Below are 115,343 nucleotides of genomic sequence, written 5' to 3'. Positions count from 1 at the left end.
GGCTCTATGTATATGTTAGGCAGGTATGTCAAAAAAGACCCCCAAAAGGCTTTTAATTATTTCAAACAAGCATGCGATATGGGGAGCGCGGTGAGTTGCTCTAGGATGGGCTTTATGTATTCGCAAGGGGACGCTGTTCCAAAAGACTTGAGGAAAGCCCTTGATAATTATGAAAGGGGTTGCGATATGGGCGATGAAGTGGGTTGCTTCGCTCTAGCGGGCATGTATTACAACATGAAAGATAAAGAAAACGCCATAATGATTTATGACAAGGGCTGCAAGCTAGGCATGAAACAAGCATGCGAAAACCTCACTAAACTTAGGGGGTATTGAAAATCTTAATCAATCCCCCCCTAATCATCATCTATTATTTAACTCAAAACTTTTCAAAGATTTGGCTCTGTTTTAAGAGCTAAAGCAGAAATCCCCCCTATTAATTTTTAATCTTTAGTGTTTTTAGGGTTTTGTCTATTTTTTCAAAAAGAAAACTTTTTGAATGTTTTTGCGGTTGTTTGGTTGTGTTTGTTAGCGTGTTTTTATAGTATAAATTTTTGTTAGGTTAGCTTGAAGTGGGTTTTAGGTTTAAAACTCCTATAAAATAAAAATGTTTTAGCGTGTTTTTGCGCTATGGGATAGATATGCGTTTGGTTGTGTTTTTCAATGGTTTTAATTTATGGCTTTGCGTGTTGTTATAAGCACGCTATAAACACGAATCACACGATAACAGAGCGGTATGCACGCGCTATAAAAAGACTTGATAAAAATAATGAAAAATAGTTAAATTTCAGGCGTTCTTTTAAAAATTGTTGTTAGATGAGACAGATACGCTTTCAGTTTAAAGATAGAGTTTTAGGGGTTTTTTGTGTTGGTTTAGTTATTCTTTAATTTTTTAAAAAATGGGATTCTTAAAACTCATAAGGGGGTATTTTGCGTTTTAACGCCCTCTTCAAACCCAAAACTAAATTCTCCTAACCCCCCCAAGAGCGCGTTATGAGAAAATCACTCGCTTTTCGCAAGCTTTTTTATTTTGGTTATCAAAACACCCAAAAGGTATTTTTTAGATTTCATGACCAATATCCAAAACAAAGCTGATATTTTAAACCCTACAAAGACCAGTAGATCGCTCCAAAGAACACCACACTCCCTATCAAAACGCTTATAAACATGCGTTTAGTGTCCTTAAAAGCCACCATTAAAAACGCGCTCAAATAAAACAACAATAAAAACACGCAAAAAATCCCCAAAAGCGCCTGAAACACGATGCCCACCTTAGCCTTATGCAGCATGATGAGCGTGCCTAAAAAGCCCCTTTCAATGGTTTTGATTTTTGTTTGAGCGCCTTTAGTTTCAAGGTTGATTTCATACAAAGGCGTGCCAATGATTAACGCTCCTCTATGCTCTCTAGGCTCTATCTTTTTAGGCATAGCGATATGGTTTTCTTTTATAAAGTCTTTTAAAAAATCCAATCGTTCTTCTTTTTTTAAGGATTTTTCTAAAACCCACTCTTTGATAGTAGCGCCAGTGTCTTGGCGCACCCCAAAGAGCAATGAAAGCCCACTAACCGCAAAAAGAAGCGCCAAAGGGAAGAAAAAAGTGGTCGCATAGATGTGAAAATAACGCATCATTGCAACCATTATTGCAACCTGTGGCTCACGAATTTAGAAAAATTATCTAAGATCAACCCCCCTTTTCTAAACCCTAGCGCGCAAGATTCATAAGCAAAAAACACATTAGGCTGATAATACAACCCATTATGCGAATTGAGTTCGTAAAACTCTTGATAAACGGGTTTGTGGTTAGAATAAACGCCATCCGTTTTCAAAAGCGATTGCATGGAAGCTTCAAAGATTTCACTATTCGCCCCTTCCCTACCAAAAGCCACTTTTTTGATTTGCTTTTTATGGGCTAAAGGCTCATAGCTCGTTTCTAACAATAAAGGGTGGTTGGGGTATCTGTCCCATAAAAGTTTTAAAAAACGCTTGGATTGGAAAAGGATCGTATAAGCGGGGTTTAAAAAAATCGTGTTTTTATTTTCCATCATGCCTTGCATCAAAAGGGCTAATTCTGGCTCATCAATAGCGATATTTTCCCATGGGATCAGTTTGAATAAAAACTCATAATTCAAGCCGTTTTTAAACACGCCCTCTTCTATATTAAACTCTACTTCATCAATGTAAGAAAAATCCGTTTCAAACCCCACGCTCTGAGCAGCGTCTTGCAAAAAACGCATAGTGCGCTCTTCTTCAATATTCCCCCTAACGCTTGAAAAAAGGATTTTCCACCCCTCATACATTTCCTCAAAACGGCTCGTGTCTTCGCCCAAAGTTACCATGCGTTTAAAATTCTCGCCAAGCGCTTCATAAAGGTTATTGAATTGCTTGTTTTCATCATAGCCATTGGCTTTGAGTAACGCCCATTGAATCAGCGCGGTTTCATAAAGCATGGTAGGGGTATCAGCGTTAAATTCCAGTAATTTAATCGGCTTGCCATCAAGCCCCCCAGCCAAATCAAAACGCCCGTAAATATGCCAATGCACTTCTTCTTCAAAACTCTGTTTGATCATAGGAATGAGCGCGTTAGGAATATCCAATTCAAAAAAGCGATCGTTTTTAATGGCCTCTTCAGCCGTCTCTACAAACATGTCATAAAGCTCATTACAAGCGTCATAATAAGCGTCCGCTTCTTTTTGAGAAACAACCACCATTTCATCAGCGATATAAGATGACATGTCGTCATTCGTGTGCCAATCTAAGCCGATTTCTTCTAAGGTCTTATTGTCTAAAGGTTTTAAAGGAATCACTTGCATTTTTTAACCTTAAATAGATTTTATGCGTTAAAGCCCCTTGTCCCAGAGCTTACTGCCGGCGAGCTAGTAGGCCTACTAGAGCCAAAAAACCCGCTCTGTCCCTTACTCGCTCCGCCCATGCTTGAAGCGCTAGGCGCGCTTTTAGAAAAGGAATTTTGAGAGCGTTGGTAAGCTTGTGGGGATTTATAAGTCCGTTGGGCGTTTTGCTGGTAATTAGGGTTATTGAAAAGCTTATTGCCAATATAACTCCCTAAAATCGCCCCTGCCGCACTCCCTAAAATCGCGCTCCCCAAGCCAAAGCCTGAGCTTTCACTCCCCCCACCCCCATTATTAGGCTGGATAAGCTTGCTCGTGCCGTTATCAATCTTAGCTTCTTCTTCTTTGATGAGCTTTTGAATCTCTTCATTGCTTAGCACTCGTTCATTGCCTTGCAAATCGCGCACTATAATGTGGGTTCTTGAGCTGGGGTATTCTTCAACAACCTTGTAAGATTTATCCTTTTGCTCTTCTAAAATCACAAACGCGCCTTTTTGAACGCTTTGACTTAAAGAGCTTTGCTCTTTGGGCTTGTCATCAGCATTGCTCTTACACCCCACAATGCTCACCATCACCAATGCGCTCAAACCACCCACGATCGCATAATCAGAAATCTTTCTGTATGGTTTTTTCATGAGAGTAACCTTATATCATGCCTTATAATGGTATAAGAAAGGCACGCCCTTAATCACGCCAGATTCAAAAATCTTTTTAGTGGTATTTTCCACTTTAGTGCGTAAATCTTCAGGCTCTTTTTGAGCGTTAATATCGTATTGGGTGGAATAAATCTTTTCAAGAATAGAGATTTTATCTTCCACGCTCGCTCCCCTAGCCCTAGCTTTCGCCATTTCTTCTTGGATCAAAGCCGCTTTCTTAGCCGAATTGACCCCAAGCCACCCCACTACAACCATTCTCACGGTGTTTTCTTTTAAGTGATCCCTGAGTTTGGTGAGCTCTTTTTGGCAATGCGGACACATGGGATCAGAGACAATATAAAGGATTTTATCCTTATTTTCAGCGTTAGTAGAGGGCAACTCTATCACATAATCAGCTGGCACTTCATCAAAAAGAGCGTTCAATTTCGCGCTATTTTGCTGGGTGGCGTTAAGGGCTTGGATTTTTTGATTGGTTTCTGCAACTAATTTCACATCATCGCTTTTATTGCTAAAGAATATGTTGCTAAGCCCTATGACTAAATTACCATCCTTACTCACTACAAGCGGGATATTGTATTTAGTGTCCGGATCTTCAATGACGACCATTTTTAAATCCTGGCTGGATTTTAAAGGTTTGATTTCTAAAATACGCACCTTTTTATTGGTTTGTTTTTCAATCACGCTCACTAAATTATCCTGCATCCGTTTGTCATTAGCTGAAACTGAATGTTTAGGGGCTGCCCCTAAGCCTACAAGAAGTAACGTGCTCAACACACTCGCTCTTAATATCATTAAAACTCCTAAAGTTCAATAGCCTAAAACCCCTACAATAAAAGGAATAAGCTTTTAATGGGTATAATACCATAAAATCCCCTATTTTGGCTTAAAAAGGTTTAAAGATGATTATCATTCCTGCTAGATTAAAATCCAGTCGTTTTGAGAATAAAGTGCTAGAAGACATTTTTGGCCTGCCTATGGTAGTGCGTTGCGCTAAAAATGCGAATCTGGTAGATGAATGCGTAGTCGCTTGCGATGATGAAAGCATCATGCAAACATGCCAAAAATTCCACATTAAAGCCGTGCTAACCTCCAAACACCATAATAGCGGCACAGAACGCTGTTTGGAAGCGGCGCGAATTTTAGGGTTAAAAAACGATGAAAGGGTTTTAAATTTGCAAGGCGATGAGCCTTTTTTAGAAAAAGAAGTCATTTTAGCCTTATTAGAAGCCACCAAAAACGCCCCTTTCATGGCGACTTGCGCTAAAGTCATTGATGAAGAGCAAGCCAAAAACCCTAATTTAGTCAAGGTGGTTTTAGATAGCCAAAATAACGCCTTGTATTTTTCGCGCTCCCTTATCCCCTTTTTACGAGATTTTGATGCGAAACGCCAAACCCCCCTTTTAGGGCATATCGGTATTTATGGCTTCCACAATAAAGAAATCTTAGAAGAATTATGCGCTTTAAAACCTTGCGTTTTAGAGGAAATAGAAAAATTAGAGCAATTAAGGGCTTTGTATTACCAAAAAAAGATTGCAGTGAAAATCGTTCAAAGCCAAAGCGTGGGCATTGACACCAAAGAGGATTTGCAAAACGCTTTGAAAATTTTTAGCCCCAATCTCCTTTGAGCGATAAATTTTAAAAAGCATTTTTCACCATCAAAAACCTCTTTTTAAATCCAAAAAAAGCAAAATTTCTTAATTTTTGCTCAATTTTATTAAAAATTCAATAAATTTATGGCACAATTTAAACTCATTGTAAATAAAGTTTCAATTTGATACGATTTTGCAAATAAAACATTACTTTAAGGAACATTTTATGAAAAAAACGATTTTACTTTCTCTTATGGCGTCATCGCTCCTTGCTGAAGATGACGGCGTTTTTATGAGCGTGGGCTATCAAATCGGCGAAGCCGCGCAAATGGTGAAAAACACCGGCGAAATCCAAAAAGTCTCCAACGCTTACGAAAATTTGAACAATCTTTTAACCCGCTATAACGAACTCAAACAAACGGCCTCCAACACCAATTCAAGCACCGCTCAAGCGATTAATAATCTAAAAGAGAGCGCTAGTAGATTGAAAACGACCCCCAATAGCGCTAATCAAGCCGTGTCCTCAGCGCTCAGCTCTGCGGTGGGCATGTGGCAAGTGGTAGCCTCTAATTTAGCCAATGGCACGCTACCCACTGATAAATACAACGAAATCAATACGATTTCTCAATTGCTCCAAAATACTCTAGAAAATAAAAACAATGATCTTAAAATTGAAAATGACTACGACCATCTTTTAACTCAAGCTAGCACCATTATTAATACCCTTCAAAGCCAATGTCCAGGAATAGATGGAGGCAATGGCAAACCATGGGGCATTAATGCAAGCGGGAACGCATGCAATATTTTTGGCAACACCTTTAGTGCCATTAATAGCATGATAAGTAGTGCTAAAGAAGCCGCCAAGGAAGCCCGAAGAACCGACCCAAGCCAGCCCCAAAACCAACAAAGCGCATTTACCAACGCTGATTTCAATAAAAACCTTAATCAAGTATCAAGCGTTATTAACGATACGATCTCTTACCTCAAAGGGGACAATTTAGCAACCATCTATAACACCCTTCAAAAAACGCCCGGCTCCAAAGGGCTTCAAAGTTTGGTGAGCCGATCTAGCTATAGTTATTCTCTCAACGAAACCCAATATTCTGAATTCCAAACTACCACCAAAGAGTTTGGCCATAACCCTTTTAGAAGCGTGGGTTTAATCAACTCTCAAATTAATAACGGGGCGATGAATGGCGTGGGCGTGCAATTAGGCTATAAGCAATTCTTTGGGAAAAATAAATTTTTTGGGATCCGGTATTATGCCTTTTTTGATTACAACCATGCCTATATCAAATCCAACTTTTTCAACTCCGCTTCCAATGTTTTCACTTATGGCGCGGGCAGTGATCTTTTATTGAACTTCATCAATGGCGGATCCGATAAAAACCGCAAAGTCTCTTTTGGTATTTTTGGGGGTATCGCATTAGCGGGAACGACATGGCTTAATAACCAATCTGCGAATTTAAAAATCACCAATAGCGCCTACAGCGCCAAAATCAACAACACCAATTTCCAATTCTTATTCAACACCGGTTTAAGGCTTCAAGGGATCCATCATGGCGTTGAATTAGGCGTGAAAATCCCTACGATCAACACCAATTACTATTCTTTCATGGGCGCTAAATTAACCTACCGAAGACTTTATAGCGTGTATCTCAATTATGTTTTGGCTTATTGATATTGAATCGGTTCTCATTACTAATGAGGACAAAGCCAATTTTTTGGCTCTCAATGAATAACGGCATCATTTTACTTGACTTTTTACAAAAAACACACTAAAATTTCTTTTTCTTTTTTGAGCGAAATTCCAGATTAGCTCAGCGGTAGAGTAGGCGGCTGTTAACCGCTTGGTCGTAGGTTCGAATCCTACATCTGGAGCCATACTTTTAACTCATCTTTTTTTATAGCAAAATTTCATGCAATCCCTTTAGATTTGATCCATAACGCATTGACTAACACCCCCACCACAACCCCTATCGCTAAATTATGCGTGTATAAAACCACCGCCACGACTAAAAGCATGTCCAGCGTGTCATAGAGCTTGATTTTTTTAATGTTAATAATGGATTGGAAATTAAAAGTGGTGAAAGAAATCATCACCATCACCGCTACAACCGCTACAATAGGGATCTTAACCACGTATTCATTAAACACTAATAACAGCACCATTAAAGAAAAGCCGGCAAAAAAAGTAGAAAGCCTTGTTTTGGCCCCGGATTTTGCGTTAATGATAGACTGCCCCACTAAAGCGCACCCTGTCATTCCCCCCAAAAGCCCTGAAATGATGTTCCCCAAGCCTTGCGCTTTAGTTTCTTTATTCTTATCGCTCACGCCGTCTTTTAAAATCACATCTAAAGTTTTAGCCGTCAATAAACTTTCTATCGTGCCTACTAGCGCTAAAGAAAGAGCGTAAGGCAACAATTCCAACACCATTTTAAAATCCAAATTTTTGGGGATAATGATGAAATGAAAGCCTGAAACCCCTTGCTCAATGCTCCCCAAATTCGGCGCATGCATATCAAAAATTAAAGCGATCGCGCTCACTGCAAGGATACAGATTAAATTAGAGGGGATTTTTTTAGTGATTAAAGGGAAGAGATAAATAATCAATATCCCAACAGCGAGCAAGACAAACACCCCCAAATTTTGGTTTTGAAGGAATTTGAATTGCTCCATTAAAAGCAAAATGCCTAGCGCGTTCACAAAGCCATACATCACTGATTGGGGGATAAACCTCAAAAGATTCCCTATTTTCAAATAGCCTAAAAGAATTTGCAATATTCCTGCCATAAGAGTCGCCACGCCCGCGTATTCAAGCCCATAGTTTTTAACCACGCCCACTAAAATGAGCGCTACTGAGCCAGCCGCTGCGCTAATCATCGCCTTTCTAGCCCCAAAAAGAGACAACACAAAAGCCATGTAAAAGGTCGTATAAAACGCCACGCCCACATCTAAACCCACCATGATCGCAAAGCCAGCGGTCTCTGGGATCACAGAAAGCCCCACCACAAAACCAGACAACAAATCCTTTTGAATGTTACTCAGCCATTCTTTTTGTATCTTTTCAAACATGCCACTCTTTCTAATTAAAATGGCTTGATTATAACCAAAGATTTAAAAGCCAATTTCAAACCGGATAAAATCCCTTTTCTTTAAATTAAATCAAGCTCTATGATATTTTATTGTAAAAAATACTTAAAATTGTTTTTTTTTTTCAAAATATAAATTTTAAGTTAAGAATAAGCATTTTATGGTAAAATGGCGAAATTTCATAAACATGACTATCATGGGAATGCGAAACCAAGAAAATCTAATAAAAGGAGAAAACATGAAAAAATCCCTCTTACTCTCTCTTTCTCTCATGCTCTCATTATCAAGGGCTGAAGATGACGGATTTTACATGAGCGTGGGCTATCAGATCGGTGAAGCGGTCCAACAAGTGAAAAACACTGGAGCGTTGCAAAATCTTGCGGACAAATACGATAATTTGAGCAACCTTTTAAACCAATACAATTACTTAAATTCCTTAGTCAATCTAGCCAGCACACCGAGCGCGATCACGGGTGCGATTGATAATCTAAGCTCAAGCGCGATCAACCTCACTAGCGCTACCACCACTTCCCCCGCCTATCAAGCTGTGGCTTTAGCGCTCAACGCCGCTGTGGGCATGTGGCAAGTCATAGCCTTTGGGATCAGCTGTGGCCCTGGCCCCAATCTTGGCCCAGAACATTTAGAAAATGGGGGCGTTCGATCGTTTGACAACACGCCAAACTACAGCTACAACACCGGTAGCGGAACGACCACCACCACTTGTAATGGAGCCAGTAATGTAGGGCCAAATGGTATCCTATCTAGCAGCGAATACCAGGTTCTCAATACCGCTTATCAAACTATCCAAACCGCTTTAAACCAAAACCAAGGAGGCGGAATGCCTGCCTTGAATAGCTCCAAAAAGATGGTAGTCAATATCAATCAAACTTTCACAAGAAACCCTACAACAGAATACACTTACCCCGATGGGAATGGCAATTATTATTCAGGCGGTTCATCAATCCCAATCCAGCTAAAGATTAGCAGCGTCAATGACGCTGAATACCTTTTGCAACAAGCCGCTACTATCATGCAAGTCCTTACCACCCAAAGGCCGCATGTGCAAACGAGCAATGGCGGTAAAGCGTGGGGGTTGAGTTCTACACCTGGGAATGTAGTGGATATTTTTGGCGATAGCTTTAACGCTATTAACGAGATGATCAAAAACGCTCAAGCCGTTTTAGAAAAAACCAAACAGCTTAACGCTAATGAAAACACCCAAATCACGCAACCCAACAATTTCAACCCCTACACTTCTAAAAATAAGCAGTTCGCTCAAGAAATGCTCAATAGAGCTAACGCTCAAGCAGAGATTTTAGGTTTAGCTAAGCAAGTTGCGGACAATTTCCACAGCATTCAAGGGCCTATTCAAGGGGATTTGGAAGAATGTAAAGCAGGATCAGCTGGTGTGATTAACGACAACACTTATGGTTCAGGCTGCGCGTTTGTGAAAGAGACTCTCAATTCTTTAGTGCAACACACCGCTTATTATGGCAACCAGGTCAATCAGGATAGGGCTTTGTCTCAAACCATTTTGAATTTTAAAGAAGCCCTTAACACTTTAAACAACGACTCAAAAGCGATCAATAGCACTATCTCTAGATTGCCTAACGCTAAATCTCTTCAAAACATGACGCATTCCACTCAAAACCCCAATTCCCCAGAAGGTTTGCTCACTTATTCTTTAGATACCAACAAATACAACCAATTCCAAACCATCGCTCAAGAATTAGGCAAAAACCCCTTTAGGCGTATCGGCGTGATTGACTATCAAAACAATAACGGGGCGATGAATGGGATCGGCGTGCAAGTGGGCTATAAGCAATTCTTTGGCAAAAAAGGAATTGGGGGTTAAGGTATTATGGTTTCTTTGATTATAACCATGCTTATATCAAATCTAATTTTTTTAACTCCGCTTCTGATGTGTGGACTTATGGGGTGGGTATGGATGCGCTTTATAACTTCATTAACGATAAAAACACCAACTTTTTAGGCAAAAATAACAAGCTTTCTGTGGGGCTTTTTGGTGGCTTTGCGCTAGCTGGGACTTCGTGGCTTAATTCCCAACAAGTGAATTTGACCATGATGAATGGCATTTATAACGCTAATGTCAGCACTTCTAACTTCCAATTTTTATTCAATCTAGGCTTGAGAATGAACCTCGCTAGGCCCAAGAAAAAAAACAGCGATCATACCGCTCAGCATGGCATTGAATTAGGCTTTAAGATCCCCACGATCAACACCAACTATTATTCTTTCATGGGCGCTAAACTAGAATACAGAAGGCTCTATAGCGTGTATCTCAATTATGTGTTTGCTTATTAAAACCCTCTTTAAAAAAGGGGTTTGTTTAAAAACGCTTGAAAGCCTTTTTAAATTAAGCAAATAAAGAGATCTTGGATAATCTCTTATAATCGCTCTCAAGCTGTAAAATTAAAGTGATCAAAACCCTATTTTTTAAAATTAAAGAAAATTTTTTTTAAAGATTATCACTCTTTTTTGATAAAGTAATATTTTAGAATTTAGGGAGTTTTTTATGGAAGAATCAACAGCGTTCATTTTGGCTCTTGTGGGGCTATTCACCGGCATTACCGCCGGGTTTTTTGGTATTGGTGGGGGGGAGATTGTCGTTCCTAGCGCGATTTTTGCCCATTTTAGTTATAGCCATGCGGTGGGTATTTCGCTCATGCAAATGCTTTTTTCTTCAGTGGTCGGCTCTATCATCAATTACAAAAAGGGCTTATTGGATTTGAGAGAAGGCTCATTTGCTGCACTTGGAGGGCTAATGGGGGCGATTTTAGGGAGCTTTATTTTAAAAATCATTGATGATAAAATTTTAATGAGCGTGTTTGTGGTGGTGGTGTGCTACACCTTTATCAAATACGCTTTTTCTAGCAACAAGAAACCAGAGCATTTTGAAGAAATGCATTTTGATTTGCATGCGAATAACAAAACGCCCGAAAAAAAGCGCGCAATCCCTTTTGTGTCTATGGATAGAACGCATGGGGTTTTGATGCTCGCCGGTTTTGTTACTGGCATCTTTTCTATCCCGCTAGGCATGGGTGGGGGGATTTTAATGGTGCCGTTTTTGGGCTATTTTTTGAAATACGATTCTAAAAAAATCGTGCCTTTGGGACTATTTTTTGTGGTGTTCGCTTCTTTATCTGGGGTCATCTCTCTTTATAATGGGAAGGTTCTTGATGATATAAGCGTTCAAGCCGGGGTGATTACCGGTATTGGAGCGTTTTTAGGGGTGGGCATTGGCATCAAGCTCATCGCTTTGGCTAATGAAAAGGTGCATAAAATCCTATTGCTCCTCATTTATGCTTTAAGCATTTTAGCGACTTTACACAAGCTCATTATGGGGTAAAAATTTAAAAATAAATCAAGGGCATTTTTTAAAGATGAAATAGCAAAGAGCTTGATTTTAATCAAAGGATAGCTTTTTAAAAAGTTTTAAACCACTCAAGCAGAAATCCCAAACATCTTTAGTGTTTGGGATGAATGCCACTAATTTGTAGTATAATACCCCCATACATTTGTATCTAGCGTAGGAAGTGCGCAAAGTTACGCCTTTATAGATATGATGTGTGAGACCTGTAGGGAATGCGTTGGAGATCAAACTCTGTAAAATCCCTATGATTAGGGACACAGAGTGAGGACCAAACTTTCCCCCAACATCAACCGAGGAAGCCCAATCGCTTTAGCGTTTGGGTGCTTCACTTATCCCTATTTAATAAAACAAAAATATATTTTTTAAATCATTTCTTTTAAGGGATAAAAACCATTTTATAGGGGTTGTTTTTTTCAATAAGAATCGTTAAAAAACAATCAGCGAGCGGATTTTAGCGTTTTTTAAAATAACCCATAAGACAACCCAAACGCTTAAACCCCCTATTTTAACCCCCATTAGGGGGCTTAGTCATTACCCCTTAATGCGACTTTTTATCTTGGATGTATTTTTTCAATTCACCCTTTTTGATATAAGGGATAAACTCGCCATAGCCCTCTTTTTCCATATCTTTTAAGGGGATAAACCTTAAAGCCGCGCTATTAATACAATACCTTAAGCCTCCTAATTCTTTAGGCCCATCATTAAACACATGCCCTAAATGCGCCTTACCAATACGGCTTAATACTTCAATGCGTTTCCTGTTAAGGCTCTCATCGTCTTCGTATTTCACCACATCTTTATTGATGGGCTTAGAAAAGCTTGGCCACCCGCAACCAGAGTCGTATTTATCCGCTGAAGAAAATAACGGCTCGCCGGTGGTAATATCCACATAAATACCCTCTTCTTCTTTGTTGTAATACTCATTTTCAAAAGGTTTCTCAGTGTGTTTGTTTTGAGTCACCTCATACTGGAGTTTGGTGAGTTTTTTCTTTAAAACTTCATCGCTTGGTTTGGTGTATTTATCGTCATCCACAATCACTTCATCCGCCTTTTTCAAATCAATATGGCAATAACCACCGGGGTGTTTTTTCAAATAATCCTGGTGATACTCTTCAGCCCTCACATAATTTTTTAACGGCTCCACTTCAATAGCGATCTTGCCTTTCACTTCTTTTTGCAATTCTTTTAGGGCGTTGTCTATCACTTCTTTGTCCGCGCTATTGACATAGTAAATCCCTGTGCGATACTGCCTGCCCACATCATTCCCCTGCTTGTTCACGCTCACCGGATCAACCACCTTAAAATAGTAACGCAACAACTTGTCCAAACTGATTTTTTTAGGATCATAGATCACTTTCACGCTTTCAGCATGATCGCTTTCATGCAATTTTTCATAATTCGTGCTTGAAGTCTTGCCGTTAGCGTAGCCAGAGCTTGCGTCTATGACGCCATAAATCCTCTCCATATACGCCTCTAACCCCCAAAAGCACCCCCCAGCCAAGTAAATCACTCTTTCATCGGTTTTGGGAAGTTTAGATCCCATGCTTTCATTCGCTTGCATAATTGCTCCTATCGCTAAAAAAAGATAAAAATTTTTCAAATAAGATAATACCTTCATTGAATAACCTTTGTTTTAATTTTAATGGTGTTTGCCATTATAACTAAAAAAAATGGTAGTTGTTCTTTAAATTGAGTTTAAATTTTAATAAGGCTTTGTTCTATTAGGTAACAAAAGTTCCAATCACATCCATTCAACAATCTTACCCACCACATTGGCTTCATAGCATTTGATAGAGGTTTTTTGATTGGGTTTTTTAGGCAAAATGGCTTTTAAAAAGCCGTAATTTTCCATTTCTTTCAATCTAGCGTTCAAATTAGGGGCTTCTAAAATCCTGCCATTCAAACTCACTTCGCCCAAAAACGCCGTTTTATTGTCAATTTTTCTGTTTTTAAAGCTTGAAAGGATACTGGCAATCACCGCTAAATCGCAAGCCGGCTCGCTAATCTTAATACCCCCGCTCACATTAATAAACACATCATGGCGGTTTAAAGGGATTTCTAGCTTTTTTTCTAATAAAGCGATGAGCATGTTAAGGCGGTTAGTGTCAAACCCGTTCGCTAATCGTTTGGGTGCTCCAAAACTGCACTCGCTCACCAACGCCTGAATCTCTAAAATCAACGCCCTTGAGCCTTCTAAAGTGATGGTAATGGCACTCCCCTCCATAGGCTCTTCTTTAGAAAAAAACAAGCTTGAAGCTTCTTTAGCGCTCACCAAACCCTGCTCTTTCATTTCAAACAAGCCGATTTCACTCGTAGGGCCAAAGCGGTTTTTAAAACTCCTTAAAATCCTTAATTCCCTACTGGGATCGCCCTCAAAATACAGCACGCTATCCACCATATGCTCTAGCACTCTAGGCCCTGCGATGCTCCCTTCTTTAGTGATATGACCGATGATAAAAATAGCAATATCTCTTGTTTTGGCCAAACGCATGAGCTCAAAAGTGATCTCTCGCACTTGCGAAATAGAGCCGGGGGCTGAAGAAATCTCTGGCGAATAAAGCGTTTGAATGGAATCAATCACGCAAGCAAAATAATTTTCGCTTTCTATGTTAGCCTTAATCACAGGCCAATTGATTTCATTGAGCAGATACAATTCTTTTTCTATGCAATCCAATCTAGTGGCGCGCATTTTAATCTGGCTCAAGCTCTCTTCCCCGCTCACATACAAAACCTTTTGCTGGTTTTTGGCTAAGCCAGAAGCCACTTTTAAAAGCAAAGTGGATTTCCCCACCCCAGGACTCCCCCCCACTAAATACAGCCCCCCTTTAGCGATCCCCCCACCTAAAACAATATCCAATTCGCTTTGAGTGGAAGAAAACTTCACCACTTCTTCATGCTCAATTGCAGCGATAGAAACGCTTTTTTGCGCTTGTGGGAGCGGTTTTTTAAGCGCGTTTAAAACTTCCTTTTGGGTTTGGTTCAATTCTATAAAACTCTCCCATGCGTTGCATTGAACGCACTTACCCAACCACTTAGGGCTTGTAAAACCACAATGCTGACACTCAAATAAAGAAGTTTTTTTAGCCAAAATACCACCCTTTTTTAAAATCACACAGCTAAAGACCAGATAAAAACGGAGTTTTGGTTTTGTTCTATAGCAAAACTCATAAGGCTAAACTAAAAACAAGTTAAAAAGTTATCAAGGGCCATTTTGCTCTATTTTTCTTAAAGCCTTCAAAATATAGCGTTTGATATAAGATCCCACGCTTTCTTCTTCTTCGTTAGCCATTTTCTCTAGTTTTTGGTATTGCTCATCAGAAAAATACAAGCTTACAGCACGAGTTTTTTTATTAGCGTCTGCTTTTGGTTTGCGTCCTAGTTTATTTTTAGTTCCCCTTAAGCGAGTTTCATCTGTGTTTTCTGTCTTTTCCATCAAGTTCCTTCAATCATCATCGCAAATCGCTTCAAAATAGCATGTTAGCATAAAAGTAGCGCGTAACGAACAATGTCGCAAGTGCTAATCATTCCTCATTTTAAGTTTATTAGTGCTTCGCTCAAAAAAGGCTTTCACCCCCTAAAAAGAACAAATCAAATCGGTAACACCCTGATACTGCGATCCAATAATTCCTGTAAGGCGTTTTCAATGGCAAATAAAGTCCCAGTAGTCGCGCTCATGCACCCATCGCATGCCCCCATGTAGCGGATATACACATCAATGTAATCATCGCTTTCTTTAATGTCTAAAATCTCTAAATCCCCCCCATCCATCATAAGCATAGCGCGGATATTTTCATCAATGACTTTATCCACGGCTTTAATCTTTTGAACCATAGTCATTTCCCTAAAAGCCAATTCCCCACTTTGGGATTTATTCGCAACGGCTTTAAGTTTTTCAGCTTCCATTTCTTCGCGCACTTCTTTAAGAATATCCACCAGGTAATAATCCCTTTTTTCATGCCCTCCCGGTCTCACACAGCTTTTACAAAAAGCACCGGCTTTGGTGTAGTTAGTGATTTCTTCAACGCTTTTTAAATCATTGAGCTTAATCACTTCTTTAATCGTGCCTAAACTCACCCTAGCGCACTCGCACACGATGATTTCTTCTTCAAAATCTTCGGCGTTTTTCCCTAAATACATGCCGGCAGCTTTTTTGATCACATCATACGCCATCACCGAGCAGTGCATTTTTTGCCCAGGCACCGCCGGCGTGTCCGGATCGTCTCTCAAGCCTCTTTCCACGTCTAAATTCGTGATTTTTACCGCATCTTGGACTCTTTTATTCAAACACAACTCTACCATCATGTCTGAGCTTGCGATCGCTGTCCCGCAACCAAAGCTTTTAAATTTCGCATCAACAATTCTATCCGTGCTTTCATCTACAAGCCAATACAACCTCACCGCATCACCGCATGCCTCTGCACCATAATCCGCCACAATGAGCTTAGCGTTTTTGGCTTTAGCCTGCTCTTCGGTGATGACCCCTAAATGCGTGGGGTTATCCATGCGCCTTTGAACTTCTTTAGAATACGCATCCCAAAGAACCGAACCCACTAAATCATGTTTTGCCATTTTGATTCCTTTATATTCTTTTTAATAAGAGCTTGAAATATTTCTCAATCTTACAGCCGCTTGAGAGAAAACTTCAATCGTTTTATCAATTTCAGCTTCCGTGTTAAAACGGCTCAATGAAAGCCTGATAGCGGTATGAGCCAATTCCTTACTCGCTCCAATCGCTACCATGACAGGATTAGCCTCTAAATCCTCACTCGCGCATGCGCTCCCTGTGGAAGCGGCGATATTGGAGCGATTCAAATCCCACAGCATGGCCTCTCCTTCAATCCCTCTCACGCTGACTAAAGTCGTGTTAGGCACACGATGGATTCGATCCCCCACCACCATCACATCAGGGATTTTCAAAAGCGCTTCTTCTAATTTGTCGCGCAATTTCCCTACCACTTCTTTTTCATAGTCTAAATGCTCTACGGCTAATTTCATCGCTTCGCCCATGCCCACGATATAAGGCACGTTCAAAGTCCCGCTGCGCCTGCCATTCATATGCTCCCCGCCATGAAAAAGAGGGGTCAATCCCACCCCACTTCTAATATACAACCCCCCAATGCCTTTAGGCCCATGAAACTTGTGCGCGCTAAAAGAAAGGAAATCCGCATTCGCTTTTAACACATCTACAGGGATTTTACCAATCGCTTGCACCGCATCGGTATGGAACAACACGCCCTTTTCTTTACAAATAGCCCCAATTTCTTCAATAGGGAAAATGAGACCGGTTTCATTATTCGCCCACATCACGCTCACTAAAGCGGTTTTTTCTGTGATCGCTTCTTTGACTTGATCGGCGGTGATACTCCCATGCTCATTAATAGGCAAGTAAGTAACCTCCACCCCCAAGCTTTCTAAAAAATTACAAGTGGATCGCACCGCCGGGTGCTCTGCAACCGTGGTTATAATATGGTTTTTGCCCTTTTTCAAGCATTCATCAAAATATACGCCCTTTAACACCCAGTTATTGCTCTCTGTCGCGCAAGAAGTGATGATCACATCATCTATATCCCTAGCGTTAATGCCTTTATAAAGCTTATCCAATGCTTCTGCAATGGCTGGGTGGGTTTCTGTGCCAAATTGGTGTAACGAGCTAGGGTTCCCGTAATGATCCCTTAAAAAAGGATCCATGATTTCTTTGACTTTAGGGTCAATCCTAGTCGTAGCGTTATTGTCTAAATAAATTCGTTGTAACAAGGTTAATATTCTCCTTAAAAATTTTACATAGATTTTCTTATCTAAGTCTAAATTATGATTAAATACAAGATATTTTCTTAATTTTAACTTAAAATAAGATGAATTTTTGAAAACATTTTGAGAAATGCAAACATTCTCCTATCAAAAACCAACAACAGCCGCTACCAAGTCGCTTAAGGTTTTTTAAGGGGTCTCCCACGCCTATCTTTTAAAGCTTCTATCCCCCCTTGTTGGTAACGCTTCTCCCACACATAGAGTTTTTGCAATTGTTTCGCGACTTCTTTTTTAGTGGGTTTAATGCCTTTAAGGTTATAAAGAGCGGTAACGATAATGGGCTTTGGGACATTAAACCTTTGGATAAATTCCAAACAATCTTTTTTGAGCTGGGAGTCTTGCTTGTTTTTGGTAATATCCACATGGCTTAAATATTGCAACACATAAAGGCGTTTTTCTTCATCTTCTTGCGCGATTTCTGGGGCTAACTCCATCCCTTGACTAACGCTTTTAAAAAACTTATTTGAAGCCTCTTGGGCGGGATAAACGCTCAAATAAGTTTCTAGTAAAGAAATCACTCTTTTTTGCTGTTCCAATAGTGCGTCTATCTTGGCGCTCAAACGATTTATTTTACTTTCCATGCGTTCAATGGTAACTAGTAAAAATAAATAGCTATTTAATCATTAAAAATGATTATTCTAATACCATGCTCCAAATTAAGATGTATTTTTATGATCATGCTACAATAAGAAAACACAAAACGATTTCAAAGAAAAAGGGCTTAAAATGAAAACTTTTGAAGTGATGATTCAAACCGATTCGCAAGGGTATTTGGACGCTAAATTTGGCGGTAACGCCCCTAGAGGGTTTCTCAACCCAAACGGCTTACCCACTTATTCGCCTAAAATCTCATGGCAAAAAGTGGAAGGCGCTCAAAGCTATGCGTTAGAACTTATTGATCATGACGCGCAAAAAGTGTGCGGCATGTCGTTTGTCCATTGGGTCGTGGGCAATATTTCTTACAATGTTTTAGAAGAAAACGCTTCCATGATGGATAAAAGGATTACTCAAGGGGTCAATTCGCTCACTCAAGGCTTTATCCGTTCTCCTCTTAATGAAAGCGAAAAACAACGCTCCAATCTCAATAACAGCGTCTATATCGGCCCCATGCCCCCTAATGGCGATCACCATTACTTGATTCAAGTGTATGCCCTAGACATTCCTAAACTCGCCTTAAAAGCCCCTTTTTTCTTAGGAGATTTGCATGATAAAATGCGCAACCATATCATCGCCATAGGGAGAAAGGAATTTTTATACAAGCAGTTTGTAAGGAAATAAACTGCGTGTTACTAGGTTTAATTAAACCTAGTAAAAATTGGTTATTGAGCGTCAAAACAAAATTAAGGCAAGCGGAATTTTTGATATACCTCTAAAATCCTCTTTTCATCTAGCATGCTTTCTTCAATCTTTGTGCCTATCAAATCGGCATGGTGTTTTTTAAATTCTTTTAAAGGGATCAAATCATCATAAACGATAGCGTTTCGTCTCTTTTTAGCCAAAGGGAAGTGCCATTGCACCATTTCCTTATCTTTAATGTGGTGTTTGTCTTTAAGTTTTAGGACTTCATAACTTTCATCATTGTAGTGCCAAATTTCAAAAGGCTCGCAATCGTTATACAATAACCAATGATCCCCCCATGCGTCTAAAAAACCAAAATCCCCATCATTACGAACAAACACTTCAAAATCTTGCACCACAAAATTAATGCGCGAATACATCACAACCTCTTTAATGCTCTTAGGGATATAAAAACTTTCATAAAGCTTTTTAGCGTCATAGATATGATCGCAATCAATTTTTACTACCCACTCATTTTTAGGGATAAAAGAAAGCGTATAATTAGAGTAATGATAAAATTGGTGCCACAAACTCGGGCAATCCTTTAGCATGACTTCATAAGGATAGCTGATAGGGATAAACGAGGGGAACTTTTTGCAAAACTCTAAAACCACTTCTTTAGAGCCATCATCGCAATCATTAAAACCAATGACCCCCCTTTGAATGGCAGGAAGCATAGAAAACAAACTCTCTTCTAAAGTAACGATTTCATTTTTAACTCTAATAAAAGCCCATGGGTTTAGAGGGCTTTTAGGGTTTTGACTTTTTTTATCGTAGTCAAAATAACCCGAATGCGTGGGATTGGGTAAAGTTAAAGTGGGATGGATGACCCTATCTTCTAAATGCCCCCCCCCATGATTATAATTAAGAGAACTATTTTTATAAATACTCCTATTGCATTCAATGAAACTTTCATTATTTAAAGAAGCGATAGCTAAAAACACGCTTTCTTGATGGTCATGGTTGAATAAAGCTTTTTCTTGAAGAGAATGAAGTTTTTTAGTCTCTAACATTTCCTTAATTTCATGATTGATTCCACAATAAGCGTTTTTGGCTCCCTTAAAACTACGAATACATCTCACCACAAAAGGCATCCTCTCTTTAACAAAACCCTTGATTTTATTTTTTAACCCCATAAAAACTCCTAATTGAAATAAAAACGCTATTAAAAACGAAATCTTATTATACTACACTCCCGCTACATTTTTAAAACGCTCCCTAACTTCTTTGTCTAATTCTAGCACTTCATCTAAAGTAGAGAGCTTGAAAGATTTTTTAGCATACAATTCTAAGGCTTGAGAAATGATTTGGATAAAGCCACCAAAGGCGATTTCTTGATTCAAAAACTTCTTCATCGCCACTTCATTGCTCGCGTTCAGCACCACGCCAAGCTTTGGGTTTTCTAACAACAAATCTTTATAACGCCACAAAGTGTAGCGCTCCATGCTAATGGGTTCAAATTTAATCGCGCTTAAAGCGTATAGATCTAAGGGCTTGATAGACGCGCTCAAAGAGGCCAACTTCGGATCGATCGCATAGCTTATGGGTAATTGCATGTCTGCGCTCGCTAAATGCGCGATGACAGAGTTGTCTTCAAACTCCACCAAAGCATGCACGATAGAGCTTCTTTCAATCAGCGCATCAATCTTTAAAGATGCGCCAAAAAGCCAATAAGTTTCTAGGATTTCAAAAAGCTTATTGACCATGCTCGCTGAATCAATGGTGATTTTAGATCCCATGCTCCAGTTAGGGTGCTTGAGCGCATTTTGCGCGTTTTGAATAGCGATAAGTTCTAAAGGCGTGTCCCTAAAAGCCCCCCCACTCGCGCTAATGATTAAAGATTTAGGCTTTAAAGCCTTGTTTTGCAACAACGCCCACAAACCAAAATGCTCGCTATCAATAGGCGTGATTTGTGAAATGTCTAACAAATGCCCCGCGCTCACTAAACTCTCTTTATTCGCTAGGGCTAGTTTTTTGTTCCTTTGTAAGCTTTTAAAGCTCGCCTTTAATCCCGCCACGCCCACAATGGCGTTAAGGACTAAATTGGAAACGCACTCTTCTATCATCGCATCAATGCCGTCTAACCCTACAAACACTTTCGCGCCCAAAGGCTCTAAATTATTCAAATCGTTAGGATCTAAGATCGCCACTTTCTTGGGTTTGAAAATTTTGATTTGCTCATTGATTAAAGCGATATTTTTCCCACAGCTTAAGGCTTCTATTTCTACGCCAAATTTTTTTGCGATTTTAAGGGCGTTTTTCCCGATAGAGCCGGTGCTTCCTAAAACAACCATTCAATCCCCTAAAAACACCGCCGTTTCTTTCCAAACTTCCAAAAAATACAACAACGCATGCAAGCTTAAAGCCCCAAAAAGCATGGAATCCAATCGGTCCAAAACGCCCCCATGCCCGGGTAAAATCTTACCGCTATCTTTGATCCCAGCCTTTCTTTTCAAATAGCTTTCATACAAATCCCCAAACACCGCCATAAGAGCGATTAAAAAACTAAATAGAAGCGCCATAAGAAAGCCCCCGCTCAATTTCCCCATGCCCACAAACGATCCCAAAACGCTCGCCAAAACAACGCCAATCAACGCGCCCTCTAAGGTTTTATTCGGCGAAGTGGGCGTGAAAGGGGTTTTGCCTAAAAGCTTGCCTCCAAAAAACGCCCCCACATCGCTTGCAACCACCACGACTAAAAGCCAGATGATCGCTACTGCGCCAAAATCCTTATAAATCCCAAAAAGCGCAAAAAACCCAACGCCCGGATACAAAAAGGGTAAAATGGCTTCGCTGTGGTGCGCTTTTTGATAAGCGATGACGCTAGCCATGACCATGGCACTGATAAGAGCACATTCTACAGGATGCCCGTTAAAATACGCCGCCACCCATGACAACACTAAAATGAGATACAAGCTAAAGCTCGCTTTGACCTGGAACAACCTTAACGCTTCAAAAAACCCTACCGCATAAATCCCCCCTAAAACAGCCCAAAACAACAACAAATTGTCCGCATACAAAATCAAGCCCGCCACAACGATTAAAACAACCCCTGTAATGTAACGAGACTTTTCTTTAAATAACTCTTCTTTCACTTTTTTCCTTAATCAATTAAATATCAGCGAAACTAAACAATAGCTAAACGCGCTAATCAAAACAACGCCCACCAAATTAAGCCACAAACCGGCTTTAATCATGTCCGTTATTTTAACATACCCAGAGCCATAAGCTATCGCATTCGGTGGGGTAGCCACAGGGAGCATGAACGCGCAAGTCGCGCTCAAAGCTACAGGAATGGTCAATAACAAGCTTTGGTGGTTTTCATAACCCATGCCCATCGCAACCCCTCCAATCACCGGCAAAAATGCGGCAGCGGTGGCGGTGTTAGAAGTGATTTCGGTTAAGAAAATGACCATTAAAGTTACCATGACAATAATGAATAAAATCGGTAAATGCGAAAAGCCAGAAACCAAATGCCCGATCCACAAACTCAACCCGGTTTTAGAAAATTGCGCGCTCAAAGCTAACCCGCCGCCAAATAAAAGCAGCACATCCCAAGGGAGTTTTTTAGCAATATCCCAATCAATGAGCCTATCGCCCTGATTGTTAGCGGGCAAAATGAATAAAAGCACAGAAACCCCCATAGCGATCACGGAATCAATCTTATCTATCTTAATGCCCCAAGATTTTAAAATCGTATCTAAAAAAATCCACCCTAAAGACGCTAGGATAAAAATAACACCCACCGAGATTTCCGCCTGACTCAAACGGCCTAGTTTGTTTAACTCTAATCTAACGACTTCCTTACCCCCTGGGATTTCTTTAATCTTTAAAGGGAAAATCACATAAGTGAGCAAGAGCCACGATAAAATGAGCATGATAAAGGCTAACGGCGTCCCAAACACCATCCACTGAGCGAAATCAATTTCAATATTGAAAGCGGTTTTCATATAGCCGGCTAATAAAGCGTTAGGCGGCGTGCCAATCAAAGTGCCTAAAGAGCCAATAGAAGCAGAATAAGCGATGCCAAGCATCAAGCAAATGCTAAAATTCGTGCGATAAATGGTGGTCTTTTCTTGAATCACTTGAGCGATGTCCTTACCCTTATGCACGATATTGCCCATAATACCCCCATGCGCTTTGGTGATTTCTTCTTTTTGATAGAATGCATTAGAGGCGTTTTCTTTACCCACAAGTTTAGCGACTAATTGCAAAACGCTCATGCCAACAGGAAACATCATCACCGCCGTTGCGGTATTGCTCACCCACATAGACAGAAATCCTGTGGCTATCATGAAACCTAAAATCAACCTCCTTGGGCTTGTGCCTACCAATAAAATAATGCTTAAAGCGATGCGCGTGTGCAAGTTCCATTTTTGCATGCTTAAAGCTAAAATAAACCCTCCCATAAAAAGAAAGATAATCGGCGATGCGTAAGAAGCACTAACGCTAGAGAATTGATCCACGCTAAAGACGCTAAAAAGCACCAAAGGTAAAAGCGCGGTTGCGGGCAAGTCAATGGCTTCAGTCATCCACCATATCCCCATTAAAACAGCCACCCCAGCCACAACAGGCATCGCCTTATAATTCAAAGAACTGAGCTTGGGGATTTCTTCTACAATATGAGGCATTTGAGCGTTTAAAGCGTAATAGATAATGAGCGCGATTAACGCTCCCCCTATTAACCCCAACAAGCGCACGATCTTAGTGCTTTTATCATCGGTGTGCGTATCGATATGTGTATTGGCATGCGAATGATTTTCCATTTTATTTTACCCTTTAAAATTACTAACCTACATGCTACAATAAAACTTTTTCAAAACTAAGATTTTAGAAAAATCATATCAAAATAGGAAAAAGAGTGGTAAAAGAAAGTGATATTTTAGTGGTTGGTGGGGGGCATGCAGGCATTGAAGCGAGCTTGGTTGCGGCTAAAATGGGGGCTAGAGTGCATTTAATCACCATGCTCATAGACACGATCGGTTTAGCGAGCTGTAATCCGGCGATTGGGGGCTTGGGCAAAGGGCATTTGACTAAAGAAGTGGATGTTTTAGGGGGGGCTATGGGGATTATTACGGATCATAGCGGTTTGCAATATCGTGTGTTAAACGCTTCTAAAGGGCCGGCAGTTAGGGGGACTAGAGCGCAAATTGATATGGATACTTACCGCATTTTTGCAAGAAATCTTGTTTTAAACACCCCTAATTTGAGCGTCTCTCAAGAAATGACCGAAAGTTTAATCCTTGAAAACGATGAGGTAGTGGGCGTAACCACGAACATTAATAACACTTATAGAGCTAAAAAAGTGATCATCACCACAGGCACTTTTTTAAAAGGGGTGGTGCATATTGGCGATCATCAAAACCAAAACGGGCGCTTTGGGGAAAACGCTTCCAATTCTTTAGCCTTGAATTTAAGGGAGCTTGGCTTTAAGGTGGAAAGGTTAAAAACCGGCACTTGCCCAAGAGTGGCGGGTAATAGCATTGATTTTGAAGGCTTAGAAGAGCATTTTGGGGATGCAAACCCTCCCTATTTCAGCTATAAAACCAAAGATTTTAACCCCACCCAACTCTCATGTTTTATCACTTACACTAACCCTATTACCCACCAAATCATTAGGGATAATTTCCACCGAGCCCCCCTTTTTAGCGGTCAAATTGAAGGCATAGGCCCAAGGTATTGCCCTAGCATTGAAGATAAAATCAACCGCTTCAGCGAGAAAGAACGCCACCAGCTGTTTTTAGAGCCTCAAACCATCCACAAAAGCGAATATTATATCAACGGCTTAAGCACCTCTTTACCCCTAGATGTGCAAGAAAAGGTCATTCATTCTATCAAAGGCTTAGAAAACGCCCTCATCACGCGTTATGGCTATGCGATAGAATATGATTTTATCCAGCCCACAGAATTGACCCACACTTTAGAGACCAAAAAAATCAAAGGGCTTTATTTGGCCGGGCAAATCAACGGGACTACCGGCTATGAAGAAGCGGCGGCTCAAGGGCTTATGGCTGGGATTAATGCGGCATTAGCCCTAAAGAATCAAACCCCCTTTATTTTAAAGCGCAATGAAGCTTATATCGGCGTTTTGATTGATGATTTGGTCACTAAAGGCACGAATGAGCCTTACAGGATGTTTACTAGCCGAGCCGAATACCGCTTGCTTTTAAGAGAAGACAACACGCTTTTTAGGTTAGGCGAACATGCCTATCGTTTAGGGCTTATGGAACAGGATTTTTATAAGGAATTAGAAAAAGACAAACAAGCAATACAAGAAAACTTGAAACGCCTTAAAGAATGCGTCCTTACCCCTAGTAAAGAAGTATTAAAACGCTTGAATGAATTAGATGAAAACCCTATCAATGACAAGGTTGATGGCATTGGCCTTTTAGCGCGCGATAGTTTTAATATAGAAAAAATGCGCTCCTTTTTCAGCTTTTTAACGCCCTTGAATGAGCGGGTTTTAGAGCAGATTAAAATTGAATGTAAGTATAATATTTATATTGAAAAGCAACACGAAAATATCGCTAAAATGGATAGCATGCTCAAGGTGTCTATCCCTAAACATTTTGTGTTTAAAGGCATTCCAGGCCTTAGCTTAGAAGCGGTAGAAAAATTAGAAAAATTCCGCCCCAAAAGCCTTTTTGAAGCCTCAGAAATCAGCGGGATCACCCCGGCGAATTTAGATGTTTTGCATTTATACATTCATTTGCGAAAAAACTCTTAAAGGATTTTTAATGAACGCTTTAGAAATCACCCAAAAGCTCATCAGCTACCCCACCATTACGCCTAAAGAATGCGGTATTTTTGAATACATTAAATCGCTTTTTCCCACTTTTAAAACCCTAGAGTGTGAAAAAAATGGCGTGAAAAACCTTTTTTTATACCGCATTTTTAACCCCCCCAAAGAGCATGCAGAAAAAAAGCATGCAGAAAAAGAACATGCAAAAGAAAAACATGCAAAAGAAAATGTTAAACCCTTGCATTTTTCTTTTGCAGGGCATATTGATGTCGTGCCTCCTGGAGATAATTGGCAAAGCGATCCCTTTAAACCCGTTATTAAAGAGGGGTTTTTATACGGCCGTGGGGCTCAAGACATGAAAGGGGGCGTGGGGGCGTTTTTGAGCGCGAGTTTAAATTTTAACCCTAAAAACCCTTTTTTGCTTTCTATTTTACTCACGAGCGATGAAGAAGGGCCAGGGATTTTTGGCACAAAACTCATGCTAGAAAAACTCAAAGAAAAAGATTTGCTGCCCCATATGGCGATTGTGGCTGAACCCACTTGCGAAAAAATCTTAGGCGATAGCATCAAAATTGGCCGAAGAGGCTCTATTAATGGCAAACTCATTTTAAAAGGCATTCAAGGGCATGTGGCTTACCCAAAAAAATGCCAAAACCCTATTGATGCGCTCGCTTCGGTTTTGCCTTTGATTTCAGGAGTTAATTTAGACGATGGCGATGAATATTTTGACCCTTCAAAATTAGTCATCACCAACTTGCATGCAGGGTTAGGGGCGAATAATGTTACTCCGGCAAGCGTAGAAATGATCTTTAATGCGCGCCATTCTTTAAAAACCACCAAAGAGAGCTTGAAAGAATATTTAGAAAAAGTTTTAAAAGATTTGCCTCACACTTTAGAATTAGAGTCAAGCAGTTCGCCTTTCATCACGGCGTCTCATTCAAAGCTTACCAGCGTTTTAAAAGAAAATATTTTAAAAACATGCCACACCACCCCCCTTTTAAACACCAAAGGCGGCACGAGCGATGCGCGATTTTTTAGCGCTTATGGTATAGAAGTGGTGGAATTTGGCGCCATTAATGACAGGATCCATGCCATTGATGAAAGGGTGAGCTTGAAGGAATTAGAGCTTTTAGAAAAAGTATTTTTGGAGGTTTTAGAGGATTTGAGCGAGAAATGAATGGGGAGTTTTGGCGTAAGGGTTTTATTTTTAATACCAACGCCTTTTTCGCTGGCAAAAACCACCAAACCAACTCAAGCTTTAGCATGGCTAGTATCCATTTATCATAGCCTATAAGAGTGGGGTCATGCTTGACAAAGTAACCAAAGCTTGCTACAATCTCTTCGCACCTTTATTTAATTTATTTAATTTATTTAATTTATTTAATTTATTTAATTTATTTAATTTATTTATTTATTTTGCGATTTTTAATAAAGTGCTCCTGTATTGTTTTAGTTAAAATTCTTAAGGCTCTTACCAAACCACTCTTAAAGGGGGTGGCTCAATCAAGCTTTTTAAAACAAACTCTTTTAAGCCCTATCTTTAGAAGTATCCCTTTTAGCATAGCAATTAGGCTCAAACAACACGCAGTTAAAAGAAAAATAATTTTTTTCTTCATCTCATCAATAAAGGTTAAATAAGACTTCAATCGTCAATATTTGGTTACAATTATAAAGGATCACATTTTTTTAATAGGAGATATACCATGCTAGGAAGCGTTAAAAAAACCCTTTTTGGGGTCTTGTGTTTGGGCGCGTTGTGTTTAAGAGGGTTAATGGCAGAGCCAGACGCTAAAGAGCTTGTTAATTTAGGCATAGAGAGCGCGAAGAAGCAAGATTTCGCTCAAGCTAAAGCGCATTTTGAAAAAGCTTGTGAGTTAAAAAATGGCTTTGGGTGTGTTTTTTTAGGGGCGTTCTATGAAGAAGGGAAAGGAGTGGGAAAAGACTTGAAAAAAGCCATCCAGTTTTACACTAAAGGTTGTGAATTAAATGATGGTTATGGGTGCAACCTGCTAGGAAATTTATATTATAACGGACAAGGCGTGTCAAAAGACGCTAAAAAAGCTTCACAATACTACTCTAAAGCTTGCGACTTAAACCATGCTGAAGGGTGTATGGTATTAGGAAGCTTACACCATTATGGCGTAGGCACGCATAAGGATTTAAGAAAGGCTCTTGATTTGTATGAAAAAGCTTGCGATTTAAAAGATAGCCCAGGGTGTATTAATGCAGGATACATATATAGTGTAACAAAGAATTTTAAGGAGGCTATCGCTCGTTATTCTAAAGCATGCGAGTTGAACGATGGTAGGGGGTGTTATAATTTAGGGGTTATGCAATACAACGCTCAAGGCACAGCAAAGGACGAAAAGCAAGCGGTAGAAAACTTTAAAAAAGGTTGCAAATCAGGCGTTAAAGAAGCATGCGACGCTCTCAAGGAATTGAAAATAGAACTTTAGTTTTAATAAAGTTAAGCTAAACGCCATGTTTAGCTGGCTTTTACGCTTTTTAATGTTTTAATGAAAAACACGAACCCCACGAACCAATCTTTTAATGATCATAAAAGACTTTTATCGAATCCGTTCATTCCAAACGCTGTTTTGAGATTGGTGCTTGAAAGGTTAAAGCGAGTTTGTTCAAACCCTTAAAAAGGGTTTTTAACCCCTACAACGCTTTCAATAGCACGCTATTTAGGCGTTCGTTAAAGCTTTTAGCGTCTTTCAAAGCCCCTTTTTCTAAAAGCTTCGCCCCATCATAAAGCAACCAGATAAAAGCGCTCAACTGCTCTTTATCTTCGCATTTTAAGAGTTTTTGCAAAATCGCATGGTTAGGGTTTAATTCTAGCGTTTTCTTGCTTTCAGGCATGCTTTGGCCCATTTGACGCATAAAATTAGCCATCATCGCATTTGGTTCATCGCCTATTAAAGCCACCGCTGAAGTGAGATGATTGGAAAGCTCTACGCCTTTAATCTCATCTTTAAGATTTTCTTCAAACGCTTTCATTAAATCTTTAAACTGATTTTTCACCTCATCATGGATTTCTTCCAAACCAAGCTCTTTCAAACTCTCGCTATGGCTAGCGTCTCTAAAGGGCGTTTTATCGTATTCATTCACGCCTGGCATCACAAACGCATCAATTTCATCGCTCAATAACAAAACATCATAGCCTTTTTGAGCGTATTTCTCTAAAAGCGGGGACGCCTTTAGTAAGTCTAAATTTTCGCCTAAAAGGTAGTAAATGCTTTTTTGATTTTCTTTTAAACTTTCTTTGTATTCTTTTAAAGAAATCAATTTTTCTTTGTCTTTAGAATAGAATCTTAACAATTCTAAAAGTTTTTCTTTGTTTTCAAAATCCCCATACAAGCCTTCTTTTAACACTTTCCCGAAAGGCTCATAGAATTTATGGTAATTTTTTTCATCCTTGCTCAAGCGTTCAATCTCGCTTAAAATCTTTTTCACTGAAGCCGAACGGATATTGGCTAAAATCTTATTCTGCTGCAAGATTTCACGGCTCACATTCAAGGGCAAATCTTCGCTGTCAATCACGCCTTTAACAAACCTCAAATAAGACGGCAACAATTCTTTGTCATCATCAGTGATAAACACCCTTTTAACATAAAGTTTGACCCCGCTTTTATAATCCACCCTAAACAAATCAAAGGGCGCTTTGCTAGGGATGTAAAAAAGCGTTGTGTATTCTAAAGAGCCTTCCACTTTATTATGGATATAGCTCAAAGGCTCGCTGTTGTCATGTGCAAACGATTGGTAGAAATCTTTGTAATCCTTGTCTTTCAACTCGCTCTTATTCATTTTCCATAAAGCGCTCGCTTGATTGATTTGCTCGCATTTTTCTTCTTTAACCTCTTTTTTATGATCCCCTTCGCCCTCAAATTTCGTATCGGTGTAAGTTAAAAAAATAGGGAAAGGGATATGCTCAGAATACTTTTTAACAACGCCATCAATCTCCCAACGGCTCGCAAAATGAGAATCTTCATCTTTTAAAAAGAGGGTGATTTCTGTGCCTTGCTCCTCTTTAACGCATTCGCTGATTTCAAACTTGCCCTTACCATCGCTCACCCATGCATAAGCTTGCTCGCTGGTTACTTTTTTGGTTTGAACGACAATCTTGCTCGCTACCATAAACGCCGAATAAAAGCCCACGCCAAATTGGCCAATCAGTGCGCTATCTTTTTTCTTATCCCCGCTCAAAGCGCTTAAAAAACTCTTCGTGCCTGATTTAGCGATCGTGCCTAGATGCTCGATGAGATCGTTTTTATCCATGCCTATACCATTATCTTTAATCGTTAAGGTCTTTTTCTGGCTATCAAAACTCAAATGAATGCTAGGCGTGGTATTCAGCCCTTTTAATTTCTCATCGGTTAGCATCAAATAATTCAGTTTGTCCAAAGCGTCGCTCGCATTAGAAATCAACTCCCTTAAAAAAATCTCTTTATTAGAATACAAAGAGTGGATCATCAAATCCAAAAGCTGGTTGATTTCAGTTTGGAAAGTGTATTCTTGATTAGACATTGATCTTTTCCTTTAATAAAATTTTTAAGATTATACAATAAAAGCGCGCTTTAAAGGGGGATACTATGGCTTAAAAAATCGCATGAAAGAATATTCAATTCCTTAAAAACGATAACTCATAGAGCTCATCAAATAGCTTCTGTTTTGAATGGTTTGAGCGAAATCAGGGTTATAACCGCTTGTAAAAAACCCTACCTTATAACCCTTATGCATCGTGATTTGATAGCCATTAACCATTAGCATGAAATAGATATGTTTTTTAAGGTCATATTTAAAAGTAACCCCTAAGCTTTGCGAATCAGCCCTTGGGGAATAAGTCAATTTCCCATACAATTGCACCAAAAGATTTTTAATGCTCTTCCCTACAAAAGCGTTAATCGTTATGGAATTAGCGTTGTAAAAATTGGAATAAGCGTCTTCATAAGGGGTGTCATCTTTCGTGTCATAAAAAGGATCAATGGGTGAGCCATTCCAGCCTAATTGAACGCTCGCGTTCCCAAAATTCTTATACACGCTCCAGCCAAAACGATAAGAGCGGAAATTCACTCTTTGAAACACAAACAAACTCGCGCTTTTTTTACCCACTAAAGCGGCTCTGTAATAATCTTTAGACAAATAATCGCTATAGAGAGGAAACCATGCGTAAAAAGTCGTTTGAATACGCCAAAGAGATTTCCAATAAGACTTTGTGTCATGGGTGATTTCAAATCCAGGAGCGTTAAAATTCTTAGGGTAAAACCAAATAAAAGGTGCAACTCTAATGTATTTATTTTCATAAATAAGGTTGAAATTGTGCATGCCGTAGTTGATTTTTTGCTTGTAATTGACAGGAGCGTAAAAATCCCTAATGTATTGCTCATTGGCTAAAGCCCTTCCAAAGGTGCTAAACCACTCTACCCTAAACTTTTTCCACCGGTAAAAAAGCTCAAACCCTTGATTAAACCCGCTCAAAAACAAAGCTTTAGAGGGGTAACGCCCTAGTTTAATCCCAAAAATATCCTTATATTGATAATCTAAATACAAATTATATAGCACATAAGGTCTGGCGTTTTGAGCCTTTTGCTCTCTGGTCCAATTTTGGCTGTGTTGCATCAAATAGCCCTCCCATCGCCCCATGTAATACCAGTTCGCCGGCTGAAACCCTGCCTTAGGGTTGGCTTCATCAATCAAAAATTTCGTGGAATCATAAGCTAACGCCCCGATCTCGCCCCCCACCCCAAAACCCAGTTTGTGGTTTTCAATCCCTTTAGGGAGCAAACTAACATCAACTTGTAAGGCCCCGGTAGTGGTTACATAACTCCCTGTAGGGTAAATCCCTTTTTTGGAATTGATGATTGATTGGTTCAAAGCGATGCGCGAAAACGATCCCACTCTAGCGCTGATTTGATACTCAAAAGCGTTGAGGAAAACCCCATGCAAAGCCAAAAGCCCTAGCCAAACTTTTTGATTAAGCACCCTTTTTATCAAACACCTTTTTATTGGAGTCTGATATTATGCCATAAACAAACTCGCAAGTTGCCCGCTTATTGTTGTTTTGAAAAAAAAAAAAAACGATAAAATGACAAAAATCCCCCCTTTTTAGCGGGTTCAATTTAAAGATTTAAGGACTATGCATGCAAGAGATTATCCCTATTGTGGTGGCTTTTGACAATAATTATTGTATCCCTGCTGGTGTGAGTTTGTATTCCATGCTAGCGAACGCTAAACGAGAGAGAGAGAGAGTAAAACTCTTTTATCAAATCCATTGTTTGGTGGAGAGTTTAAGCCTAGAAAATATAGCCAAATTAGAAGAAACGATCGCTCCTTTTAGCGCTTTTTCCAGTATAGAGTTTTTGGATATTTCTAATGAAAAATTAGAACCACGCCACAATCATTACAAGCTTGATCCTTTAATAGCGAGTGAAATTAAAAAATTGTATTTAAAACTCAATGCTTTTTCGCAAAAACGCTTTTCTAAAATGATCATGTGCCGTTTCTTTTCCGCTTCCCTTTTCCCCCAATACGACAAGATGATCATGTTTGATGTGGACACTTTGTTTGTGGATGATATTAGCGAGAGCTTTTTTATCCCCCTTGAAGCGCATTATTTTGGGGCTGTGATGGAAAAAGATTTGATCGCTATGGACAGGAATTCGGCTAAGGATTTATACGAATTACGCCAAATGCACGCAAAATCTATCGGCGTCGCTGACGCTTTCCCTAACTTAGAAGAAGCGCAAATCCTTTTTGACAACTACTTTAACGCCGGGTTTTTAGCCTTAAATTTAAAATCATGGCGTGAAGAAAATTTGGAAAACCAATTGATTGGATTTTTCCTTTTGAAAAATGAAAAACTTTTATTTAACGATCAAGATGCTTTGTGTTTTGTGTGCCGTGGTAGGATTTTAGAATTGCCTTATTCATACAACGCCCACCCTAGCTTCCTTGATACGCCATCATTCCCTAGCATCAAAGAAGCGCGCATGCTGCATTTTTGGGGCGATAAACCCTGGAAACTCTTAAGCGTCATTGGCGCGAAAAAATGGCATGAAGTTTTGATTGAAACGCCTTTTAAAGACGCTTATTTTAACGCTCCCTTTTTAGATCACCTCTTTGAATCCTTTCAAAATAGGGATAAAGAAACCCAAGAAATCCACGCTCTTAATAAAATCCTATCTTTTTCAGACAAACGGCATTCTTTTGAATTCCTTTTGCCTAGGCTTTCTTCTAAACTCCTTATAGAATTTTTGCTTTTTAAAGCCAAACAAAAAGTGAAACGATTGATTAAAAGGGTTTTTTAAACCCCCTTTCAAAACTAATGCGAGCAAGCATGCGTTTGTGTGGGTTGGATGTCCTTATTATCGGCTAATTTTTCCTTTTCTACTTTGTCTAAAAACGCGCTCAAATCCTTTGCCATTTTTTCAAAAATCTTAGCGCTCACGCTAGTGGGATGAGAAATCACAATCGGTTCGCCCTTATCCCCCCCTAAACGCACTTTAGGCTCTAAAGGGAGCTTGGCTAAAATCTGCGTGTTATAAGCCTCTAATAATCCGCTCATGGAATTTGAGCCAAAAATCTCGCTCTCTTTCTTGCAATGCTCACACACAAAACTCCCCATATTTTCTACAATGCCCGCAATAGGAATGTGTAGTTTCTTAAACATGTCCAAACTCCGTTTAGCGTCATCTAAACTCACTATTTGAGGCGTCGTAACAGTGATTCCTGCACTCAAAGGCACAGCTTGGGCTAGCGTGAGTTGCGCATCGCCTGTTCCTGGGGGCATATCCACCACCAACACATCTAAATCCCCCCAAATAATATCGCTTAGCATCTGCTCAATCGCTCGCATAAGCATGGGTCCTCTCCAAATGAGACTCTGCCCTTCATCATACAAAAGCCCCATGCTCATCACAGAAACGCCAAAAGCCTTTAAAGGAATGAGTTTTTTACCGCTAGGATCCATGATCACATCAGCGTTTTGCAAGCCCATCATTCTAGGGATATTAGGGCCATACACATCAGCGTCTAGTAACCCCACTTTTTGGTTTAAATTCGCTAAAGCGATACTTAAATTCACGCTAGTGGTGCTTTTACCCACACCGCCCTTGCCTGAGCTTATCATGACCACATGTTTGATGTTTTTAGCCAGATTTTTAGTGGCGGGCTTTGGGGCTTGCGGTTTAGGCGGGGTTTTAATATCCAAATTCAAAGCTTTCACGCCTTTTTCTTGCATCGCTTTGGAGATATTTTCCCTTAAAATTGCGCTCGTTTCTTCAGAGCTTGAGGGGATTTCTATTAAAAGCCCTAATTGATCGTCATGCAAGGTGATGTTTTTAACAAAACCAAAGCTGACAATATCCTTTTCAAAATTAGGGTAGATGATCGTTTTTAACGCGTTTAAGACATCTTCTTGGGTGAGCATTTTAATCCTTAAAATGATAGTATTTGAATTTTCTTTATAGCATGTTTTGTTTAATTTTGCATTATAAATTAAATTTGCGTTTTTAAAGGATAGGGCATGGAATTTTATAAGCGTGTTTTGAAATTGCACCATTTTAGGAATTTGGGTAGAAAATCGCCTGCCAAATTGCTTTTAAATTCAAGTTTTGATGAAAAACATGGGGGGTTGGTGGTTTTAGTGGGGGAAAATAATGTCGGTAAAAGCAATGTTTTAGAAGCTTTGATAATCTTTAATGATGCGGATATTAAACTTTGTGGTGAAGAAGATTATTTCAAAGACCATGAAAAAGACACCCTTTTAAGTTTAGAAGAAGAAACAATCCTTGATCACAAAATCACAGATTTTTCTTGCGTGGATTTAAAAATTCAATCTAAGGAAGTTAATAAAGGATTAAAAGAATTATCAAAAACACTAATCAGCTATCCTTTTGAAAAACATGTAGAAGCTTTAGGGGAACAATGCAGTAACTTCGTTTCTATTCCCATTAACAATGACGACTATTCAAAGATTTGCACTCTTGTGAGTAATTTTATAAATCTTATAACTTCTTACAATTCATTAGGATTATTTTTACATTTTTACAAAGAAAAATTAAAATTGAGCGAGTTTGTAACTGAATATGCCAACGCAACCAACAATCTGCTTTTCAAAAAATTAATCAAACATTTAAGTGGCAACAATCAATTGGTTAAAAATTTTTGTCAGTGCATCAAAGAAATCATAAAGCGCAATACGCCTAATAAAAAATACAACACAGATAAATTTTTCATCATGGGGCAACACAAACAAAATCAATTAGCAAAAATTTATTCTCATTTTGAAAAACCTAGTAAAAATGAAATCAAACCACAAAATGAAGACATCTTAAAAAAGCTAAAAGCTTTAGATGAAATTTTTAAAACTACTGACTCTAATACAAAATCCACACCAGACACCAGACACTGAAATTAAGGATATTATTAAAGAAATAGACGAAAAATACCCCATCAATGAAAATTTTAAACAGCAATTTAGAACATTCCGATCAAGTATAGGCAACCTTAAAAAGAAAATTAAAAATTCTTTAAAATACCTTGAAAAAACAAGAGAGGATTTTGAGCGAAAAAAAGAATCATGGATAAAAGAAATTGGAAATGACTGCAAAAATCAAAAAATGCTAGAGTTTAATTATGATGTTTTGCTGGATAATATTGAACAAATATGCAAAAAATATATAGCAAGTCATGCCGTTAATGATGTGTCTAAAGATATTAAATCCATGATGTGTCAGTTTTATTTGAAACAGATAGATTTATTAGTCAATTCAGAAATTGTGCGATACAGATACAGCAATCTTTTTGAATCAGCAAGAAAATCTCTTTGGGAGAATATAAAAATTTTAGATAATGAAAGTGGCATTTATTTGTTCCCTAAAAATATTGGTGAAATCAAGGATAAATTTGAAGCAAACAAGGAAAAATTCAAACAAAGCAAAAATGTTTATGAGTTCGCAGAGCATTGCCGAGAGTGTAACCCTTATACGGCGTTTCAAAACTTAAGAAATAAAATTCAATTCACTTTAAGCGGTGGTTTATCTTATAAATTTAACAAACTCGTGCCAACCATGAAAGAATACAAAGAGCCAAAAATCACAGACAATGACCTTAAGACTGCATTATTCACTCTCTTTGTTTATTCTTCCACTTCTGAATTTAACCAATCGGATTGGTTCTTTAGAAATTCATTATTTAGGAAAATGGACTTTCACCCTAATACAATTTGGAATTTTTTTTTGAGCATTTTAAAAGATGGTCAAGCGTTACAAATAATAATATTTGATAAAAATAATGATTTAGTAATCTATGATTCTGAAAAATCGTTCAATATCCCTGAAAAATACTTGCAAGAAATAGACCAAGAATCACTAAAAGAGATCAGACAATCAAAACATCTTTTTCCAATTGAAGTAAAACGCAAATACAATAATAATGTATGTCAATTTGAATTTTTTAAAAAAGACACAAGCCACCTTTTATTTAAAGTAAGTTTTACAGAAATCTTAGAAAATCTTACAGAAATCTTGGAATACAACATGCAATTAAAAATAGATTCTTTAATCACAAAAGAATTTAACAAGCTTTTAGCGATCGCTGAAGATAGTCCTCAAGATAGTTACCAATTAAAAATTCGTGTCCGACATAACAATAAGCTTCCTAGAGAGAAATATACGGAACATGAAATAAAACTTGAAGTTTATGATTGCAGAAAATCCGGCAATCAAAACCCAGTCATCTTAAGCCAGCAAAGCACCGGCTTCCAATGGGCATTTAATTTCATGTTTGGTTTTCTTTATAATGTGGGATCACATTTTAGTTTTAACCATAATATTATCTATGTCATGGACGAGCCAGCCACTCATTTGAGCGTGCCAGCCAGAAGGGAATTCAGGAGATTTTTAAAAGAATACGCTCATAAAAATCATGTTACCTTTGTTTTAGCCACCCATGACCCCTTTTTAGTGGATACGGATCATTTAGATGAAATAAGGATTGTGGAAAAGGAAACAGAAGGCTCTGTAATTAAGAATCACTTTAACTATCCCCTAAATAATGCGGGCAAAGACTCCGACGCCCTAGATAAAATCAAACGCTCTTTAGGAGTGGGTCAGCATGTTTTTCATAACCCCCAAAAACACCGAATCATTTTTGTAGAAGGCATCACGGATTACTGTTATTTGAGCGCTTTTAAATTGTATTTGCGTTACAAAGAATACAAAGACAACCCCATTCCTTTCACTTTCTTACCCATTTCAGGGCTTAAAAAAGATTCAAAACATATGAAAGAAACCATTAAAAAACTTTGTGAGTTAGACAACAACCCCATTGTTTTGATAGACGATGACAGAAAATGCAATTCTGACCAAAACGCAACGAGCGAACAATTTAAAAAAGCTAATAAGTATTTGGGTAATCCCATCACCATCTTACAACTTTCAGACTGCGACAGGCATTTCAAACAAATTGAAGATTGTTTCAGTGCAAACGATAGAAACAAATACGCCAAAAACAAGCGCATGGAATTGTCCATGGCGTTCAAAACAAGACTCTTGTATAGCGGTAAAGACGATGTAATGAGCGAAGAAACAAAAAAGAATTTTCTATGCTTATTTGAATGGATAAAGAAAAGAGTGTAATAACCAAACGATTAAAAAAGAATATATCAAATTTGATTATAATACCCCACAAATATTATAAAGTGAAAGGATTTTGATGTTTAAAAAAATGTGTTTGAGCTTGCTGATGATAAGCGGTGTTTGTGTGGGGGCAAAGGATTTGGATTTCAAGCTGGATTATCGCGCGACTGGGGGGAAACTCATGGGGAAAATGACGGATTCTAGTCTTTTAAGCATCACTTCTATGAACGATGAACCGGTGGTGATTAAAAACCTTATTGTCAATAGGGGAAATTCATGCGAAGCGACTAAAAAAGTGGAACCCAAATTTGGCGATAAGTTTAAAAAAGAAAAACTCTTTGATCATGAGTTAAAGTATTCGCAACAAATATTTTACCGCTTGGATTGCAAGCCTAACCAATTGTTAGAAGTTAAAATCATCACGGACAAGGGCGAGTATTACCATAAATTTTCCAAATAGAAATTTGGTCTTTGTTCTAATGGGGTGTTGGGGATAAAATTTAAAAATGCTAAAAACTTTTTTAATATCAAAAAGTTTGTTTAGCAAGCGGTAACTTCTTGTAATGCGGTCTTAGGGGGTTAGGGGGGATTTAGTTGGGGGGTTAAAGGGGTATTAAAGCGCAAAATATCCCCCTATCCCCTTAAGAGTTTTACTATCAAACCAAGCAACCAAAGCCCCATTTTTAAAAAACAGACTAAAAAATATTAATTTCTATATTGGGTTCTCAATGGGTTGTTGGTTGAGTTTTTGGTTGAGACGCTACTAGTCATTGGAAGAATTGGTTTCAAAGAAATATAAAAATTAAAGCGATAACTGGTCCAATTATATAAGGAAAAAACATTATTATAGCAACTAGAATAGAGCCGAGATATTCAACGAATTTATCCCATATTCTACTAAAAAACCCATCACTCTCAACTTCATCGTCATCAGTATCGCCTCTAAAAGCCATTATAGTAGCTCTAATAGCTGTTAATACTAACCCAATAATAACAATAGGTATTAAAATAACTACGATACTTCTAAAGATTATTTGTCTTTTATTTTAAAAATAATTTCTGCTATAAGAAATAAAATCCCTAAAGAAACCCCTTTTATGGAGTCCCTTTTTGAGCTTGCTCCAAAGCCATTTGTGCATGCTTGCAATCCTTTTTAAAAGACTTCGTAATAAAATTAACCTTAAGAGTCGAATCAAAGGCTTGATGGCATTTTTTAAGCTTGTGATCGCGCTCTTGTGGGTCTTGCAAGTAATATTTCACTGAATGCACAAAACTGAAATGAAACCCCATAGGAGGGATACGACTCTCTGGCGTGCCTTCGCAAAAATCGCTACAATAACTGCTTTGCGCCTTTAACCCCCCCAACACCACTAAAAATAAAAAAATCACCTTTTTCATCAATACTCCTTCAATATTTTTCAATACTCCTTCAATCTTTTTTATCCGCCAAAATACACCAACGCTGAACCCCAAGTCAATCCCCCACCAAAAGCTTCTAAAAGCATTAAATCGCCCTTTTTCAAGCGCCCCTCTTCATAAGCTTCACACATGGCCATAGGGATACTGGCTGCTGAAGTGTTGCCGTATTTATGCACGGTTAAAACCACTTGCTCATCTTTAAAATCCAAATGCTCTCGCACCGCTTGAATGATCCTAAAATTAGCTTGATGCGGGATAAACAAACGCACATCTTCAGGTTTGAGAGCATTTTTTTCTAAGATCATTTCCACATCTTTTAAAAGCGTTTTTACCGCTAGTTTAAACACTTCATTGCCTTTCATGCACAAAAAAGGCTCTAAAGCTTCCTCTTTAGAGTTAAAGGGCGTGGGTTTTAGAGTCCTTGGCGTATAAAGATAATTAGAAAAATTCCCATTCGCTGAAATCTGCACGTCTAAAATGCTTTCTTTTAAACGCTTGGTTCTGCCTATCACGCACGCCCCAGCCCCATCGCCAAATAAAATACAAGTCCCCCTATCCTTAAAATCTAACACACTACTCGTTTTTTCTGCCCCCACAATCAGCACATTTTCATACATCCCGCTCTCAACATAAGCCTTAGCCACCGATAAGAGATAAATAAAACCCGTGCAAGCGGCTGAAATATCAAAAGCCGGCTTGTTTTCAATGCCTAATTTCGCGCTCAACACGCAAGCGGTTGAAGGCATGGCCAAAAAATCAGGGCTTAAAGTCGCCACAACCACTAAATCAATGTCTTTTGGGGTTAAATGCGCTCTCTCTATGGCTTGTTTAGCCGCTACTACCCCTAAATCGCTGCTTTTTTCTTCATTGCTAGCGAAACGGCGTTCTTTGATACCGGTCCTTTTTTCTATCCATTCATCGCTGGTATCCAAAAATTGCTGGAACTCTGCATTTTTCACACACTCGCTTGGAACATGCATCGCAATGGATTTAAGAGAGGCGTAAAATTCCATTCAATCCCCTTAACATAGTCATCTTTAAGCGTCTTGCTGATCACTTTGAGGCACAGAAACGCTAGGCTTCAAGCTCTCAAACGCTTGGGTAATCCTCAAACAAACCTGACTTTCAACAGCGCTAATAGCCTGATAAATCGCACATTCAACCGCTCTAGCGTTGCTCTTGCCATGGCTAATGATCACGCTTTTATTCACGCCTAAAAGCGGCGCTCCCCCATATTCAGCGTAATCGGTTTTTTGTTTTAAAATACCAAACGCATTCTTAAGCATCAAAGCCCCCATTTTAGATTTAAAAGAGCTTTTAATTTCATCTTTAAAAATAGAGCCTATTGCGCTAGCGACCCCTTCTGTTGTCTTTAAGACCACATTCCCCATAAAGCCATCGCAAACCACCACATCCACAACCCCTTTGAAAATATCGCTCCCCTCCACATTGCCATAAAAGAAGTCATAAGCTTTCAGCATTTTATGCGTTTCTTTAACGAGCATGTTCCCTTTAATATCTTCTTCGCCATTACTCAAAAGACCCACCTTAGGGCTATCATAATGCAACACGCTTTTAGCGTATTCATACCCCATAAGAGCAAAATCAATCAAATATTCAGGCTTGCAATCCGTGTTCGCTCCTGCGTCTAACAGCACGCTAGGGCGTTTGCCAACGCTAGGCATTAAAGTGCAAATAGCAGGCCTTTCAACCCCCTTGATGCGCCCTAAACGCAAGGTCGCTAAACCCATAGTCGCTCCGCTATGCCCCGCTGAAATCAAAGCGTCAGCCCCATTTTTTAGAATATCCATGCCCAAGTAAATGGAAGATTCCTTACGCTTAATCGCCTCAGTGGCGGCTTCTTCCATTTTAATATAATCTTGCGTGTGGATCATTTCCACTTTGCTGGCTAACTCTTTAGAAATAAAAGGGGTCGCTTTGTCTTTATCCCCCACTAAAACCGCACTAAAACTCTTATTCTCTAAAGCCCTTGAGACTCCCTCAATAATGGGTAAAACCCCATGGTCAGCCCCCATTAAGTCTATTACAATTTTCATCATGCGTCCTTAAAAGGCTTGTTGCAATCCTTTAAATACTTTCTATCACTAAAGATAGCTTTTATATTAGTATTCTTTAGTAAATTTGTTGATATGGTGGGGAAGCTTCCAAGTGCCATCTTTGGCTTTCACAGGTTTAGCCAACTTAACGCTATAATGCGTACGCCTTTTTGCCGCTCTTGTCTTACTCACTCTTCTATCAGGTACTGCCATAAATTCTCCTTAATTTCAATCTGCATAATGGTAGTCTAATTTAATAGACTCCACTTCAGAGCGTAAAATTTCGCTCAAATCAATAAAACCATTGAAAGATTCAATAACATCTAAATTATCAAAATCCAAACTTTGGCTTTGCGTATCCCACAACCCGTCTGAAATATGCAAAACCAACGACTCATCAAGGCTTTTTTTAAACTCTTTACCGCTTATATCACAAATAAGCATCAATTCACCCTTAAGGCACGCTTCCAAGCGAAACAATTTCGCCCCCACCCGCACAACTTCGCCCTCTAAAACCACTCCCTCATGCTCTAAAGAAAACGCTTTAGGCACATTAAAAGCGATTTTACGCATTTCAAATTGCATGCTTACTTAAAAACGCCCTTAAACCTTAAAGATCTCTAGCGGCAAAAAAGAAAGCGATTTCATTGTGTGCGTTTTCCAAGCTATCGCTCCCATGCACCGCATTAGCGTCAATGCTTTCAGCAAAATCCGCTCTGATAGTGCCTTTTTGGGCGAGTTTGGGATCAGTCGCTCCCATAAGATCTCTGTTTTTAGCCACCGCATCTTCGCCCTCTAGAACCATAACCACCACCGGACCACTGACCATAAATTCTATTAGATCTTTAAAAAAAGGTCTCTCTCTGTGGATCGCATAAAAGTTTTCAGCATCTTTAACGCTCAAATGCAAGCGTTTCATAGCAACCACTTCCAAGCCGTTACTCTCAAAGCGATCAATGATCTTGCCTACCACTTTTTTCTTAAGTGCATCCGGTTTAATAATAGACAGCGTTCTTTGTTTCAATTTAAACTCCTTGTGAATTGTTGATTATACAAAAATTTTTTAAAATATTACCCTTAAAACATTTTTTTAACGCTTAAAGAACGCTTTAATCTCCTCAGCTTTGTTGGTTTTTTCCCAAGTGAATTCCTCTAATTCGCGCCCAAAATGCCCATAAGCTGAAGTGAGCGAATAAATGGGTCTTAATAAATCCAAGCTTTCAATAATGCCTTTTGGCGTGAGTTTGAAAACCGATTTCACGCATTTTTCCAACTCCGCGCTTGAATACTTGCTCGTGTTATGCGTGTTCACATAAACAGACACCGGCTCTATCACCCCAATCGCATAAGCAAGCTGCACGGTCGCTTTATCGCAAACCCCACTCGCTACCAAATTTTTAGCCACATAGCGGGCCGCATAAGCCGCGCTCCTATCCACTTTGCTAGGGTCTTTCCCGCTAAACGCTCCCCCGCCATGCGGGCAACTCCCCCCATAAGTATCCACGATGATTTTTCTGCCCGTCAAACCCGCATCGCCTTGTGGCCCACCGATAACGAATTTTCCTGTGGGATTGACAAAAAACTTGATATTGTCATGCAAATATTCTTTGGGTAAAACCTTATACACGATCTCTTCAATCACGGCTTCTTTTAAATGTTTTTGTGAAACTTCTGGGGAATGCTGGGTGGAAATAACAATCGTATCAATGCTTACAGGCTTGTTGTTTTCATAACGCACGCTCACTTGAGACTTGCCATCAGGCCTTAAAAAAGGCAGAGTGTTGTCTTTTCTTTTTTGAGCTAGAGCGAAAGTGAGCTGGTGCGCTAAATGAATGGGTAAGGGCATGAGCGTTTCAGTCTCTTTGCATGCATAACCAAACATAAGCCCTTGATCCCCTGCCCCAATCTCGCCATCTTCTCTATCCACGCCTTGATTAATATCAGGGCTTTGCTCGCCAACGCCATTCAAAACCGCCGCACTTCTGTAATCAAAGCCATAAAGAGCGTCTGTATAGCCAATCTTTTTAACCACTTCTCTTGCAATCTCTTGCATAGGGGCATAAACAGAAGTTTTTAACTCGCCAGTGATCATGCAAAAACCATTAGAAACTAAAGTCTCGCATGCGACTTTGGCTTTTTGATCGCGCTCAATGATGTAATCTAAAACTGCATCGCTGATTTGATCAGCCATTTTATCAGGATGCCCCTCGGTTACTGATTCAGAAGTGAAAAGAAAACTATCTTTCATTGATTGTCCTTATTAAAATAATCATTCGTGTTCAAAATGGGCTTATTATAGCTTATTTCATTCTTTAAGACTTAAAAAACCCTTTAGCTTTTTGCAACAAACTCGTTTTTTGCTGTTTCCTGAAATTCGTTCGTAAATGAGCCAGGAAATGGTGCCATTCATGGATTTCCATAGCAGGGATCGCTCCGGCAAAATTAGTGTTAGGGGGCAAGTCCTTACCCACCGCGCTTTTACCCCCAATTTGAGTGAATTCGCCCACATGCAAATGCCCCCCAATGCCCACTTGACCGCCAAAAACCACATTACGGCCAGTGGTTGTAGAGCCGCTCAAGCCCACTTGAGAGACGACGATGCTGTGCTCGCCTAAAACGCAATTATGCCCGATTTGAACCAGGTTATCAATCTTAACACCCTCTTTAATCAAAGTCTCGCCAAACACCGCCCGATCAATCGCTGTGTTAGCACCAATTTCTACATTTTTTTGAATCCTAACAATCCCCACATGCTCAATTTTGACATGCTCTCCTAAAGCGGTGTGCGCATAACCAAAGCCATCGCCTCCGATCACACTGCCTGCATGGATAGTAACATTGTCTTCTAAAATCGTGTTTTGATACAAAATAACACGAGGATACAAAACGCAATTTTTACCGATTTTAACCCCATCAGCAATCACCACGCCCGGATGAATCAAAGAGTTTTCGCCAATTTCTACGCCCTCTCCAATCACAACATTAGGCATGATCGTTACTTTTTCAAAATGTTTAGGCTCGCTAACGCTTTCTGGGTTTTTAAAAAAAGGGATTTTAAAGGCATGCGAAGCTTTGGCAAAGGCTAAATGCGGATTATCCACGATTAAAGCTTGCATGCGTTTTGGCACTTTAGAAGATTCTTTTTTACGGATAAACACCGCCCCGGCTTTGGAATCTTTTAAAAGTTTAAGGTAACGCGCTTGGTCAATATAGCTAATATCATTAGGCGTAGCCTTATCTAATTCCGCTAAAGCATGCACTTCAAAATCGTTTGAAAATTCCGTTTCAATAGAATAGGCGCTCAACAATTCGCTTAATTTCATCAATACCCCTTATTGTTCTTTATGCAAATCCCACAATAGCGTAGCTTTATTATCTTTTTCTTCCACAGCCCCCATGCCCATAACATGATAGCCAGCATCCACAAAATGCACTTCCCCACTCACCCCGCTAGACAAGCTAGAAAGCAAATACATCCCAGCATTGCCCACTTCTTCTAAACTCACATTTTTCCTTAAAGGAGCGTTGATTTCATTCCATTTTAAAATCATCCTAAAATCAGCGATCCCGCTAGAAGCGAGCGTCCTGATAGGCCCAGCCGATAGGGCATTCACTCTAATATTATGTTTGCCTAAATCCACCGCTAAATAACGCACCGCGCTCTCTAGGGCCGCTTTAGCCAACCCCATCACATTGTAATGCGCCATGTATTTGGTGCTGCCCAAATAGCTTAAAGTCAAAACAGACGCCCCGTTATTCAATAAGGGTTTTAGGGTGTTTGTCAGCTCTATTAAAGAATAAACAGAAATTTCCATAGCGGTGTTAAACGCACTTTTAGAAGTTTCTAACAAACTCCCTTCTAAAGCCTCTTTAGGGGCAAAGGCCACGCTATGAACGATAAAATCCAATGAGCCTAAATCCTTTTTAACGCTATTGTATAGCGACTTGAAGTGCTCTTCTTTACTCACATCTAATTCATACACATAGGGGCTATTCAATTCCTGCGCGATAGGCCTCACGCGCTTTTCTAAGCTCTCATTCAAATAAGTGAAAGCCAAAGTAGCCCCTTGATTGAAGCAAGATTGAGCGATCCCATAAGCGATGGATTTATTATTCGCGACCCCCACAATAAGTCCTTTTTTACCTTTTAAAAATCCCATGATTTTCCTTTATAAAAATGAAATGATTGTTTTAAAATTTTCTAATTCCCAAGACGCGCTCCCGATCAATAAGCCATCCACGCTATCAATCCCTAAAATTTCTTTAGCGTTTTGTGTATTCACGCTCCCCCCATACAATAAGGGCGTTTTTTGATTTAAGATTTGCTTTAAAAAACCATGCGTGAGATAAATATCTTCTAAAGAAGCGCTTTTTTTAGTGCCAATCGCCCAAATAGGCTCATAAGCCACAATTAAATTGGAATAATTAAGATCAATATTTTCTAATTGCTCGCTTAAAAATTCCTTTACAGCCACTAAACCCTTTTCTCTGGTTGTTAATTCTTCGCCAATACAATAAATAATTTTAAAATTTTACTTTTAAAAAAATCAAACTTTTCTTTCAAAAAGCTAGGGCTTTCCTTTAAAAGCACTCGCCTCTCGCTATGCCCTATTAAAAGCGTGTGGATTTTCAGTTCTTCTAAATGCTTTGAAGTGATTTCACCGGTAAAAGCCCCACAATCTCTAGGGTAAGCGTTTTGCACTCCTAAAGTGAAATGCAAAAACGAATTAGGCAATAACCCTAAAAAATCAGGGAATACAAACACCCTATCAAAATGCTGCGGTTTTAAAGTTTTTTCTAATTCTTTTAAATACGCATGGCTTTTAAAAATAGGCATAGCGGATTTAAAATTAGCCATGGCAATTTTTGTCATTGAACGATCCTTATTTTATAGGTGGTAACTATCCCTTATTATATCTAATAGCGTTTAAAAAATGTAAATTTTAAACAATGGCCCCCTTGAATTGAATTTTTTCCCAATTTAGGTTTTGTTTATAAGAAAAATTATTTCAAATGTAGTAAAATTAAGGCAGTGTTTTTGCGTCAAGCGATTTTAGGTTAATTTTGAGTTTTTAGGAGCAGTTTTTATGCAACAAGAAGAGATTATAGAGGGTTATTATGGCGCTAGCAAAGGGCTTAAAAAGAGCGGTATTTATGCTAAGCTGGATTTTTTACAGAGCGCTACGGGCTTGATTTTAGCGCTCTTTATGATAGCACACATGTTTTTAGTCTCAAGTATCTTGATTAGCGATGAAGCCATGTATAAAGTGGCGAAATTTTTTGAAGGGAGCTTGTTTTTAAAAGCGGGCGAGCCGGCTATTGTGAGCGTGGTTGCAGCAGGGGTGATTCTTATTTTAGTCGCACATGCTTTCTTGGCGTTAAGGAAATTCCCTATCAATTACAGGCAATACAAGGTTTTTAAAACCCACAAGCATTTGATGAAACATGGCGATACGAGTTTGTGGTTTATTCAAGCCTTAACCGGGTTTGCGATGTTTTTTTTAGCGAGTATCCACCTATTTGTCATGCTCACAGAGCCTGAAAGTATTGGGCCTCATGGCTCAAGCTATCGTTTTGTAACGCAAAACTTTTGGCTTTTGTATATTTTCTTATTGTTTGCCGTAGAATTGCATGGCTCTATTGGGTTGTATCGCTTAGCGATTAAATGGGGGTGGTTTAAGAATGCGAGCATTCAAGGCTTGAGAAAAGTCAAATGGGCGATGAGCGTGTTTTTCATTGTTTTAGGGCTTTGCACCTATGGGGCTTACATTAAAAAAGGTTTAGAAAATAAGGACAATGGCATTAAAACCATGCAAGAAGCCATAGAGGCTGATGGGAAATTCCACAAAGAATAAGGGTAGAAAATGAAAATAACATATTGTGATGCGCTAATTATTGGAGGCGGATTGGCCGGGTTAAGGGCTAGTATCGCATGCAAACAAAAGGGGTTAAACACCATCGTTTTAAGCCTAGTGCCTGTCAGGCGTTCGCACTCTGCAGCCGCTCAAGGGGGCATGCAAGCGAGCCTTGCGAACGCTAAAAAAAGCGAGGGCGATAATGAAGATTTGCACTTTTTAGACACGGTGAAGGGGAGCGATTGGGGGTGCGATCAGCAAGTGGCTAGAATGTTTGTAACCACTGCCCCTAAAGCCATTAGGGAATTGGCCAGTTGGGGGGTGCCTTGGACTAGGATTAAAAAGGGCGATAGGCCTGCGGTCGTCAATGGTGAGCATGTAATTATCACTGAAAGAGACGACAGGCATGGTTATATCTTAAGCCGTGATTTTGGCGGCACTAAAAAATGGCGCACATGCTTTACGGCTGATGCCACAGGGCATACCATGCTTTATGCGGTCGCTAATGAAGCCTTACACCACAAAGTGGATATTCAAGACAGAAAGGACATGCTCGCTTTCATTCATCATAATGATAAATGTTATGGGGCGGTGGTAAGGGATTTGATCACAGGCGAAATTTCAGCGTATGTTTCTAAAGGCACGCTTTTAGCTACCGGAGGTTATGGGCGCGTGTATAAACACACCACTAACGCCGTGATTTGCGATGGAGCCGGGGCTGCAAGCGCATTAGAAACTGGTGTGGCTAAATTAGGCAACATGGAAGCGGTGCAATTCCACCCTACCGCTTTAGTGCCAAGCGGGATTTTAATGACTGAAGGTTGTAGGGGCGATGGAGGGGTTTTAAGAGACAAGTTTGGCAGACGCTTCATGCCCGCTTATGAGCCGGAGAAAAAAGAGCTTGCGAGTAGGGATGTGGTCTCAAGGCGGATTTTAGAGCATATCCAAAAAGGCTATGGAGCCAAATCGCCCTATGGGGATCATGTGTGGCTGGATATTGCTATTTTAGGGCGTAACCATGTGGAAAAAAATTTAAGGGATGTGCGCGATATTGCCATGACTTTTGCGGGCATTGATCCGGCTGATAGCGAAGAGCAAACCAAAGACAACATGCAAGGAGCGCCCACTAATGAGCCTGAATACGGGCAAGCGATGGCTAAGCAAAAAGGCTGGATCCCCATAAAGCCCATGCAACACTATTCTATGGGTGGGGTTAGGACAAACCCTAAAGGCGAAACCCATTTAAAAGGCTTGTTTTGCGCAGGCGAAGCGGCATGCTGGGATTTGCATGGGTTTAACCGCTTGGGGGGTAATTCTGTGAGTGAAGCGGTGGTCGCTGGCATGATCATTGGGGATTATTTCGCGTCGCATTGTTTGGAAGCGCAAATTGAAATCAACACACAAAAAGTTGAAGCTTTCATTAAAGAAAGCCAAGATTATATGCATTTTTTATTGCATAATGAAGGCAAAGAAGACGTGTATGAAATTAGAGAACGCATGAAAGAAGTCATGGATGAAAAAGTGGGCGTTTTTAGGGAAGGCAAAAAATTAGAAGAAGCCCTTAAAGAATTGCAAGAGCTTTATGCACGCTCCAAAAACATTTGCGTGAAAAACAAGGTTTTACACAATAACCCTGAATTAGAAGACGCTTACCGCACCAAAAAAATGCTCAAACTCGCGCTTTGCATCACCCAAGGGGCGTTACTGCGCACTGAAAGCAGAGGGGCTCACACAAGGATTGACTACCCTAAAAGAGACGATGAAAAATGGCTTAATCGGACTCTAGCGAGCTGGCCTAGCGCTGAGCAAGACATGCCCACGATTGAATACGAAGAATTAGATGTGATGAAAATGGAAATCAGCCCTGATTTTAGGGGCTATGGCAAAAAGGGCAATTTCATTCCCCACCCCAAAAAAGAAGAGCGCGACGCTGAGATTTTGAAAACGATTTTAGAACTAGAAAAGCTCGGGAAAGACAGGGTAGAAGTCCAACACGCACTCATGCCTTTTGAATTGCAAGAAAAATACAAAGCCAGGAATATGCGTTTAGAAGATGAGGAAGTCAGGGCTAGGGGGGAACATTTGTATTCTTTCAATGTCCATGATTTATTAGACCAACACAACGCTAATTTAAAAGGAGAACACCATGAGTGATAATGAACGAACGATTGTAATTAGAGTGTTAAAATTTGACCCTCAAAGCGCGGTGAGCAAGCCGCATTTTAAAGAGTATCAATTGAAAGAAACGCCATCCATGACGCTCTTTATCGCTTTAAACCTCATTAGAGAGCATCAAGATCCAGATTTGAGCTTTGATTTTGTGTGCCGCGCTGGGATTTGCGGCTCTTGCGCGATGATGGTTAATGGGAGACCGAGACTGGCTTGTAAAACCCTAACTTCTAGCTTTGAAAGCGGGGTGATTACGCTCATGCCCATGCCCAGTTTTACGCTCATTAAAGATTTGAGCGTGAATACGGGCGATTGGTTTTTAGATATGACTAAAAGGGTGGAAAGCTGGGCGCATTCTAAAGAAGAAGTGGATATTACTAAGCCGGAAAAAAGGATTGAGCCTGATGAAGCCCAAGAAGTCTTTGAACTAGACAGGTGCATTGAATGCGGGTGCTGTATCGCTTCTTGCGGGACTAAACTCATGCGCCCTAATTTCATTGGAGCTGCTGGCATGAACAGAGCCATGCGTTTCATGATTGACAGCCACGATGAAAGAAGCGATGATGATTTTTATGAGTTAGTGGGCGATGATGATGGTGTTTTTGGGTGCATGAGCCTGATCGCTTGCCATGACACTTGCCCTAAAGAATTACCCTTGCAGAGCAGTATCGCCGCTTTGCGTAACCGAATGTTGAAAGTGGGTAAAAGCCGCTAACTTCTTTTTAGTGGGTCGTTTTTGAAAATCTTTTTAGTCCTTTTAAGCGTCTTTTTTTTTAATGGGTGTTTTGGGTTAGTCTATAAGACTCCCATTTCAAGCCCCCCTATCTCTTATGATCCCTACACTACCACCATTGGGAGCTTATACGCTAAAAATTTAAAAGAAAACCCTAACCATAGCGCGGCCATTCTTTTAGAAGATGGCTTTGACGCTTTATTGCACAGAGTGGGTCTTATTAGAATGAGCCAAAAAAGCATTGACATGCAAACTTATATCTATAAGAACGATCTTTCCTCTCAAGTGATCGCTAAAGAACTTTTAAATGCGGCCAATCGTGGGGTAAAAGTGCGCATCCTTTTAGACGATAACGGAGTGTATTCGGATTTTTCAGATATCATGCTCTTAAATTTCCATAAAAACATTGAAGTGAAAATTTTTAACCCCTACTATATCCGCAATAAAGGCTTGCGTTATTTTGAAATGCTTGCGGATTATGAGCGCATTAAAAAACGCATGCACAACAAGCTTTTCATCGTGGATAATTTCGCTGTCATTATAGGGGGGCGCAATATTGGGGATAATTATTTTGATAACGATTTAGACACGAATTTTTTAGATTTAGACGCTTTGTTTTTTGGGGGGGTTGCTTCAAAGGCCAAAGAAAGCTTTGAACGCTATTGGAGGTTCCACCGCTCTATCCCTGTTTCATTATTAAGAACCCATAAAAGACTCAAAAACAACGCTAAAGAAATCGCCAAGCTCCATGAAAAAATCCCTATCAGCGCTGAAGATATAAATGAGTTTGAAAAAAAAGTCAATGATTTTATAGATCGTTTCCAAAAATACCAATACCCCATTTATTATGGGAATGCCATTTTTTTAGCTGATTCACCCAAAAAAATTGACACGCCCTTGTATTCGCCCATCAAAATCGCTTTTGAGAAAGCCCTTAAAAACGCTAAGGACTCCGTTTTTATCGCTTCATCGTATTTTATTCCAGGCAAAAAGATGATGAAAATCTTTAAAAAACAAATTTCTAAGGGGATTGAATTGAATATTCTTACCAATTCCCTTTCATCAACGGACGCTATCGTAGTCTATGGGGCGTGGGAAAGGTATCGCAACCAATTAGTGCGAATGGGCGCGAATGTCTATGAAATACGAAACGATTTTTTCAACCGCCAGATTAAAGGGCGCTTTAGCACCAAACATTCCTTGCATGGCAAGACGATTGTTTTTGATGACAATTTAACGCTTCTAGGGAGTTTCAATATTGATCCGCGCTCTGCATACATCAACACTGAAAGCGCGGTTTTGTTTGACAACCCGTCTTTTGCTAAAAGGGTGCGCTTGTCGCTTAAAGATCATGCCCAGCAATCATGGCATTTAGTCTTGTATCGGCATAGAGTGATTTGGGAAGCGGTAGAAGAAGGCATTTTAATCCATGAAAAAACTTCGCCTGACACTTCCTTCTTTTTGCGCTTGATTAAAGAATGGTCTAAAGTCCTTCCTGAAAGAGAGCTTTAAAACTTTTAATGCCCTTTATTTTGCGAAAAAGCGATGTTATTGGTAACGGCGGCTAAAAGCGCTGAACACACAAACACCAAATGGATCACCACTTGCCAAAAAATGGGGTTATGCGATAAGGGCGTATCCTTAGGAATGCTGGATAAAACGTCTTCCAAACTCATGTAGCGTTTGAGCAAGAAAATTGCCGAAATGGCTACAATGGAGAGTGAAACCTTTAACTTTAAAGCGTTAAAATCCGTGTGCTTTAGCCAGGTGATTTCACTAGCATCCACCTTGTCTAATTTGGAAACAAAACTTTCATAACTGGCGAGCAACACCATTAAAACAAGCCCGGCCATAAACAACAAATCCACTAATCCTAAGGCTGATAAAACCAAATCCGTTTCGCTGATCGTGTTTAGGTGGCTTAGCATGTGCCACAACTCTTTCATGAACACATAGCCTAAAACCACCAACACTAACGACATGGCAATGCATAAAGGGGCTAGCAACCAACGAGTGGCAAACAACACTCTTTCAATCAACTTTTCTAGCATGTTCAAACTCTTTTAATTATGGCTTTTTGAAGCCTTGATTATAGCTAATTTTAAAAAACCTATTAAAGTGACTGATGCTTTCTTTTTGGTAAAATCATATGGATTGATAGTCTTAAAAGCTGTTTTAATCTTTTTTATATTACAATTCTTTCATGCGGTCTGGGTTTGTTACTTCTCCTTGACTGCTAGTAGTGAGTATGAATGTTTGATTTAAAACGCATGTTTTTCCATTTTTTACCTCTTACCCCTACTTTACTAAATGCTATTACTTTGTTTTAGCTGTCTTATATTTTGCTCGCTATTAAAAAGCCGTCATATTCTTTGCTATCCATTAAATTCATAACGCTCTTTATTTTTTAAATGGGATTACTTTATTTTAGTTTTATACAAAACTCTTAAGAAAATAGGGGTATTTTGCAAACTCTCCCCCATAAATCCCTCTAACCCCTAAGAGTGCATCACAAGAAATTATCGCTTGACTAACGCTAAACTCTTTTAAGTTTGTAAAATCTTTAACGAATCTCTATGACAACCGGTTTAGTCATCTTCTTGCTGACTTCATCGGCATGCATTAAGGCTTCTTGCTTGCTCTTATACGGGCCTATGAGGTAGCGTTTAGTAGCCCCCCTATCTTCAATTTTATGGGGGAATTGATTAAACGCTTGTAAAAAGGCTTTGTTGGGCGTGTGCGCAAAAACCCCCACTTGCAAATAATGCCCTTTAGTAAGAGTGGTTTTAGAATTAGCTTTCTTAGAAACTTCTTTATGGGTTTCTTTTTTGACTTTAGGCTCTTTAGCCGCATGCGTAGCTTTATCTTTATGCGCTTCTTTATCTTTATGCGCTACTTTAGGCTTTTTATGGGGGGTTTCTTTTTTAGCTACAGCCTGAGATTCTTTTGGAGCACTAGTGTGTTCAACAACTTTTAATTCTTTTTGAGCTTCTTTGGTTTCTTCTGCTGTTTTCATCTCCGTTTGAGTTTGATCGGTTTGAACGGGCATGTTAAACGCATCATTTTCTTGTTTTTTAACATTATCCGCCACTTTGTCTAGTTTGTCTTCTTGCTTGGAAGGATCCAAATTCAAGCTTTCAAACTCATCGTCTTTTTTCTCATCTTTAGTGTTGCCTATTTTTTGCATCCCGCTATCGGTTTGTAAAAAAGTCTCTTTAGGAGCGACTCTCGTGCTTTTCCAAAACACCATTAAAAGCACCGCTAAAATGATAATGGCTATAGCCACGATCAAAAACACCTTTTTAGTGCCGCCCCCATTATTTTCTTCTTCTAAGATCACTTCATTCAGTCTTTCTTTTTCTGACATTAAAAATCCTTTCAAAAATGGTTATAAATGCTTCGCCCAAGAGCTTCCTCGCTCTTTTGCAAACACTTCATAAGGTAAAGCTAAAATATTAAATTCCTTAGGCCATTCGTTGCTAGGGAATATCCTCCATTCTTTAGGCAACCCTTGCGCTAATTTCATGGACAAAGTTTTAATCAGCCTTTCACCTTCGCCTAATTCCGTATGCCCCTTATGCACATACAAATGCAAATGCCCTGGCGTTTTGGTGTTATAAGCGGTAAAATTCATAAAACCCTCTTCACGAAGTAATAACTGCGCCTTATGGTAAAAACGCTCCGGGTTCCTCCCGTTATAATCAAACACAATGTTTTCCACCTTATCGTTACGCAAGATGAGATTGTGCGCGATTTCTATTTCTTTTTTCAAATGCTTTTGAATGAGCGAGCTTGTAAGCATGGCATTCACTCTTTGGAATTTATTATAGAAGCAACGCCCCGCATAATCCATTCTCTCCCCCAAGCCTGGTTTTTTTTCAAAATAATGGCTTGTGTCTATCTTAATGAGCTTTAATTCCATTTCTGTCATCTTGACTCCCTTAAAAAATGGGTTGGTGGTACACAGGGAATTGACTAGCCATGGCCTTCAATTCTTCTTTCACATGCAATTGCAAACTAACATTATTAATATCATTCAAAATATCTGATATTTTATTCCCTATGATTTCAAATTCTTTAGCTCCCATGCCCCTTGCGCTCAATGCCGCTGAGCCAATCCTTATCCCGCTCGTTACAAAAGGGCTGCGCGTTTCGCCAGGAATGGTGTTTTTATTCACGGTGATTCCGGCATTCCCTAATGCAATATCAGCGTCTTTCCCGCTATAAGGCTTATCCAAGAAATCCATTAAAAGCAAATGGTTAGAAGTGCCACCGCTCACTAACTTGTGGTTTTTTTCTTTTAACGATTTAGCGAGAACTTGCATGTTAGATTTCACTAATTGTGCGTAAGCTTTAAATTCTGGTTTTAGATTCTCTTTAAACCCCACCGCTTTAGCAGCAATTACATGCATCAAAGGCCCGCCTTGAGTCCCTGGAAAAATCGCTTTATCAATCTTAGCCGCTATTTCTTCATCATTAGTTAAAATAAGCCCTCCTCTAGGCCCTCTTAAGGTCTTATGAGTGGTACTTGAAACCACATGGCAATGCGGGAAAGGATGGGCATGCTCATTAGTTACCACAAGCCCTGCCACATGGGCTATATCGCCTAATAGTAACGCTCCCACTTCATCAGCGATTTCTCTAAATTTCTTAAAATCAATCTCCCTTGGATAGGCTGAAAACCCGCACACAATGATTTCTGGTTTAACGCTTTGAGCGATTTTTAGCGCCTCTTCATAATCAATATAGCCATCCAAATTCACGCCATAAGAAAAGCTCTGATAGTGCTTGCCGGTTAAACTCACTTTAGCGCCATGCGTTAAATGCCCTCCACAGCTTAAATCCATGCCTAAAATCTTGTCATAAGGCTTTAAAAGAGCGTGATAGACAGCGTTATTAGCTTGTGAGCCTGAATGCGCTTGCACGTTAGCGAACTGGCAATTAAAAAGCTTTTTAGCCCTTTCTATGGCTAGGCTTTCTATTTTATCCACCACTTCACAGCCTCCATAATAGCGCTTGTTAGGATAGCCTTCAGCGTATTTATTCGTTAAAATACTCCCCATAGCCTCCATGACACTAGGAAAAGTGTAATTCTCGCTCGCTATCATTTCTAAATGCTCATTTTGCCGCTTATATTCTTCAAAGATAAGCTCAAAAATTTCACTATCCGTTTGTTCTAAAAAATACGCCATTATTCTTCACTCTCCACATTAAAATCGTTTTTAACAGGACGCATCGCTGGGAATAAAATCACATCTTTAATGCTTTTAGCTCCAGTGAGTAACATCACTAATCGATCAATGCCTATGCCTTGCCCTGCAGTGGGGGGCATCCCATGGGCTAATGCCCACACGTAATCTTCGTCCATGTATTGGGCTTCTTCATCGCCTTTTTCTTTTTCAGCCACTTGGTTTTTAAAGCGCTCTAATTGATCTAAAGGGTCATTCAACTCGCTAAAGCCGTTAGCGATTTCTTTACCTGCAATAAACAATTCAAACCTGTCAGCAATATTAGGGTTACTATCGTTGCGTCTGGCTAAAGGGCTAATCTCAATAGGGTATTGGGTTACAAAAGTGGGGTTAATGAGTTGGTGTTCTACAAAATGATCAAACGCTTCAGCGAGCAATTTACCATAAGTGAGATTTGGCTCTACTTTGATGCCTTGCTCTAACAAATAAGCCAAAAGCCTGTCTTCTTTTTCTAAAATACCCTTACTAATGCCCCCTATCGTTTCTAAAGCGTCCAAGTAAGAAATCACGCTCGTTTGGTTGAAATCCACTTCCATATCGTTATAAATGATTTTTGAATCCAAATTTAAAGTCTTTAGCAAGTAGTCAAACAACCTCTTACTGAGTTCAATCAAATCTTCATAAGTGTGATACGCCCAATAAAATTCAATCATCGTGAATTCGGGGTTATGGCTGTGATCCATGCCCTCATTCCTGAAATTACGATTGATTTCAAACACCGCCTCAAAACCCCCCACAATCAAGCGTTTGAGGTATAATTCTGGGGCGATTCTTAAATACCTCTCCACCTCTAAAGCGTTATGATAAGTGATGAAAGGCCTTGCGTTCGCCCCGCCAGGAATGGGGTGCATCATAGGGGTTTCCACTTCTAAAAACCCTTCCATTTCAAAAAATTTCCGCACGCTAGAGACAATCAAACTGCGCTTTTTAAACACATCTTTAACGCTAGGATTGACGATCAAATCCAAGTAGCGCTGGCGGTAGCGCAATTCTATATCGCTTAATCCATGAAACTTTTCAGGTAAAGGCACGATGGTTTTGCTTAAAATGTGAAATTCTAGGGCATGAACGCTTAATTCACCGGTTTTGGTAGCAAAAGGGAAACCTTTCACCAACACAATATCGCCCACTTCTAAATGCTTTTTCAAGCTTTTAAACTCATCGTTCAATTCATTTTGCGAAACATAAGCTTGTAAAATCGCGCTTTCATCTTCAATTTTAATAAAACATGCCTTACCCATTAAACGCAAAAGCTTGACCCTCCCTACAACGCTCTCGCATTTTTCTTTGTCTTTAGGCTCTTCTAAACCCTTAACGTAAGCGTATTTTTCTAAAAAAGCGGCGTTTGTCAGACTCCGTTTCAAGCCATTTTTATAAGGGTTTTTGCCTTCTTCTCTCAAGCTATTGGCTTTATGGATGCGTTGTTGGATGTATTGGTTAGAAAACATGTCGTGCCTTTATAGGGGTTCTTTATTAGATGGGGTTGGGATTGGTGGGGTTTGGTTGGGTTTATTGTGTTTTGGCTCTAGCATATTTTTAGGCAAATCTTTAGCCTTTTCTTTTAAAGCTTCTACGCCCTTATCCGTAGCCTTATTAAAAGATTCTTTGGCGTTATCAATAGATTCTTTATTTTTAACTTCATCGCTCATTTCTTCAAGGTTGTCTTTAAGGTTTTTCTCCACATGTTTGACGCCATCAAGGCGCATGATCTTACTAGCGATGCTTTTCATGGTGGGGAAAATAGCGCTCTTTTCTTGCAAATAGGCGTTAGCGTCTTTCATTACTTCCATTTTAGAGAGTGCATAAAGGATGAAAGAAAGCACTAAAAAAGTCTTTAAACATGAAAAAATAAACCCTAACGCTTTGTCTATAATGCCTAACCCGCTAAAGACTAACACCTTGCCTAGCAACACTCCAAGAGCTAAAAAAAACACCCAAATGGACGCCAACACCAGTAAAAAACCAATGAGATTGGTCATGGTTTCATTTCTTAAATCATACAAATGCTCTGAAAATAAATTCCCAACAGCCACAGAATAGCAAGACGCCAAATAAACGCCAAGCACAATCCCCAAAGTCGCTGCTATTTCACTCACGAAGCCATGATAAAACCCCCTAATCCCAAAGGCTACCACTACCACAAGTAACGCCAAATCAATATAGTTCAAACCCTAAACCCAAACCTTTCTCTCATTATCTCTATCTCATATAAGGATAGTCGCAGCGTTCTAAAACAAACACCCATCATTCTTAAATCATGCCAATTCACGCTCTTTAGGCTTGAAATTTGAAAATAATAACACAACTTAAAAAAAACTACCCTTAAAAAAATCAATCTAAAATTCTTAAATTAAAATATAGCTATAATACACTAAAACAATCTCAAGGTTTCAAAATCTAGCCATGCGTCTTATTCTGTTCAATCAAAACGCTTTTTTATTGGCATGCATGTTTGTTTCAAGCGTGTATGTGAACGCTGTTTTAGACGCTTATGCGATTGAAAACCCCTATATTTCTATCATACTCACAAGCCTATTAGCCCCTTTAAGCATGCTAGCGTTTTTAAAAACCCCTAGAAATAGCGCTTTTGCTTTGGGGTTTTTCGTGGGGGCGTTATTGTTTTATTGGTGCGCTTTAAGCTTTCGCTACTCGGATTTCACTTACTTATTGCCCTTAATCATTGTTTTAATAGCGTTAGTTTATGGGGTTTTATTTTATTTGTTGCTCTATTTTGAAAACCCCTACTTCAGGCTTTTGAGTTTTTTAGGCTCTAGTTTTATCCACCCTTTTGGATTTGATTGGTTAGTCCCGGATAGCTTTTTTTCTTATAGCGTGTTTAGGGTGGATAAATTATCGCTAGGGCTTATTTTTTTAGCTTGCATTTTTTTGAGCGCTCAAAATCTTAAAAAATACAGAATGATAGGGGTTTTATTGCTGCTTGGCGCGTTGGATTTTCATTTCTTTAAAACAAGCGATTTAAAAAAGGTTGGAAATATTGAATTAGTTTCCACAAGAACGCCCCAAGATTTGAAATTTGATTCAAACTACCTTAACAACATTGAAAACAATATTCTTAAAGAAATCAAGCTCGCTCAAAGCAAGCAAAAAACCCTGATTGTTTTTCCAGAGACCGCTTACCCTATCGCTTTAGAAAACTCCCCTTTTAAAACCCAACTAGAAGATTTAAGCGACAAGATCGCCATTTTAATAGGGACATTGCGCACCCAAGGCTATAGCCTTTATAACAGCTCGTTTTTATTTTCTAAAGAAGGCGTTCAGATCGCTGATAAAGTGATCTTAGCCCCCTTTGGCGAGACCATGCCTTTACCCAAGTTTCTTCAAAAACCCCTTGAAAAGCTCTTTTTTGGCGAGAGCGCTTATTCATACCGCAACGCTCCCCATTTCAGCGATTTTACATTAGACGATTTCACTTTCCGCCCCCTGATTTGCTATGAAGGCACTTCCAAAGCCGCTTATTCAAACAGCCCTTCAAAAATTTTTATAGTGATGAGCAATAACGCATGGTTTAGCCCAAGCATTGAACCCACCCTACAAAAAACGCTTTTAAAATACTATGCAAGGCGTTATGATAAAATCATCTTGCACAGCGCGAACTTTTCAACTTCTTACATTCTAAACCCTAGTTTATTAGGCGATATTCTTTTTAGGAAACGATAATGATTAAAGCGATTAATATTTCTCATGCTTTTGAAAAGCCTCTTTATAATGGCGTGAATTTGCACATCAAGCCCAAAGAAAGCCTAGCGATTTTAGGCGTGAGTGGGAGCGGTAAAAGCACGCTTTTAAGCCATTTAGCCACCATGCTAAAACCCAATAGTGGGACGATCGGTTTGTTAGAACACCAGGATATTTATGCCTTAAATTCCAAAAAGCTTTTGGAATTACGGCGCTTAAAAGTGGGCATAATCTTCCAATCGCATTACCTTTTTAAGGGTTTTAGCGCTTTAGAAAACTTGCAAGTCGCTTCAATCCTAGCCAAGCAAGAAATAAATCATTCCCTTTTAGAACAATTAGGTATAGCCCACACCCTAAAACAAGGCGTGGGCGAATTGAGCGGCGGCCAGCAACAACGCTTAAGCATCGCCAGAGTGCTTTCTAAAAAACCCCAAATCATTATCGCTGATGAACCCACCGGGAATTTAGACACCACTAGCGCTAATCAAGTCATCAGCATGCTGCAAAATTACATTACAGAAAACGAAGGGGCGTTAGTCTTAGCCACGCATGATGAGCATTTAGCCTTCACTTGCTCTCAAGTCTATCGCTTAGAAAAAGAATCTTTAATTAAGGAAAAATAAAAATGTTACAACGCCCTAAAATTGTCGCTGAATTGAGCGCTAATCATAACCAAGATTTAAACCTAGCCAAAGAAAGCCTTCATGCCATTAAGGAAAGCGGCGCGGATTTTGTCAAGCTCCAAACTTACACGCCAAGCTGCATGACTTTAGATTCTAAAGAAGATCCTTTCATCATTCAAGGCACTTTATGGGATAAAGAAAATCTGTATGGATTGTATCAAAAGGCTTCTACCCCCCTAGAATGGCATGCTGAATTGTTTGAGTTGGCTAAAAAGCTTGATTTAGGCATTTTTAGCTCGCCTTTTAGCTCAAAAGCTTTAGAGCTTTTAGAGAGCCTAGATTGCCCCATGTATAAAATCGCTAGTTTTGAAATCGTTGATTTAGACTTGATTGAAAAGGCCGCTCGCACACAAAAGCCCATTATCCTTTCTAGCGGTATCGCCACACACGCCGAATTGCAAGACGCTATTTCTTTGTGCAGAGGCGTGAATAATTTTGACATCACCCTTTTAAAATGCGTGAGCGCTTATCCCAGCAAACTAGAAGACGCTAACTTGTTGAGCATGGTTAAATTAGGCGAAACCTTTGGCGTTAAATTTGGCTTGAGCGATCACACGATTGGCTCTCTTTGCCCCATTCTAGCCACCACTTTAGGGGCGAGCATGATAGAAAAGCATTTCATTTTAAACAAATCCTTGCAAACCCCAGACAGCGCTTTTAGCATGGATTTTAACGAATTTAAAAGCATGGTTGGAGCCATCAAACAAAGCGTTTTAGCCTTAGGCGAAGAAGAGCCAAAAATCAATCCAAAGACTTTAGAGGAGCGAAGATTTTTTGCGCGCTCTTTATTCGTCATTAAGGACATTCAAAAAGGCGAAGCATTGACTAGCGATAATATCAAAGCCTTACGCCCCAACCTTGGCTTACACCCTAAATTTTATAAAGAAATTTTAGGCCAAAAGGCATCAAAATTCTTAAAAGCCAACACCCCTTTAAGCACTGATGATATAGAACCCTCATTGCAGGTTTGATTAAAAAATGGGGGTTTTAAGCTTTGTTGCTATCGTTTTAGATTTGATTTTTAACTAAAATTTTTAAGAATTATATTTTAGTTTCTTCCACATTTTTTGCTAGTAATTTTAAAAGATCATTGGATTTCTTGTTATAATTTTGCATTAAAAATTTAGTGTCTATTAAAATTCCTTGTATATTTTCATATTGTTTTAAATTGCCTCTCCACTCATTTTAAAACAAGCCGCTTGCGATCCGATAAATTCAAAATCATTAGGGAAAGTCTGTAAAATCGCTGCTTCTCTTATGATAAAGGTGAGGAAATTTTTTGAAGCAATTTTGAATTTTTCACACGATCCGAACCTTAAAACAACTCACTATGACTCCCAAGCCTAACCAAAGTTAAAACATTGTCTTTCACTCTATACACAAGCAAAACATCAGGCTTAATGTGGCACTCTCTACAGCCTTTGTATATTCCACTTAAAGAGTGGTCTTTAAATCTTTTATCCAATGGAATTTGATTTCTTAAATTTTCAACCACTAAGTCAAACACTTCTAACTCAATTTTTTGATTTAAAATATGCTTTTTTAAATCCTTAGTGAATTTCTTTTTTAACTCAATTTCTAGCATTCAAGCCCCTAAGAATTAAGAGCGAATTGCCAAATTTCACTAGCATTTTTAGGTTTAAAGTTTTCAGTCGTATTAGGATTATCAATATCTAATAAATCTTGTTTTAGTTCATCATTAGGAGTATATTTATTAGCTAAATTCTCCTCTTTCTTAGCTTGAGAATATTGCTTTTTAATCTCTCTCATTTGTGTTTTAATTTCTAAAACTTTACTTTGATACTTAGCTAATTGTTTTTCTAATTTGCCAAGCTCTTTATAAAATTTAACTCCTACTTCTACATCTCTTAACATCTCATCTCCTTGTATCAAACGACATTATGAACCCATTATATCTAAACCCTAACCAATCTATGCTAAACTACAATTAAAGGGGGTAAGCATATATTTTGTAATACAAAATAGCTTGCAATGGGGCAAATCCCCATTGACACCCAAAAATCAAAATAAGGGAATAAGTGAGTATCCAAACAAACAAATTATTAAAAGTCTTAGATTATCTAAAGAGCAACGGCAAACTATCCAAACTCAAATGCAAGAAAAAAATCTAAACTTCTCGCAATTAGTTTTAAATTCTCTTTTAATTCAAAACTCACAAACTCATATAAATTTTAAGAGTTTCACCACTCCAAGAGCCATTTATCAGTTCATCAGTTTTTTGAATATCAAATGTGATAATTCTTTTTTTTGTTTCTTTTTCACTAATCTTGAAGCGTTTGATTAAAGCATTTCTCATTGTAGCAACCATAGGTTTTTCCCACTCAATGTGGGCTAAAATATTAAATCTATTCGTATTCGCAAAACCCAATGATAAACCACCAACCCCACTAAATAAATCTATGCAATTATATTTGTTCATTCAAGTTCTTAATGCCATTGGTAGCGTTGTAAAGCCTGTTTGATAATTTATTTTTTGTTTCATTTTACCCACCAACCATGCTTTTACTTTAAAAACGATTGCAACCAAATAAAAAAGCTCAAGATAAATCAAGCGTATTTTTTCGTATCCATTTCAATAAAACTTAGTGCAAGTTCTTCTTATACCTAAACTCACACTCTTTCAAATGGGGTAAAATTCTCTCTCTTTTATCCCCCTAACCCCCAATCAAATTCCATAACCCCCAAAGACAGCTTTTTAAGAGATTATTTGCTTGGTTAAATCAATCTCTTTTTAGATTGTAAAAAATACTAAAGCATTTTTTATATTTTATAATCAATTCCAAACGAGAACAGAGAAAAGAAATTCTAAATAATTTTTAATCACAGATTCCACACACGCTCTAAATAAAGCTCATTAAACAAAGCCCAAAAAGGGGCTGAAACACCCCTTATGACAAAAAAGCTGTGTCTAAAGCGCTAACTCAATAAAAAGATAATCTCACTTCACCTTTTCAAGATACTCTTCTGTTTCCGTATTGACTTTAATGATCTCACCCTCTAAAACATGGAAAGGCACTTGCACGACCGCACCGGTTTCTAAAGTCGCTGGTTTTTTGCTTGCGCTTGAAGTATCGCCCTTAAAATTAGGGGCTGTTTCTACAATCTTTAGAGCCACAACTTGCGGCACATCCACTGAAATCGCCTTGTCATTATGCAATAAAACCTGCACTTGCATGCCGTCTAGCATCCATTTAGAAGCCTCACCCACTTGAGAGTCGTTCAAAGCGATTTGCTCATAGCTCTCTATGTCCATGAATTGGTATGTATCGCCATCATGATAAAGGTATTGCATCGTTTTTTCAACCAAATTAGGCTCTTCGCACTTGTCCCCCGCATGGAAAGTCTTTTCAATCACCTTACCATCTAAAAACGACTTGATTTTCGCGCGCACAAAAGCCGCACCCTTACCGGGCTTGACATGCTGGTATTCTACGATCCTATAAGGCACACCGCCCAATTCAATTTTCAAGCCCTTTTTGAGCTCGCTCATCCCAATTGCCATGTTACACTCTTCCTTGTTGATTAAATTTTATTAGCGCTGCCCAAAAGTTTCATGCGCTCTTTGACCACATTTTTAAGCGCTAATTGGGCCGGAGAAAAAAACTTCCTCAAATCAAATTGGCTCTTATCTTCATTAGCCACCTTGCGCACTTCTGCGATGAAAGCGATCCTTAAGTCCGTGTCAGTATTGACCTTATTGATCCCCCCTTTCACGGATTCTTGTAAAAATTCAAAAGGTACACCCTTAGAGCCTTTCAAATCGCCTCCAGCGTCCAAATAAGATTTCCTCACATTATCCGGTATCGCGCTCGCTCCATGCAAAACTAAAGGGATATTAGTGAGCCTTTTGACTTCTTGCAAGCGTTCAAAATCCAATTTTGGCTCGCCCTTAAATTTAAACGCTCCGTGGCTTGTCCCAATAGCTGGGGCTAAGTAATCCACTTGAGATTCTTTGACAAACTGCTCCGCTTCTTTAGGATTCACTAACACCGCATCTTTTTCATCCACTGAAATATTGTCTTCAATCCCCATCAAACGCCCCAACTCCGCTTCCACGCTCACTCCAGCGTTATGCGCCATTTTGACCACTTTAGAAGTCAATTCCAAATTTTCTTCAAAAGCATGATGAGACGCATCAATCATCACAGAAGTGAAACCCGCTTTCACGGCTTTTTCGCAGCTTTCAAAAGTCGTGCCATGATCTAGGTGTAAGGCTACAGGAATGTGGGGGTAGCGTTCGCACATGATTTTCACCATGCCCACCGCCATATCAATCCCCATGTATTTGATCGCTCCTTCACTCGCTTGAATGAAAAGCGGGGAATTTTCCTCGTTTCCTGCTTCAAAAATAGCGTTTAGCATTTCAAAATTCACGAAATTAAACGCCCCTACCCCATAACCTTCTTTATGGGCTTTCAATAAGATTTCATTGCCTTTAACTAACATGATAACACCTCATCTACTTGTTGATAACAATTTTAGCGTGCTTCCTTAATTCCTCGATTCGTTGATTCATGCGTTCTTGGAAAAGCTTTTCTTGTAACATCCCTTTAATGGTGGGTTTAGCCTGCTCATAAGTATAAGTTACAGGGCTATCTTTAGAAATCAAATAAATAATATGATAACCAAACTCCGTTTTAACAGGGGTTTTAGTGTAATCCCCAGGAGTTAGAGCGAAAGCGGCTTTAGAAAAATCCGGAGCCATTTGGTTTTTTTGGAATTTCCCTAAATCACCGCCATTTTGCGCGTTCTTGCTGTTAGGATCAATCGTATCACGATTGGCTAATTCAATGAATTTGGCTTCTTTTTTAGCCTTTGGCTGTTTGTCAATCTCAGAAATAATCCGTTTAGCCTCATCTTCGGTTTTCACTAAAATATGCCTAGCATGGGCTTCTTGCTTGACAAAAAGCTGATCTTTATTAGCGTTGTAAAAATCTTGCATTTCTTTTTCTGGGATTTGGATTTTTTTCACTTCTTCAGCCTGTTTTTTAGCCCAAAATTCCACTAAAGCCTGTTTTTTAACCGCTTCCATCATCGCTTTAAATTCTGGAGTCTGATTAAGCTTTTCTGCCTTAGCCTCATTTTCTACAAGCGCGGTGCGGATGGCTTGCTCAATCAAAGCTTCTTTTTCTTTCTCTTTAAGCTTGTCAAAATCAAAATTAGGATTTCGTTGCTTAATCATGTCAAAATCGCTTTTAGTGATGGGTCTGCCATCCACTGTCGCTAACACGCCTGCTGAAGAATCAGTCGTTTTTTTCGTGTTATGTGTAGCGTTATTTGCGTTATGAGCCGGCTTAGCCATCAAAAACGACATGCTCAACGCACCCACTAACGCTAAATTTAAGATATTTTTTTTCATTGTGTGTTCTCCACTCTAAACTAATTTTCATCATTAAATTTACATTATAGCAAATTTAAAACAAAATCAGCTACCATGATTACAGAAAACTCACATTAAAGAGTAAGAAACGCTTAAAGTTATTCATTCCATTCAAAGTGGGTAAAATGTTTGCCACAGATGTTGTAATAATATTTATTGTCCTTATTGGTGTTTGTTACATTCTTTTTGGAAAGAAAAAGAATATTAAAGAAGATTCAAAATTTCATAAGACAATCAATGAATATTATATTTACCATTGCTGTTGTAATCGTTTTGTGTCCTTGGATACTGATGGTATTGTTTTACCCCATAATGTATTTAATTACTACATGTTATTCCATCTTAAATAACTTCTATACTCTATTAATCAATCTCATATTGATAAGCTTACTATGTAAGATTAAGGGACTTTGCGCTTAAATTACCCTATCAAAGCGAGAAGGATTTCAAGTTATGGTTTTGTCTTTATCTATCCTTAAAAAAAGCTTTAATGATTTTTTAAGCGCTAGAATGCTTTTAATCAATCTTGGCCCTATCCTTTTGAGTTTGGCGTTTTTTGGAGCTGTTTTTTACTACAATGGCGGGAGTATTGTGGGTTATTACCAAACTTTATTACCGCAATCTTTAAGCGATTACTCTCATTCTCAAGGCTTTTTTGCTGGTGTGTTCGCATGGGTTTTTAAAGCGTTAGTGTATTTTCTTATTTTTTGGATCGTGATTCTTTTGAGTTTAGTCATCAATATTTTTGCGTCTATTTTTTACACCCCTTTAGTGGTTTCTTATTTGCACCAAAAATATTATCCCCATGTTGTTTTAGAAGAATTTGGCTCTATTTTTTTTCTATTAAATATTTTTTAAAATCGCTCGCTTTTATGCTTTTATTCTTAGCGGTTTTAACGCCCCTTTATTTCATTCCCTTTATAGGGGTCTTTGGGGTCTTTTTTTCTATAGTCCCGCATTTTCTTTTTTTCAAAAACACCATGAGTTTGGATATAGCCAGCATGATTTTTAATTATCAAAGCTATCAAAATTTACTCAAACAGCACCGGTTAAAGCATTATCGTTTCTCGTTTTTTTGCTATCTTTTTTCCTTAATCCCTTTTTTTAATTTTTTTGCCACCTTGTTGCAAACCCTAATGCTAGCGCACTACTTTTTTATCCTTAAAGAAAAAGAATGTTAGATTTTCTCCAAGAGCTTAGCACCCCCCATGTCAGGGATTTTTTCTTGTTGTTTTTAAGGGTTAGTGGCGTGCTGTCTTTTTTCCCTTTTTTTGAAAACCATTTAGTGCCTTTGTCGGTGCGTGGGGCTTTGAGCTTGTATGTGAGCGCGATTTTTTACCCCACTTTAGAATTTTCAAGCGCCGCTTACACGCCAGAGGGTTTTATTATCGCTTGCTTGTGCGAGCTGTTTTTAGGGGTGTGCGCGTCTGTCTTTTTACAAATCGTTTTTGCGAGCTTAGTGTTTGCCACTGACAGCATTAGCTTTTCTATGGGGCTTACCATGGCGAGCGCTTATGATCCCATTTCAGGATCGCAAAAACCCATTGTGGGGCAAGCCCTTTTATTGTTAGCGATTTTAATTTTATTGGATTTATCGTTCCACCATCAAATCATTTTATTTGTAGATCACAGCTTAAAAGCCGTCCCTTTAGGGCGATTTGTCTTTGAGCCAGAATTAGCTAAAAACATTGTCAAAGCCTTTTCGCACTTGTTTGTCATAGGGTTTTCTATGGCGTTCCCTATTTTATGCTTGGTGTTATTGAGCGATATTATTTTTGGCATGATCATGAAAACCCACCCTCAATTCAACCTGCTCGCTATCGGGTTTCCGGTTAAAATTGCGATCGGGTTTGTGGGCATTATTTTAATCGCTTCGGCTATCATGGGGCGTTTTAAAGAAGAAATCAGCTTGGCCTTTAGCGCCATTAGCAAAATTTTTTAAAGGATAAACATGATTAGTTTTAAAGAAGCTCTAAAAATCCATTCTAGCATTCCCTTAAAACCCTTAGAAATAGAGGTTGTCTCTTTGTTTGAAAGCATAGGGCGCGTTTTGGCAGAAGATATTATTTGCACTCACGCTTTGCCTAAATTCAATCAAAGCGCAATGGATGGCTATGGGTTTAAAATGCAAGATTTGGGCCAAAAAACTCAAGTTATCCAACACATCTTTGCCGGAGATGATGTGAGCGCTTTAGAAGTTAAAGAAAATGAATGCGTTAAAATCATGACTGGAGCGATGGTGCCAAAGGGAATAGAAACGATTGTCCCTATAGAATGTATGTTAGAAAGCCATGAAAATTTTGCCCTAGCTCCCAAAGATTTTAAAATTCACGCCAATATCCGTCAAAAGGGCGAGAACGCTTCTTTAAACAGCGTGTTAGTCCCTAAAAATACCCGTTTGAATTATGGGCATATCGCGCTCATTGCCTCTCAAGGGTTCAAAGAAATCAAAGCGTTTAGGAAATTAAAAATCGCTCTCTTTAGCAGCGGCGATGAATTAGTGTCTTTAGGACAAAACGCCCTAGAATGCCAAGTTTATGATGTCAATTCAGTGGGTGTTTTTAACATGCTTAAAAACTACAACACGCATTTTCTAGGGGTTTTAAAAGATGATAAAAATTTACAGCTTAAAATACTTGAATTGCAAGACTATGATGTCATCCTTTCAAGCGCGGGGGTGAGCGTAGGAGATAAAGACTTTTTTAAAGACGCCTTGAAAGAAAAAAACGCCCTTTTTTATTACGAAAAAGTCAATCTCAAACCTGGAAAGCCGGTAACTTTAGCCCAACTCAATCAAAGCATTATTATAGGCTTACCGGGTAATCCTTTAAGTTGCTTAGTCGTTTTACGAGTTTTGATTCTACCCTTATTGGAGCGCTTATCCTTAAATAAAGATTTTAAATTAAAACCCTTTAAGGCTCAAATCAATGCCCCTTTAAAGCTTAATAACAAACGGACGCATTTAATCTTAGGCAACTATTCAAACCACCAATTCATTCCTTACAACAACAACCGCTATGAATCAGGAGCGATTCAAGCCCTTGCGCAAGTGGATTCTATCGCTTTAATTGATGAAGGAGTGGGATTAGTTCAGGGCGAAATTGAAATTTTAAGGTTTGAAAATTAAATTAGCTTTTAACAATGCTATAATGGTGAGTTTAAAACCCCACTCATAAAGGTTCTGTTTGTGGATAACTACACCTATAGCGAATTGTTAAAAAGCTTGCAAAACAAATGCGATAATATCGCTTTGATCATCAAGCCTGAAAAGATCAAACAAGAATTAGAACGCATTGAAAAAGAGCAAGAAGACCCTAATTTTTGGCAAGATGTCTTAAAAGCCAGAGACACTAATAAAGAAAAAGTGCGCTTGAACCGCTTGCTAGAAACCTATCAAAAAACGAAAAATTCTTTAGATGAAAGCGTGGAATTGTTTGAACTCGCTCAAAACGATAACGATGAGGTTACTTTATCCTTGCTCTATGAAGAGGCTCCCATTTTAGAGCACAGCGTGCAAAAAGTGGAAATTGAAATCATGCTAAGCGGTGAAAACGACGCTTCAAACGCTATTATCACCATTCAGCCTGGAGCGGGGGGGACTGAAAGCCAGGATTGGGCGAGCATTTTGTATCGCATGTATTTGAGGTGGGCAGAAAGAAGAGGCTTTAAAAGCGAGATTTTAGATTACCAAGATGGCGAAGAAGCGGGCATTAAAGGGGTCGCCTTTATCATTAAGGGCGAAAACGCTTATGGCTATTTGAAAAATGAAAACGGGGTGCATAGGCTTGTAAGGATTTCGCCCTTTGATGCGAACGCCAAACGGCACACGAGTTTTGCGAGCGTGCAAATTAGCCCTGAATTGGACGATGATATTGATATAGAAATTGATGAAAAAGATGTCCGTTATGATTATTACAGAGCCAGTGGGGCAGGCGGTCAGCATGTCAATAAAACAGAAAGCGCGGTTAGGATCACGCATTTCCCTACCGGTATTGTGGTGCAATGCCAAAACGACAGGAGCCAGCATAAAAACAAGGCGAGCGCGTTAAAAATGCTTAAATCCAAGCTTTATGAATTGGAATTAGAAAAACAGCAAAGCAGTGCCAAAAATGAAGAAAAAAGCGAGATCGGCTGGGGGCATCAAATAAGAAGCTATGTTCTAGCCCCCTACCAGCAAGTCAAAGACGCACGCTCCAATATCGCTTATAGCAATGTGGAAGCGATATTAGACGGCGATATTGATGCGATTTTAGAGGGCGTTTTGATTGCTAAAGCTTAAGTGCGCTAAAATGATAGCCGATAAATTATGGTTACTATAAAACGCTTTTTAAACGCATAAGGAACGACAATGACACAAGAAGAATTAGACGCTTTGATGAGTGGTGGCGATTTAGAAAATTTGGAAGCCCTAGAGGCTAAAGAAGAGGCTAAAGAGGACGCTAAGGAAGAGCCTAAAGAGGGTAAAGAGAATTCCAATTATAGTGAAAAAATGACCGTCAAAAAAGAGGACGCTGAAAAATACGGCAAGATTAGCCCCAATGAATGGCCTCCCCCTCCCCCCACTGAAGAGCATAAAGTCGTGCATCAATTAGACGATGTTACAAGAGATTCTGAAGTGAAAGCCACGCAAATTTTTGATCAACTGGATTTGATCGGAGCTAGTGCTGAAAAGATCGCTAAAATGGTTAAAAAAATCCAAGAACCTTTGCAAAAACACCAAGAAGTTTTTGAAAATTTGCATGGTCATTTCCCCCATGTTGAATCTTTTAAAACCGCGCTCAACGAGCAACAAGAAATCCTAAACGCCCTTAAAAGCATTGAAGAAGAAGCCACTAATTGCTCTGATAGCTCCATGCAAGCGATGGATATTATGCAATTTCAAGACATCCACCGCCAAAAAATTGAACGAGTGGTTAATGTCATGCGAGCGCTCAGCCAATACATGAATTCGCTTTTTGAAGGCAAAATTGATGATTCTAAGCGCGTGAGTTCAGCGACTTTTATCACCGGCGATGACGATAAAGATTTAGCCAGCGCTGATGATATTGAAGCCTTGATCGCTTCTTTTGGAGCCAAGTAGTTTTGAACCAAGTTGAATTACTCTCTCCAGCCGGTAATTTAAAGAAACTTAAAATCGCTCTCAACTATGGGGCTGATGCGGTTTATGGGGGGGTGAGCCACTTTTCTTTACGCAATCGCGCCAGCAAGGAATTCACTTTAGAGACCTTTAAAGAAGGGATTGACTACGCCCATGCGCTAAATAAAAAAGTCTATGCCACGATCAATGGTTTCCCTTTCAATTCACAGCTCAAACTTTTAGAAGAGCATCTTTATAAAATGGCAGAGCTAAAACCAGACGCTTTCATTATCGCTGCGCCTGGTGTCATCAAGCTCGCTTCAAAAATCGCCCCGCGCATTCCTATCCATTTATCCACGCAAGCGAATGTTTTAAACACGCTAGATGCGCAAGTGTTTTATGATTTAGGGGTTAAACGCATCGTGTGCGCTAGGGAATTGAGCCTGAATGATGCGATTGAAATTAAAAAAGCCCTACCTAATTTGGAATTAGAAATCTTTGTGCATGGGAGCATGTGCTTTGCCTTTTCAGGGCGTTGCTTGATTTCGGCTTTACAAAAGGGGCGCGTGCCTAATAGAGGGAGTTGCGCGAACGATTGCCGGTTTGATTATGAATATTATGTGAAAAACCCTGATAACGGCGTGATGATGAGGTTGGTTGAAGAAGAGGGCGTAGGCACGCATATTTTTAACGCTAAAGATTTGAACCTCTCTAGTCATATCGCTGAAATTTTAAGCTCCAACGCCATTAGTGCACTTAAGATTGAAGGGCGCACCAAGTCCAGTTACTACGCCGCGCAAACCACGCGCATCTATCGTTTAGCGGTTGATGATTTTTACCATAACACCCTTAAGCCGAGTTTTTATGCTAGCGAATTGAACACGCTTAAAAACAGGGGTTTTACGGACGGCTATTTGATGCGAAGACCTTTTGAAAGGTTGGATACTCAAAACCACCAAACAGCCATCAGCGAAGGGGATTTTCAAGTCAATGGCGAAATCACCGAAGACGGGCGTTTTTTTGCATGCAAATTCACCACCACCACTAACATAGCTTATGAAATCATCGCTCCCAAAAATGTGGCTATCACGCCCGTAGTCAATGAAATTGGCAAAATTTATACCTTTGAAAAACGCTCTTATTTAGTGCTGTATAAAATCCTTTTAGAAAATAACACCGAGTTAGAAACTATCCATAGCGGGAATGTGAATTTAGTGCGACTGCCCGCACCCTTACCAGCTTTTAGTTTTTTACGCACCCAAGCTAGAGTCTAAAAATGGCGTTTAGAGATTAGGGATTACAAACAATTAAGAGAAACGCATGCCCTTAGAAACTATCACGCTCGCTCATATTTACGAAGAACAAGGGTTTTTTGAAGAAGCGTTGCAAATTTATACTAATATTTTAAAAAAAACCCCTGACCATGCAGAGGCGTTAAAGCAAATGAAGCGTTTGGAAAAAATCCAAAAAAATGGCACTCCTTTCAAACATGATGCAATACTAGAGCGGCACTATTTGAATTTTATCAAAGGGGATTTTTTGAGCGTTGAGAATTTAGAAAAATGGCTGGTAGAATGGAATTGAAAAACATTATTTCAGAAACCCTTAATGAAATTGAAAAAATGGCTAAAACCATTGACGATGGTTTTAATACGGCGCAAAAAACGCCCTCTTTTTTCAAAACGCCCCCCTATTTGCAAAACGCCAAAAACGCTGAAACGCCACCAATGAGTAACACGGAGCCAAAAAACGCTGCTAAAATAGAAACGCAAGAAAAAATCACAGAAGAAAATACAGAAGAAAAAGAAGAAGCACAAGAAATCATTACAGAAGAAATCACGCCCAAAAACCCCACGCAAGTGTTAATTCCAAACGAGCGGGTTTTTTTAAAAAATTTACTAGAGAGAACCTTAGTGTTATTGAAAGGCATGCAGGCTTTAGAAGAAAAGGAAGCCCTAGAGCGATTGGATTTAGTGGCGCGTTTCTTGCAATACCAATTGAGCGTGCTTGAAAAACGATTGGAATCTTTGGAGCGAGAAAACACAAAGTAGCATGCAAAAATAAAGTTTTGTTTTAATTAAATACTGACACTGAAATTTTATTTTAATTTTAAAAAATGGGGTTTTAGTTACTTTATTTTAAACTCATTTCCTTAAGGGAATAGGGGTATTTTGAAATCATTCTCCCCCTTTTAACCCCCCTAAAATAAGAAATTGTCGCTTGCTTATGCAGGCTCTTTTGAGGGTAAAAAACACTCAAAGCGCTTTTTAATTTTCAATATTCCATGAAAACAAAGCCTTAAATTCCCATTAATAACTATGATAATGTTTTGAATTTTTATTTTTAAGACATCTTTAAGGTATCTTTAGTAATAAAATGCTAAAATCAAGCCCTTAAAACATTAACAGAGTTAATCGTTTTTAAAGTTGTAAAAATCATTGAAGGAGTTAATTGAAGTATGATAGAAGTTTTAATGATAGAAGATGATATAGAATTAGCCGAGTTTTTGAGCGAGTTCTTGCTCCAACATGGCATTCATGTAACCAATTACGATGAGCCATATACCGGCATTAGTGCGGCTAACACACAAAATTATGATTTGTTGTTATTGGATTTGACTTTGCCTAATTTAGATGGGCTTGAAGTGTGTAGGCGCATTTCCAAACAAAAACATATCCCTATTATTATTTCTTCAGCGAGAAGTGATGTGGAAGATAAGATTAAAGCGCTGGATTATGGGGCTGATGACTACCTCCCTAAACCCTATGATCCTAAGGAATTGTTAGCTCGTATCCAATCCTTACTCAGGCGTTCTCATAAAAAAGAAGAAGTGAGTGAGCCAGGCGATGCGAATATCTTTAGGGTAGATAAGGATAGCCGAGAAGTGTATATGCATGAAAAAAAGCTAGACTTAACCAGGGCTGAATATGAAATCCTTTCGCTTCTCATTAGCAAAAAAGGTTATGTGTTTAGCCGTGAAAGCATTGCGATTGAGAGCGAGAGCATCAACCCTGAAAGCTCTAATAAAAGCATTGACGTGATCATTGGCCGTTTGCGATCTAAGATTGAAAAAAATCCTAAGCAACCGCAATACATCATCTCTGTTAGAGGGATTGGTTATAAATTAGAATACTGATATTCTAATAAGGAGTTAAGGGGTTTTGCGTTTCTCTATCTTTTTTAAGGTTGTCGCTTTGTTTATGATAACGCTCTTTAGTTTTGGAGCGTTCGCTTACTATTTCGTGTCTTCTCAAATCAGCCATGAAAACTATCAAAACGAAATGCGCCATTATCAGTTTGTTACCACTATCAATGAAATTTTAAATAACTACTCTGATTATAGAGCCATAGAAGATTACCTCTATAAAATCGGTTTTAGAGAAACCACGATAGAAAATTTAGAAAAGGTTTTAGCCAAAAGACGCCACCAGTTGCACCACAGGAATATTGGGTATGCGGAAGTGTTTAAATTCAGCGACATGGTTTTTATCCTTTTAAAAAAGGATGAGCATTTTGTGCTTTATAAAGATTTGCATTCGGTTTCTTATAGGAACTATTTCTTGGCTATCACGGTAGGTTTATTATTGATTTTATTCCTCTTTTTATTTGTTTTACAGAGTTTATTGCCCTTAAGAGAGTTGAGATCTCAAGTGAAGCGATTCGCTCAAGGGGACAAAAGCGTGAGTTGTAAAAGCAAGCAAAAAGATGAAATAGGGGATCTGGCTAACGAATTTGACAATTGCATTCTAAAAATCAATGCGATGAATGAATCTCGGGTTTTATTTTTGCGCTCTATCATGCATGAATTGCGCACCCCTATCACTAAGGGCAAGATACTAAGCTCTATGCTCAAAGAAGAATTGCCACAAAAACGCTTCATTTCCATTTTTGATCACCTAAACATGCTGATTGAGCAATTTGCCCGCATTGAACAGCTCGCTTCCAAAAGCTATGGGAGCAATAAAGAAAAATTTTTAATGAGCGATTTGATCGATAAAATTGAAAAAATGCTTTTAATTGACGAGGATAAAGAAAGCCCTATCCATGTATCCTCTTCCAATTACATTATTGAAGCGGATTTTGAATTGTTTGCTATAGCGTTAAAAAACATGATAGACAATGCAATCAAACACAGCGATGACAAACAGGTGTTTTTGGATTTCATCGGCAATGATTTGGTGGTGTCTAATAAAAGCAAACCTTTAAAAGAAGATTTTGAAAAGTATTTGCAACCTTATTTTAAATCTTCTAACCCCAGCCAAGCCCATGGGTTTGGGCTAGGCATGTATATCATTAAAAACGCTTTGGAGGCTATGGGATTGAATTTGAGCTATCATTATGGCAATGGAAGAATCTGTTTCACTATCCATGATTGCGTTTTTAATAGTTTTTACGATTTAGAAGAGGATAATGAAGAGCTACCCCCCCCCCCCGAAAATTTGAGAGAGGTGAAGGGAATGAAGGGGACAGAAAAAGCCAATTGTGGGGTTAAAGAAAAACAAAAAGAGAGAACATGTTCAAACGATTGAGAAGATTACGAAGCAGCGAAAATTTAAGAGCGATGTTAAGAGAAACGCGTTTAAATATTAATGATTTCATCGCTCCTTTATTTGTCATAGAAAGCGGTAGTTATATTAAAAACGAAATCAGCTCCATGCCCGGCGTGTATCAAATGAGTATAAAGCCTCTTTTAAAAGAATGCGAAGAATTAGTGGGTTTAGGCATCAAAGCCGTTTTATTGTTTGGCATTCCTAAACATAAGGACGCTACAGGAAGCCATGCGTTAAATAAGGATCACATTGTCGCAAAAGCCACGAGAGAAATTAAAAAACGATTTAAGGATTTGATCGTTATAGCGGATTTGTGTTTTTGTGAATACACCGACCATGGGCATTGCGGGATTTTAGAAAACGATTCTGTGTCTAACGACAAAACGCTAGAGATTTTAAATCTTCAAGGGCTTATTTTAGCCGAAAGCGGCGTGGATATTCTAGCCCCAAGCAACATGATGGATGGCAATGTTTTAAGCTTGAGAAAAACGCTAGATAACGCCGGGTATTTTCACACGCCCATCATGAGCTATTCCACCAAATTTGCGAGTAGCTACTATGGGCCTTTTAGAGATGCGGCAAACTCTGCACCGAGTTTTGGCGATCGCAAAAGCTATCAAATGGATTACGCTAATCAAAAAGAAGCGCTTTTAGAAAGTTTAGAAGATGAAAAGCAGGGCGCGGATATTTTAATGGTGAAGCCGGCTTTAGCGTATTTGGATATTGTTAAAGAGATTAGAGATCACACTTTGCTCCCTTTAGCACTCTATAATGTGAGTGGGGAATACGCCATGCTCAAACTCGCGCAAAAACACAACCTGATCAACTATGAAAGCGTGCTGTTAGAAACAATGACTTGTTTTAAAAGAGCGGGAGCGGATATGATTATTAGCTATCATGCTAAAGAAGTGGCTAACTTATTACAAAGGAATTGAATGGGACGAGCGTTTGAATACAGAAGAGCGGCTAAAGAAAAACGATGGGATAAGATGAGTAAGGTTTTCCCCAAGCTTGCCAAAGCGATCACTCTAGCGGCAAAAGATGGCGGGAGCGAGCCGGACACGAACGCCAAACTGCGAACAGCGATTTTAAACGCTAAAGCGCAAAACATGCCTAAAGACAATATTGACGCGGCGATTAAAAGAGCGAGCAGCAAAGAGGGGAATTTGAGTGAAATCACTTATGAGGGTAAGGCGAATTTTGGCGTGCTAATCATCATGGAATGCATGACTGATAACCCCACTAGAACGATCGCCAACCTTAAAAGCTATTTCAATAAAACGCAAGGGGCAAGCATCGTGCCTAATGGCTCTTTAGAGTTTATGTTTAATAGAAAAAGCGTGTTTGAATGCTTGAAAAATGAAGTGGAAAATTTAAAACTCAGCCTAGAAGATTTAGAATTCGCCCTCATTGATTATGGTTTGGAAGAATTAGAAGAAGTGGAGGATAAAATTATTATTAGGGGGGATTATAACAGCTTCAAGCTCTTAAATGAGGGGTTTGAAAGCTTGAGATTGCCTATTTTAAAAGCAAGTTTGCAACGCATCGCCACAACGCCCATTGAATTGAATGACGAACAAATGGAGCTTACCGAAAAATTACTAGACAGGATTGAAGACGATGATGATGTGGTCGCGCTTTATACGAATATTGAGTGAAAGGCTAAAAGGCTCAAAATATTTTTTAACAAAACCAACAAAAAATTTTGTTGCTATAAGCTTGTAAAATCCTATAAAGATTTATAAAATTCCTTTTTTATTGGATTTTAACCTTATTTTGATTGAATAAAGGTTTTTGTTTTGATCAAATATGAATAGCTTTTTCAATATTCTTTTTTAAAAAACTTGTTTTTAAGCTTTTTCATAGTTAATTTTTATTTTGTAAGTTATTTTTTAAAGCGGATAGGAGGATTTTGGAATAACGCCCCCTTTAACCCCATTAAATCCCCTAAGAGCGCTTTAAAAAATTATCGCTTGTGTCTTGTGTAAGCTCTTTTATATTTGTTTTAAAACGCCTTTGAGTGTTTTTATTATCAATATGAGAGCGAATCCAAACCCTAGATTTGTGGATTTTTAATCTCAATACCCATCAATAGAAACACTCAATCCCCATTTGATAGCGCGAAAGCGGAAAGATTTCTATAAGATGAGTCTTAACGATTAGCCCTTGAACTTTAGCTTATTGCGTATCATCTTGCGTGTCGTTTTGCTCGTCATCTTGCAAATTATCAGACTTCTTGCCAATCACTTCTTCTAACACTTTACAACTACCACTAAAGCCTAAAGCGCACCCTTTCTTATAATATGAAGTGGCTTTCTCCAAATCTTTTGGAGCTCCCTTACCCATGTAATACATCACCGCCACATTATGACAACCGCTCCCTTCTTTTAAATAACAACCCTTTTTATAAAGATTCAAAGCCTGCTCTTCATTTTGTTTGACATCCATACCGGCTTCATACAAGTATCCCAAACTCACACAGCTCGCCCCGTCTTTTAAATGGCACCCTCTTTTAAAATTCGCAAAGGCTTTTTTCAAATCCTGTTCCACGCCTTTGGCGCTCCTATACATATACCCTACAAAGTTACAACTGATGCCATAATTCAAACTGCAAGCGTATTTAGAAAAAGAAAGGGCTTTGGCGTAATTTTGTTTAACGCCCGTGCCATTAAAATACATAAAACCCAAACTACCGCAGCTCACCCCACCTTTTAAGTGGCACCCTCTCCTGTAATAATAGATAGCCTTTGGAAGGTCTTTTTGAACGCCATCGCCATATTCATACATAGAGCCTAAACTCGCGCAAGCGAGATGATTCCTTAAATTACACCCTCTTCTGTAATAAAAAACGGCTTTTGAAATATTCTGATCCACGCCATCGCCATATTCATACATAGAGCCTAAACTCGTGCAACCAACCCCCATCCTTAAATTACAGCTTCTCTTATAAAAAGCCACCGCTCTATGGTAATCCCCCCTCTTAAGGGCTTGATTAGCCATCTTAAAATATTTCTCACCGGTTGTAGCCACCAAATGACCAAAACAGCTTGCCATTAAAAATAAAATCAAAAACCACTTTTTAGTCCAACTCTTTATCATCTCATTCCTTACAAAACTAAGCCAAAGCTCACACAAAAAAAATCAGTAAAACCCCGATTTAATTGGTTATTATAGTATAATTATTAAAAAATAAATTCAACTTTTGGATTAAATTGATTTAAAAAACCTATTTTAGGGAAACCACTTAAAATGAGTATTACTATTCCTATCGTTATCGCTTTTGACAATCATTACGCCATTCCGGCTGGCGTGAGCCTGTATTCCATGCTGGCTTGCACTAAAACAAAACACCATGATAAAAAACTTTTTTATAAAATCCACTGCCTGGTGGATAACTTAAGCCTTGAAAACCAACAAAAATTAAAAGAGACTCTAGCCCCCTTTAGCGCTTTTATGAGCGTGGATTTTTTAGACATTTCAACCCCTAATCTTTATACCCCTTCAGTAGAACCCTCTGTGATTGATAAAATCCATGAAGCTTTTTCACAGCTCAACATTTACGCTAAGACTCGCTTTTCTAAAATGGTCATGTGCCGCTTGTTTTTGGCTTCTTTATTCCCACAATACGACAAAATTATCATGTTTGATGCAGACACTTTGTTTTTAAACGATGTGAGCGAGAGTTTTTTCATCCCGCTAGATTCTTATTATTTTGGAGCGGCTAAAGATTTTGCTTCCGATAAAAGCCCTAAACATTTTCAAATAGCGCGAGAAAAAGACCCTCGTCAAGCCTTTTCCCTTTATGAGCATTACCTTAATGAAAGCGATATGCAAATCATCTATGAAAGCAATTATAACGCCGGGTTTTTAGTCGTGAATTTAAAGCTGTGGCGTGCTGATCATTTAGAAGAGCACTTACTCAATTTAGCCCATCAAAAAGGCCAGTGCGTGTTTTACCCTGAACAGGATCTTTTAACGCTCGCATGCTATCAAAAAGTTTTAATCTTGCCTTATATTTATAACACCCACCCTTTCATGGCCAATCAAAAACGCTTCATCCCTGACAAAAAAGAAATCGTCATGCTGCATTTTTATTTTGTAGGAAAACCTTGGATTTCACCCGCTGCTTTATATTCTAAAGAATGGCATGAGATTCTTTTAAAAACCCCTTTTTACGCTGAGTATTCCGTGAAATTCCTTAAACAAATGACAGAATTGTTAAGCCTTAAAGACAAACAAAAAACCTTTGAATTTCTTGCCCCCCTACTCAACCCAAAAACCCTTTTAGAATATGTCTTTTTTAGATTGAAGAGGATTTTCAAACGCTTAAAAGAAAAACTTTCAAACTCTTAGCGTTCTCGTTTGGGCAACACGCTATAGGCGAATTTAACATAAATTGCTAAACTGATCAAAAGCACCGCCACGCCGACAGCCAAATACACCGCATAAGTGATTTTATCCGGTTCGCTCACGCTGAATTTAAACACGAGCATTAACGCTTCAATGGCTAAGGCGATAATGATAGAGCCTAAAAACCTGATCATCGTGCGGTGGATCGCATGGTGGTTATCCCCGCTATTTTTACCCAAAACTTCTTCTTCAAAAATCGCCTTGACTAGATCAAAGGTGGCTAAGGCTAGGGTTAAAAGCACAATGGGGTGGAACACTTCTTTAATGTCAAAACTGCTAAAATTGACAATCGCTGTCCAAAAGCTAGAAATGCATTTCACAAATAAAAGCAGCGACACTAAAGTGAGCATGATAGAAATCATAAAATACATGACCATGCTCCCTTCGCTAAAGGTTCTGAAATACTTTGAAGGCGAGCTGATTTCAATCGCCACCCTCAAAGGGATTTGCAAGCACACCACAAACGCCAAATCGTTATTTTGATCATACACCGGGTAAGACGCGCTCACTACCAAATGGTTTCCTTTTTTAGAAGGATAGGGGTCGGTTAAAATGCAACGCTTTTCACTCACGGCTTGATAAAAATAATACTTATCGCTAAAGCTGGCATGCGATTCTAATTCAATCCCTTCTGTTAAATCATGCTCTAATATCCCTTCCTTATGCCTTTCCTCTTTAAGTTGGCTTGGCTTAAGAATTAGCATGCCCTTAGCGTCTAACACAAAAAAACTTTTTGCCATTTTGATTTCAGCGTGCATTTTTCTGATCTGTTTGTTTAAATAATCCAAAGTGATTTCAGGAAGGTGGTTGCGGATATTGTGCGAAAACAAATAGGTAAGATAAGCGTATAACTCGGTGCGGATCTTGGAATATTGGACAATGTCTCTACTTAACATCAAAAGGCCTTTAAAAAAAATTTATGCGATGAATTGTAGCACTTGTTTTAAAGAATTATTTAAACCACCCCTTGCATCAATGATAAAGGAGGCGTTTTTTTCATAGAGGGCTTGGCGTTTTTCAAAAAGTTCTTTGGCTTGAGTGAGGTTATTCAAAAGGGGGCGTTTCTCCCTTTCTTTTTGATTCAAACGCTTAATCAAGGTCTCAAAATCCATTTTGAGGTAAAAAGTTGTGCCTAAACCCTTAAAATTATCATGCATCACAATGCCCCCACCGGTAGAAATAACATGGGGGGTTTTGAGCGTTTTTAATTCATCAATCAAATTTTTTTCAAACATCCTGAAATTGTCTTCGCCAAGCTCTTCAAAAATCTCTCTCACGCTCAAGCCCACCCTCTCGCTAATGATCATATCCGTATCCAGCACTTCTAATTTCAAAGCAAGACCCAATTCTTGCGCTAAAGAGCTTTTACCGCTCCCCATAAAACCGATTAAGACTAAATGCTGCATGCTTTTATTTCAATTTCAATTCATACGCCCCGTTTTTTTCTTCCAAAAGATAGCGGTATTTCCCATCTAAAATGAGCGTGATGCGGTAATAATCTTTGTGCGTGCCGACTTTAATGTGAGAAAAAAACTTCTGGTTTAAATCCATGTTTTGATAAATATCCAACGGGCCTTTTTGCGTGTCTAACACGATTCTATAAGGATTGACTAGCACAAAAGAACGCAAAATTTTATAAGGGGAACGCAAAATCATCGTGTTGTTTGCCATTAAAAAATCAAAATCTTGGATCTGGTAGCGTTTTTCAAAGGCGTCTTGATTAAGGGTGTGTTGGGAAAGTTTTAAAGGGTAGTGCCAATCAATGCTTTTATCAATGCCCACGACTTTAGAATGGATAGAGCCATCAATATCCTGGTAAGTGAGCGTGATTTGTTTTAAAATCCTAGCGCTCGTGGGCAAATCCACATGGATTTCTTTAAAATAACTATCATAGATCCCATTAAAGCCCCCTTGCAAATTCTTGGAATTGATTTCAGGCTCAAAAGGGTTGTCTCTAGCCAATAAAACGCTTAAAACCGCCACCAAACCTATCATCTTTTTTAACACTGCCATTTCCTTAAATCTAATCTCTAGGCCGTAATTCTCTCAATTCAAACAAACGCTTTTGCAAACGCACATTCTTGCTTTGCAATTCGGTGATTTCTTGCTGCAATCGTTCATGCTTGTCTCTTAAATCCAAATAAACCTCTAAAGAAGAACCCCCAAAAAGCAACTTCCCTAAATAATACCCAAACCCAAGCAGTAAAAGGAAAAAGACAATAAGGGAGCTATGGCTATAAAAAAAATCTCGCGCTTTATTGTCTTTGATTCCATCGTTTTCAAAAAGGCTACTAGCCATGCTTAAACAACTCTTTACCGATATAAATCCCCCCTTTTAATTCATGCTCAATCTCTAAAAGGCGGTTGTATTTAGCGATCCTTTCACTCCTTGCGGTGGATCCGGTTTTGATTTCTCCCGTATTCAATGCGACCGCAAAATCAGCGATAAAGCTGTCTTCACTCTCCCCGCTTCTATGGCTCATCACGCATTGATAGGCATGGTGTTTGGCTAATCTTATGGTTTCTAAAGTTTCACTAATGGTGCCGATTTGATTGGGTTTGATCAAAATGGCGTTCGCAATGTTTTTTTCAATGCCTTTTTGCAAGATGCTCGCGTTCGTTACAAACAAATCATCGCCCACTAATTGGATTTGACGCCCTAATTCCTTGCTTAAAAACGCCCACCCCTCCCAATCGTCTTCGCTCAAACCATCTTCAATGGACACGATCGGGTATTTTGCCACCAACTCTTTGTAATAAGCCACTAATTCATGCGAATCTAAAATCTTATTTTCACCCTTTAAATGGTAATTGAAATTTCCATCCACTAACTCACTGCTCGCCACATCTAAAGCGAGTGCTATTTCTTCGCCTAATTTATAGCCGGCTTTTTCAATGGCTTGAGAAATGATTTCAAGGGGTTCTACATTGTTGTTAAAATTAGGCGCAAAGCCCCCCTCATCGCCCACGCTTGTGAGCTGATTCTTTCCATCTAAAAGTTTTTTAAGAGTGTGATAGACTTCTGCGCTCGCTCTTAAAGCTTCTTTAAAACTCTCAAACCCTAAAGGCATGATCATGTATTCTTGGAAGTCTATGGAATTGTTCGCATGCGTTCCGCCGTTGATAATATTGAGCATCGGCACCGGCAAAGTCAGAGCGTTAGCCCCCCCTAAATAGCGGTATAATGGCAGATTTAAAGCCTTCGCGCTAGCCCTTGCTAACGCCATAGAAACGCCCAAAACAGCGTTCGCCCCTAAATTAGCGTAATTAGGCGTGCCGTCTAAAGCCCTTAACCTCTCATCCACAAAGGCTTGATTGATCGCTTCAAGCCCTATTAAATGGTGTTTGATCACACTATTGACATTTTCGCATGCCCTTAAAACCCCTTTACCCAAAAAACGGGTTTTGTCATTATCCCTTAATTCTAACGCTTCTCTTTTACCGGTGCTCGCCCCGCTAGGCACAATCGTGCTCGCCTTAGTGTTATCGCTCAAAATCACGCTGGCTTGAATGGTAGGATTGCCCCTACTATCCATCACTTCTAAAGCATGAACATCTTTAATGGTTAGCATCAAAATCCTTTTTATTCCATTTCTTCTAAAGGCTCATCGGGTAAGGGCATGATCTCTTCATTAGAGCCGATGCTCTCTTTAATCTTAAGAGTGATTTCATTCGCTAGGGCTTTATCTTCTTTCAGTAGGGCTTTAGCGTTTTCTCGACCTTGCCCTAGCTTTTTATCCTGGTAGCTAAGCCATGCCCCGCTCTTATCCACAATGTCTAATTTCACGCCATAATCAATGATTTCGCCCTCTTTAGAAATCCCTTCCCCAAACATGATGTCAAATTCCGCTTCTCTAAAGGGCGGAGCGACTTTATTTTTAACCACTTTAGCTTTAGCCCTATTACCGATATGCTGTTCGTTTTGTTTTAAAGCGGCGATTCTTCTAATATCAATCCTAACGCTCGCATAGAATTTTAAGGCATTACCCCCGGTTGTGGTCTCTGGACTCCCATAGCCCATCATGCCAATCTTCATCCTGATTTGATTGATAAAAATGAGAGTGGTGTTCATCTTGTGCAAAACACCGGTGATTTTTCTTAATGCATGGCTCATAAGCCTTGCTTGCAAGCCCACATGCTGATCGCCCATATCCCCATCAATCTCTGCTTTAGGCGTAAGAGCCGCCACCGAATCCACCACCACTAAATCAATCCCTCCGCTTCTGGTGATCGTTTCTAAAATCTCTAAGGCTTCTTCGCCCGTGCTTGGTTGAGAAACGAGTAGATTTTCTGTATCCACGCCCAATCTCTTGGCATAATACACGTCTAGGGCATGTTCAGCGTCAATGAACGCGCACACGCCGCCATTTTTTTGGCATTCTGCGATAATGTGCAAGCTTAGAGTGGTTTTTCCGCTTGACTCTGGCCCATAAATTTCAATGATCCTACCCTTTGGAACGCCCCCAATCCCTAAAGCCAGATCCAACCCTAACGAGCCTGTAGAAATAGCGTCAATCTTTTCTACTTGCTTATCCCCAAGGCGCACCAACGCCCCCTTACCAAAAACCTTATCAATTTGTTTGATCGCTAAAGAAATCGCTTTTTGTTTGTCTTCATCTATTGCCATTAAATCACCTTATTGAATTTGATTTGTTTATTCTATCAAATCCTAGCCTAAAATCTATTATAATAAAGGGACTTACCCTATCACAAAAGGATTTTACTTTGATTAGTGTCGCTCATAGCCCTGATGCTGATGATATTTTCATGTACTATGCGATTAAGTTTGGCTGGATAGATTGCCCTATTAAAAATAAAACATTCCACAACATTGCCCTGGATATTGAAACCCTAAACCAAGAAGCCCTAAAAAACACTTATGATGTGAGCGCGATTAGTTTCGGGCTATACCCTAAAATTGCGAACGATTACGCCTTGCTCCCTACAGCGACGAGCTTTGGGAATGGCTATGGGCCTAAATTAGTGAAAAAAAAGGGCGTGAAATTGAAAAAAGACTTTAAAGTCGCATTAAGTGGGGAGCACACCACCAACGCCCTTTTGTTTAAGATCTATTACAAACACGCGCGCATCGCTTACATGAATTTTTTAGACATTGAAAAAGCGGTTTTGGAAGAAAAAGTGCATGCGGGCGTGCTCATCCATGAAAGCATCTTGGATTTTCATAATGAATTAGAAGTGGAAAAAGAATTGTGGGATGTTTGGAAAGAACTCATTGAAGTGGATTTACCCTTGCCTTTAGGGGGCATGGCGATTAGGCGATCCATCCCTTTGTATCGTGCGATTTTGATTAAAAAGGCTTTGATTAAAGCGGTTGAAGTTGCACTAAAACACCAAAATTTGCTCTCTAGCATGCTGTTAGAGCGTTCGCTCATTCGTGTCAATAAAGAGCGCTTACAAACTTATTTAAGCTTGTATGCGAACGAAACTTCAACGCGCTTAAGTGAGGTTCAAATTCTCGCCATAGACAAACTTTTTGAATTAGGTTATCAGCATGGGTTTTATGCCAGTTTGTTAAAGACTAAAGACTGCTTGCTCACTGATGAATATTTAAAATACCGCTTTTCTTAATCCAATTCTAGTTTATGCATAAGCAAGTAACGGATCACCCCATACAATAAAAGGATTTTTAAAAAATCCACCCCCCATAAAAGATAATATTTATTTTCTTGCAATTCTTGTTGTTGCAAGAAATAATAAAACCCCTCATTGATGCTTAAACTAGAACTCATTAAGGGCAGTAACGAATTAAACGCTAATTCCAAAACAACCCCCACAAGAATGAACAACAGCCCCCCTAGTAAAAAACGCGCTTTTTTGATCCTAGCAGCGTTTAAAACGCTCAAAACAAATAAAAATTTCATTAAAACAAGCCCTAAAAACAGCGCGATACCTAGGGTTTTAGTGGGTTTTAACACAAAGGTTTTTAAAGCGGTGTGCAAGATAAACAGCACGCTGGATTGTGCGTTAAAAAGGTAATAGCCCAAACGAACGCTCGCTACAAACCAGAACAAACTGAAGATAAAAAACACCATGGGGAGCAAGATTTTAGGGAGCAATAAAGACTCCAAACTAATGGGTAAGGAAAAGCTTAAAACCCCTCTTTTAGAAAAAAGCGTGTTGAGGTTTTTGATCGCTCCCACACTGATTGCAATCAGTAAAAACGCCCCCAAGACAAAAAAGAGCGTGTAGCTTAGGGTGAGCATGGTCGTTTCTTCAGTGCTTTGAGAGGAAAAACAAACCGCTAAAACAGTGAGCGTTATTAAGAAATTCCCTATAACAATATTCCCTACTTGCCCTAAAGCGTCATGTTTCAAAACTTTTAAAAAACCCATGCGATTATTATACCCATTTGGATAGAAAATTCAGGCTTTTCATCATCAAGCGCCAATAAAAAACGCTAAAGGCATTTTTTAAACGCGCTACTTAAAAAAAGCCAGTTGCTCTAAAATCAATTCTTCTTTGTTTTTAAAAGTGAATTTAAAAAGGATCTTATAGCGCCCCACTTTATCGCCCTCTAACAAATCAAATTTTAAAGGCTCGCATGCGTTTGTGCAATCAAGCGTTCCTAATAATCTGGGCTGTGATGGGCTGGGATAAAACGCTAAATACACTTGAATATTTGGCGAATCTAAAGCGGGTTTGAGCGGTTGCAATCGCACATAAAGCGTGTTGGACTTTTCTAAAATCAAAGCGTTGTTTAAAAGGTTTTCTTGGATTTTTTTATCCCCATGCGTGCCTTTAGAAAAATAGGGCAAAATAGGGGTTTTAGGGCTTTTGGTAAGGGGCTTTAAACCCACTGAAAAACGATAATTAGACTTAAAATTTTCATAAGTTTTAAGCATAGCGTTAAAGTTTAAATCCACTTCGTTATGCCCTTTGAAATACACTAAATCGTTTTTAGGCGAATTTTTTAGGGCAAACACCACCAAAAACACCACAATCCCAAGCCCAAGAATGAGCACGCTCATGATCCCTAAAGGCCAAAAGTTTTTTTCTTTCATTGGTTTCTCTCTTAAGATTTTTTAAAAAAATAAAGCCCCAAAAACGCGCCTAAAAGCGTCAATAATAAAATATAAATAACCACCTTTACAAAAGTTACTCCCTTAGGAGCGTTAAAATTCTGTGCGATATTCACATGATATTTTTCCGCTAAAGCATCTACTGCGACCGAATAGCCGTTAATGAGCATGGCTGAAATCCTTTGGGGCGTGTATTCTTTAGGGTTTGTAGGGAGTAAAGGAGCGATTTTTTCAAAAAAGATTTTATCAGTGTCTAACAAATCTTTAGGGTTAGCCACTAATTCTATTTTTTGAGCGTCATGGTAAAAAAAGAATACTACAAAAGGGGGCTTGAGCTGCTTTAAAAAGCCCTCTTGATACTTTTGGCGTTCCTTTTTAGCCGCCAAAGCGATAGGATTTTTTTCAAAATCCGTCATATCAATCGCAAAACGCACGCCTGTTTTAAGATAAAGCTCTTTAGAAACGCCCTCTACAAACAAAACGCTTTTTTCTACCAAACGCCCTTTAGAATTATTCAAAACATAATTATCAGCCCCCAAACAACAAACAAAGGCTATTGCAAGCCATAAGATTCTCATGTGCTAAACAAAAACAAGTTAGGCACAAAAGAAATAACAATTGTCATTAAAATGGTCGCTACTACCATTAAGGCTAAGATTTTTTCTAAAGTCGTGAATTTCATTTTTTACTCCCTTGATTGACTAATTCATAGTTAGCCCGGTTTTGGGTGCTTTTTGTCTCTAAAGCGTTAATATCCTTATAGCGGTAATAATTGGTGGCTTGCTCTTTTTGGATATGGATCGCTTTGAGCGTAAAAAAAACGGCCACACACAACAAGATAACCACAATCAGTAAATTCCCTGCTAATCCGTTTAAAAATTTCATCTCTTTTCCTTTAATCTTCTAAGGGTTTTAGCGATTGGATAAATTCGGCTAACGCTTTAACTTGCAAATCGCTAAAGTTTTTATACTTGAATGATGGCATATGCCCTATATTGCCCTTTTTGCCATGCGTTAAGATATTTCTCAAAAAATTCTCTGTGCCGTAAGCGGTCAAATCGGCCGCAAACACTTGATTTTCTTGCAAGCCCTTACCATCATTGCCATGACAGCCTGTGCAACCCATGCTTTCAAACAGCTCCTTGCCCTTATCAATGAGTTGAGGGTTTTTTGTCTTTTTAACGCCAGAAATTTCTGCCATCACATAGCTCGCAATCGCTTTAGCGTCTTTTTCGTCCAATTCCATAGCGGGCATTTCCCCAGCGAGATAATCCATGCCCTTAGAGCCATGTTTAATGGTGTCCATAATGCCCTCTTCTTTACCCCAGTGCACCAGATTTTGAGCGCTCCCATGCAAGCCCTCAGCGGTGATGCCATGGCATTGCGAACAATGGACTAAAAAGATGCCTTGACCCATATCCACCAATTCCTTTTGACCCAAATGCTTCCATTTGGCTTCAAATTTTTGGTTGTGCGCTTTAACCTCTTCATTGTATTGCCCGATTTGAGAAAAGCTATTCAGCGGATACCCAAAGAAAAAATACCAAAAAGCCCACACAATCGTGCACATAAAGCTTGCGATCCAGCCTACTGGCACATTATTGGCAAACTCCCCTATCCCATCAAACAAATGCCCATTTTCTACAAGCTCACCCTGAGATTTGCTGTCGCGCATTTCTTTAATGAGCGAACTGGATTCATAGATGGTTAAAACTAAAATCACAAGCGCTGCAATCAAGCCAAAAACATTTATATGGTCGTTTAAAAAATCCATTTCAACTTTCCTTTATGCCCTTATCATGAACTTCTTTATGGCGTGGTTCAATCAACTCATCTTCTAAAGCGTCATTTAGTGCTAAATACCCATAGCGCTCATAATCCACGACGCCCTTTTTTTGCTTTCTATACATGCTAAAAATATAAGCGTACAAAAAGAGCGTAAAAAGAATGGTGAAAAACGCATACGCAAAACCTCTCAAACTTTCTAAATCCATCATTCACCCCTTATTTAGCGTTTTGATTAGCGTTGATCCTGGAATTACCCAAGCTATTCAAATAAGCGATCAAAGCCACGATTTCTAACACTTCACCTCTTTGAATGGCGTCTAGCACCCTCTTGTCTTTCATGTCGGCTGTGATTTTTTTAGCTTCTTCTAGATAGGCCTTTTTCGCTTCTTCTACATTCCCTAATTTCACGCCGTTTTCGGTGTCATAAGGCACGCCAAAAACCTTTTTTTGCGTCAAAGCTTCTGCATAAGCGGTGTCAAAATCGCTCTTTTTTATGAATAAATGCTTATAGGCGGGCATGATGCTGTGCGGCACAACGCTTTTAGGATCTAACATGTGCTTTTCATGCCAATCGGTTGTGCGATAATCCCCCACCCTGTGCAAATCAGGGCCAATCCTTTTAGAACCCCACAAAAATGGCCTGTCATATGCGTATTCCCCACTCAAACTATACGCGCCGTATCGATCCACCTCAGCTTGGAAAGGGCGAATAAGCTGGGAATGGCAATGATAACAACCTTCTTGGATATAAATTTGCCTCCCTGCTGTCTCTAAAACCGTATAAGGCCGTAAGCCTTCAATCGGGCGAGCGGATTTAAAATTGGGCAAAATCTCCACCAAGCCTGCGATCGCAAACACAAAAATAAACGCAAGAGTGAAAAAAAACGGATTCTTCTCTAAAAAACTAAACATTTCCAATTTCCCCTATCTAGACATAGGCGTGGCGTAATTGGGCTCACGCTCTAATTTTTTGCCTGCCGTGATTGTCATAAAAATATTGTAGGCAAAAATAATAAATCCAATAAAATACATAAGACCCCCAACGCCTCTAATATTGTAATAAGGGATTAGCACCTTAACCGTGTCAATGAATTGGTAAGTGAGATTCCCATACTGATCCACATCTCTCCACATCATCCCTTGCGTGATCCCTGCAATCCACATGGACGAAAAGTAAAGCACAATCCCTAAAGTCATGATCCAGAATTGGAAATCCACAAGCCTGCCTGAATAAATCTCTCTTTTGAAAAGCCTAGGTGTCATGTGATACATGCTCGCAATCAAAGTGAAGCCTACCCACCCAAGCACGCCGTCATGCACATGCCCTATAATCCAATCGGTAAAGTGCGCTAAAGCGTTCACGCTCTTAATGGCTTGAATGGATCCTTCTAAAGTGGAAAGCATGTAGAAAGTTGAAGCTAAAACTAAGAATTTGATCAAGGGGCTTTCTTTAAGCTGGTGCCATTGGCCTCTCATCGTTAAAAGCATGTTAATCGCTGTCCCCCACGAAGGCAAGATCAACACCACTGAAAACACACTAGAAAGGGTTTGCACCCAATCAGGCACGGTGGAATAAATCAAGTGGTGTCCGCCCGCCCAAATATAAACAAACATCAAGCTCCAAAAGGAAAACAAAGTGAGTTTGTAAGAGAAGATAGGCTGGCCGCTCTCTTTAGGCAAGAAATAATAAATCGTGCCAATCACCCCACTCGTAAAGACAAAAGCGACCGCATTATGCCCCCACCACCATTGAATGAGCGCATCATTACTGCCTGAATACATAGAAATAGAATGCCAAACACTCCCCATATCAGCGACAAAATAGGTGGGGACAGAAAGGTTATTGAAAATATACATCACCGCTATACCCACATAAGTAGCGATGTAATACCATAAAGACACATAAATGGTATTCTCCCTCCTAACGCTCATGCTCCCAAACATATTAACCCCCCACAGCACCCATGCCACAACCACAATAATATCTAAAGGCCACATCAATTCAGCGTATTCTTTAGATTGAGTAAGACCAGCAAACAAGCTAATAACCCCTAGAATTAAAAGAATAATCCAGAGCCAAAAATGCAATAACCCTACAATTTTCAAAAAGGGGTGTTGGTGGTAAGTGATTTTAAGCACCCTTTGACCGATATAATACCAACTCGCCCAAATCCCCCCAAGAGTGAAACCATAAATCACCGCATTCGTGTGTAAGGGGCGCAAGCGGCCAAAAACGCCATACTCCCCTGCAATGTAATTCAAGTTAGGGAAAGACAATTCAAAGGCTAACACGATCCCTATTAACATGCCTATTATCCCAAAGGCAACCATCGCATAAAGAAACAATTTGCTAATGGAATAATCATAACTCAAAGGCACATTTTCTTGCATGCAATACTCCTATTTGTAGTAAATTCAACAAAGATAAACATAATTATAAAGTTTTATCTTTTTCAAAAAGCTTAATTTTTAATCTTTTTCTGTAATATTGTAATAACTCAATCCCATTTGAATGACATTTTTAAGCCAAATTATTACTATCTTTGGCTAAAGGCTACACTATGATTAAACAAACCCTCTCAATCTTTGCCCCTTTTCTCATCGCAGCATTATTGTATTTTTTAGGCGCACCGGATGGGCTAAACCCTAACGCATGGCTTTATTTTTGTATTTTCATGGGCATGATTATAGGGCTAATTTTAGAGCCGGTGCCATCAGGTTTGATAGCGTTGAGCGCGTTAGTGTTGTGTATAGCGTTAAAAATTGGGGCGAGCAGTGAAGTAGCGAGCGCTAATAAAGCCATTTCGTGGGGTTTGAGCGGGTATGCGAATAAAACGGTGTGGCTTGTGTTTGTCGCTTTTATTTTGGGTTTAGGGTATGAAAAAAGCTTGTTAGGGAAACGGATCGCTCTTTTACTGATTAGGTTTTTAGGGCAAACCCCTTTAGGTTTGGGCTATGCGATCAGCTTGAGCGAATTGTGTCTAGCCCCCTTTATCCCTAGCAACTCCGCTAGAAGTGGGGGCATACTCTATCCCATAGTTTCTTCTATCCCGCCCTTAATGGGTTCTACCCCAAACAATAACCCTAACAAAATCGGCGCGTATTTGATGTGGGTCGCTTTGGCTTCAACTTGCATCACTTCGTCCATGTTTTTAACCGCGCTCGCTCCTAACCCCTTAGCAATGGAAATCGCTACCAAAATGGGGGTGAATGAAATCTCATGGTTTTCGTGGTTTTTAGCGTTCTTGCCTTGTGGGGTGGTTTTGATCTTGCTTGTGCCTTTATTGGCGTATAAAACCTGCAAACCCACCTTAAAAGGCTCAAAAGAAGTGAGTTTGTGGGCTAAAAAAGAGTTAGAAAGCATGGGGAGGTTTTCTTTAAAAGAAATTTTAATGCTCAGCCTCACTTTATTGGCTTTACTGGGTTGGATTTTTGGCAAACCTTTAGGCTTGCATGCGAGCGCGACGGCTTTGATTACCATGGTGTTAATGGCGTTTTGTAAGATCGTAAGCTATGAAGACATCATTAAAAACAAGAGCGCGTTCAATATTTTTTTATTACTGGGATCGCTACTCACGATGGCTGGCGGGCTTAAAAATGTGGGTTTTTTAAATTTTATTGGCAATGCGGCCCAAAATTTTTTAGAGCATGCTCACTTGGATCCGTTAATAGCGGTATTGTTTATTGTAGCCTTATTCTATCTGTCGCACTATTTTTTCGCTAGCATCACCGCTCATGTGAGCGCGTTATTCGCACTTTTTGTAGGGATTGGTTCGCATATTCAAGGGGTCAATTTGCAAGAATTGAGCTTGTTTTTAATGCTTTCTTTAGGGATTATGGGGATTTTAACCCCCTATGGCACAGGCCCATCCACCATTTATTACGGGAGCGGGTATATTCCAAGCAAGGATTTTTGGAAATTAGGGTTTATTTTTGGCTTTGTGTATTTAATCGTGTTTTTAAGCGTGTGCGCACCTTGGGTTAAATTCATCGCTTATAGGTGGTTGTAGTTGGAAACTTTACACAACGCCCTTTTAAAATGGTATGAAGAATTTGGGCGAAAGGATTTACCCTTTAGGAATTTAAAGGGCATTAACGCTCCCTATGAAGTCTATATCAGCGAAGTGATGAGCCAACAAACCCAAATCAGCACGGTGGTTGAGCGTTTTTATTCCCCTTTTTTAGAAGCTTTCCCCACTTTAAAAGACTTAGCGAACGCTCAATTAGAGGAGGTTTTATTGCTTTGGAGAGGGCTTGGCTATTATTCAAGGGCTAAAAATTTAAAAAAAAGCGCTGAAATTTGCGTGAAAGAACACCACTCACAACTACCCAATGACTATCAAAGCCTACTGAAACTCCCCGGGATTGGCGCATACACGGCTAATGCGATTTTATGTTTTGGTTTTAGAGAAAAGAGCGCATGCGTGGATGCTAATATCAAACGAGTGCTTTTAAGGCTTTTTGGTTTGGATCCTAATATCCAAGCTAAAGACTTACAAATTAAGGCGAACGATTTCCTCAATCCTAATGAAAGCTTTAATCACAACCAAGCCTTAATTGATCTAGGGGCTTTAATCTGCTCCCCTAAACCCAAATGCGCGATTTGCCCTTTCAATCCTTATTGTTTGGGTAAAAACCACCTAGAAAAACACACGCTTAAGAAAAAACAAGAGATCATTCAAGAAGAGCGTTACTTGGGCGTTGTGATCCAAAATAACCAAATCGCTTTAGAAAAAATAGAGCAAAAACTCTATTTTGGGATGCACCATTTCCCTAATCTCAAAGAAAATTTAGAATACAAGCTCCCCTTTTTAGGCGCTATCAAACACAGCCACACTAAATTCAAGCTCAATTTAAACCTCTATTCAGCTGCAATAAAGGATCTAAAAAATCCCGTTCGTTTTTATAGCCTTAAAGACTTAGAGACCTTACCCATAAGCTCTATGACGCTTAAAATCTTGAATTTTTTAAAACAAAAAAATTTATTTGGGGGTTAAACCCTGCTAAATCTAAAATGGCTCTACTTTATCGCAGGCACCACTTCAGGGATCAAATACGCAATCGCGCTAATCACGACTCCCATGATCGCTACAAAAATAAGGGAGTATTTAACCGTGAATTTGAATAAATCGCTCTCTTTCCCGGCTAATCCCACTGCCGCGCAAGCGATAGCGATGCTTTGAGGGCTTATCATCTTGCCCAAAGTCCCACCCACGGTATTAGCCGTCAGGGTTAAAACCTCAGGGAGGTGCAATCGTTGGGCGGTGAGTTGCTGTAAAGAGCCAAATAAAAGATTAGAACTTGTATCGCTCCCGGTTAAAAACACGCCTACCCATCCGATCAAGGGCGAGAAAAAAGTAAAAGCCAAACCCGTATGGGTGAGCGCTAAGGCTAGAGTGGAAGAAATCCCGCTGTAATTAGACACATAGGCAAAGCTTAAGACTAAACCAATAGTGAGAATGGGGTAGCGCATTTCTTTTAAAGTCTCGCCAAAAACGCTCACTGCATCGCTCACTCGCACCCTTAAAACGAGCATGCTAACAAGAGCGGCTAAAAAAATGGAAGTGCCAACCGTGTTGATTAAGAAAAATTTAAACACCACCGGAAAACTCACGCTTTGATTGGCTTCTACAAAAGGCGGGCTTTTAAAGATGTGGTTGCTGATGTTATTGAACTCAAAATAAAAATTAGAAAAAGCTAACAAGCCGTCTTTTTCAAATAAAGCTTTAAAAAAAGGCTGTATCCATAACACAATCACTAAAACCAAAATCACAAAAGGAGACCAAGCGACATAAACCTTACAGATATGATGGTTACTCTTAGTGAATGAAGCCGCTTTGCCATCGCTTCTAAAAATGACTTTAGGCTGCCAAAATTTCAAAAAGAGTGCCGTTGCAACCAGTGAAACAAGGGCTGAAATAATACCAGGCAATTCTGGCCCTAAATAATTAGAGCTTAAAAATTGCGCGCCAGCGAAAGAAAAAGCCGCAATAAAAACGGCCGGAAAAGTCTCTTTAATCCCCTTAAAGCCATCCATTAAAAACACAATAAAAAACGGCACTAACAAGCTCACAAAAAAGAGGATTTTACCCGTCATGGCTGAAATTAAAATCGCTGGCACCCCTACCGCGCTCGCCATAGCGCTTATAGGGATACCCACCGCGCCAAAAGCCACAGGAGCGGTGTTAGCGATTAGGCATAACCCGGCAGAATATAAAGGGCTTAACCCTAACCCCACTAAGATCGCTGCGGTGATGGCAATAGGCCCTCCAAAGCCGATCGCCCCTTCTAAAAACGAGCCAAAACAAAAGCCAATCAAAATCACTAAAATCCTGTGATCTAAAGTGATGGACTGGACGCTTTCTTTTAAAATTTCAAAATAGCCGGATTTAACGCTGAGTTTGTATAAAAAAATCGCCGCAATAATAATCCATGCGATCGGCCATAAGCCATAGAGAAAGCCATAAAGAAAGCTTGAACCTACCATGCTAACAGGCATTTTATACACCAAAACCGCAATAACGGCTGACAGAACCACGCTCAAAAAGGCCGCCACATAACCTTTGAGTTTAAAAACCATTAAAGATAAGAAAAATAACAAAATCGGCAATAAGGCCACAAGAGCGCTCAGCCAAATATTACCCAAAGGGTCATAAATTTGATGAAATTCTAGCACTAAAAAATCCCTTTTTAAAAATATTCTCTTAGCGCTAGTTCTCTTTAAAAACCCCCTTATTTAGGAATGATGGGGATAATAAAGGGGAAGACATAAGCAATAAGAGTGAAGACAATCCCCATAATGATCGCCAAAGCGACGGAGTATTTTACCGTAAATCTGAACAATTCGCTCTCTTTCCCCACTAACCCCACCGCCGCACAAGCGATAGCGATACTTTGAGGGCTTATCATTTTGCCCACAACGCCCCCTGAAGTGTTGGCCGCTAAAAAAAGCACTTCAGGCAAGCCAAGCTGTGTAGCGATGAGCATTTGTAAAGATCCAAATAAAAGATTAGAACTCGTATCGCTTCCGGTTAAAAACACCCCAAGCCAGCCTACCACAGGCGAAAAGAAAGTGAAAACATGCCCGGTATCCGCTAACGCTAAAGCGAGCGTAGCACTCATGCCGCTATAATTAGCCACATACGCGAACGCTAAAACCACGCCAATGGTTAAAATCGGCAAACGCATTTCTTTTAAAGTGGCCCCAAACACTCCTATCGCATCGCTGATTTTCACGCGCAACAAAAACACGCTTAAAAGGGCGGCTAAAAAAATGGAAGTGCCTGTCGTTAAAATCAAAGGGAGTTTGAACACGACAGGAAAATTGGTCGCTTCAGTAACAATGGGAACGGTTTTGAAAATCTTTTGACTGATAGAATTAAATTCAAACGCAAAGCTAGAAAACGCCAAAGCCCCGCCTTCTTTAAAGAGCGCTTTAAACCAGGGTTGCGTCCATATGATGATCGTAATGGTGAGCAACACAAAAGGCATCCACGCCACAACCACCTTACAAATATGGTGTTTTTCTGTGTTCATCGTGGGCTCTTTGCCATTGCTGGTGAAAATGCGCTTGGGCTGCCAGAATTTTAAAAACAAAGTGGTAGCAATCAATGACACTAAAGCTGAAATAATATCCGGAAGCTGCGGCCCTAGATAATTAGAGCTTAAAAATTGCGCAATAGCGAAACTAAACCCGGTAACGGCCACTGCAGGAAAAGTCTCTCTAATCCCTCTAAAACCATCCATTAAAAACACGATGAAAAAAGGAATACCAATGGAAAAAATGGGTAACACCCTGCCTACCATTTGAGAAATCTCTAATTCAGGAATACCCACCACGCTAGCCATTGCCGTAATAGGAATACCCACCGCGCCAAAAGCTACAGGAGCGGTGTTAGCGATCAGGCACAACCCGGCAGCGTATAAGGGGTTTAGCCCAAGGCCGACTAAAATCGCCGCTGTGATAGCTACCGGGCCTCCAAAACCAATCGCTCCTTCTAAAAACGAGCCAAAACAAAACCCGATCAAAATCACTAAAATCCGGTGATCCGGAGTTAGGGTTAAAATGCTTTCTTTTAAAATCTCAAAATACCCGGATTTCACTGAAAGGTTGTAAAGAAAAATCGCAGCGATCACAATCCATGCGATCGGCCACAAGCCATAAAGAAAGCCATAGAAAAAACTCGCGCTCACCATTTGAGCGGGCATTTTATACACAAATAACGCAATAAGGATTGAAAGCAATAAGCTTAAAAACCCAGCGCTATACCCCTTAAGTTTAAAGACAATAAGAGAAATAAAAAAGAGCGCAATAGGCGAAAGTGCGACTAAAGCGCTCAACCAAATATGGCCTAATGGGTCATAGACTTGATAAAATTCCATAAATTTTCCTTGAATAATTAAAAGTATTTTTTATCTTACTTAAAAGAAAAAACTAATTTTAAGTAGCATTTAATATTAAGTCAAATTTAATGGGTTTGTGGTTTATTTTAGTAACAATATTTGAGCGAGTGGGTTTATCAACTTGTGGTTACAATCTTACTAATTTTGAGTATTATATTGTGTTTGAAACTCTTAATTTGGAATTTTAAGGAGCCTTCTTTGAAAGTCAATTTCTTTGCTACTTGTCTAGGAGCAGCCATTTATAGCAACGCATCGCTTAACGCTATCAAATTACTCCGCAAGGAAAATTTGGAAGTGGTTTTTAAAAAAGACCAGACATGTTGCGGCCAGCCAAGCTACAACTCAGGGTATTATGAAGAGACAAAAAAAGTCGTTTTATACAATATCAAGCTTTATTCCAATAACGACTACCCTATTATCTTGCCTAGCGGTTCATGCACAGGGATGATGCGGCATGATTATTTGGAATTGTTTGAAGGGCATGCGGAATTCAACATGGTTAAAGATTTTTGCTCTAGGGTGTATGAATTGAGCGAATTTTTGGATAAAAAATTGCAAGTCAAGTATGAAGATAAGGGCGAACCCCTTAAAATCACATGGCATTCTAATTGCCATGCCTTAAGGGTGGCTAAAGTGATTGACTCGGCGAAAAACCTCATCAGACAGCTTAAAAACGTGGAACTCATTGAATTGGAAAAAGAAGAAGAATGCTGCGGGTTTGGGGGGACTTTTTCGGTTAAAGAACCTGAAATTTCAGCGGTTATGGTTAAAGAAAAGATTAAAGATATAGAGAGCCGTCATGTGGATGTGATTGTTTCAGCGGATGCTGGGTGTTTGATGAATATCAGCACCGCTATGCAAAAAATGGGCTCTTTGACAAAACCCATGCATTTTTATGACTTTTTAGCCTCAAGGCTTGGGCTTTAACGTTAAAGAATTATTTTAAGGAATGATCATGGAAAAATATCATAGCGACCAAGAATACGAAGAAATCATCACCGACCAATTAGGCGATATGCAATTAAGGGAAAATTTGCGTTCGGCAATGGATACCTTAAGGGCTAATCGTAAGAATCTGATTAAAAATCGTTACAGCGAATGGGAAAATTTAAGGGAATTGGGCAAAGAAGTCAAGCTTAAAATTCTATCCAGGCTTGATGAATATTTGGAATTGTTTGAAAAAAACGCCACTCAAAACGGCTTTAAAATCCATTACGCTAAAGACGGCGATGAAGCCAATGAAATCATTTACAACCTCGCTAAAGAAAAGAATATCAATCGCATTTTAAAACAAAAATCCATGGCGAGCGAAGAAATTGGCTTGAACCATTACTTGAAAGAAAAGGGCATTCAAGCGCAAGAAACGGATCTGGGCGAATTGATTATCCAACTCATCAATGAACACCCTGTGCATATCGTCGTGCCAGCTATCCATAAAAACCGCAAGCAAATCGGTAAGATTTTTGAAGAAAAACTCAACGCCGCTTATGAAGAAGAGCCTGAAAAGCTCAATGCGATCGCCAGAAAACACATGCGCAAAGAATTTGAAAGCTTTAAAATGGGGATCAGTGGGGTTAATTTCGCTATCGCTAATGAGGGAGCGATCTGGTTAGTGGAAAATGAGGGTAATGGGAGAATGAGCACCACCGCATGCGATGTGCATGTCGCAATTTGTGGGATTGAAAAATTAGTAGAAAGCTTTGATGATGCGGCGATTTTAAACAATTTGCTCGCCCCAAGCGCTGTGGGTGTGCCTATCACTTGCTATCAAAACATTATCACAGGCCCCAGAAAAGAGGGCGATTTAGACGGCCCTAAAGAAGCCCACATCATTTTATTAGACAACAACCGCTCCAATATTTTGGCTGATGAAAAGTATTACCGTGCTCTTTCATGCATCCGTTGCGGAACTTGTTTGAACCACTGCCCTGTGTATGATAAAATCGGTGGGCATGCCTATCTTTCCACTTATCCTGGCCCTATAGGCGTGGTGGTATCCCCCCAACTCTTTGGCTTGAATAATTACGGGCATATCCCTAATTTGTGCAGCCTTTGCGGGCGTTGCACTGAAGTATGCCCTGTAGAAATCCCTTTAGCAGAACTCATTAGAGATTTACGAGCCGATAAAGTGGGCGAGGGCAGAGGCGTAGTTAAGGGGGCTAAAAGTACCCAACACAGCGGGATGGAAAAATTCTCTATGAAAATGTTTGCCAAAATGGCAAGCGATGGGGCTAAGTGGCGTTTCCAATTGAAAATGGCTCAATTTTTCTCGCCTTTAGGCAAGCTTTTAGCCCCCATACTGCCTTTAGTCAAAGAGTGGGCGAGTGTTAGGACCTTACCCAATATGGACACGAGTTTGCATGCCAAAGTCCAACACTTAGAAGGGGTGATTTATGAGTAAAGAGCTTATTTTAAAGCGCATTAAAGAAGCCAGAGCCAAGCATGCCATTCAGGGAGCAAACCCTGTTTATAGAAATATCATTAAAGTGGAGTTTGAAGACTTGGTGGAAGAATACAAGCATTTCCAGGTGTTGAATAAAGCTGAAGTCATTGAAAGCGCTAAAGAAAATTTAGAACAAGCCATTTTAAAGGCTTTAGAAAATTTTCAAAGCAAAAAAGTCTTACACTCTACGGATTTAAATTTGAATTTTGAAGCGTTTAAGGATTTCACTTTACAGCCCTATGACAAAGAAATTGAAGCGATGCGTGAAGAATTGTTTGAGATTGATACGGCTTTATTGCATGGGGTTTGTGGGATTTCAAGCTTGGGCATGATTGGGGCGGTTTCTTCGCATGCAAGCCCACGATTGCTTTCGCTCATCACCCTTAATTGCATCATTTTATTGAAAAAAGAATCCATTGTGCGCAATTTAAGCGAAGGCGTGCAAGCTTTAAAAAATCAAAGCCAAAACGGCGTATTGCCCACAAACATGCTCCTTATTGGCGGGCCTAGCCGGACAGCCGATATTGAATTAAAAACCGTTTTTGGGGTGCATGGGCCTCAAAAAGTCGCTGTCATTTTCTATTAAAGGATAAGAATGGAAAAATTAGAAGTAGGGCAATTAGCCCCTGATTTTAAATTGAAAAACAGCGATGGCGTGGAAATTTCTTTAAAAGATTTGCTCCATAAAAAAGTGGTATTGTATTTCTACCCTAAAGACAACACCCCCGGATGCACTTTAGAAGCCAAAGACTTTAGCACTCTGTTTAGTGAATTTGAAAAGAAAAACGCTGTTGTCGTAGGCGTAAGCCCTGATAACGCGCAATCGCATCAAAAATTTATCAGCCAATGCTCTTTGAATGTGATTTTGCTCTGCGATGAAGATAAAAAAGCCGCCAATCTTTACAAAGCTTATGGCAAACGCATGCTTTATGGGAAGGAGCATTTGGGGATTATCCGCTCCACTTTCATTATCAACACGCAAGGCGTTTTAGAAAAATGCTTCTACAATGTCAAAGCGAAAGGGCATGCTCAAAAGGTTTTAGAGAGTTTGTAGTTTAACTCTCTAGCTTTCGCCCACTTTAATTTGAGGCTTTTTAGCCATTCTCTTATTTTTTTTTAAAAACTTGTTTTTTAAATTCCGTTTTAGTTTGATGTAAAACTTCATAAGGGATAGGGAGTGTTTTGAAATCATTCCCCCTACAACCTAAGATCGCACTACAAAAAACCACCACTCGCTAGCTTTTTGATTGTGTTATTTTAAAAACGCTTTTGAGTATTTTTACAATTTTTATTTTTGTTCAGGTTGCCAAATGGTTTTTTCTGAAGGGGTGCTATCGGCTTCGTTTTGTAAGATTTGTTTTTTAGTTTCGTGGCAAGCCACAAACAATAACGCTAAAATTACAGCTAAAAGAGAAATTCTCATTTCAAGCTCCTTTGAATATTAAAATGCTTACGATAATTATAAAGAAAAAGAGTTAAAAAAAGATTAATCTCTTTTTAACTAAGATCGTTGTTTTTTAAGCATGTCAGCGATTAAAAAAGCGAGCTCTAGGGCTTGAGTGGCGTTTAGTCTTGGATCGCATTGCGTATAGTAATGGCAGCTCAAACCCTCTTCAGTGATCGCTTGCGAGCCACCGATACATTCTGTAACATTTTCACCCGTCATTTCCAAATGAACCCCTGAAGCCAAACTCCCTTCAGCCCTATGGATTTCAAAAAAGCTTTTCACTTCATCTAACACGCTATCAAAAGCCCTTGTTTTAACCCCCAAACTGGTTTTAACCGTGTTGCCATGCATGGGATCAATGCTCCATAAAATATGGCGTTTTTCTTTCAACACCCCTTGTAAAAGCTTAGGCAAACGCTCTTTAATCATCTTAGAACCCATGCGCACGATCAAATTCAAACGCCCTTTAAGGTTGTGCGGGTTTAAAACATCGCACAATTCTAACACTTCGCTTATACTCGCATTAGGCCCGATTTTCACGCCAATAGGGTTACAAACCCCCCTTAAAAACTCCACATGCGCGCCCCTAGGGTCTCTTGTCCTTTCGCCAATCCACAGCATGTGCGCGGAGCAATCATAAAACTGGTTAGTCAAACTATCCTTACGCACCAAAGGCTCTTCATAATGGAGCAGTAACGCTTCGTGGCTGGTGTAAAATTCCACTTCCCTAAGAATAGGCGTTCGCTCTATCTCCACTCCGCATGCTCGCATAAACCCTAAAGCTTGCGTGATCCGGTCAGCGATTTGCTGGTATTTTTGCCCAAAGTCGTTGTTTTTGACAAAATCCAAATTGAAACGATGCACTTGTTCTAAATCCGCTAACCCGCCTTGGGCAAAAGCTCTGATAAGGTTTAAAGTCGCTACGCTTTGATGGTAGGCTTTAAGCATTCTTTCAGGCTTTGGCTCTCTTTCTTTTTTGGAAATCCCATTGATAATATCCCCTCTGTAACTCAACACTTCTTCATTATCCAGTATTTCAGTCGCATTGGAGCGAGGCTTGGCAAATTGCCCGGCAATGCGCCCCACTTTCACGATCGGTATAGAGCCAGCAAAAGTTAAGACAATCGCCATTTGCATCACCACTTTAAACATGTCTCTAATCCGGTTAGCGCTAAATTGAGAAAACGACTCCGCGCAATCGCCCCCTTGCAACAAAAACGCCTTATTGTCAATGGCTTGGGCTAAGCGCTCTTGCAAGTTCCTCGCTTCGCCAGCAAACACTAAAGGAGGATAGGAGTGCAATTCTTTTTTGACCCTTTCTAATTCTTGCTTGTCTTTGTAAGTGGGGTGTTGCTCTATCTTAAAAGAATGCCATGAAGTGGGCGACCAAGTTGTGTTTGACATTTCTATAATCCTTTATTAATCTTTTTTTAAGCGTTATTATAGCTTGTGCGGGTTAAATCGTGGATTTTAGAAAATAAATGCACACCCAAAACCACCCCTTAATCTCAAAAAACCCCAATCATAAAAAGCTTTATGCTACAATGAAAGCTCTTTAACACGATACAAGGGCGGTTTAATAGCATGGCACAAGAAAAAGCGGTTCTAAGAGATCCTAAAAAACTCAATTTGTTTGATTTGCGTTGGATGGCGTCCTTATTTGGCACGGCGGTGGGGGCTGGGATTTTATTTTTGCCTATTAGAGCCGGTGGGCATGGGGTATGGGCTATTATGGTGATGAGCGCGATCATCTTCCCTTTAACTTATCTGGGGCATAGAGCTTTAGCTTATTTCATAGGATCTAAAGATAAAGAAGACATTACCATGGTCGTTCGCTCTCATTTTGGCCCTCAATGGGGTTTTCTTATCACTTTGCTTTATTTCTTGGCGATTTATCCTATCTGTTTGGCTTATGGGGTGGGCATCACTAACGTGTTTGATAACTTTTTCACTAACCAGTTGCATTTAGCGCCTTTGCATCGGGGCTTACTGGCTGTGGTATTAGTCTCTTTAATGATGTTGGTGATGGTTTTTAACACTACGATTGTGACGCACATTTGTAACGCTTTAGTGTATCCTTTATGCTTGATTTTATTGCTTTTTTCTTTGTATCTTATCCCTTATTGGCAAGGTGCTAATCTTTTTGTGGTGCCGAGTTTTAAAGAATTTGTGTTAGCGATTTGGCTAACCTTACCGGTGCTTGTGTTTTCATTCAACCATAGCCCCATTATTTCAACCTTCACTCAAAACGTGGGAAAAGAATACGGCGCTTTCAAAGAGTATAAACTCAATCAAATTGAATTAGGGACATCGCTGATGCTTTTAGGGTTTGTGATGTTTTTTGTGTTTTCGTGCGTCATGTGCTTGAGTGCTGATGATTTTGTGAAAGCAAGGGAACAAAATATCCCCATTTTAAGCTATTTTGCTAACACTCTAAACAACCCTTTAATCAATTATGCGGGGCCTGTGGTGGCTTTTTTAGCGATTTTTTCATCTTTTTTTGGGCATTATTATGGGGCTAAGGAAGGTTTAGAAGGCATTATCATTCAAAGTTTAAAGTTGAAAAAAGCTTCTAAAACCCTGAGCGTGAGCGTAACGATTTTTTTATGGCTGACTATCACGCTGGTGGCTTATATCAACCCCAATATCTTGGATTTTATTGAAAATTTAGGCGGCCCCATTATCGCGCTCATTCTGTTTGTGATGCCCATGATAGCTTTTTATAGCGTTTCTAGTTTGAAGCGTTTTAGAAACTTCAAAGTGGATATTTTTGTGTTTGTCTTTGGGAGCTTGACGGCTTTGAGCGTGTTTTTAGGACTATTTTAATGGCTAGTTTTTCTATTTTATCCATTTTTAAAATCGGCGTTGGGCCTAGCTCTTCACACACCATAGGGCCTATGGAAGCTGGGGCGAGATTTTGCGAGTCGTTAAAAGGCGTTTTAGAGCAGGTTGAACGCGTTCAAATCACCTTGCATGGCTCATTGGCTTTAACCGGTAAAGGGCATTTGAGCGATGAGGCGGTTTTAATTGGCTTGCATGGTATTTATGCTAACGAATTAGATATAACAACCAAAAAAGCCTTATTGCATGAAGCGTTTGAGAATAAAGTTTTAAAACTCGCTAACCAACGCAACATTCAATTTGATTATTCTAAAGATTTGATTTTTGACAACAAACCTTTAGCCAGACACCAAAACGCCCTCATTCTAAAAGTTTTCAACGCTAAAAATGAGGTTTTAAAAGAAGAGACTTATTATTCTGTTGGTGGAGGGTTTGTTTATACTGAAAAAGAATTAGACAACTTATCTAAAGAGGGTGAAAATGAAAGCGTTGCCTATGATTTTTCAAGCGCTAAGGAATTGCTAGAATTGTGCCAAAAACACCAAAAAAGCATCGCTGAAATCGTGCGTTTGAGAGAAAACGCCCTCAAAAACCACCCTGATGCAACGATGACCAAAATCTATCATGCGATGCTTGAGTGTTATCATAATGGGGCTAATTCTAAAGAAAGGTATCTGCCCGGTTCTTTGAAAGTAACACGATTAGCCCCAAGCGTTAAAACGCGCCTAGAAAAACACCCCACAAGTGGGAAAGACCCCTTAGCGTTGATTGATTACATTTCGCTTTACGCTCGTTCCATTGCTGAAGAAAACGCTAGCGGAGGCAAGGTGGTAACCGCCCCCACTAACGGAGCGTGCGCGGTGGTGCCAAGCGTGCTTTTATACGCCAAAAACCATTTGTTTGAAAATTTATCGCAAAAATCTATTAATGATTTTTTACTCACCAGCGCGGCGATTGGCTATCTTTACAAGAAAAACGCTTCCTTGAGCGGTGCAGAAGCCGGGTGTCAGGCTGAAATTGGTGTGGCAAGTTCTATGGCTGCAGGAGGGTTAGCCCATTTGTGCCAAGCGACCACGCAACAGGTTTTGATCGCTAGTGAAATCGCTATGGAGCACCATTTAGGATTGACATGCGATCCGGTGGGGGGCTTGGTGCAAATCCCTTGCATTGAACGCAATGTTTTAGGGGCGATTAAAGCGATCAGCGCTTCTAAACTAGCCTTAGAAGATGAATACAAGCCTAAAGTGAGCCTGGATGAAGTGATCGCTACGATGTATGCGACCGGAAAAGACATGAATGAAAAATACAAAGAGACCTCGTTAGGGGGGTTAGCCAAAACCTTAAAATGCTAAGGGATAAATCTAATCTTTAGGGGGCTTTAGGTTTCTAAAGAAAGTAAAAAGGTTTGTTTTTATCAAATATCAATAAGCCTTATCTGCTTTGATATTCTTAAAAAATTTTAAAACATAGGGTTTTAAAATTTTGTTTCATCGTTTTTAAATTCCATTTAATAATAAAACTCATTAAGTTTATTTAAACTCATAAGAGAATAGGGCATTTTGAAATCATTCCCCTACAACCCCCTTTTTTAAAATCCCCTAAGAGCGCATCATGAAAAACGATCGCTTGCTTACACAAGATTTTTTATTTTGATTGTAAAAATACTCAAAGGTATTTTTTAAATTTGATTACTAATATTCCATTAAAATAAAACCAAAACTTTTTACACGCTTTATAAAATGCGTTGGAATGTGAGATTGTGTTTAACTCTATCAATCGCTATATTTCAAAGATTTTTGCGTAACAAAACCTTAAGCTAATCGTTACCAATCGTTACCACAAAAAAAGCCAAAAAGTTTGAAGATTCTAAAAAAGCGGTGGTTTTTAAAAAGATAGCCTAAAACATAGGATGGAGTGATAGGGAGCTAAAAGCCCAAATATAAAGCCTAAAAAGGAGTGCTTAAGAGATTTATTTAAAGCCCCCTACTAAAAGGTAAGCTAGGGCTATTTTACTATTTTTCAGACTTACTAGAGTCGCTAATTTGCTTTTCAAACTCTTGTTGCAAGGCTTGTTGTTGTTTTTCTTTCTTTGAAAGGCGGCGTTTTTTCTTGGGCTTTTTCTCTTTTTTTGAAGAAGCCTCTGGCTCTTTTGAAGCTGTTTCTTTGAGCGTGTTAGCATTAGTCATAGAATCTAGATCCGAATTAGAAGCGTTCTGTGTCCTCTTAGAAGAGCTTATAAATTCAGGGCTATCAGTATGGTTTTGAAGCTCCCCACTGCTCCTCTTTTGAAACGCTGCCTTAGTGTCTTTCTCAGCTTGTTCCTCCATTTTTTTAAGAGCGACTGCATCCAGTTTTCTAGCCTTTTCTTTTTGGCTCACCCTAACCATACTGATCAAGTATTTGATATACCCATCATACATATCCCCAAACTGCTCATGCAAAGCCCCAAAATCCGAGCCTTTGTAAAGCCAGTTAAACAAAGGGAGTGAAAGCTCTGTCCCTAAATCTTTAAGCACATGCTTATAAAACTTTTCTCTGTCATTCACCACAAAAGAAACCTTGCCATTCCTATGCTCATAATAACAAATCTTTTGTTCCACGCAATCTTCCAAACTCCCTTTAAAGAAAGCTCCAAAAGCGGATAAATCGCCCTTACTCATCTTGGTTTCAGAATACTGGTTAAAATTCTTCACGCGCTCTTTTTCCAAATCAACCATGCTCTTTAAAACCCTCTTGCGGTCTTTTTTCACATTCCCTGTGGAGCTTTCAGAAAACATAACATTGGGATCAACTGTAGTGTTAATAGTGGCAGAATCCGTTTCTGCTCTCAACAAAAAAGTCGTAGCCGCTAAAAAAAATAAAATCCGTTTCACACCAAACTCCTAATCAATATATAACCGCAACAAAAACAGATACCGTTCTTCATAAAAGCTCTCTTTTGAAATTTTCTTCTATTGATAAAGAACCACCTAGAATTCAAGCTGTTTTAGCCGTCTTAAAATACAGACTCTCAAAGGGTATTTATCATTTGGGTATGATACTATAAATATCCAAAAAATACAAACACTCCAAAAACTTTAACTCTAAAAATTTGAGACGCTCTTTACAGCTAAAGGATTTAAGAGTAGCAAGACCCACCCACCAGATAGATAGTCTCTATTTTAAGAGTCAACGCCCAAACGCCATGATAATTATAACACGAAAACGCCCTAATCCCCACAGCCAAAAGCTAGGGGCTTATGGCGTGGTTTTACAAAAATCAAAAAAAGTTAGCACACCCTAAGTGCTAATGCTTAGGATGGCTTGGTTTTTTCCCTTTTTTTCCCTTTTTTTCATGGTCATGAAAAGGACCTTCGCATGCACAATCATGCAAATCCAACCCCTCTTCACGATATTCTTTCATGGTCATTGTTTTCTTTTTGTTGGCAATCACTTCAAGAATTTCTTTTTTACGCTTGTTGCGATCTTCTTGGCTTAAAGAAGCTAAATTCTTATCCATCGCTTTTTTAAAATCCGCTTTATAACTTTTACGCTCTTCTTCTTTCATCACTGCTAATCGCTTATTGATTTCTGTGCGAAACTCTGGAACTTCGCTAGGAGCAACTTTCCCGGCTTGCTCCAATAGTTGCTTATCATCCATGCTCTTAAAATCGCTCGCATTCAAAAAAAGCCCCAAAAAAGTCCCTGTAAATAATAAAGAAAACGCCAATTTTTTCATCAAATGCTCCCAATTCAAAAATAAAATGAAATCGCAAGGATTTTACCACCTACTCCATTAAAAATAACTTATATTCCTTATTCTCATCAAATATTGATAAACCTTATTTATTAACGCTCTTTCATTTTTTTAAAAAATGGGATTTTGGTTACTTTGTTTTAATGCAAAACTAAGGGGATAGGGGTATTTTGAAATAGTTCCCCTACAACCCCAACTAAATCCCCTAACCCAAGAAGATCGCCTTTTTAAGAGAATATCGCTTGCTTGACGCAAGCTCTTTCATTGCTTAATCTTTTAAAAAATGCCTTTGAACATTTTTTATAATCAACAATCTGTGCTGTCTTTTGATTAGATAGGCTGCTTGCGATGACTAGCGCCACGCTATTGTTTAGTGAGTTTATGATAACGCTTTATAACGGCTTTAGCATAAGAAAAAAAGTCATAAAAGGCCATAAAGAGCAAAAGCCCTTTTCTATACCCCCCCATAAATTAACCCTAAAACACCTTAAAAGCTTACAATGTAACGCCAATAAAAGGCATAGGGGCGGTGAAAGGTGAATCTATAAGTAGTCCCTTCAGGTACATTATCCGCACTAGCGGTGTAGTAATTGTTGCGGATGGTTTGGATTTTCAAGCCAATTTCAAAACCTTGGTGTTTCGTGCCTAAACGAATCCCGCCATTCACTAAGACTTGGAAATTTGATGGGTGGAAACTCCCTCTATACTCTTCAGCCAAGTCCTTAAAATAATAGTTTGTTGGACCCCAAGAGGTACCGCCGATCGCAACGCCAAGAAAAAACCCAAAATGCAAGTTCTCACGATTGAAAATAGCTGGGTTAAACAACACATCTGTGCCAGCCCCATAGCCAAACATGAAACTTTGAGAACCCTTGCGAGCGTCTCTCATGCCATAATCATTATAAGTGTAGTACTTATAATAAGAGCTTGCAAAATCAAAGAATCCGTAATAACGCATTCCAAATTGTGGGGCTTTCTTAAAAAAATGCTTATACCCTACAACAAAACCAAAACCATTGATAGCGTATTGTTGGTTGCTTAAGCCCTTATACCCACGAGTCCCTAGAGCACCATGGGTAAGCCCTCCTGTTGGGTTTGACGCTGTAGGCATGTTAGGCGTGTTAGAGCCATAAGCCCCACTTTGATTACCATTACAATTCCCATGGGAACAATTTTGAGCGGTAGTGCTAAGCATACCCAACTGGTAATCAATCCCTATAAAAGCAGCATTTCTTTCACCTTTTTTGGTAGGGCTAGTCTTAATAGCACTTTGTTGCTTAGGGGTCTCTGCTGACAACAAGCTCGTCATTGCTAGAGAGATAGCACCTACTATAACAGATTTCTTCATGTATTCCTTCCTTCTACATTTTCTCTATTTGAGTTCTAAATGCTACATTCTACTATAAAATTGCTTTCTTTTTGATTAAATATAGCGATTGAATGAGAATAAATTGAAATAAAAATCAATTTTAGGAACTTTTTAGTAAAAATTCCTAAATCCTCTCACCTTTTTTAGGCTAAAACTAAAACCTTAACAGCCAACAGAGATTAAAGATGCTCTTTCACGCTCTCTAACACGCTCTTAAAAGCTTGCATGTCATTCATCGCCATGTCTGCTAAAACCTTGCGGTCTAATTCAATGTTAGCCACTTTTAAAGCATGCATGAAGCGCGAATAGCTTGTATTGTGCATTCTGCAAGCCGCATTGATCCTTACCACCCACAAACTCCTGAACTCTCTTTTCTTTTGTTTGCGATCCCTAAAGGCGTAATACATGCTCCTTTCAAGCTGTTCTTTAGCCTTTCTAAAATGCTTTCTTCTGCCACTATAAAACCCTCTAGCGAGTTTTAAGACTTTTTTATGGCGTCTTCTGCGCACAACGCCTGTTTTAACTCTCATTTCTTTACCTTTCTTTTTAAAATATTTTTAGGTGCGTTTTTAAAACGACTTTCCCTTAAATAAGGGGATTAACTCCACTTTCTAATGAGCATTCCTAAGCCCTGCAAAGCAACGACATGACAGAATGCGCGTTAGTGTGATGCACATGTTTTGGCGCGTTCAAATTAGCTTTACGCTTAGGGCTTTTTAGTCAAAATATGGCTCTTAAAAGCGCTGCCACGCTTAATCAAGTTTTTTTTGACTTTGAAACGCTTGGACGCGCCGCGATTAGTCTTCATTTTTGGCATGATTTTCTCCTTTCATAAGGTTAATACGATTAAAAGGCGGGTTATTTTCTTTGGTTTTCTTTTCATTTTTGGGGGTTTCTTTAGCCTTAGGCACAAACATCCATGAAACAAAACGCCCCTCGGTTTTTGGCTCTTTTTCAGGATTGGCTAAATCTTGCATCATCGTTTGGACTCTCAAAAGCACATCAAGCCCGGCTTTTGAGTTTTGGCTCTCCCTACCCTTTAAAACCACTTTGAATTTAACATGCTTGTTGGATTCAATAAATTCTCTCGCATGCTTGACTTTGTAGTTAATATCGTTTTGCGCGATTTGAGTGGAAAGCTTGATCTCTTTGATTTCAATTTGCTTTTGCTTTTTCTTGGCTTCCTTGATTTTCTTTTCATTTTGGTAGCGGAATTTATTATAATCCATCACCTTACACACAGGGGGCTTCGCGCTCGCTGAAATCAAAACCAAATCCAAGCCTAAATTTTGAGCGATTTTTAGCGCTTCTTTGGAAGAAATAATCCCATACACTTCGCCATCATCGCCCACGCAACGCACTTCTTTAAAATTAATGTCTCCGTTTAACAACACTTCGCTTCTACTCAAAAACTAACCTCTTGCATCTTAGATTCAACCATGTTTAAAAACTCCTTTAAGGGCATTTTATATTGAGCTTGTTTTTCTCTGTCTCTAATGGATAAAATTTCGGTCTCCACCTCTTCATTCCCTAACACTAAAATCATAGGGATTTTTTGCTTTTCGGCTAATCGCACTTTTTTATTCAAGCTGTCGTTTTTATCCAGCACTTCTACAAAAATATCGTGCTTTTTTAGTGCCTCTTTTAATTTCAAAGCAAAAACATGATGCTCTTCATTAATAGGGATGAGAGCGATTTGAGTGGGCGCGACAAAGAAAGGAAAATTCCCCCCAAAATGTTCGCTCAAAATCGCAATGAACCTTTCAAACGAGCCTAAAATCGCCCTATGGATCATCACCGGCTGTTCAGCGTGATTGTGTTCATTAGTGAAAGCGAGCTTGAAGCGTTCAGGCAAATTCATATCCACTTGAATCGTGCCGCACTGCCATTTACGCTTTAAAGCGTCAGTGATTTTAATGTCAATCTTAGGCCCATAGAAAGCCCCTCCCCCTTCATCAATTTTATAATCAATGCGGTGTTCTTTTAGGGCTTCTTTTAAAGCGTTAGTGGCCTTTTCCCAAACTTTATCATCGCCTATGGATTTAGCCGGCCTTGTGGATAATTCCATTTCATAACTAAAATCAAACGCTTGCATGATTTTATGCGTAAAATCTAAAATCGCACTCACTTCGCTTTGGATCTGTTCAAAAGAGCAAAAAATATGCGCATCATCTTGGGTAAATTCCCTAACCCTTAAAAGCCCATGCAACACGCCGCTTTTTTCATGCCGATGCACCACGCCGTATTCATAAAACCTTAAGGGCAAATCTCTGTAGCTGTGCAAAGCGCTTTGATAGACTTTAATATGCCCCACGCAATTCATGGGCTTTATGCCGTATTCTTGCTCATCAATCGTGGTGAAATACATGTTTTCTTTATAGTTGTCATAATGCCCGCTGATTTTCCACACATCGCTCTTTAAAATCTCAGGGCCTTTAACCGGCTCATAGCCTCTTAAAAGTAACGCCTTGCTCAATAAATCTTCAATGCGTTTCCTAAGCCTTGCCCCTTTAGGCAGCCATAAAGGCAAACCCGCCCCTATCTCATCATCAAAGCTAAAAAGCCCTAGCTCCACGCCTAGCTTTCTGTGATCCCGTTTTTTCGCTTCTTCTATTTGGAAAAGGTAGTCTTTTAAGCCCTCTTTGGTGGCAAAAGCGATGCCATAGATTCTAATGAGCATTTCATTGTTTTCATCGCCACCCAAATAAGCCCCAGCCAGTTTAGTGAGCTTGAAATGGTTTAAAAAACGGGTGTTTGGGAGGTGTGGCCCCTTACACAAATCTTCAAACTCGCCTTGTTGGTACACGCCAAATATATCGCCACTGATTTTACTCATCACCGCATGCTTTAATTCATCGCCCTTAAAACGCTCCAAAGCTTGCTCTCTGGTTAAAACCTCTTTAGTGATAGCGAGCTTTGACTTCGCAAACTCTTTCATTTTCGCTTCAATTTTAGGCAAATCCTCTTCGCTGATTTTTGAAGAAGTCTTAAAATCGTAATAAAACCCCTCTTCTACCACAGGGCCTACAAAAAATTTCGCGTCCGGATAAAGGGCTTTCAAGCTTTGCGCGAGCAAATGCGCGCATGAATGCCTGATCACTTCTAAAGCCAAAGGCGAATCATCAAAAAATATCGGCTCGCTCCCTTTTAACGCTTCGAACCCATCGCTCAGCCCTAAGACTTTTGCGCTCTCTAAATCTATTATTTGCTCGTCTTTATAAACAGCAATCAGTTCCGCACTCATTCTTTAAAACTTATGTTTCCTTTCTTTAATACTTTTTCAATATTTTTTCAATGCTTTTAGCAATCTTTTGAGCCAAACCCGCATTGCACTTGCGAATCCACTTTCTCAGCTTTAGGGTCGCTCATAGGCTTTAAACACGCTTGTAAAAACACCATACAAAACAAATTCAATAGCAACCGCCTATACAAAACCACCCTTTCTATTCAAAAATACCTAACTAACCGCTCATTATACAATAAAATCATAAACCAAAAAGAATACACCCCCTTATTAACAAAGCTTAGAACACAAACTGGCTAAAACTAAAGCTCTATCATGCTATTATTGTTATATTTTTGTTTTAAGAAACTTAATGATCATTTTAAGGGAGTTTTGTGCGATATATCAAGTTTTTCAAAGAGTTGAACAATAAGAATGTGAATCTAGTTGGGGGCAAGAACGCTAGCATTGGTGAAATGTTTCAAGAATTAGTGCCAATTGGTATTAAAGTGCCTGATGGCTTTGCGATCACGAGCGAAGCGTATTGGTATCTTTTGGAGCAAGGGGGGGCTAAGCAAAAAATCATAGAGCTTTTAGAAAATGTTGATGCCACGGAAATTGATGTGTTAAAAATCCGCTCCAAACAAATCAGAGAGCTTATTTTTGGCACGCCTTTTCCTAGCGATTTAAGAGATGAGATTTTTCAAGCTTATGAAATTTTAAGCCAGCAATACGACATGAAAGAAGCCGATGTGGCGGTAAGGAGTTCCGCTACTGCAGAAGATTTACCGGACGCTTCTTTTGCCGGGCAGCAAGACACTTATTTAAACATTAAGGGTAAAACAGAATTGATCCATTATATCAAATCCTGTTTAGCGTCGCTTTTTACCGACAGAGCGATTAGTTATAGGGCGAGTCGTGGGTTTGATCATCTAAAAGTCGCGCTGAGCGTGGGGGTGCAAAAAATGGTGCGAGCGGATAAAGGCAGTGCGGGCGTGATGTTTTCTATTGACACTGAAACCGGTTTTAAAGACGCGGTGTTTATCACTTCAGCGTGGGGGTTGGGCGAAAATGTGGTGGGCGGCACGATAAACCCTGATGAATTTTATGCGTTTAAGCCCACTTTAGAGCAAAACAAACGCCCCATTATCAAACGCCAACTCGGCAATAAAACGCAAAAAATGGTCTATGCCCCAAGGGGTAGCGAACACCCCACCAGAAACATTAAAACCACCAAAAAAGAATGGCAGTCCTTTTCATTGAGCGATGAAGACGTGCTGATTTTAGCCAAATACGCCATTGAAATTGAAAAACACTACTCTAAAGAAGCCAAACAATACCGCCCTATGGATATAGAATGGGCTAAAGATGGCGAGAGCGGGGAAATCTTTATCGTTCAAGCGCGCCCAGAAACCGTTCAAAGCCAAAAAAGTAAAGAAGAAAGTCAAGTCTTTGAAAAATTCAAATTCAAAAACCCTAACGAAAAAAAAGAAATTATCTTACAAGGCAGAGCGATTGGGAGTAAAATTGGCTCAGGGAAAGTGCGTATCATCAATGATTTGGAGCACATGAATTCTTTTAAAGAGGGCGAAATTTTAGTTACAGACAATACCGATCCAGATTGGGAGCCTTGCATGAAAAAAGCGAGCGCGGTTATCACCAATCGTGGAGGGCGCACTTGCCATGCTGCTATTGTGGCTAGAGAAATTGGCGTGCCAGCTATTGTTGGGGTAAGCGGGGCGACTGATAGCCTTTATACCGGCATGGAAATCACGGTTTCTTGCGCTGAGGGCGAAGAGGGCTATGTGTATGCAGGCATTTATGAGCATGAAATTGAAAGGGTGGAGCTTTCTAACATGCAAGAAACTCAAACAAAAATTTACATTAACATTGGAAACCCTGAAAAAGCCTTTAGCTTTTCTCAACTCCCTAATCACGGCGTAGGGCTGGCCAGAATGGAAATGATTATTTTAAATCAAATCAAAGCCCACCCCTTAGCTTTAGTGGATTTGCACCACAAAAAAAGCGTGAAAGAAAAAAATGAAATTGAAAACCTCATGGCAGGCTATGCTAACCCTAAAGATTTTTTTGTGAAAAAAATCGCTGAAGGCATTGGCATGATCAGCGCGGCGTTTTACCCTAAACCCGTCATTGTAAGGACTAGCGATTTCAAATCCAATGAGTACATGCGCATGCTTGGCGGCTCTAGCTATGAGCCTAATGAAGAAAACCCCATGCTTGGCTATAGGGGGGCTAGTCGGTATTATTCAGAGAGCTATAATGAAGCGTTTTCATGGGAGTGTGAAGCCTTAGCACTAGTAAGAGAAGAAATGGGCTTGACGAACATGAAAGTGATGATCCCTTTTTTGCGCACCATTGAAGAGGGTAAAAAAGTCCTAGAAATCTTAAGAAAAAACAATTTAGAATCCGGTAAAAATGGGCTTGAAATTTATATCATGTGCGAATTACCGGTGAATGTCATTTTGGCTGATGATTTCTTAAGCTTGTTTGATGGCTTTTCTATTGGATCAAACGATTTAACCCAGCTCACTTTAGGCGTGGATAGAGACAGCGAGTTAGTCAGCCATGTCTTTGATGAAAGGAATGAAGCGATGCTAAAAATGTTTAAAAAAGCGATTGAAGCTTGTAAAAGGCACAACAAATATTGCGGGATTTGCGGGCAAGCCCCAAGCGATTACCCTGAAGTGACAGAGTTTTTAGTCAAAGAGGGCATCACTTCCATTTCTTTAAACCCTGATAGCGTGATCCCCACTTGGAACGCCGTAGCCAAGTTAGAAAAAGAGTTGAAAGACCATGGCTTAACTTGATAATAAATGGGTTAATTTAACTTGAGTGGGTTTTTTCGTATTAGTTTCCATGATATAATTTTGAAAGGTGAGATTGTTTTTTGAAAAAAGGTTGGTAATGGAATCAGTAAAAACAGGAAAAACAAATAAGGTTGGCAAGAACACAGAGACAGCTAACGCAAAGGCAAATAAAGAGACTCATTTTAAACAAGCGAGTGCCATTACAAATATGATCAGATCAATTGGTGGGTTTTTTACAAAGATCGCAAAGAAAGTTAGAGGACTTGTAAAAAAACACCCCAAGAAAAGCAGGGCGGCATTAGTAGTATTGACCCATGTTGCGTGCAGGAAAGCGAAAGAATTAGATGATAAAGTCCAAGATAAATCCAAACAAGCTGAAAAAGAAAATCAAATCAATTGGTGGAAATATTCAGGATTAACAATAGCGACAAGTTTATTATTAGCCGCTTGTAGCGTTGGTGATATTGATAAACAAATAGAGTTGGAACAAGAAAAGCAAAAGACAGAACAAGAACAACAGAAAACAGAACAAGAAAGACAGAAAACAAACAAGAGTGGGATAGAACTCGCTAATAGTCAAATAAAAGCAGAACAAGAAAGACAAAAGACAGAACAAGAAAAACAAAAAGCAAATAAGAGTGAGATAGAGTTAGAACAGCAAAAACAAAAGACAATTAATACACAAAGAGATTTGATTAAAGAACAGAAAGATTTCATTAAAGAAACAGAACAAAATTGCCAAGAAAAACATGGCCAATTGTTTATTAAAAAAGCAAGAATTAAAACCGGTATTACTACTGGTATTGCTATAGAAATAGAAGCTGAATGCAAAACCCCTAAACCTACAAAAACCAATCAAACCCCTATCCAGCCAAAACACCTTCCAAACTCTAAACAACCCCGCTCTCAAAGAGGATCAAAAGCGCAAGAGCTTATAGCTTATTTGCAAAAAGAGCTGGAATCTCTGCCCTATTCACAAAAAGCTATCGCTAAACAAGTGGATTTCTATAAACCAAGTTCTATCGCTTATTTAGAACTAGACCCTAGAGATTTTAACGCTACAGAAGAATGGCAAAAAGAAAATCTAAAAATACGCTCTAAAGCTCAAGCTAAAATGCTTGAAATGAGAAATTTAAAACCAGACCCACAAGCCCACCTTTCAACCTCTCAAAGCCTTTTGTTCCTTCAAAAAATATTTGCTGATGTTAGTAAAGAAATAAAAGTAGTTGCTAATACCGAGAAAAAAGCAGAAAAAGCGGGTTATGGTTATAGTAAAAGGGTGTAAGGCATAAGAAAACACCATAAAATCGTTTTTAGCTTCTAGGAGACATCAATCAGTTTCTTGCCATAGAAAAATCGCTTATTATTATTATTCCCTTTAAAAGGGTGTGAGTTTAAGGTATAAGGGAAACTTGTATCAAGTTTTGTTGGAATGGATTAGAAAAATCTGATTGGATTGATCCTCACAATTTTTCAAACCAATTGTTTAATAGCGATTAAATATGGCTATATACACTACAATAATAAGATTTTGAAAAGTGAGATTGTTTTTTGAAAGGATTTAAATGCCTGTTATAAGGGTTTTAGTGATGCTTGCAACAATGATGATGAAATTAGTAAAAACGGCAAAAGAAAAGAAAGTTTTTAAGAATGTGGGAATGTCTATAATGGGGATTGCTTTTTGGGAGGCGATAAAAGACTCGATAAAAAAACAAATTAAAAAAAGCGATTGGATATGTGGGAATGTTAAGACTGCGGATGATTATTTAAAAACGCATCCTAACTCATGGTTTAATTCAGCAATAGGTGTAACAGCTATAACAGC

103 protein-coding genes, 1 tRNA gene and 12 pseudogenes (1 of these 116 running past the window's edge) are annotated in these 115,343 nt (G+C 39.3%); 48 read left to right on the top strand and 68 right to left on the bottom strand.

What is annotated here, in order from left to right:
- Positions 1–333, top strand: the end of a protein-coding gene (gene hcpE / locus AYS37_RS01510) for a Sel1-like repeat protein HcpE (protein WP_000111688.1). The gene continues 729 nt to the left of window position 1, outside the view; 333 of the gene's 1,062 nt are visible here — the last part of the coding sequence; its start codon lies off the left edge, out of view; it ends in the stop codon at positions 331–333.
- A gap of 770 nt (positions 334–1,103) precedes the next feature.
- On the opposite strand, the gene AYS37_RS01505 is transcribed toward hcpE, so the two are convergent.
- From AYS37_RS01505 to dsbK, 4 genes are read right to left on the bottom strand one after another with little or no spacing between them, the layout of a single operon-like run.
- Positions 1,104–1,634, bottom strand: a complete 531-nt coding sequence (locus tag AYS37_RS01505; protein ID WP_000226285.1) for a hypothetical protein — start codon at positions 1,632–1,634, stop codon at positions 1,104–1,106.
- Entirely contained in the window at positions 1,634–2,806 is a 1,173-nt protein-coding gene (locus AYS37_RS01500; protein WP_001197124.1) for a glutathionylspermidine synthase family protein, read from the bottom strand. Before AYS37_RS01500 ends, AYS37_RS01505 begins: the two co-directional genes overlap by 1 nt.
- 20 nt (positions 2,807–2,826) lie before the next feature.
- Positions 2,827–3,477 carry a UPF0323 family lipoprotein gene (locus AYS37_RS01495; protein ID WP_000743471.1) on the bottom strand — a complete coding sequence of 217 codons (651 nt, stop codon included), beginning with the start codon at positions 3,475–3,477 and terminating at the stop codon, positions 2,827–2,829.
- A 15-nt stretch (positions 3,478–3,492) separates the two neighbouring features.
- The gene (gene dsbK / locus AYS37_RS01490) at positions 3,493–4,290 is read right to left on the bottom strand and encodes a protein disulfide-isomerase DsbK (RefSeq protein WP_000603260.1); all 798 of its coding nucleotides are present in this window, start codon (positions 4,288–4,290) and stop codon (positions 3,493–3,495) included.
- 107 nt (positions 4,291–4,397) lie between these two features.
- On the opposite strand from dsbK, the gene kdsB reads away from it, so the two are divergent.
- The 3 genes from kdsB (at position 4,398) to AYS37_RS01475 (ending at position 6,971) form a co-directional block, all read left to right on the top strand.
- Positions 4,398–5,123: a 3-deoxy-manno-octulosonate cytidylyltransferase gene (kdsB, locus tag AYS37_RS01485; RefSeq protein ID WP_000584040.1), complete on the top strand. Its 726-nt coding sequence runs from the start codon at positions 4,398–4,400 to the stop codon at positions 5,121–5,123.
- Positions 5,124–5,313: 190 nt separating this feature from the next.
- A complete protein-coding gene (gene hopA / locus AYS37_RS01480; protein WP_000751107.1) occupies positions 5,314–6,768 on the top strand; it encodes a porin HopA in 1,455 nt (484 codons plus the stop codon).
- A 128-nt stretch (positions 6,769–6,896) separates the two neighbouring features.
- Positions 6,897–6,971: transfer RNA gene (locus AYS37_RS01475), tRNA-Asn, on the top strand.
- Between the two features lie 33 nt (positions 6,972–7,004).
- Here AYS37_RS01475 and AYS37_RS01470 read toward each other — a convergent pair.
- Positions 7,005–8,162 carry a SulP family inorganic anion transporter gene (locus AYS37_RS01470; protein ID WP_001874487.1) on the bottom strand — a complete coding sequence of 386 codons (1,158 nt, stop codon included), beginning with the start codon at positions 8,160–8,162 and terminating at the stop codon, positions 7,005–7,007.
- Between the two features lie 256 nt (positions 8,163–8,418).
- On the opposite strand from AYS37_RS01470, the pseudogene sabA reads away from it, so the two are divergent.
- Positions 8,419–10,505: pseudogene (gene sabA, locus AYS37_RS01465) on the top strand (Hop family adhesin SabA/HopD).
- A 211-nt stretch (positions 10,506–10,716) separates the two neighbouring features.
- Complete coding sequence (locus AYS37_RS01460; RefSeq protein ID WP_000393035.1) at positions 10,717–11,550, top strand: sulfite exporter TauE/SafE family protein; 834 nt, start codon at positions 10,717–10,719, stop codon at positions 11,548–11,550.
- A gap of 562 nt (positions 11,551–12,112) precedes the next feature.
- Here AYS37_RS01460 and msrB read toward each other — a convergent pair.
- From msrB to AYS37_RS01430, 6 genes are all read right to left on the bottom strand, one after another.
- Positions 12,113–13,192 (bottom strand): peptide-methionine (R)-S-oxide reductase MsrB, encoded by a 1,080-nt coding sequence (msrB, locus tag AYS37_RS01455; protein WP_000866622.1) that lies wholly within the window; start codon positions 13,190–13,192, stop codon positions 12,113–12,115.
- Between the two features lie 123 nt (positions 13,193–13,315).
- Entirely contained in the window at positions 13,316–14,662 is a 1,347-nt protein-coding gene (radA, locus tag AYS37_RS01450; RefSeq protein ID WP_001874483.1) for a DNA repair protein RadA, read from the bottom strand.
- A 111-nt stretch (positions 14,663–14,773) separates the two neighbouring features.
- A complete protein-coding gene (locus AYS37_RS01445) occupies positions 14,774–15,007 on the bottom strand; it encodes a ribbon-helix-helix domain-containing protein (RefSeq protein ID WP_000415834.1) in 234 nt (77 codons plus the stop codon).
- 155 nt (positions 15,008–15,162) lie between these two features.
- Positions 15,163–16,143, bottom strand: coding sequence for an iron-sulfur cluster assembly scaffold protein NifU (locus tag AYS37_RS01440; protein ID WP_001051996.1), 981 nt, complete (start codon positions 16,141–16,143; stop codon positions 15,163–15,165).
- A 21-nt stretch (positions 16,144–16,164) separates the two neighbouring features.
- Positions 16,165–17,328, bottom strand: a complete 1,164-nt coding sequence (locus AYS37_RS01435; RefSeq protein WP_000941648.1) for a NifS family cysteine desulfurase — start codon at positions 17,326–17,328, stop codon at positions 16,165–16,167.
- A gap of 173 nt (positions 17,329–17,501) precedes the next feature.
- Positions 17,502–17,963 carry a helix-turn-helix domain-containing protein gene (locus AYS37_RS01430; protein ID WP_000444101.1) on the bottom strand — a complete coding sequence of 154 codons (462 nt, stop codon included), beginning with the start codon at positions 17,961–17,963 and terminating at the stop codon, positions 17,502–17,504.
- 65 nt (positions 17,964–18,028) lie between these two features.
- On the opposite strand from AYS37_RS01430, the pseudogene AYS37_RS01425 reads away from it, so the two are divergent.
- A pseudogene (locus AYS37_RS01425) lies at positions 18,029–18,660 on the top strand (YbhB/YbcL family Raf kinase inhibitor-like protein).
- A 62-nt stretch (positions 18,661–18,722) separates the two neighbouring features.
- Here the strand turns inward: AYS37_RS01425 and AYS37_RS01420 are convergent.
- The 4 genes from AYS37_RS01420 to AYS37_RS01405 are packed head-to-tail and all read right to left on the bottom strand — an operon-like array spanning position 18,723 to position 23,486.
- A complete protein-coding gene (locus AYS37_RS01420; RefSeq protein ID WP_000523485.1) occupies positions 18,723–19,856 on the bottom strand; it encodes a hypothetical protein in 1,134 nt (377 codons plus the stop codon).
- Positions 19,857–19,907: 51 nt separating this feature from the next.
- A complete protein-coding gene (dxr, locus tag AYS37_RS01415) occupies positions 19,908–21,014 on the bottom strand; it encodes a 1-deoxy-D-xylulose-5-phosphate reductoisomerase (protein ID WP_000260727.1) in 1,107 nt (368 codons plus the stop codon).
- Positions 21,015–21,815 carry a phosphatidate cytidylyltransferase gene (locus AYS37_RS01410; protein ID WP_000656953.1) on the bottom strand — a complete coding sequence of 267 codons (801 nt, stop codon included), beginning with the start codon at positions 21,813–21,815 and terminating at the stop codon, positions 21,015–21,017.
- A 12-nt stretch (positions 21,816–21,827) separates the two neighbouring features.
- Positions 21,828–23,486 (bottom strand): SLC13 family permease, encoded by a 1,659-nt coding sequence (locus tag AYS37_RS01405; protein ID WP_000427511.1) that lies wholly within the window; start codon positions 23,484–23,486, stop codon positions 21,828–21,830.
- A 95-nt stretch (positions 23,487–23,581) separates the two neighbouring features.
- Here AYS37_RS01405 and mnmG point away from each other — a divergent pair, with 95 nt between their 5' ends.
- From mnmG to hcpA, 3 genes are all read left to right on the top strand, one after another.
- Positions 23,582–25,447, top strand: coding sequence for a tRNA uridine-5-carboxymethylaminomethyl(34) synthesis enzyme MnmG (gene mnmG / locus AYS37_RS01400; protein WP_000238128.1), 1,866 nt, complete (start codon positions 23,582–23,584; stop codon positions 25,445–25,447).
- A gap of 10 nt (positions 25,448–25,457) precedes the next feature.
- Positions 25,458–26,639: a succinyl-diaminopimelate desuccinylase gene (dapE, locus tag AYS37_RS01395; protein ID WP_000992415.1), complete on the top strand. Its 1,182-nt coding sequence runs from the start codon at positions 25,458–25,460 to the stop codon at positions 26,637–26,639.
- A 526-nt stretch (positions 26,640–27,165) separates the two neighbouring features.
- Positions 27,166–27,918, top strand: coding sequence for a Sel1-like repeat protein HcpA (hcpA, locus tag AYS37_RS01390; RefSeq protein WP_000901618.1), 753 nt, complete (start codon positions 27,166–27,168; stop codon positions 27,916–27,918).
- 205 nt (positions 27,919–28,123) lie between these two features.
- Here hcpA and htpG read toward each other — a convergent pair whose 3' ends face one another.
- Positions 28,124–29,989, bottom strand: a complete 1,866-nt coding sequence (htpG, locus tag AYS37_RS01385; RefSeq protein WP_000070554.1) for a molecular chaperone HtpG — start codon at positions 29,987–29,989, stop codon at positions 28,124–28,126.
- A gap of 102 nt (positions 29,990–30,091) precedes the next feature.
- Positions 30,092–31,444, bottom strand: a complete 1,353-nt coding sequence (gene hofA / locus AYS37_RS01380; protein ID WP_001874482.1) for an outer membrane beta-barrel protein HofA — start codon at positions 31,442–31,444, stop codon at positions 30,092–30,094.
- 158 nt (positions 31,445–31,602) lie between these two features.
- Between hofA and AYS37_RS01375 the strand changes: the two genes are divergently transcribed.
- The gene (locus AYS37_RS01375; RefSeq protein ID WP_001155939.1) at positions 31,603–32,769 is read left to right on the top strand and encodes a glycosyltransferase family 8 protein; all 1,167 of its coding nucleotides are present in this window, start codon (positions 31,603–31,605) and stop codon (positions 32,767–32,769) included.
- A gap of 14 nt (positions 32,770–32,783) precedes the next feature.
- Here the strand turns inward: AYS37_RS01375 and AYS37_RS01370 are convergent, their stop codons facing one another.
- The gene (locus AYS37_RS01370; protein WP_000249734.1) at positions 32,784–34,022 is read right to left on the bottom strand and encodes an Mrp/NBP35 family ATP-binding protein; all 1,239 of its coding nucleotides are present in this window, start codon (positions 34,020–34,022) and stop codon (positions 32,784–32,786) included.
- Here AYS37_RS01370 and AYS37_RS08710 point away from each other — a divergent pair.
- Positions 33,987–37,162 (top strand): annotated as a pseudogene (locus tag AYS37_RS08710) (AAA family ATPase). The gene AYS37_RS01370 and the pseudogene AYS37_RS08710 sit on opposite strands and share 36 nt — an antisense overlap.
- 15 nt (positions 37,163–37,177) lie before the next feature.
- A complete protein-coding gene (locus tag AYS37_RS01360) occupies positions 37,178–37,561 on the top strand; it encodes a hypothetical protein (protein ID WP_000473909.1) in 384 nt (127 codons plus the stop codon).
- A 635-nt stretch (positions 37,562–38,196) separates the two neighbouring features.
- Here the strand turns inward: AYS37_RS01360 and AYS37_RS01350 are convergent.
- The 10 genes and pseudogenes from AYS37_RS01350 to AYS37_RS08465 form a co-directional block, all read right to left on the bottom strand.
- Positions 38,197–38,499 (bottom strand): hypothetical protein, encoded by a 303-nt coding sequence (locus AYS37_RS01350; protein WP_001865044.1) that lies wholly within the window; start codon positions 38,497–38,499, stop codon positions 38,197–38,199.
- A 41-nt stretch (positions 38,500–38,540) separates the two neighbouring features.
- Positions 38,541–39,533: a ketoacyl-ACP synthase III gene (locus tag AYS37_RS01345; protein WP_000397754.1), complete on the bottom strand. Its 993-nt coding sequence runs from the start codon at positions 39,531–39,533 to the stop codon at positions 38,541–38,543.
- A gap of 24 nt (positions 39,534–39,557) precedes the next feature.
- On the bottom strand, positions 39,558–40,577 hold the full coding sequence (gene plsX / locus AYS37_RS01340; protein WP_001865043.1) for a phosphate acyltransferase PlsX: 1,020 nt from the start codon (positions 40,575–40,577) through the stop codon (positions 39,558–39,560).
- Between the two features lie 66 nt (positions 40,578–40,643).
- Positions 40,644–40,790: a 50S ribosomal protein L32 gene (gene rpmF / locus AYS37_RS01335; protein WP_000290431.1), complete on the bottom strand. Its 147-nt coding sequence runs from the start codon at positions 40,788–40,790 to the stop codon at positions 40,644–40,646.
- A gap of 15 nt (positions 40,791–40,805) precedes the next feature.
- Positions 40,806–41,162, bottom strand: coding sequence for a DUF177 domain-containing protein (locus tag AYS37_RS01330; RefSeq protein WP_001159235.1), 357 nt, complete (start codon positions 41,160–41,162; stop codon positions 40,806–40,808).
- A gap of 25 nt (positions 41,163–41,187) precedes the next feature.
- A complete protein-coding gene (gene ndk, locus AYS37_RS01325; protein WP_000813742.1) occupies positions 41,188–41,601 on the bottom strand; it encodes a nucleoside-diphosphate kinase in 414 nt (137 codons plus the stop codon).
- A 66-nt stretch (positions 41,602–41,667) separates the two neighbouring features.
- A complete protein-coding gene (metK, locus tag AYS37_RS01320; protein ID WP_000655170.1) occupies positions 41,668–42,825 on the bottom strand; it encodes a methionine adenosyltransferase in 1,158 nt (385 codons plus the stop codon).
- Positions 42,826–42,889: 64 nt separating this feature from the next.
- Complete coding sequence (gene lpxD, locus AYS37_RS01315) at positions 42,890–43,900, bottom strand: UDP-3-O-(3-hydroxymyristoyl)glucosamine N-acyltransferase (protein ID WP_000777082.1); 1,011 nt, start codon at positions 43,898–43,900, stop codon at positions 42,890–42,892.
- Positions 43,901–43,909: 9 nt separating this feature from the next.
- Entirely contained in the window at positions 43,910–44,737 is an 828-nt protein-coding gene (gene fabI, locus AYS37_RS01310; protein WP_000506221.1) for an enoyl-ACP reductase FabI, read from the bottom strand.
- 9 nt (positions 44,738–44,746) lie between these two features.
- Positions 44,747–45,450: pseudogene (locus AYS37_RS08465) on the bottom strand (triose-phosphate isomerase).
- A 214-nt stretch (positions 45,451–45,664) separates the two neighbouring features.
- Between AYS37_RS08465 and AYS37_RS01300 the strand changes: the two are divergent.
- Genes AYS37_RS01300 through clsC form a run of 4 tightly spaced genes read left to right on the top strand, consistent with a single transcriptional unit; the run spans position 45,665 to position 50,846 of the window.
- Positions 45,665–46,432, top strand: coding sequence for a fumarate reductase cytochrome b subunit (locus tag AYS37_RS01300; protein ID WP_001183639.1), 768 nt, complete (start codon positions 45,665–45,667; stop codon positions 46,430–46,432).
- A 9-nt stretch (positions 46,433–46,441) separates the two neighbouring features.
- Positions 46,442–48,586: a fumarate reductase flavoprotein subunit gene (locus AYS37_RS01295; RefSeq protein ID WP_000705970.1), complete on the top strand. Its 2,145-nt coding sequence runs from the start codon at positions 46,442–46,444 to the stop codon at positions 48,584–48,586.
- A complete protein-coding gene (locus AYS37_RS01290) occupies positions 48,579–49,316 on the top strand; it encodes a fumarate reductase iron-sulfur subunit (protein ID WP_001282402.1) in 738 nt (245 codons plus the stop codon). The genes AYS37_RS01295 and AYS37_RS01290 overlap by 8 nt, the downstream gene beginning before the upstream one ends.
- Before the next feature lie 21 nt (positions 49,317–49,337).
- A complete protein-coding gene (gene clsC / locus AYS37_RS01285) occupies positions 49,338–50,846 on the top strand; it encodes a cardiolipin synthase ClsC (protein ID WP_000689122.1) in 1,509 nt (502 codons plus the stop codon).
- A 5-nt stretch (positions 50,847–50,851) separates the two neighbouring features.
- Here clsC and AYS37_RS01280 read toward each other — a convergent pair whose 3' ends face one another.
- From AYS37_RS01280 to AYS37_RS01255, 6 genes are all read right to left on the bottom strand, one after another.
- On the bottom strand, positions 50,852–51,385 hold the full coding sequence (locus AYS37_RS01280; protein WP_000890459.1) for a TIGR00645 family protein: 534 nt from the start codon (positions 51,383–51,385) through the stop codon (positions 50,852–50,854).
- Between the two features lie 512 nt (positions 51,386–51,897).
- Positions 51,898–52,701 (bottom strand): hypothetical protein, encoded by an 804-nt coding sequence (locus AYS37_RS01275; RefSeq protein ID WP_001290502.1) that lies wholly within the window; start codon positions 52,699–52,701, stop codon positions 51,898–51,900.
- Between the two features lie 21 nt (positions 52,702–52,722).
- Positions 52,723–53,265 (bottom strand): DUF1882 domain-containing protein, encoded by a 543-nt coding sequence (locus AYS37_RS01270; protein ID WP_000138063.1) that lies wholly within the window; start codon positions 53,263–53,265, stop codon positions 52,723–52,725.
- A 10-nt stretch (positions 53,266–53,275) separates the two neighbouring features.
- Positions 53,276–54,526 carry a serine hydroxymethyltransferase gene (locus AYS37_RS01265; protein ID WP_000323137.1) on the bottom strand — a complete coding sequence of 417 codons (1,251 nt, stop codon included), beginning with the start codon at positions 54,524–54,526 and terminating at the stop codon, positions 53,276–53,278.
- Positions 54,526–56,031 carry a lysine--tRNA ligase gene (gene lysS, locus AYS37_RS01260; RefSeq protein WP_000492545.1) on the bottom strand — a complete coding sequence of 502 codons (1,506 nt, stop codon included), beginning with the start codon at positions 56,029–56,031 and terminating at the stop codon, positions 54,526–54,528. Before lysS ends, AYS37_RS01265 begins: the two co-directional genes overlap by 1 nt.
- Before the next feature lie 9 nt (positions 56,032–56,040).
- A complete protein-coding gene (locus AYS37_RS01255; RefSeq protein WP_001106253.1) occupies positions 56,041–56,751 on the bottom strand; it encodes a CvpA family protein in 711 nt (236 codons plus the stop codon).
- A gap of 235 nt (positions 56,752–56,986) precedes the next feature.
- Here AYS37_RS01255 and AYS37_RS01250 point away from each other — a divergent pair, with 235 nt between their 5' ends.
- Genes AYS37_RS01250 through pseI form a run of 3 tightly spaced genes read left to right on the top strand, consistent with a single transcriptional unit; the run spans position 56,987 to position 59,933 of the window.
- Positions 56,987–58,261 (top strand): apolipoprotein N-acyltransferase, encoded by a 1,275-nt coding sequence (locus AYS37_RS01250; protein WP_001236975.1) that lies wholly within the window; start codon positions 56,987–56,989, stop codon positions 58,259–58,261.
- Positions 58,261–58,902: an ABC transporter ATP-binding protein gene (locus AYS37_RS01245; RefSeq protein WP_000588223.1), complete on the top strand. Its 642-nt coding sequence runs from the start codon at positions 58,261–58,263 to the stop codon at positions 58,900–58,902. The genes AYS37_RS01250 and AYS37_RS01245 overlap by 1 nt, the downstream gene beginning before the upstream one ends.
- A gap of 2 nt (positions 58,903–58,904) precedes the next feature.
- Positions 58,905–59,933 carry a pseudaminic acid synthase gene (pseI, locus tag AYS37_RS01240; protein WP_000941797.1) on the top strand — a complete coding sequence of 343 codons (1,029 nt, stop codon included), beginning with the start codon at positions 58,905–58,907 and terminating at the stop codon, positions 59,931–59,933.
- A gap of 70 nt (positions 59,934–60,003) precedes the next feature.
- On the opposite strand, the pseudogene AYS37_RS08570 reads toward pseI, so the two are convergent.
- The 4 genes and pseudogenes from AYS37_RS08570 to AYS37_RS01230 form a co-directional block, all read right to left on the bottom strand.
- A pseudogene (locus tag AYS37_RS08570) lies at positions 60,004–60,144 on the bottom strand (LlaJI family restriction endonuclease); the annotation flags it as partial.
- A pseudogene (locus AYS37_RS08460) lies at positions 60,126–60,221 on the bottom strand (DNA cytosine methyltransferase); the annotation flags it as partial. The pseudogenes AYS37_RS08460 and AYS37_RS08570, both read right to left, overlap by 19 nt.
- Positions 60,222–60,277: 56 nt before the next feature.
- Positions 60,278–60,547: a type II toxin-antitoxin system YafQ family toxin gene (locus AYS37_RS01235; RefSeq protein WP_000889632.1), complete on the bottom strand. Its 270-nt coding sequence runs from the start codon at positions 60,545–60,547 to the stop codon at positions 60,278–60,280.
- An 8-nt stretch (positions 60,548–60,555) separates the two neighbouring features.
- On the bottom strand, positions 60,556–60,837 hold the full coding sequence (locus tag AYS37_RS01230) for a hypothetical protein (RefSeq protein ID WP_000943020.1): 282 nt from the start codon (positions 60,835–60,837) through the stop codon (positions 60,556–60,558).
- Positions 60,838–60,997: 160 nt separating this feature from the next.
- Here AYS37_RS01230 and AYS37_RS08705 point away from each other — a divergent pair, with 160 nt between their 5' ends.
- Positions 60,998–61,267 carry a hypothetical protein gene (locus AYS37_RS08705; protein ID WP_080023629.1) on the top strand — a complete coding sequence of 90 codons (270 nt, stop codon included), beginning with the start codon at positions 60,998–61,000 and terminating at the stop codon, positions 61,265–61,267.
- Here AYS37_RS08705 and AYS37_RS08700 read toward each other — a convergent pair.
- The 4 genes and pseudogenes from AYS37_RS08700 to cbf2 form a co-directional block, all read right to left on the bottom strand.
- Positions 61,238–61,402, bottom strand: a pseudogene (locus AYS37_RS08700) (DNA cytosine methyltransferase); the annotation flags it as partial. The gene AYS37_RS08705 and the pseudogene AYS37_RS08700 overlap by 30 nt on opposite strands.
- A gap of 519 nt (positions 61,403–61,921) precedes the next feature.
- Positions 61,922–62,485: an elongation factor P gene (gene efp / locus AYS37_RS01220; protein ID WP_000974265.1), complete on the bottom strand. Its 564-nt coding sequence runs from the start codon at positions 62,483–62,485 to the stop codon at positions 61,922–61,924.
- Between the two features lie 20 nt (positions 62,486–62,505).
- Positions 62,506–63,429 (bottom strand): class II fructose-bisphosphate aldolase, encoded by a 924-nt coding sequence (locus AYS37_RS01215; protein WP_000960451.1) that lies wholly within the window; start codon positions 63,427–63,429, stop codon positions 62,506–62,508.
- Between the two features lie 13 nt (positions 63,430–63,442).
- Positions 63,443–64,342, bottom strand: a complete 900-nt coding sequence (gene cbf2, locus AYS37_RS01210) for a peptidylprolyl isomerase CBF2 (RefSeq protein WP_000739467.1) — start codon at positions 64,340–64,342, stop codon at positions 63,443–63,445.
- Between the two features lie 146 nt (positions 64,343–64,488).
- Between cbf2 and AYS37_RS08945 the strand changes: the two are divergent.
- The 13 genes and pseudogenes from AYS37_RS08945 to AYS37_RS01145 all read left to right on the top strand — a co-directional run bounded on the left by AYS37_RS08945 (position 64,489) and on the right by AYS37_RS01145 (position 75,648).
- A pseudogene (locus tag AYS37_RS08945) lies at positions 64,489–64,709 on the top strand (hypothetical protein).
- A 107-nt stretch (positions 64,710–64,816) separates the two neighbouring features.
- Positions 64,817–65,544, top strand: a pseudogene (locus AYS37_RS01200) (EI24 domain-containing protein).
- Entirely contained in the window at positions 65,538–66,305 is a 768-nt protein-coding gene (gene fliR / locus AYS37_RS01195; protein WP_000883882.1) for a flagellar biosynthetic protein FliR, read from the top strand. The pseudogene AYS37_RS01200 and the gene fliR overlap by 7 nt, the downstream one beginning before the upstream one ends.
- A 9-nt stretch (positions 66,306–66,314) precedes the next feature.
- Positions 66,315–67,490 (top strand): molybdopterin molybdotransferase MoeA, encoded by a 1,176-nt coding sequence (locus tag AYS37_RS01190; RefSeq protein ID WP_000622904.1) that lies wholly within the window; start codon positions 66,315–66,317, stop codon positions 67,488–67,490.
- A 60-nt stretch (positions 67,491–67,550) separates the two neighbouring features.
- Positions 67,551–68,642, top strand: coding sequence for a peptide chain release factor 2 (gene prfB, locus AYS37_RS01185; protein WP_000371121.1), 1,092 nt, complete (start codon positions 67,551–67,553; stop codon positions 68,640–68,642).
- A 69-nt stretch (positions 68,643–68,711) separates the two neighbouring features.
- A complete protein-coding gene (gene cheZ / locus AYS37_RS01180) occupies positions 68,712–69,443 on the top strand; it encodes a protein phosphatase CheZ (protein WP_000191043.1) in 732 nt (243 codons plus the stop codon).
- A 2-nt stretch (positions 69,444–69,445) separates the two neighbouring features.
- A complete protein-coding gene (locus AYS37_RS01175; RefSeq protein ID WP_001077505.1) occupies positions 69,446–70,714 on the top strand; it encodes a peptidase U32 family protein in 1,269 nt (422 codons plus the stop codon).
- Between the two features lie 46 nt (positions 70,715–70,760).
- A complete protein-coding gene (locus AYS37_RS01170) occupies positions 70,761–71,024 on the top strand; it encodes a tetratricopeptide repeat protein (RefSeq protein ID WP_001127783.1) in 264 nt (87 codons plus the stop codon).
- Positions 71,015–71,491, top strand: coding sequence for a CiaD-like domain-containing protein (locus tag AYS37_RS01165; protein ID WP_001874469.1), 477 nt, complete (start codon positions 71,015–71,017; stop codon positions 71,489–71,491). Before AYS37_RS01170 ends, AYS37_RS01165 begins: the two co-directional genes overlap by 10 nt.
- A 407-nt stretch (positions 71,492–71,898) precedes the next feature.
- Positions 71,899–72,576 carry an acid response regulator transcription factor ArsR gene (gene arsR, locus AYS37_RS01160; protein ID WP_000573710.1) on the top strand — a complete coding sequence of 226 codons (678 nt, stop codon included), beginning with the start codon at positions 71,899–71,901 and terminating at the stop codon, positions 72,574–72,576.
- Between the two features lie 25 nt (positions 72,577–72,601).
- Complete coding sequence (gene arsS, locus AYS37_RS01155) at positions 72,602–73,969, top strand: acid-sensing histidine kinase ArsS (protein ID WP_001212468.1); 1,368 nt, start codon at positions 72,602–72,604, stop codon at positions 73,967–73,969.
- On the top strand, positions 73,954–74,925 hold the full coding sequence (gene hemB, locus AYS37_RS01150; RefSeq protein WP_000476625.1) for a porphobilinogen synthase: 972 nt from the start codon (positions 73,954–73,956) through the stop codon (positions 74,923–74,925). The genes arsS and hemB overlap by 16 nt, the downstream gene beginning before the upstream one ends.
- Positions 74,926–75,648 (top strand): YebC/PmpR family DNA-binding transcriptional regulator, encoded by a 723-nt coding sequence (locus tag AYS37_RS01145; protein WP_000532086.1) that lies wholly within the window; start codon positions 74,926–74,928, stop codon positions 75,646–75,648.
- Between the two features lie 520 nt (positions 75,649–76,168).
- Here AYS37_RS01145 and AYS37_RS01140 read toward each other — a convergent pair.
- Positions 76,169–77,089 carry a tetratricopeptide repeat protein gene (locus AYS37_RS01140; RefSeq protein ID WP_000597804.1) on the bottom strand — a complete coding sequence of 307 codons (921 nt, stop codon included), beginning with the start codon at positions 77,087–77,089 and terminating at the stop codon, positions 76,169–76,171.
- 150 nt (positions 77,090–77,239) lie between these two features.
- Between AYS37_RS01140 and rfaJ the strand changes: the two genes are divergently transcribed.
- Positions 77,240–78,343: an HP0159 family lipopolysaccharide 1,6-glucosyltransferase gene (gene rfaJ, locus AYS37_RS01135; RefSeq protein WP_000028821.1), complete on the top strand. Its 1,104-nt coding sequence runs from the start codon at positions 77,240–77,242 to the stop codon at positions 78,341–78,343.
- Here the strand turns inward: rfaJ and AYS37_RS01130 are convergent.
- Genes AYS37_RS01130 through recA form a run of 6 tightly spaced genes read right to left on the bottom strand, consistent with a single transcriptional unit; the run spans position 78,340 to position 83,027 of the window.
- Positions 78,340–79,296: a PDC sensor domain-containing protein gene (locus AYS37_RS01130; protein WP_000952273.1), complete on the bottom strand. Its 957-nt coding sequence runs from the start codon at positions 79,294–79,296 to the stop codon at positions 78,340–78,342. The two genes, rfaJ and AYS37_RS01130, sit on opposite strands and share 4 nt — an antisense overlap.
- Before the next feature lie 21 nt (positions 79,297–79,317).
- Positions 79,318–79,806 carry a shikimate kinase gene (locus AYS37_RS01125; RefSeq protein ID WP_001164283.1) on the bottom strand — a complete coding sequence of 163 codons (489 nt, stop codon included), beginning with the start codon at positions 79,804–79,806 and terminating at the stop codon, positions 79,318–79,320.
- Positions 79,807–79,810: 4 nt separating this feature from the next.
- Complete coding sequence (locus tag AYS37_RS01120) at positions 79,811–80,407, bottom strand: AMIN domain-containing protein (RefSeq protein ID WP_001874464.1); 597 nt, start codon at positions 80,405–80,407, stop codon at positions 79,811–79,813.
- Positions 80,408–80,423: 16 nt separating this feature from the next.
- Positions 80,424–80,699: a hypothetical protein gene (locus AYS37_RS01115; protein WP_000168599.1), complete on the bottom strand. Its 276-nt coding sequence runs from the start codon at positions 80,697–80,699 to the stop codon at positions 80,424–80,426.
- A complete protein-coding gene (eno, locus tag AYS37_RS01110; protein WP_000955691.1) occupies positions 80,692–81,972 on the bottom strand; it encodes a phosphopyruvate hydratase in 1,281 nt (426 codons plus the stop codon). Before eno ends, AYS37_RS01115 begins: the two co-directional genes overlap by 8 nt.
- Positions 81,973–81,983: 11 nt before the next feature.
- Positions 81,984–83,027 carry a recombinase RecA gene (gene recA / locus AYS37_RS01105; protein ID WP_000952109.1) on the bottom strand — a complete coding sequence of 348 codons (1,044 nt, stop codon included), beginning with the start codon at positions 83,025–83,027 and terminating at the stop codon, positions 81,984–81,986.
- 98 nt (positions 83,028–83,125) lie between these two features.
- On the opposite strand from recA, the gene AYS37_RS01100 reads away from it, so the two are divergent.
- Complete coding sequence (locus tag AYS37_RS01100) at positions 83,126–83,989, top strand: menaquinone biosynthesis family protein (protein WP_000626251.1); 864 nt, start codon at positions 83,126–83,128, stop codon at positions 83,987–83,989.
- On the opposite strand, the gene AYS37_RS01095 is transcribed toward AYS37_RS01100, so the two are convergent.
- From AYS37_RS01095 to ccoN, 8 genes are all read right to left on the bottom strand, one after another.
- Positions 83,986–84,753 (bottom strand): hypothetical protein, encoded by a 768-nt coding sequence (locus AYS37_RS01095; RefSeq protein WP_000506377.1) that lies wholly within the window; start codon positions 84,751–84,753, stop codon positions 83,986–83,988. The two genes, AYS37_RS01100 and AYS37_RS01095, sit on opposite strands and share 4 nt — an antisense overlap.
- Positions 84,754–84,840: 87 nt before the next feature.
- Positions 84,841–85,422 (bottom strand): hypothetical protein, encoded by a 582-nt coding sequence (locus AYS37_RS01090; RefSeq protein ID WP_000660401.1) that lies wholly within the window; start codon positions 85,420–85,422, stop codon positions 84,841–84,843.
- Between the two features lie 11 nt (positions 85,423–85,433).
- The gene (locus AYS37_RS01085) at positions 85,434–86,018 is read right to left on the bottom strand and encodes a hypothetical protein (protein ID WP_001221989.1); all 585 of its coding nucleotides are present in this window, start codon (positions 86,016–86,018) and stop codon (positions 85,434–85,436) included.
- 100 nt (positions 86,019–86,118) lie between these two features.
- Positions 86,119–86,325, bottom strand: coding sequence for a DUF4006 family protein (locus AYS37_RS01080; RefSeq protein ID WP_000670510.1), 207 nt, complete (start codon positions 86,323–86,325; stop codon positions 86,119–86,121).
- 10 nt (positions 86,326–86,335) lie between these two features.
- Positions 86,336–87,214: a cytochrome-c oxidase, cbb3-type subunit III gene (ccoP, locus tag AYS37_RS01075; protein WP_000346870.1), complete on the bottom strand. Its 879-nt coding sequence runs from the start codon at positions 87,212–87,214 to the stop codon at positions 86,336–86,338.
- Between the two features lies 1 nt (position 87,215).
- The gene (locus AYS37_RS01070; RefSeq protein ID WP_001847091.1) at positions 87,216–87,434 is read right to left on the bottom strand and encodes a cytochrome c oxidase, cbb3-type, CcoQ subunit; all 219 of its coding nucleotides are present in this window, start codon (positions 87,432–87,434) and stop codon (positions 87,216–87,218) included.
- Positions 87,435–87,444: 10 nt separating this feature from the next.
- A complete protein-coding gene (gene ccoO, locus AYS37_RS01065; protein ID WP_000490799.1) occupies positions 87,445–88,140 on the bottom strand; it encodes a cytochrome-c oxidase, cbb3-type subunit II in 696 nt (231 codons plus the stop codon).
- 12 nt (positions 88,141–88,152) lie between these two features.
- Positions 88,153–89,619 carry a cytochrome-c oxidase, cbb3-type subunit I gene (ccoN, locus tag AYS37_RS01060; RefSeq protein WP_001157634.1) on the bottom strand — a complete coding sequence of 489 codons (1,467 nt, stop codon included), beginning with the start codon at positions 89,617–89,619 and terminating at the stop codon, positions 88,153–88,155.
- Between the two features lie 170 nt (positions 89,620–89,789).
- On the opposite strand from ccoN, the gene AYS37_RS01055 reads away from it, so the two are divergent.
- Both AYS37_RS01055 and AYS37_RS01050 read left to right on the top strand, forming a co-directional pair.
- Positions 89,790–91,238: a DASS family sodium-coupled anion symporter gene (locus tag AYS37_RS01055; protein WP_000595591.1), complete on the top strand. Its 1,449-nt coding sequence runs from the start codon at positions 89,790–89,792 to the stop codon at positions 91,236–91,238.
- Positions 91,239–92,225, top strand: coding sequence for an adenine-specific DNA glycosylase (locus tag AYS37_RS01050; protein ID WP_000449003.1), 987 nt, complete (start codon positions 91,239–91,241; stop codon positions 92,223–92,225).
- 23 nt (positions 92,226–92,248) lie between these two features.
- On the opposite strand, the gene AYS37_RS01045 is transcribed toward AYS37_RS01050, so the two are convergent.
- Both AYS37_RS01045 and AYS37_RS01040 read right to left on the bottom strand, forming a co-directional pair.
- Positions 92,249–93,904, bottom strand: coding sequence for an L-lactate permease (locus AYS37_RS01045; protein ID WP_000889038.1), 1,656 nt, complete (start codon positions 93,902–93,904; stop codon positions 92,249–92,251).
- A 56-nt stretch (positions 93,905–93,960) separates the two neighbouring features.
- Positions 93,961–95,610 (bottom strand): L-lactate permease, encoded by a 1,650-nt coding sequence (locus tag AYS37_RS01040; protein WP_000398059.1) that lies wholly within the window; start codon positions 95,608–95,610, stop codon positions 93,961–93,963.
- A 219-nt stretch (positions 95,611–95,829) separates the two neighbouring features.
- Between AYS37_RS01040 and AYS37_RS01035 the strand changes: the two genes are divergently transcribed.
- The 4 genes from AYS37_RS01035 to AYS37_RS01020 are packed head-to-tail and all read left to right on the top strand — an operon-like array spanning position 95,830 to position 99,128.
- Positions 95,830–96,558, top strand: a complete 729-nt coding sequence (locus tag AYS37_RS01035) for a (Fe-S)-binding protein (protein ID WP_000867254.1) — start codon at positions 95,830–95,832, stop codon at positions 96,556–96,558.
- 28 nt (positions 96,559–96,586) lie between these two features.
- Complete coding sequence (locus AYS37_RS01030; RefSeq protein ID WP_000417286.1) at positions 96,587–98,032, top strand: LutB/LldF family L-lactate oxidation iron-sulfur protein; 1,446 nt, start codon at positions 96,587–96,589, stop codon at positions 98,030–98,032.
- The gene (locus tag AYS37_RS01025; RefSeq protein ID WP_000032069.1) at positions 98,025–98,660 is read left to right on the top strand and encodes a LutC/YkgG family protein; all 636 of its coding nucleotides are present in this window, start codon (positions 98,025–98,027) and stop codon (positions 98,658–98,660) included. The genes AYS37_RS01030 and AYS37_RS01025 overlap by 8 nt, the downstream gene beginning before the upstream one ends.
- 9 nt (positions 98,661–98,669) lie before the next feature.
- Positions 98,670–99,128, top strand: coding sequence for a peroxiredoxin (locus tag AYS37_RS01020; RefSeq protein WP_000412935.1), 459 nt, complete (start codon positions 98,670–98,672; stop codon positions 99,126–99,128).
- Between the two features lie 234 nt (positions 99,129–99,362).
- Here the strand turns inward: AYS37_RS01020 and AYS37_RS08885 are convergent, their stop codons facing one another.
- Positions 99,363–99,497: an HP0135 family lipoprotein gene (locus AYS37_RS08885; RefSeq protein WP_001222899.1), complete on the bottom strand. Its 135-nt coding sequence runs from the start codon at positions 99,495–99,497 to the stop codon at positions 99,363–99,365.
- 78 nt (positions 99,498–99,575) lie between these two features.
- Positions 99,576–100,925, bottom strand: coding sequence for a class II 3-deoxy-7-phosphoheptulonate synthase (locus AYS37_RS01010; protein WP_000072745.1), 1,350 nt, complete (start codon positions 100,923–100,925; stop codon positions 99,576–99,578).
- A gap of 180 nt (positions 100,926–101,105) precedes the next feature.
- Here AYS37_RS01010 and AYS37_RS01005 point away from each other — a divergent pair, with 180 nt between their 5' ends.
- Together AYS37_RS01005 and AYS37_RS01000 are read left to right on the top strand one after the other, a co-directional pair.
- A complete protein-coding gene (locus tag AYS37_RS01005) occupies positions 101,106–102,347 on the top strand; it encodes a serine/threonine transporter (RefSeq protein WP_000046390.1) in 1,242 nt (413 codons plus the stop codon).
- The gene (locus AYS37_RS01000; RefSeq protein WP_000135968.1) at positions 102,347–103,714 is read left to right on the top strand and encodes an L-serine ammonia-lyase; all 1,368 of its coding nucleotides are present in this window, start codon (positions 102,347–102,349) and stop codon (positions 103,712–103,714) included. Before AYS37_RS01005 ends, AYS37_RS01000 begins: the two co-directional genes overlap by 1 nt.
- A 660-nt stretch (positions 103,715–104,374) precedes the next feature.
- Here the strand turns inward: AYS37_RS01000 and AYS37_RS00995 are convergent.
- Positions 104,375–105,235, bottom strand: a complete 861-nt coding sequence (locus tag AYS37_RS00995; protein WP_000821511.1) for a hypothetical protein — start codon at positions 105,233–105,235, stop codon at positions 104,375–104,377.
- On the opposite strand from AYS37_RS00995, the pseudogene AYS37_RS09005 reads away from it, so the two are divergent.
- Positions 105,159–105,352: pseudogene (locus tag AYS37_RS09005) on the top strand (hypothetical protein). The gene AYS37_RS00995 and the pseudogene AYS37_RS09005 sit on opposite strands and share 77 nt — an antisense overlap.
- A 296-nt stretch (positions 105,353–105,648) precedes the next feature.
- On the opposite strand, the gene AYS37_RS00990 reads toward AYS37_RS09005, so the two are convergent.
- The 6 genes and pseudogenes from AYS37_RS00990 to thrS form a co-directional block, all read right to left on the bottom strand.
- A complete protein-coding gene (locus AYS37_RS00990) occupies positions 105,649–106,080 on the bottom strand; it encodes a DUF1104 domain-containing protein (protein ID WP_000731682.1) in 432 nt (143 codons plus the stop codon).
- Positions 106,081–106,585: 505 nt separating this feature from the next.
- Positions 106,586–107,446 (bottom strand): outer membrane protein, encoded by an 861-nt coding sequence (locus AYS37_RS00985; RefSeq protein ID WP_000750224.1) that lies wholly within the window; start codon positions 107,444–107,446, stop codon positions 106,586–106,588.
- 200 nt (positions 107,447–107,646) lie between these two features.
- Positions 107,647–107,997 carry a 50S ribosomal protein L20 gene (gene rplT, locus AYS37_RS00980; RefSeq protein WP_001264175.1) on the bottom strand — a complete coding sequence of 117 codons (351 nt, stop codon included), beginning with the start codon at positions 107,995–107,997 and terminating at the stop codon, positions 107,647–107,649.
- A gap of 94 nt (positions 107,998–108,091) precedes the next feature.
- A pseudogene (gene rpmI, locus AYS37_RS00975) lies at positions 108,092–108,284 on the bottom strand (50S ribosomal protein L35).
- Complete coding sequence (gene infC, locus AYS37_RS00970; protein WP_000091346.1) at positions 108,265–108,876, bottom strand: translation initiation factor IF-3; 612 nt, start codon at positions 108,874–108,876, stop codon at positions 108,265–108,267. The pseudogene rpmI and the gene infC overlap by 20 nt, the downstream one beginning before the upstream one ends.
- On the bottom strand, positions 108,873–110,711 hold the full coding sequence (gene thrS, locus AYS37_RS00965; RefSeq protein WP_001271752.1) for a threonine--tRNA ligase: 1,839 nt from the start codon (positions 110,709–110,711) through the stop codon (positions 108,873–108,875). The genes infC and thrS overlap by 4 nt, the downstream gene beginning before the upstream one ends.
- Positions 110,712–111,085: 374 nt before the next feature.
- Between thrS and ppsA the strand changes: the two genes are divergently transcribed.
- The 3 genes and pseudogenes from ppsA to AYS37_RS08450 form a co-directional block, all read left to right on the top strand.
- On the top strand, positions 111,086–113,518 hold the full coding sequence (gene ppsA, locus AYS37_RS00955; RefSeq protein ID WP_001269077.1) for a pyruvate, water dikinase: 2,433 nt from the start codon (positions 111,086–111,088) through the stop codon (positions 113,516–113,518).
- A gap of 97 nt (positions 113,519–113,615) precedes the next feature.
- On the top strand, positions 113,616–114,803 hold the full coding sequence (locus AYS37_RS00950) for a DUF874 family protein (protein ID WP_000446659.1): 1,188 nt from the start codon (positions 113,616–113,618) through the stop codon (positions 114,801–114,803).
- 280 nt (positions 114,804–115,083) lie between these two features.
- Positions 115,084–115,343, top strand: a pseudogene (locus tag AYS37_RS08450) (DUF874 family protein); the annotation flags it as partial.

It is taken from the genome of Helicobacter pylori NQ4053 (genome assembly GCF_000274605.1).
GTDB lineage: Bacteria > Campylobacterota > Campylobacteria > Campylobacterales > Helicobacteraceae > Helicobacter > Helicobacter pylori_CV.
Note: the sequence above shows the minus strand (reverse complement) of the source record. Positions and strands in the feature narration are given on the sequence as shown.

Coding starts and splice junctions, on each gene's coding strand:
- AYS37_RS01090 (WP_000660401.1), bottom strand. CDS start 85,422: ATGAAAGAAAAAAACTTTTGGCCTTTAGGGATCATGAGCGTGCTCATT.
- AYS37_RS01270 (WP_000138063.1), bottom strand. CDS start 53,265: ATGACAGAAATGGAATTAAAGCTCATTAAGATAGACACAAGCCATTAT.
- fliR (WP_000883882.1), top strand. CDS start 65,538: ATGTTAGATTTTCTCCAAGAGCTTAGCACCCCCCATGTCAGGGATTTT.
- cheZ (WP_000191043.1), top strand. CDS start 68,712: ATGACACAAGAAGAATTAGACGCTTTGATGAGTGGTGGCGATTTAGAA.
- AYS37_RS01080 (WP_000670510.1), bottom strand. CDS start 86,325: ATGAAATTTTTAAACGGATTAGCAGGGAATTTACTGATTGTGGTTATC.
- AYS37_RS00985 (WP_000750224.1), bottom strand. CDS start 107,446: ATGAAGAAATCTGTTATAGTAGGTGCTATCTCTCTAGCAATGACGAGC.
- AYS37_RS01295 (WP_000705970.1), top strand. CDS start 46,442: ATGAAAATAACATATTGTGATGCGCTAATTATTGGAGGCGGATTGGCC.
- htpG (WP_000070554.1), bottom strand. CDS start 29,989: ATGTCTAATCAAGAATACACTTTCCAAACTGAAATCAACCAGCTTTTG.
- kdsB (WP_000584040.1), top strand. CDS start 4,398: ATGATTATCATTCCTGCTAGATTAAAATCCAGTCGTTTTGAGAATAAA.
- AYS37_RS01300 (WP_001183639.1), top strand. CDS start 45,665: ATGCAACAAGAAGAGATTATAGAGGGTTATTATGGCGCTAGCAAAGGG.
- AYS37_RS01115 (WP_000168599.1), bottom strand. CDS start 80,699: ATGGCTAGTAGCCTTTTTGAAAACGATGGAATCAAAGACAATAAAGCG.
- hemB (WP_000476625.1), top strand. CDS start 73,954: ATGTTCAAACGATTGAGAAGATTACGAAGCAGCGAAAATTTAAGAGCG.
- AYS37_RS01010 (WP_000072745.1), bottom strand. CDS start 100,925: ATGTCAAACACAACTTGGTCGCCCACTTCATGGCATTCTTTTAAGATA.
- ccoP (WP_000346870.1), bottom strand. CDS start 87,214: ATGGATTTTTTAAACGACCATATAAATGTTTTTGGCTTGATTGCAGCG.
- AYS37_RS00950 (WP_000446659.1), top strand. CDS start 113,616: ATGGAATCAGTAAAAACAGGAAAAACAAATAAGGTTGGCAAGAACACA.
- AYS37_RS01235 (WP_000889632.1), bottom strand. CDS start 60,547: ATGCTAGAAATTGAGTTAAAAAAGAAATTCACTAAGGATTTAAAAAAG.
- efp (WP_000974265.1), bottom strand. CDS start 62,485: ATGGCAATTGGGATGAGCGAGCTCAAAAAGGGCTTGAAAATTGAATTG.
- dapE (WP_000992415.1), top strand. CDS start 25,458: ATGAACGCTTTAGAAATCACCCAAAAGCTCATCAGCTACCCCACCATT.
- dsbK (WP_000603260.1), bottom strand. CDS start 4,290: ATGATATTAAGAGCGAGTGTGTTGAGCACGTTACTTCTTGTAGGCTTA.
- dxr (WP_000260727.1), bottom strand. CDS start 21,014: ATGGTTGTTTTAGGAAGCACCGGCTCTATCGGGAAAAACGCCCTTAAA.
- AYS37_RS01040 (WP_000398059.1), bottom strand. CDS start 95,610: ATGGAATTTTATCAAGTCTATGACCCATTAGGCCATATTTGGTTGAGC.
- AYS37_RS01420 (WP_000523485.1), bottom strand. CDS start 19,856: ATGGGGTTAAAAAATAAAATCAAGGGTTTTGTTAAAGAGAGGATGCCT.
- lpxD (WP_000777082.1), bottom strand. CDS start 43,900: ATGAAATTAAGCGAATTGTTGAGCGCCTATTCTATTGAAACGGAATTT.
- AYS37_RS01350 (WP_001865044.1), bottom strand. CDS start 38,499: ATGAAAAAGGTGATTTTTTTATTTTTAGTGGTGTTGGGGGGGTTAAAG.
- recA (WP_000952109.1), bottom strand. CDS start 83,027: ATGGCAATAGATGAAGACAAACAAAAAGCGATTTCTTTAGCGATCAAA.
- AYS37_RS01030 (WP_000417286.1), top strand. CDS start 96,587: ATGGAAAAATATCATAGCGACCAAGAATACGAAGAAATCATCACCGAC.
- AYS37_RS01370 (WP_000249734.1), bottom strand. CDS start 34,022: ATGGTGCAATTTCAAAACACGCTTATAAAATTCCATGCCCTATCCTTT.
- eno (WP_000955691.1), bottom strand. CDS start 81,972: ATGCTAACCATTAAAGATGTTCATGCTTTAGAAGTGATGGATAGTAGG.
- arsR (WP_000573710.1), top strand. CDS start 71,899: ATGATAGAAGTTTTAATGATAGAAGATGATATAGAATTAGCCGAGTTT.
- metK (WP_000655170.1), bottom strand. CDS start 42,825: ATGAAAGATAGTTTTCTTTTCACTTCTGAATCAGTAACCGAGGGGCAT.
- AYS37_RS01505 (WP_000226285.1), bottom strand. CDS start 1,634: ATGGTTGCAATGATGCGTTATTTTCACATCTATGCGACCACTTTTTTC.
- AYS37_RS01360 (WP_000473909.1), top strand. CDS start 37,178: ATGTTTAAAAAAATGTGTTTGAGCTTGCTGATGATAAGCGGTGTTTGT.
- AYS37_RS01275 (WP_001290502.1), bottom strand. CDS start 52,701: ATGTCAGAAAAAGAAAGACTGAATGAAGTGATCTTAGAAGAAGAAAAT.
- AYS37_RS01405 (WP_000427511.1), bottom strand. CDS start 23,486: ATGGAAAATCATTCGCATGCCAATACACATATCGATACGCACACCGAT.
- AYS37_RS01280 (WP_000890459.1), bottom strand. CDS start 51,385: ATGCTAGAAAAGTTGATTGAAAGAGTGTTGTTTGCCACTCGTTGGTTG.
- AYS37_RS01345 (WP_000397754.1), bottom strand. CDS start 39,533: ATGGAATTTTACGCCTCTCTTAAATCCATTGCGATGCATGTTCCAAGC.
- AYS37_RS08885 (WP_001222899.1), bottom strand. CDS start 99,497: ATGAGAATTTCTCTTTTAGCTGTAATTTTAGCGTTATTGTTTGTGGCT.
- hopA (WP_000751107.1), top strand. CDS start 5,314: ATGAAAAAAACGATTTTACTTTCTCTTATGGCGTCATCGCTCCTTGCT.
- AYS37_RS01330 (WP_001159235.1), bottom strand. CDS start 41,162: ATGCAATTTGAAATGCGTAAAATCGCTTTTAATGTGCCTAAAGCGTTT.
- lysS (WP_000492545.1), bottom strand. CDS start 56,031: ATGTTTTCTAACCAATACATCCAACAACGCATCCATAAAGCCAATAGC.
- AYS37_RS01250 (WP_001236975.1), top strand. CDS start 56,987: ATGCGTCTTATTCTGTTCAATCAAAACGCTTTTTTATTGGCATGCATG.
- thrS (WP_001271752.1), bottom strand. CDS start 110,711: ATGAGTGCGGAACTGATTGCTGTTTATAAAGACGAGCAAATAATAGAT.
- pseI (WP_000941797.1), top strand. CDS start 58,905: ATGTTACAACGCCCTAAAATTGTCGCTGAATTGAGCGCTAATCATAAC.
- AYS37_RS01070 (WP_001847091.1), bottom strand. CDS start 87,434: ATGGATTTAGAAAGTTTGAGAGGTTTTGCGTATGCGTTTTTCACCATT.
- AYS37_RS01085 (WP_001221989.1), bottom strand. CDS start 86,018: ATGAGAATCTTATGGCTTGCAATAGCCTTTGTTTGTTGTTTGGGGGCT.
- AYS37_RS01460 (WP_000393035.1), top strand. CDS start 10,717: ATGGAAGAATCAACAGCGTTCATTTTGGCTCTTGTGGGGCTATTCACC.
- AYS37_RS01500 (WP_001197124.1), bottom strand. CDS start 2,806: ATGCAAGTGATTCCTTTAAAACCTTTAGACAATAAGACCTTAGAAGAA.
- AYS37_RS01000 (WP_000135968.1), top strand. CDS start 102,347: ATGGCTAGTTTTTCTATTTTATCCATTTTTAAAATCGGCGTTGGGCCT.
- AYS37_RS01140 (WP_000597804.1), bottom strand. CDS start 77,089: ATGATAAAGAGTTGGACTAAAAAGTGGTTTTTGATTTTATTTTTAATG.
- ccoN (WP_001157634.1), bottom strand. CDS start 89,619: ATGCAAGAAAATGTGCCTTTGAGTTATGATTATTCCATTAGCAAATTG.
- AYS37_RS01055 (WP_000595591.1), top strand. CDS start 89,790: ATGATTAAACAAACCCTCTCAATCTTTGCCCCTTTTCTCATCGCAGCA.
- AYS37_RS01265 (WP_000323137.1), bottom strand. CDS start 54,526: ATGGCGTATTTTTTAGAACAAACGGATAGTGAAATTTTTGAGCTTATC.
- AYS37_RS01125 (WP_001164283.1), bottom strand. CDS start 79,806: ATGCAGCATTTAGTCTTAATCGGTTTTATGGGGAGCGGTAAAAGCTCT.
- rplT (WP_001264175.1), bottom strand. CDS start 107,997: ATGAGAGTTAAAACAGGCGTTGTGCGCAGAAGACGCCATAAAAAAGTC.
- AYS37_RS01440 (WP_001051996.1), bottom strand. CDS start 16,143: ATGGCAAAACATGATTTAGTGGGTTCGGTTCTTTGGGATGCGTATTCT.
- AYS37_RS01025 (WP_000032069.1), top strand. CDS start 98,025: ATGAGTAAAGAGCTTATTTTAAAGCGCATTAAAGAAGCCAGAGCCAAG.
- AYS37_RS01430 (WP_000444101.1), bottom strand. CDS start 17,963: ATGGAAAGTAAAATAAATCGTTTGAGCGCCAAGATAGACGCACTATTG.
- cbf2 (WP_000739467.1), bottom strand. CDS start 64,342: ATGAAAAAAAATATCTTAAATTTAGCGTTAGTGGGTGCGTTGAGCATG.
- ccoO (WP_000490799.1), bottom strand. CDS start 88,140: ATGTTTAGTTTTTTAGAGAAGAATCCGTTTTTTTTCACTCTTGCGTTT.
- AYS37_RS01445 (WP_000415834.1), bottom strand. CDS start 15,007: ATGGAAAAGACAGAAAACACAGATGAAACTCGCTTAAGGGGAACTAAA.
- rfaJ (WP_000028821.1), top strand. CDS start 77,240: ATGAGTATTACTATTCCTATCGTTATCGCTTTTGACAATCATTACGCC.
- plsX (WP_001865043.1), bottom strand. CDS start 40,577: ATGAAAATTGTAATAGACTTAATGGGGGCTGACCATGGGGTTTTACCC.
- AYS37_RS01230 (WP_000943020.1), bottom strand. CDS start 60,837: ATGTTAAGAGATGTAGAAGTAGGAGTTAAATTTTATAAAGAGCTTGGC.
- fabI (WP_000506221.1), bottom strand. CDS start 44,737: ATGGGATTTTTAAAAGGTAAAAAAGGACTTATTGTGGGGGTCGCGAAT.
- AYS37_RS01020 (WP_000412935.1), top strand. CDS start 98,670: ATGGAAAAATTAGAAGTAGGGCAATTAGCCCCTGATTTTAAATTGAAA.
- AYS37_RS01215 (WP_000960451.1), bottom strand. CDS start 63,429: ATGTTAGTTAAAGGCAATGAAATCTTATTGAAAGCCCATAAAGAAGGT.
- AYS37_RS01245 (WP_000588223.1), top strand. CDS start 58,261: ATGATTAAAGCGATTAATATTTCTCATGCTTTTGAAAAGCCTCTTTAT.
- msrB (WP_000866622.1), bottom strand. CDS start 13,192: ATGAAGGTATTATCTTATTTGAAAAATTTTTATCTTTTTTTAGCGATA.
- AYS37_RS01145 (WP_000532086.1), top strand. CDS start 74,926: ATGGGACGAGCGTTTGAATACAGAAGAGCGGCTAAAGAAAAACGATGG.
- AYS37_RS01375 (WP_001155939.1), top strand. CDS start 31,603: ATGCAAGAGATTATCCCTATTGTGGTGGCTTTTGACAATAATTATTGT.
- AYS37_RS01470 (WP_001874487.1), bottom strand. CDS start 8,162: ATGTTTGAAAAGATACAAAAAGAATGGCTGAGTAACATTCAAAAGGAT.
- AYS37_RS01170 (WP_001127783.1), top strand. CDS start 70,761: ATGCCCTTAGAAACTATCACGCTCGCTCATATTTACGAAGAACAAGGG.
- AYS37_RS00990 (WP_000731682.1), bottom strand. CDS start 106,080: ATGAAAAAATTGGCGTTTTCTTTATTATTTACAGGGACTTTTTTGGGG.
- rpmF (WP_000290431.1), bottom strand. CDS start 40,790: ATGGCAGTACCTGATAGAAGAGTGAGTAAGACAAGAGCGGCAAAAAGG.
- AYS37_RS01165 (WP_001874469.1), top strand. CDS start 71,015: ATGGAATTGAAAAACATTATTTCAGAAACCCTTAATGAAATTGAAAAA.
- AYS37_RS01495 (WP_000743471.1), bottom strand. CDS start 3,477: ATGAAAAAACCATACAGAAAGATTTCTGATTATGCGATCGTGGGTGGT.
- AYS37_RS01190 (WP_000622904.1), top strand. CDS start 66,315: ATGATTAGTTTTAAAGAAGCTCTAAAAATCCATTCTAGCATTCCCTTA.
- AYS37_RS01290 (WP_001282402.1), top strand. CDS start 48,579: ATGAGTGATAATGAACGAACGATTGTAATTAGAGTGTTAAAATTTGAC.
- AYS37_RS01130 (WP_000952273.1), bottom strand. CDS start 79,296: ATGTTAAGTAGAGACATTGTCCAATATTCCAAGATCCGCACCGAGTTA.
- AYS37_RS01005 (WP_000046390.1), top strand. CDS start 101,106: ATGGCACAAGAAAAAGCGGTTCTAAGAGATCCTAAAAAACTCAATTTG.
- hcpA (WP_000901618.1), top strand. CDS start 27,166: ATGCTAGGAAGCGTTAAAAAAACCCTTTTTGGGGTCTTGTGTTTGGGC.
- AYS37_RS01095 (WP_000506377.1), bottom strand. CDS start 84,753: ATGGGTTTTTTAAAAGTTTTGAAACATGACGCTTTAGGGCAAGTAGGG.